We start from the raw sequence: 115,343 nt of genomic DNA on the forward strand, positions 1-115,343 counted from the left end.
CAAGGAAGTGATGGAAGGTTTCCTCAAGGCGGAAAATGGCGGCAAGGACATTTGCGCCATGTATGCTCATAATGATGACATGGCAGTCGGTGGTATCCAGGCGATCAAGGATGCCGGTCTGAAGCCGGGCAAGGATATCAAGGTCGTATCCATCGATGGCGTTCCGGATATTTTCCAGGCCATGGTGGCAGGTGAGGCCAATGCTTCTGTCGAACTGACACCGAACATGGCCGGTCCGGCATTTGACGCTCTTGCTGCGTACCTGAAGGATGGGAAGCAGCCGGAAAAATTCATCATCACGGAATCCAAGCTCTACACTCCTTCGGATGACCCAAAGGGTGAATACGAGCGCCGTAAGGGCTTGGGCTACTGATATCCAAACCAGACCGCGTCCGGCGCATACCTGCGCCGGACGCGGATTGCTCTTTATCGACAGGCATAGCCGGGTGAAACGATGACGATCAGCCAACAGGCGGTGCTGGCCGCGACGGCCATTACCAAGACATTCGGCGCCCATGTCGCCTTGCACAATATCGATATCGCCTTCCGTCCAGGTGAAGTCCATGCGCTGCTGGGCGAGAACGGCGCGGGCAAATCGACACTGATCAAGATCCTGACCGGCGCCTATACGCCTGATGGCGGGACAGTGCTCGTCGATGGCGCACCCATGAGTTTTTCCACTCCGCAGCAGGCCCAGGCCGCAGGCATTGGCACTGTTTATCAGGAGGTCAATCTCCTGACGAATATGACGGTGGCCGATAATCTCTTCATCGGTCGCCAGCCGCGCCGTTTTGGTTTGGTCGATCATCGCACCATGGAGCGTGAAGCGCGCCGTGTTCTTGCCAGCTACGGTCTCGATATCGACGTTCGCGCCGAATTGTCGACGTTTTCGGTCGCTGTACAACAGATCATCGCCATCGCCCGGGCCGTCGAACTTTCCGGTAAGGTCCTGATCCTTGACGAGCCGACGGCAAGCCTAGACCGTTCCGAAGTGCTGAAGCTTTTCGAAATTGTTCGAGGTCTGAAGGCGAGGGGGCTGGCCATCGTTTTCATCACCCATTTCCTGGATCAGGTCTTTGAGCTTTGCGACCATGCCACGGTATTGCGCAATGGAAAGCTGGTCGGCAGCCAGCCGATCGACACACTCAACCGGACAACCCTGGTCAGGATGATGCTGGGCAAGGACTTGTCCCTGCATCACGATGCCGTTGCCGGGATCGAGGCAGAGGTTGGGGAAAGCCTCATGCAATTTACCGGCTACGGGCTGGACGGCAAGGTGCAGCCCTTCACGCTCAACATCCATAAGGGTGAGGTGATCGGCGTGGCCGGATTGCTCGGGTCCGGGCGTACTGAAATGGCCCGGCTGATGTTTGGCATCGACTCCGCCGACAAGGGTGAGCTTACCCTGAATGGAGCGTCGTTCAAGATCCGCTCACCGCGCCAGGCCATCGATCTTGGCTTTGGTTTCTGCCCGGAGGATCGCAAGGCCGATGGCATTTTCGGGGATCTCTCGGTTCGGGAAAACATTATCATAGCCATGCAGGCCAAGCTCGGCTGGTTGCGCACGCTGAGCTATGACGAGCAGATGGAAATTGCCGGACAATTCATCGAGGCGCTGGACATTCGCACCGCTTCAGCCGAATTGCCGATCAAGCTTCTATCCGGCGGCAATCAACAGAAGGCTATTCTGGCCCGCTGGTTGGCAACCGATCCGCGCTTCCTGATCCTTGACGAGCCGACCCGCGGTATCGATGTCGGAGCGCATGCGGAAATCGTCCGGATGATCAGCCGTCTGCGGGAGGATGGTCTGGCGCTGATCGTCATTTCATCAGAGCTGGACGAGGTGGTGAGCTATTCATCGCGGATCGTCGTCATGCGCGACCGGGCCATGGTGGCCGAGTTGCATGGCGCTGATATTGCCCCTGACGTTATCGTTCAGACGATTGCCGCTCAATCCAACACGCCCCAATCCAACTTACCTGGTCAGCCTGCCCATTCCGAAGGCGCATTCTCATGAAAATTCGCTCCATGACGTCTTTCTTGAAGCCGCAATTTGCAGCGCTCATCGCCGTCCTGCTGTTAAACTGGATGGTGTTTCCCGGCTTCTTCGATATCGCCTGGCGCGATGGCCGCTTGTTCGGCAGCCTGATTGACGTGCTCAACCGTGGTGCACCGGTTGCCATTCTCGCCATCGGCATGACAGCCATCATTGCCACGCGCGGTGTGGATCTTTCCGTCGGCGCGGTCATGGCTGTGGCGGGCGCCGTTGCCGCCACCTGCGCTGTCGCAGGCCAGCCTTTGGTGGTGACCTTGGCAGCAGCGCTAGCGGTGGCGCTCGCCTGCGGCATCTGGAATGGCCTGCTGGTTGCCTATCTCGGCATTCAGCCTTTTGTGGCGACGCTGGTTCTGATGGTGGCAGGTAGGGGGCTGGCGCAATTGGTCACATCCGGCTCGATTGTCACCTTCAGCGATCCGGCTCTGATTTTCGTGGGAACAGGATCACTGCTCGGCTTTCCGATGCCGGTGGTGATTGCCCTGGTGCTGATGCTGTCAGCCCATATTTTCATGCGCCGCACCGCCATCGGACTGTTCATCGAGGCGATCGGCACCAATCTTTCGGCGGCAAATTATACCGGGCTTCGCAGCCGTGCGCTAATCCTCGCGGTTTACACTTTTGGCGGTTTCTGCGCGGGGATCGCCGGCACCATTGCCGCTGCCGATATTCGTGGCGCCGATGCCAATAATGCCGGGCTGTGGCTGGAGCTGGATGCCATTCTTGCTGTCGTTATCGGCGGCACCTCGCTTCTGGGTGGTCGATTTTCCATTCCGATGTCGGTTCTGGGCGCAGTGATCATTCAGGCGATGAATACCGGCATTCTGGTTTCAGGACTGCCGCCGGAATTCAATCTCATCGTCAAGGCCAGCGTGATCATCATCATCCTGGTTCTGCAATCGGACCGCGTCAGCGAGCTGGTCAGTGGCTGGAAACACCGGTCCGCCATCTTGCCCAAAAACACTCACGCTAAAATCCAGGCTTCGGAGAAAACAGGATGAACCCGCGCTATCGGCCGCTTGCTGCCACGACCCTGATTTTCATCGTCGCCTATACCCTCTGCGTCCTCAGCTATCCCGGCATGTTTTCAACCCGTGTCCTGGGCAATTTCCTGACGGACAATGCTTTCCTGGGCATTGCTGCTGTCGGGGCGACCTTTGTCATCCTGTCTGGTGGCATCGACCTGTCTGTCGGTGCCGTCATTGGGTTGACAGGCGTTATCACCGCCCTGTTGATCAGCCATGCGGGGCTCGACCCGGTTGTAGTCTTTCCACTGGTGCTGGTGCTTTCGGCCTGTTTCGGCGCGGTGATGGGGGCGGTTATTCATTTCCTGAAGGTGCCGCCCTTTATCGTCACCCTGGCGGGGATGTTTCTGGCGCGAGGCATCGCCTCGGTTTTGACCCAGGACAGTATCCCTATCGATCATCCGATCTATCGTGCGATTTCGCAGGCCTATTTTCGCCTGCCCGGCGGAGGCCGGTTGAGCGCCATCGGTTTGTTGATGCTGGCGGCGTTTCTGGTCTGCGGTTTTATCGCCCACCGCACCCGGTTCGGCTCCTATGTCTATGCGATCGGCGGCAATCCGGTTTCGGCGGCGCTGATGGGGGTGCCCACCGGGCCGGTGACGATTGGCATTTATGCCCTTTCCGCCTTCCTGTCCGGTCTGGCAGGCATCGTCTATTCGCTTTATACCTCGGCTGGCTATCCGCTCGCAGCGGTTGGCATAGAGCTTGACGCCATCGCGGCGGTGGTGATAGGCGGCACGTTGCTGACTGGAGGATATGGTTTTATCTTCGGCACGTTGATCGGCGTCATGCTGCAAGGCCTGGTGCAGACCTATATTGTTTTTGAAGGCACGCTTTCCAGTTGGTGGACGAAGATTGCCATTGGTGCATTGCTGTTTATGTTCATTCTGTTGCAGAAGCTGGTATTTCATGCCGGAAGTGGACGGCCGAGGACGAAAAAGGCGTCTGCATGATCGAACCAGGCAGCCTGCTTCGCTCCCTTTCCGGACGGATCACGGCGCGCAATTTCCACTCTCACGTCATCAACGAAATCGGAGCGGGCGTTATTTCCGGTCGCTTTGCGGTCGGCTCTATCCTGCCCAACGATGCCGCCCTGATGGATGAATTCAGTGTCTCGCGCACGGTGCTGCGGGAGGCCTTGAAGACGTTGGAGGCCAAGGGACTGGTGGAAGCCCGGCCCAAGGTCGGCACCAAGGTTGCCAAGAAAAGCCGCTGGAACCTGTATGATCGCCAGGTCTTGGCCTGGTATCTCGAAATCCAGCCGGATGACGAATTTCTGCGCGGACTGGGCGAGGTGCGGTGCTCACTGGAGCCGCTGGCGGCAAGTGATGCTGCCAGCGATCATACCGGTGACCAGATCCGCCTGATGCATTACTGGCTGCGGCAAATGGAGCTTGCCCTGGATGAGCCGCAAAGCTTCAGCCTGGCAGATTTCGAACTGCACAGGATCATAGCCGAGGCATCCAGCAATCCGTTCCTGCGGGCCTTGCAGGGGGCGATCGAGCTGTCGCATGCGCTCGCCTATTTGCCCGCCGTGCGCGACGGCAAGGTTTGCGAGCTCACAGCCGTGTTGCAAAGCCACCGCGTTCTCGTCACCGCCATTGAGCGCGGCCTTGCCGAAGAGGCGGCTGCGGCGATGATCGGCACCATCGAGCAGGACCACGCACGGATGTCGTAATCTATTCGCTCCAAGGCGGGTGTGATGGCATGCATTTTTGACAATGCATGCCATCTTATACCAAGTCTCTGACATGCTGACGCATCCTCGACTTGAAGAATTGAAAATATCTCAAATGTGCCAGAGGCTTGAGATATTTTCAAACGGAATACGAAGAGTCATTTTCAATGAATCTTCGTATTATCATTCAACCCAACAGATCAGAACGGGTAATGCTGGTTCGGATCTTCAATGGTGATCCAGCGCAGGTCGGTGAATTCGTTGATCGCCGCCTTACCGCCAAACCGTCCGTAGCCGGAGTTTTTCACCCCTCCAAACGGCATTTGTGCCTCATCGGCAAGGGTCGGGCCGTTGATGTGGCAAATGCCAGCTTCGATGCGGGCCGCAATCGCCAGGGCACGCTGGATATCGCGGCTGAAAATCGCTGAGGACAAACCATATTCGCTATCATTGGCGATGCGGATGGCCTCTTCCTCGTCCTTGACCCGGATGACCGGTTTGACCGGGCCAAAGCTCTCTTCGTCGAAGCTGCGCATTCCAGCCTTGACGTGGTCGAGAAGCGTGGCTTCCACCACACTGCCCGTGACCTTGCCGCCAGCGGCGAGGGTTGCGCCCTTGCCAACGGCATCATCGATGAATTCCTGCATTTTGACGGCGGCCTGAGGATTGACCAACGAGCCCAGCACGACATGGCCACGCGGATCGCCAGCCGGAAGCGAGGCAGCGCGGGCAGCCAGCTTTGCCACGAATTCGTCAGCGACCTTTTCATGGACGATCAACCGCTCCGTGGACATGCAGATCTGGCCCATGTTCATGTAGCAGCCAAACACCGCCGCATTGACGGCAGCATCGATATCGGCATCCTCGAGCACCAGAAAGGGTGCTTTTCCACCGAGTTCAAGCAGGGCGGGCTTGAGGTGACGACCGCACAATTCGCCGATAATGCGTCCGACCTTGGTCGAACCGGTGAAATTGACGCGGCGTACTTCCGGTGCGCTGACCAGCGCTTCCACCACCTCGGCGGCATTTTCAGGCGCATTGGTGATGACGTTGATGACGCCATCCGGCAGACCGGCCTCGACCAGCACCTGGCCGATCAGGACATGGACGCCGGGGCAGGCTTCGGATGCCTTCAGGATGACGCTGTTGCCGCAGGCAATCGCCATGGCTATGGCGCGCGCGCGTGCCCAGAATGATCGGTGCATTCCAGGGTGCAATGCCAAGGCAGACGCCTGCTGCCTGGCGCACAGCCATGGACAATGTACCGGGCTTGTCTGAGGGGATGACTTCGCCCTGGATCTGGCTGGTCATGCTGGCGGCTTCCCGCAACACGCCAGCGGCAAGCATGGTATTGAAGCCGGCCCAGGGACCGGTCGCACCCGTTTCCGTGATCATCAGCGCGGTGAAGTCTGCCGCTTTTGAGGCCATGATGTCGGCTGCTTTCAGCAGCAAGGCACGCCTTTCACCGGGGCCTGTGCGTGACCAGGCGGGGAAGGCCGCCTGGGCTGCGGCAACCGCTGCCTTGACATCGTCCAGGCCGGAGGCTGGGGCGCGTGAAGCAATCTCGCCATTGAATGGATCGATCCGGTCGAACGTCTTGCCCGACAAGGCTCCGACTTTCTTGCCACCAATGATTTGCTGGATTTCGTGCATGTCTTCTTCCTCCACGTATGTGCGACCCCTGTCGCAGTTTTTTGTTGGTATGCCTGGGTAATTATGCGGGAGTTGCGCGTTCAGATCGGATAATCTGCCGGGCCTGAGGCAAGGCTCACCCACCGCAATTCGGTAAATTCGTCCAGCGCCGCCACGCCGCCGAACCGGCCATAGCCGGAGGCCTTGACGCCTCCGAACGGCATGAACGGATCGTCTGCCACGGTGGCGCTGTTGATATGCAGAATGCCGGTTTCCACCCGTCTTGCGACATCCAGAGCCTGGTGCAAATCGCGGCTGAACACCGCGCCGGATAGACCGTAATCGCAATCATTGGCAACGGTCACGGCCTCATCCGCGTCAGTGACGCGAATGATCGACACGACCGGTCCGAAACTTTCTTCACGATAGAGCCGCATGCCGGGCAGGACATGATCGACAACAGTGGCATCCATCAACGTGTCATGAACGCGCCCGCCTGTCAGAACATGCGCGCCCCTGGCAACGGCATCGTCGATCATGCTGGCAATTCTCCGGCCGGACTCCACCGAGATCAATGGACCGAGCGGTGTCAGGCCGAGTGCCGGATCGCCGGCCTTGACCGTTTTCGCTTTGCTGACGAACAGCGACAGAAAATCATCAGCGATGGCATCGACCAGAATGATCCGCTCGGTGGACATGCAGATCTGGCCCTGATTGAAAAAAGCCCCAAACGCTGCGGCGCGGGCGGCCTGTTCGAGATCGGCATCGTCAAGTACGATCAGCGGCGCTTTGCCGCCAAGTTCCAGCAGGCAGCGTTTTAAATAGCGGGCGGCGATTTGCGCAACGATCCTGCCGACCCGGGTCGAGCCGGTGAAATTGACCCGGCGAACAACGGGATGGGCAATCAGGGTCTCGACAATCACTGTTGCATCGGCAGGCGCATTGGAGATGATATTCAACACGCCATCGGGCAGACCGGCTTGCTGAAGCAGATCGCCCAGCAATCGCTGCGTGGCGGGCGCCAATTCCGAGCTTTTCAAGATCACGCAATTGCCGCAGGCCAGTGCCAAGGCAATTGAGCGGACAGCAAGCAGGATTGGTGCGTTCCAAGGTGAGATGGCAAGGCAGACGCCAGCCGGTTGGCGCAATGAAAAGGACGATCCAACGATCAGATCATCCGGGCAAATCGATCCCGGCACATGCATCGCCATGGTGGCGGCATCCTGGAAGATCTTTGCCCCATAGTCGATGTTGAAACGGCACCAATCACGGGTAGCTCCCGTTTCGGCCATCATTGTCCTGGTAAAAACCTCAGTCGCTTCGATCAGCAGGGTGGCCGCCTGTTCCAGAATAGACTGACGCATGGCGCAAGGCGATGCTGACCAGCCAGGAAAGGCCGCAGCGGCAGCAAGTGCTGCGTTTTCGGCATCCGCAAGACTTGCGGCGGCAGCGACGGTGACGATGTGCGAGGTCAGGGGATTGGCTCTTGTAAAGACCCTGTCTCCTTGCGCGTCGACGGACTTTCCGCCGATCAGCAGAGAAGCTGCAAAAGGCGTGGGGGTGCCACTTGCCGTCTCCATCCAGTCCAGGCTGGAATTTTCAGGTGACGCGGTCCTTTCCATGGCCATATGCAATGCCTCCTCCCAAAGGCGTATCTCCGACAGCGTTTTCACCATTGATCCGAAACAGCCTGTTTCAGGCTATTTTTCTGGAATTCTTCATGGTGAGAAAATCCGTCAGACATGTATTTCGGGCAACTCTAACGATTTGCACGGAAAGAAGAATGTAGATATCTGGGTTCTCATTGTCGATTTCTGGTCAATTGCCGCAATTTGGAGACTGCCCCTATGGTGGAGGAATTCGCGCTGATGCGGCGGGTCTGGGGCCAGAGCCTGGAGCCGACGCTTTCACAACGCATAATCGGTATTGGCAACCATCCCTATCGTTGGTTTACCCATCTGGTTTTCATTCGGCTCGGTACGGTCAGGCTTGGCGCGGGTGACACTGCGGGGGTACTGCAAGGCCCGTGCCTGCTGCTGCTACCGTCTTCGGAACTGGTAAGGCTGCGCCTTTCTGCCGGCTCCTGCGGCCATGTTATCGGCGCGGCCATGGATATTGTCGGGGATGCCGTCGGGGATTATCCGGAATCCCAGCCGATTAGACTGTTCATCGCAACGACAACGATCATGACGGGACTATCGCCACAGCAGGCAAGCGGACTGGAACAGCACATGCGTGGCCTCATCGATGAGTTGAACCGGGATGGACAACCCTCGCATATGGTGGTGTCAGCCTATCTGCGGCTGTTGATCAACTGGGTCTGGCGCCACACTATGCCTTCCGGGCCAGCCGCATCGCTCTCTTCCGGTGGTGCAGCGCCCATCCTGCATCAATTCCGGCAATTGGTGGAGGCGGACTATCGTCATCACCGGCCTGTTGCTTTTTATGCCGCCCGCCTGGGGATCTCGACCGACCGTCTGCATGCGCTCTGCCGCAAACATCTCGGTCGCGCGCCAATTGAGCTTGTGCATGAGCGGTTGGCGCAGGAAGGCCGTATCCGATTGGAGCGCTCCGATAGCAGCGCGCGCGACATTTCAGAAGCGCTCGGTTTTCGTGATCCTGCTCATTTCAGTCATTTTTTCAAACGGAAAACCGGTCTTTCACCGGCAGCCTATCGCCGTATGGTCCGGCAATCATCGGCAAATCCTGGCCTCGGGACCAATATGGATTATCACGACTGGCCCTGATTACCGTATTTTGTGCAATTTTCTTGAGTTGCTGGAAGCATCTGGAGAGCATTTCAGTGTTTATATTAAACACTGAAATGCTCTCTCTTCGTTTTAGGTATGTCTGGACGCCAAACTGAAAAAAATGGCGGGAATAATTTAGCGCCCATGCTCCTTGCGCCAGGCCTCGTATTTTTGCTGATGTTCGTCTTTCGTGCAGGGGTATAGGCCGATAATGACCGCACCGGCCTTGACCTGTTCCAGGACGAAATCCTCGTAGCTTTCCATATCGGTGCATTCATCGGCCAATTCGTCTGCCAGATGGGCGGGAATGACCATGACGCCATCGCGGTCGCCAACCAGCACATCGCCGGGAAATACGGCGACATCGCCACAGGAGATCGGTACGTTGATATCGATGGCCTCATGCAGAGTCAGATTGGTCGGCGCCGATGGCTTTGCGTAATAAGCGGGCATATCAAGGGCACCAATCCCTTCCGCATCGCGAAAACCGCCATCGGAAACCACTCCGGCTGCTCCACGCAACGCCAGACGGGTGATGAGGATCGAGCCTGCGGTGGCGGCACGGGCGTCCTTGCGCGCATCCATCACCAGCACATGGCCGGGAGGGCAGATTTCCATGGCGACGCGTTGCGGATGCTTCTGATCTCGGAAAACCGTGATCGGATTGCGATCCTCGCGCGCCACGATATAGCGCAGCGTAAACGCCTGGCCGACCATGGTTTCGGCCTTTGGCGCCACCGGCACGACGCCTTGAATGAACTGGTTGCGCAGGCCGCGTTTAAACAGCGCGGTGGCAATCGATGCGGTCGAGATCTTCTTGTATTTGGCGCGGGTCGCGTCGCTCAGCACATAGTCTGTCATCGTAGGTCCTTTTTTGCTTAATAGATATCCGGTTCACCGGCCGATTTGCCGAAGCTGGTTTCAAGAAAATCGAAGTCGCAGCCCTTGTCGGCCTGCGTCACATGACGGGAGAACATCCAGCCATAGCCGCGTTGAAAATGCGGTTCCGGTGCCGTCCATGCGGCCTTGCGCCGGGCGAGTTCCACGTCATCGACCAGCATGTCGAGGCTGCGATTGGGAAGATCCAGCCGCACGATGTCGCCGGTCCGCAGCAGCGCCAGCGGTCCGCCGATATAGCTCTCCGGCGAGACATGCAGCACGCAGGCGCCGTAGGATGTGCCGGACATGCGGGCATCCGAGATCCGCAGCATGTCGCGGTGGCCCTGTTTGATCAGCGCCTTGGGGATCGGCAGCATGCCCCATTCAGGAAAGCCCGGACCGCCCAGAGGCCCGGCATTGCGCAGCACCAGAACGTGATCGGGGGTCACGTCGAGATGCTCGTCGTCGATCGCCTTCTTCATCTCGGGATAGCTGTCGAATACCAGGGCCGGTCCTTGGTGGACGTGAAATTTCGGATCGCAGGCCGCCGGTTTGATGACAGCGCCTGTCGGGCAGAGATTGCCCCGCAACACGGCGAGCGAACCTTGGTGATAGACCGGATTGGACAGTGGCCGGATGACGTCGTCGTTATAGACCTCCGCACCCTCGAGATTTTCGCCCATGGTTTTCCCGGTGACGGTCAGGGCTGAAAGGTCAAGCCGCTCTTCGAGCTGTTTCATCAAGGCGCGCAGGCCGCCCGCATAAAAGAAATCCTCCATCAGGTAGTCCTTGCCGGACGGGCGGACATTGGCGATCAACGGTGTGACGCGGCCCAGCGCATCGAGGTCGTCGAGGGTGAGATCGACACCGGCACGGCGGGCCATGGCAATCAGGTGAACAACGGCATTGGTGGAACAGCCGGTGGCCATGGCGACGATAGCGGCGTTGCGGCAGGCGGCGTCGGTGATGATCTGGTCCGGTGTCAGGTCTTCCCAGACCATCTCGACGATGCGGCGGCCACAGGACGCTGACATGCGCTGGTGATTGGCATCGACCGCGGGTATCGAGGAGGCACCCGGCAGGGTAAGCCCCATGGCATCGGCGATTGCCGTCATGGTTGAGGCCGTACCCATGGTCATGCAGGTGCCGGCGGAACGGGCGATGCCGCCCTGAATGCCAAGCCATTCCGCGTCGGAAATATGTCCGGCGCGCCGCTCGTCCCAATATTTCCAGGCATCCGAACCGGACCCCAGGATCTTGCCGGCATAATTGCCGCGCAGCATCGGGCCGGCTGGCAGGTAAATCATCGGCACACCAGCCGAGATCGCACCCATCACCAGACCGGGCGTGGTCTTGTCGCAACCGCCCATCAGCACCACGCCGTCGAGCGGATGCGAGCGGATCATTTCCTCTGTCTCCATCGCCAGCATGTTGCGATAGAGCATGGAGGTTGGCTTGGTGAAGCTTTCATCGACGGACAGCGATGGCATCTGGACCGGAAAGCCGCCAGCCTGGGTGACGCCGCGCTTCACGTCCTGCACCCTCTCCTTGAAATGGGCGTGGCAGGTATTGAGCTCGGACCAGGTGTCGAGGATGCCGATCACCGGCTTATCGCGGAAATCCTCTTCCGCATAGCCGAGCTGCATCATGCGGGACCGGTGGCCGAAACTGCGCAGATCGTCGGGGGCGAACCAGCGGGCGCTGCGCAGCGTTTCAGGTGTTTTCTTGCTTGTCATGGAACTGACCTTCTGCGAGGGCGAAAGCGGAATGCGGCAGGCGCTATTCCTTCATGCCCCATTTCTGGATTGTGTGGCGCTCGATCGTCTGGAAGACCAGGTTTTCGACGATCAGGCCGATAATGATGACGGTCAGCAGGCCTGCAAACACTGCGGGTATATCCAGCAGATTGCGGTTTTCGAAGATGAACCAGCCAAGACCGCCCTGTCCCGAGGAGACGCCGAACACCAGTTCGGCAGCAATCAACGTGCGCCAGGCAAACGCCCAGCCGATCTTCAAGCCGGTGAGGATGGAAGGGAAGGCCGCTGGAACCAGGATGCGCAGCACATAGGAAATCCCGGTCAGGCCGTAATTGGCGCCGACCATGCGCAAGGTGCGTGATACGCCGAGAAAGCCGGAATGCGTGTTCAGAGCCACCGCCCATAGGACCGAATGAACCAGCACGAAGACCAGGCTGGAGGCACCGAGCCCGAACCAGATCAACGCCAAAGGCAGCAGCGAAATGGCTGGCAGCGGGTTGAACATCGCTGTCATGGTTTCGAGAAAATCGGTGCCGATGCGGGTATTGATGGCAAGCACCGTCAGCAATGCAGCAAGCACCGTGCCGACAGTATAGCCCATGAACAGGACTTGCAGCGTCGTCCAGATGCGGGCGGGCAGGGTGCCGTCGGCAAAGCGGTCGGTCAACGTCACCAATGTGTCGCTCAAGGTGGGGAAAAGCAGCGGATTGTCGAGAAAGGAGGCATAGACCTGCCAGATGATCGCCAGAACCACGATCAACAGCGTCTTGCGCAAGGCGCTGATGCCCCACAGCGTTTCAAAGACGCTCAGTTTTTGTTCGACCGGCTTGATATTGTCATAGGGCTTGGCCGCCGCGACATCGGTGGCAAGGATGATGTTGGGGGACAGCATGGTTCTATTCCTTGTGACCGGGTTCATTGGAGAACAGCAGGTTATGGATATCGCGCTCCAGAGCTGCGGCACTGCCATCGGCCTGGCTCACCTTGTCGACATCGACGACCTCGGCCTTCACGCGCCCCGGATGCGGTGATAGCAGCAGGATGCGGTTTGAAATCTTGATCGCTTCAGCAATCGAATGGGTGACGAAAATCACGGTGAATTTGGTGTCTTCCCAAAGCTGAAGCAATTCGTCCTGCATCTGCCGCCGGGTCAGCGCGTCGAGTGCGGCAAAAGGCTCGTCCATCAACAGGATATCCGGCTGCATGGCCATGCCGCGCGCAATCGCCACGCGCTGCTTCATGCCGCCGGACAGCGTATGAGGATAGCTATTGACGGCCCGGGTCAGCTTGACCTTGTCGATATAATGGCGGGCCAGCGCCTCCGCTTCTGGCCTTGGCATTTTGCGGGCGACGAGAAGAGGGAACATCACGTTTTCCAGCACGGTCTTCCAGGGCATCAACTGGTCGAACTCCTGGAACACCATCATCCTGTCCGGTCCGGGAGCTTTCACCTGGCGGCCATTGATATGGATCGTGCCGGAGACCGGCGTCATATAACCGCCAACGGCTTTCAGCAGCGTCGACTTGCCACAGCCGGACGGCCCGAGCAGCACGAAGCGGTCGGATTCCCGCACGTCGAAACTGACATCCTCGGTGGCGGTAATCAGCAGATTGGGCGTTTTGTAACGCAGCGTGACGCGATCAACGGAAAGAAGCGGGGCTCTTTCGGGGACCGGCGCGAGGCGCTCGGCGGCAGCGGTTGCCTGCATCATGATATTCACTCCCTAAAATCCGTCTGATCCTTACTGAACCGGGCAGACTCTCGATCTCTGTGGTGTCGGTTGTTTTTCGGGAAGGTCGAACTCAACGTCTTCCGGCATATCAAGGTCGGGGAAACCAATGCCTGACAAGCCGAAGGAAGTGCAGCGGCAGGCGATGCCGCTGCATGGGCAATGAGGTTCAATTCCCGTTGAGATAGGCGCTATCGGGCAGATAATAGTCGGTCCAGGCCTTCGGCATGGTCTTGAGCGTACCGACCTTATGCAGATGGGCGGCAAATTTCATCGTGCCTTGCGGATCGGTGCGCCACTCGTCCATGCCGGGTTCCTTCATCATGGCCATCAGATCATCAAGGCTGGTCTTGTCGCCGGACACGGTCTTATAGGCCTCGACCGCCGCCTTCGGGTCCTTTTTGATAAAGGCGATGGCTTCTTCCGTTGCGACCCGCAATGCCTTCACCAGTTTCGGATTTGCCTCGGCAAAGCCGGTGGTGGTGAAGAAGGTCGCCTGGGTCAGTGCTCCCCCGATGATCTCGCGGGAATCTGTGACTTTATGAACGCCCGGCTGTTTCAACTCGACATATTGAAAGGGCGGTGCGGAAAAGTGGTTCTTGACCTCATGCTGCGAATTGGCGATTGCCGCCACCGCGTCGGGATGGCCAAGCTGCACGGTGTTCTTGTCGAATTTCTTGACCTGGTCGTCGCCATAAAGTTTGGCTGCCGCCATTTGCAGCAGGATCGCCTGGGTCGAGACGCCAACGGTTGGCACAGCGATCTTGTCGCCATCCTGGATATCCTTCAGCGACTTGATGCGCGGATCGTTGGACACCATGATCACCGGCTGCGCAGAACTGGTGATGATCCCCTTCACCTTGCCGCGGGTGCGATCCCACAAAAGCAGAAGATTGCCGGTGCCGGTATTGACGACATCGACGTTGCCAGCCAGCAGCGCATCGGTCTGCGCGCCGCCACCGCTAAAGGTGCGCCATTCGACGGTAATGCCTTGAAGACCTTCGGCCGCCGCTTGTTTTTCGATCAGCTTCTGGGTCTCCATCACATGGCTTGCGAGGTAAAGAATCCCAGGCTGACGGGTGATGGACAGGGTGGTCTTCTCCTGTGCCTTGCTTGGACAGGCCAATCCCAAAGCAAGGGCAATGGCGGTCACTCCGCCGATAAAGAAACGCATGATTTTCCTCCCAAGGATGCAGATTTAACGCTTTGCAGCGGGAAACAGGATCGCTTCATCATGCTCGCCCTTTGTTGCGCATCAGATGTTCCGAAAGCCGGTTCCCATTTTTCAATTCGATGTTTGACGCTCGCCGCTCTCTCTCCCAAAGCGGACAAATGCATTGAAGCACTAAAACATCAGTGCATCAACCCCGAATATGTGCTCTACTGTTTTTAACGGCGACATGGATGGATGGGTGCATGAACGGAACGATCAGGGGTGGGCAGCTGGACCGCTCGCGACAGGTGGCATTACAGGTTCATGAAATCCTGCGAGACAGGATCCTGAAGGTGCAATTGGTGCCCGGCACGATCTTGTCGCGGGCGTCATTGCAACTGGAATTCGGAGTGAGCCAGACACCGGTGCGCGATGCGCTGATGCGCTTGCAGGAAGAGGACATTGTCGAAGTCTATCCGCAATATGCAACGGTCGTTGCCAAGATCGATATCGATCACGCCCGACAGGCGCAGTTCCTTCGGCTATCGATCGAACTCGAAGCGGTCCGGCGCCTGACCGAAGAGGCGCCGGGCGAGACCGCCAAGGAGTTGGCCGCCATCCTGGCCCGTCAAAAAGAAGTGGCCACGCAAGAGACCTATGACACCTTCGATGGCATAGACCGCGAGTTTCACCGTAAACTTTATGAGAAGACCGGCATTCTACAGCTATGGGCAAATGTGCGACGACAAAGCGTCCATCTCGACCGGCTGCGGCGCCTCAACCTGCCAATGCCCGGCAAGATGCAGACCGTGCTCGAGGATCATGAAGCGATTGTCACTGCTATTGCATCCGGCAATCCCGAGGCCGCCGCCTCGGCGCTCAGAAAACACCTTTCGGGTACGCTGTCGATCATCGATCTCATCAGTGCGGAATATCCGGATTATATTCGCAAGTGAACAGTTAGCCGCATTCGTCTCAGCCCTTTACCAACGTCCAGCCGGTGCTTCACGCTTGGCTGGGCGCTCGACGTCGTCGCTGACCTTTTTTGCCGACCCTTGAGAAAATACCTGCGTCGCCATGAGGCAGGTGCATTTCACTATCTGGTAACAACCTGATTGGCCGGAGCCGGCCCCCCTCATGTCTGCGGCGATTCCATGCAATCTATAGGCGTTAAATTTGAAGCCTCAGCTCAATGTTACATGGCATCTGTAACCTCTCGTGACTTTTGCAGGCGGTGGCGAAAGCCCATTAGTCAGGCATTAAACAGGCGACAGCGTTTTTTCGGTGAGGATTGAGAAGAACGCATGTCGTCAGCAGGGGAGACATTCTATGAATTTGGCATCTGCGCCTCGGCATGAGGAAAGCGCCGGGCAACCTTACGCAGCTGTGTCTGTTGGCCCAAGCGAGGCAGGACAGATCATGCGCGACAAAGTGCTGGCGCTGGTGCCTTTGATCCGACGCGAAGCCGAAGCTGGCGAGAAATTGGGTGCTATGACGCCTGATGTCGTCAATGCGCTGAATGAAGTCGGATTTTTCAAAATCACCTTGCCACGTGAATATGGTGGTTATGGATTTGGCGCCCGTGACATTGCTGAGGTTGTCGGCGCTGCGGCGACAGGTGATGGATCGACAGCATGGTCAGGCTTTGTCTCGGTTGGCCTCAGAAACGCATTTGTCTTTGATGAGCAAACTGTTTCCGAATTGATGGCGGATGCCGGCTCCTGGGTGGGGCCTCTCATGGTCGGCGCATCGGTTTTTTCGCAGATTGTCGGCGATGCTAGACTTGTCGATGGCGGTTTTATGGTCCGCGGCAAGTGGAGCTTCGGCAGCGGTTGCAAACACGCGAAATGGGCATTTGTCGGAATCCAATGGGAAGAGGGGGGGGGCCCCATCGCGGGATCGCTCTGCTTTCTCGGGACCAGTATGAAATTGTCGACGATTGGCACGTCATGGGTCTTCAGGGCACATCGAGCAACAGTATCACCGCCCCTGATGAAGTATTCGTACCCACGCGCCGCACGATGGCTTCGGCCGAAATGCCAATTCGGCTTGAGAAAATCCGCAATCGGTTCGAGGGGGTCGGCTACCAGACCGGTGCCTTTGGGATGATGTTGACTGTCACCATTTCCAATGTGGCGATCACGCTTGGTATGGCAAAAGGGTGTTTGCAGGAGTTTTCCCAGCAGGCAAATGCCCGCAAACCGTTCAATCTTCCTTATGACACCGTTGCGCAAACGCCTTCGACCCAGGTTGTTGCCGGACGGGTGAACGCAATGATCAATGCAGCGGAAACACTAATCCATGGTGTGGCCGATGAAGTGGACAGGCGTGCGGCTTCCGGTCTCGATTTCGAGCCGCGTGAAGAGGCTTTGAATACCATGAACCTGGTATTCGCTGCCCGTCTCTGCGCTGATGCTATCGATATGATGCAGATCTGCCTCGGTTCCTCGACGGTCACATTGAAGAATCCTATTCAGCGGTTTGCGCGTGACGCACGGGTTCTTATCTCGCACGGGGCTATCCGTCAGGATCCGGCTGCCGAAATCGCCGGCCGGCACGTGCTGGGCCTGCCACCCTTCAAGATGTTCGCGGGCGGTCTTCCGCAAAAATAACAGCGACGAACTCTGCGCATCGGCTGATCGTGGCGCAGTGCTGTGTCAATAGTCCAAGGAGAATACTCAGGTGTCCATTTCTTCAAATAATCGCTCTTCGGATTACGATATCGATCAGATTTTTCTGGATCGCTGGTCTCCTCGGGCGCTTGATCCCCAGGCAATGTCAGAGGAAGATCTGATGACGATTTTGGAGGCGGCTCGTTGGGCGCCGTCCTCATTCAATGCCCAGCCCTGGAGATTCATTTACGCGCAGCGCGATACGCCGGAATGGCAGAATATTTTCGGTCTGCTCGCGCCGATGAACCAGGCGTGGGCATCGCGTGCTTCGGTACTGGTGGTGATTGTTTCCGCAAATACAGCGATCATGCCGATGCAGACTGAGCCGGTTCCCTCTTACAGCCATTCCTTCGACGCTGGCGCTGCCTGGGCCTATCTTGCGCTGCAAGCAACGCGCCTCGGCTGGTATGCTCATGGCATGGCAGGGTTCGACGTTCCACGCAGCTACGAAGTGCTTGGGGTCCCAGACAGCTTTCGAGTTGAAGCCGTCATCGCGATCGGGAGGATCGGCGACAAGAGCTTGTTGCCGCCGCCCCTGCAGGAGCGCGAGCAGCCAAACGGGCGCCGTCCGCTCCAGGAGTCGGCTATGAAAGGACGTTTCGTCGGCTGAAAGGCTTGTTTCACTGTCGAGTGAGATATGCGCAGCAGCACCAGCATTGCTAATGCTGCTGCGCATTTAAATTTTTACCAACCCACTCTCAAATGACATCGATTGGGGTATGCCATGAGCGAAGATCGCGCCGCTGCCAACAAACGCCTGGTGCTGGACTTCTTCCGCTGTGTCTTTGAGGCGCGCAACCCGGATGCCGCGCGCGATTTCGTTACCGAGGATTATATCCAGCATACCGACCAGCTTCCGAGTGGCCTGGCCGCGCTGGAAGCGTTTGTTCGCAATATTTTTCCCGACGGCCCGGTGCCGACGCCCCCGCAGCTCCAACACCCGCCGGAATTTATCGTCGCGGAAGGTGATATGGTGGTTCTGTCGGCCCTCATGCCTCAGCCCGATCCCGAACATCCCGGTGAGATGTGCCTGCGGTATGTTTTCAACGCATTCCGCATCTCTGATGGAAAGCTAGCAGAGCATTGGGGAAGCGCGGGTAAGGTGCATCGATCCGTCTAAGGCCGCGATCCTATCGTTTTCACCGATTGGTCATGTTGTGCTGGTTCTCACTGGGGCACGTTAGCATGCCTGCTCGTGGCCTATAAAAAACAACATATATGTGTCTTGCAATCCGCAGGATTTTGTAGCAGTAATTTCACTGCATCGGACTCGTTTTGACGAGTGGCTTCTCCGGGCGCCTATCCCCCGGCCACAGTTAACTCACTAACGTCATTTCAGGCGTGATGAGCTATCCGTTGATTAAACCCATGAAAATGAAAATTTCTTGATATCTGTTGGGATCGATAGCCGTCTCTACTAGAGCGGCTTGATCATGTCTAACGTTATCAGTCTGCGCTGATCAGCCCGTCTATGGGTTTTCAGTTCGATGACGCATGTTTTCAGGGTACGACGACGCATTTCAGGATATTGAATGTCTTCGTTTTTCACTCGTTTCATTTCCCGCCACATCAAGGTGGGAAACCTCATTGTCATCACCTGCGACGGTCAACATAGGCGTATCGGAGACGAAAGCGGCAAGCCGATCGTTATCCGTTTCGCAGACCGCGCAACCCAACGCTACGTTATGTTCAATCCAGAACTCGCGCTTGGCGAGGCGTTTATGGATGGCAAGTTGCGCATTGAGCAAGGCACCCTCTATGAACTGCTTGAACTGGTTTTTCAGAACACAGGCGTGGATCGTCTGACGGGCGCCGCCCGATTTATGCGCCGGTTCACGCGCTTGAAACGGCGTATCCAGCAATATAATCCGGTCGGGCGCTCAAAGAGCAATGTGGCGCACCATTACGACCTCGATGGCTCGCTCTATCGGTTATTTCTCGATTCAGACAGTCAGTATTCCTGTGCTTATTTCGAGGGGCGGGGCAGTTCGCTGGAAGAAGCGCAGCTTGCCAAAAAACGGCATCTGGCTGCCAAGCTGCTGATTGAGCCGGAGCATCGTGTTCTTGATATCGGATCAGGATGGGGTGGACTTGGGCTCTATCTGTCGGAGATGACCCAGGCGGACGTCACCGGCGTGACGTTGTCGGAACATCAGCATGCAATTTCGAATGGTCGCGCCAAGGACATTGCATCCTCGCGTCGGCCTCGATTTTTGCTGCAAGACTATCGGGATATCAAGCAACAATTCGACCGGATCGTTTCCGTCGGCATGTTTGAACATGTCGGGATTGGTCATTTCGATGAATTTTTTGCGAAAGTTCGGGCTTTGCTCAAGCCTGACGGGGTGATGCTGTTGCATTCCATCGGCGTGTTCGATGGACCCTCCCATACCAATCCCTGGATACAGAAATACATCTTTCCAGGCGGGTATATTCCATCTCTTTCGGAAGTGCTGGCGGCAATCGAACGGCAGGGGCTGGTGGTCTGCGATATCGAGATATTGCGCCTGCACTATGCCGAGACCTTGAAAGCTTGGCGCGAGCGGTTCCTGGCCCGGCGGGAAGAAGCGGTTGCCCTTTATGATGAGCGGTTCGCCCGCATGTGGGAATTTTATCTGGCGTCATCGGAGACCGCATTTCGGTATCAAGGGATGATGGTTTTTCAAATTCAGCTGGCGCGCGATCAGTCGGCTGCTCCTTTGCGGCGCGATTATATTCATGCCGCTGAAAGCCGCCTGCGGGAGCTGGAGATCTGCAAGCCCGTTCCGTTGAGCCATGTCGCCGAATAGGCGCTGGCATTCATCCATTCATTATTACACCTGCAGGGCATTCAGCGCCCTACTCAAGATTGGCCGGAACATTTGACGGTCAGGAGAAATGTCATTGTCTAGCAATAGTTTACATCAGGCTCGAACAGAGTGGTTCGGCAATATCAAAGGCGATGCGCTGGCTGGCGTCGTTGTGGCCCTGGCGCTTATTCCAGAAGCCATCGCCTTTTCCATCATCGCTGGCGTCGACCCCAAGGTTGGCCTTTATGCATCCTTCTCCATTTCGGTGCTGATCGCATTTGTGGGTGGCAGGCCCGGGATGATCTCTGCCGCGACCGCCGCCACCGCTGTGTTGATGATCACGCTGGCCAAAACACACGGCGTCGAATATCTGCTGGCCGCCACCATATTGGCCGGCGTCATCCAGATTATTGCCGGTCTGCTGAAACTCGGTCGCCTGATGCGTTTCGTGTCGAAGTCCGTCATGACGGGCTTTGTCAATGCATTGGCAATATTGATCTTTATGGCCCAGCTGCCGGAGCTGATCCATGTCCCCGCTCTAACCTATGTCCTGGTGGCGGCGGGCTTGGCAATCATATATCTATTTCCTTATGTGACGAAGGCCATTCCGTCGCCTCTCGTCTGTATTGTGATATTGACGGCGATTTCGATCTATTTCGGGTTAGACATCCGAACTGTCGGCGACATGGGCGAGTTGCCCTCGACATTGCCGGTCCTGCTCCTTCCCAATATCCCTCTGAATATTGAAACGTTTCTGATCATTCTGCCCTATTCCGCCGCAGTCGCCGTTGTTGGCCTGCTCGAAACGCTGATGACCGCTGCGATTGTCGATGAATTAACGGATACGCCAAGCAACAAGAACCGCGAATGCATCGGCCAGGGCGTTGCCAATACGATAACCGGTTTCTTGGGGGGCATGGCAGGCTGCGCGATGATCGGTCAGTCGATGATCAATGTAAAATCCGGTGGGCGCGGCAGATTGTCGAGTTTGTGCGCCGGTGTTTTCCTGCTGTTCATGATTCTCGTGCTTGGGCAATGGGTGCGTCAAATTCCCATGGCCGCCCTTGTGGCGATCATGATCATGGTGTCCATCGGCACCTTTTCCTGGTCATCGATCCGCAATATCAAGGATCACCCGCGCTCGTCCTCCTTCGTGATGGTCGCGACGGTGATTGGCGTCGTCGCCACTCATAATCTGGCTGTCGGTGTCCTGGTTGGCGTGCTGTTATCGGCGGTCTTCTTCGCCTGGAAAATCGCCCAGATATTCCAGATAACCTCGATCCTCTCACCGGATGGCAAAACGCGCACTTATAAGGTCGAAGGTCAAATCTTCTTCGCCTCCGTCGAGGATTTCAACCAGGCATTCGAATTCAAGGAAGCCTTGGAGAACGTCATCATCGACGTATCCCGCGCCCATATATGGGACATATCCAGTGTCGCGGCACTGGATATGATCGTGCTGAAATTCCGCAGAGAGGGAGCCGAGGTGTCTATCCTCGGACTGAACCGGGCAAGCGAGACAATCGTTGACAAGCTCGCAATTCACGACAAGCCCGGCGCCATGGAACGCCTTATGGGGCATTGAGGGAGACAATCATGATCAAGATCATAGGACTGATAGACGGTTCGATATATGCCCAGAGCGTCTGCGACCATATCGCATGGATTGCCGGCCGATCCGAGGTGTCCGTGGACATTCTACATGTGATTGGGCGTCGCGACCTTTCCACGGCGCCGGTCAATCTCAGCGGCAATATCGGCTTGGGCGCTCGAACGGCGCTTCTGGAGGAACTGGCGGAACTGGACGCGCAAAAAGCAAGAACGGCCCAACACCGTGGACGGCTTTTGCTGGAAGAGGCAAAGGCGCGCCTTCAAGCCATGGGCATCGATAGCGTCAACACCATGCTGCGCAATGGCGATCTGGCTGAAACCCTGCAAGAGCTGGAGGAAAGCGCCGACCTTATCGTGATCGGCAAGCGTGGTGAAGGCGCTGATTTTGCGCAATTGCACCTTGGCTCAAACCTCGAACGGGTGGTTCGCTCCAGTCACAGGATGATCGCCATCGCATCACGTGCCTTCAAGCCGATCCACAAAGTGCTGATCGCTTATGACGGTGGCGCGATGGCGATGAAGGCGATTGACTATATATCAGGAAATCTGATGTTTGCCGGGCTCTCTATCAAACTGGTGACGGTGGGGGATGATACGCCGGAAGCCCGTCAAGCCCTTGCTGAAGGTAAGCTTAGGTTTACGGATGTGGGCGTGCCGGGTGAGACCGCCATCGTTGCGGGGCAGCCGGATAAGGCGATTTCGGAAATTGTCGAGCGTGAGGAATACGACCTACTCATGATGGGCGCCTATAGCCATTCCAGGCTGCGCGCACTTTTCCTTGGGTCAACGACAACGGAAATGATCCGGGCCTGCAAAGTGCCTGTGTTGATTTTCCGCTGATCTCGAATCGAACACTCTTTTCTGTGCGGTTTTTAAAACCCACAGCGCTGTCATGTAACATGCAGGAACTCTGGCTAACGCCATTGTTCCTGTTTGAAAGTCCAGAATGATCAAAAACTATTGGGAATTTTCCAGCCGCAATTGGCAGCATCTGACATTTGGCGCAATGCTTCTGGCCATTTCCAGCTTCGGCCAAACCTATTTCATTTCGATCTCGGGGGCGCATTTTCGCGAGGCTTTTCGTTTAAGCGACGGCGGCTTGGGGACTGTCTATGCAATAGGCACGTTTTTAAGCGCCCTGACCCTTACCTGGGCCGGACGCCTGATCGACTACACCACGGTAAGAGCGTTCAGTTGGGCTGTGGCCGTTCTGTTGGCTTGCGCATGTGGAATGGTGTCGTTCAGCCCCAATATCTATGTGCTCCTGCTTGCATTCTACCTCTTGCGCCTGGGCGGCCAGGGTCTGATGGTTCATACGGCGCTGACTGCAACGGCCCGCACGTTTCCAGCAGATGCGGGTAAAGCGCTCGGCATTATCGCTCTGGGCATGTCTGTCGCGCAGGCAATTTTTCCGCTGGCCGGAGTGATGATGAACGACACGTTCGGTTGGCGTGCATCCTGGGCTATCAACGCGCTCTTTGTCATCGCCGGTGTCGGCGTAGCGCTCACGGTCTTGCCAAGGGCGGGCGACCGGCCTTTGCGTCAGCGCTGGCCCAAAGGACAGGCCTCAACCGAGCCCCGGCAAACGTCTCTGTTGCTTGACCGACGTCTCCTCATGACCCTGCCAGCCGTTTTGGCAAGCCCCTTCATCGTCACCGGCTTCTTCTTCCATCAAGGCCGCCTGGCCGAGCAGAAGCATTGGGACATCGCATGGCTTGCGGCCGGATTTGTGGTCTTTGCCATTGTACAGGCGGTGTCCGTTGTGGTGATTGGTCCCATCATCGACCGTTTTGGGACGAAGCGAATTCTGCCTTATTTTCTCTTGCCGCAAGCCATTGGAATGCTTGCGCTGGGATTGCTTTCATTGTCGTGGGTTGCGCTGCTCTATATGGTTCTGATGGGCATATCCTCCGCCTTCGGATCAACGCTTGCCACCGCCCTTTGGGTCGAGCTTTTTGGAGCCACTGAATTGGCGCGAGTTCGTTCTGCGGTCGAAGCCGGATCCGTTATAGCAAGCGGTGCTTCACCTGTGATCATGGGATTGCTGATTGATGCCGGCTTTCCGTTGTCTTGGCAGGCGCTGGCGTGCTGTGCATACACAGTGCTCGCCTCCATTATCGCAATCGGCGTGCAGCGTGTGAAAGTCTGACCGAAAGGGCCTTTGTATCATTGACCGCTGCGTCAGCGCAGACCTTGGTGGAGCGCGTCATAAGATCGGCATCGTGCAATTATCCCAGTGGCAGTATGACTGCTTCCTGCGGTCGATGTGTTTTAGGGTGCTCACACGGCCCTGTTGCCGACGTCCTGGGCCTAATGTGCCAGCTCCATCTGGTGCTGAATTTTGGAAAAGCGGCTGTCATGACGAATGGGATCGAAGACAGCATTTGCCAGAAACAGCCCTGGCGTGCCTCTTCGTGTCACCGCCAGCTCCAAGGCGCTAATGGCTTCATCGCGAGCGCCGAGCCCGAGATGGATCATCGCCTCCGCATGCACAGCCTGGCCTCGCAGGTTTGGCGATTGCTTCACCCTGGAAAGAAGACGACCAGCCTCTGATATTTCGCCTGAAAGCCCATAGGCTAGTCCTAGCAGCCCACAGGCAGTGGCATCTTCGGTCATGATGTGTGAGGCAGCGGTAAACTCTTCAATAGCGCTATCAATCTGACCCATATTGAGCTTGGCCTCTCCATAGGTAAGTCGTAACTTAACAAAACCGGGTTCGGCCTCAAGCGCGTCGCGTGCGACTTTCGCCGCTTCCTTGAAGCGGCGGGCGGCATTCAGGGTCAGCGCATAGACATTGGCGACCATGGGAGAGTAAGGATCGAGATTGATCGCTTCTTCCGCTATTTGCAGCGCAGAAACGATCTGTCCGCTTTGCAGATAGGTCAATGCAAGCAATATGTAGGGCGAAGGGTCGAGCGGGGTGATGGCAATGGCCTGGCGGCATGCGCGTTCGGTCTGTGGCCAGTCATAGGCGTAGCTCGAAGCCCAACCCAAAATCAGCCAGACGTCGCTGAGGTTGCCATTCAGCGACAAAGCGCTGTGGGCAGAGGCGGCCAGCTTGGGCATCACCCTGGATATCGAGCCTGGCGCAAGCGATAAAAACTGTCCTAAAGCTCCAATAAGCCTGCGGTGGGACAATTGATCCAAGGGGTCGTCCGCGATGATTTGTTCGTAGCGCAAGACGGCGGCGCGTAGCTCGATCAACCGCTCACGCCGATTGATGTGGGAGCCGCGCAGAAGCTGATCGAGAAACCGGCTCTCTTCAGAATCGCCTGGTATGTCCGAGGCCTGACCCGCGACATTGCGTGACAGCGAATCTGAGACCATTTCGCCGATGGCATTGGCTATCAAGGTGGGAGAGGGGCTCTCGGAATTGCGTGGGAAAGAAAAGGTTTTGCTTCCCTGAACCAAGCCATCCAGGTCGACCATTGTCGTCACGATCCTGATCCATTGCGCATCGGAGCGAATGGCACACCGTAACTCCAGCTCTGATCTACTCGTTCCGCCAGGAAGAACCGGGATTATCGAGGAAAGCTTGAAAAAGCTGCTGGCAATCTCTTCGGGTAGCTGTCGCGCCAGGCGCTGCTCATTCTCTCCAGCATTGGGTTCGCAGTCCAGATGAATGGCAATCCGGCGCGGAAAATCCTTGATATCTGCGGCGGGCAAGGACGGCTGCGCGGAGAAGATCGGCACGAGGGAGCGGGGCATGAAGGCCACCCTCACGGCATCGAAGCGCCCCTCATTTTCGTAATAGCTTTGCAATCTGTTGCGAAGACGCCAGGCTTCTGTCCGCACACAGGTATCGATCCTTGGATCGAAATGCTCATCCTTGCCGAATACGTCCTGGGCGATCGCATGTTCGCCAATGGCGCTCGCACGACCTGCAAGCGCCTCCTCGACAAGATACTGCAGCAGCTGTCGGGAGCGCTTTGCCGTTGCGAACGTATTGCCGTTGCAGAGCTGATCCAGCGCCTTGCGTATCTGGCCCTGTGTCGGGCTTGCCAATTCTGTGTCTGCCGTGCCCGCATTTGGCGCAGCGTCACGAGATGATACGCAGATGATCGAAGTCGCACTCGTATCCTTTTCCACGCGGTCTCCTCCCCGTGTTTGTATGCGAATATACTGCTCCCAATCGTTCGATAGGCTGATTAAACCTCCCACACCCTTTGATGTCGAATGCTACAGAATTTCCGCGTTTGATCGTAACGCAGAAACTCTCTAAATCTTTGTTTTTATAAATTTCCAGACGTAAGGGCGCGCGCCACTTTTCCTCGAAATGCTCCAGTGGTCCAACCCCGACATCTGATTCCGTTCGCGGCACACTCCAGATTGCCACAGTTGGCCTAGCAAATGTCAAGTTCATTCGATGAGAACGGCATAATCATCTTTTTGATAATACAGTTCTCGGCTTGTGGAAAGTCCGGTGGGCAGCAAGCACGATTTGTGGATGCGGGTGGACTGCTGATGCTGTTAGAAACCCAGGCCCGGATTTTATCGTCTGATTGGATAGAGATAGAGCGGGGGTAGGTTTACAACCTTGTTGTCGCTGTCTTTCGGTCCTATGCCATCGAAGAAAATGCGGACGATGAGGCCGATATGGGCTGCGAGTATTTCGTCAGAGGGCCGGAAGTTTGCGACGAGGATGTCGAACTGAGTTCCCGGTGCTGTCATGCGCACCAGCAATGTGGCATAGCGTTCAGGATCTTCAACGACATAGCCGCGCGTGGCGGCAACTTTCACGATGAGCGAGGCAATGATGCGGATCACGTCAGGCATATCTGACTGGACCTGATCCGACATGGCTTGCAGTTCGCTGCGTCTGTCGATTTCTGCAATGAGAACCCGGAAATAGGCGGTCAGCTCGGGGGCGGATGCGGCCTTGACGACCTCAAGCAGCACGCTTGTCAGTTGCTCCAGGGGATCTGCGACGGATCGACTTTCCACAACGCTACCGAGGTCCAGCGCGAAATCGGAAGCGGCATGTGTCATGACAGCGTGAAACAACTCAAGCTTGTCGGAAAAATGCGCATAGACAGTCGTCTTTGAAACGCCGGCCTTGGCGGCCACCGCATCCATAGAGGTTCTCTCATATCCATTGGCCAAAAGCAGATCGACGGCAGCGGCCATGATCAACTCTCGTTTTGATCTAGAATTCTTGTTTCGTGGATGAGGCATACCTCAGCTCCTACATTAGCGCAGCAGTCCATTCAAGGCCCCAAGGGAGGCATGTCACAGGCGCGTCGCGTGGTCTCTGTCCAAAAAGAGGGGCAATCAAGGGCTTAGTTTCTTAACCTTCCTTCACAAAAGCGCAATCTCCGAGGCCTTGTAAAAAATCAATTGACACAACTGTACTGTACCGTTTAGAACAGTACCACGTCTTGGAAATATGGAGGTAATTCAAGGATGTCTGCACTCTCTAGTGACTTGTCGCTTATGCCCGGCCTGCCGCCCGCGCCAAGTGGGCAGCCCGCTCCAGGGATGCCACCCATGCCCGGTTTGCCGCCCATGTCTGGCCTTCCCCCCATGCCGCCCGCAGTGCCTGCGGCTCCTGTCGAGTCGAAATGGCTGACCGATAAGGGTCGTGATATCCGCGATAAGGCCAAGGCGCTTATTCCCCTTATTCGGGAGCAGGCTCGCGAAGGCGAGAAGATTGGCGCCTTGACGCCGGAGGTTCTGAAGGCACTCAGCGATATCGGTATCTACAAGATGGCGATGCCCGCTGAATGGGGCGGCTATGCCCTTGGTGCGCGGGATCTGGTCGAGATTATCGCCACGCTGGGCGAGGCGGATGGATCGGCTGGATGGGCTGGCTTCGTCGCCGTTGGGGTGAAGAACCTGCTGGCTCTTGATGGCGAGGTTGTTGGAGAAGTTCTTGAAGATACCCGGGGTTGGGCTGGCCCTACCGTTGTCGGCGCGTCCGTTTTTGCGACAAAAGTCGGAGAAGGTCGCAAAGTCGAAGGCGGCTGGATGGTCAAGGGCCGCTGGGCTTTCGGTAGCGGATGCAAGCACGCCAAATGGGCGATGCTGGGCATAGAATACGATCCGAAGGTTGCTGGTGGCACAGGGCGCGGCGTTGTTGTCGTTGACCGTTCGAAATATGAGATCCTGGATGACTGGCACGTCATGGGCTTGTCTGGCAGCGCCAGCAACAGCCTTGCCATCAAGGAAGAAGTCTTTGTGCCCGATCGTCGGTTTCTTGACCTGAGCCAATACCCTCTGCGTTTCCAGCAATTGCATACGCGATACCAGGGCTTTGGATATCAGCAGCGTGGGCTTGCCAATCTGGTTACCGTGTCCTTGTGTGATATGTCGATTGCGCTCGGTATGGCGCGTGGGGCACTTTCGTGTTTCGCAGAGCAAGCTAAGAAGCGTCCGCCTTTTTCACTTCCGTATCCGACAATCTCTGACATGGCGTCGGCGCAAGTTGCTGCCGGCAAGGCGCTTGCCATGATCAAGGTCGCCCAGGCCGCTATCGAGAGCTATGCAGACCAGGTCGATGCCAGGACAGCGGAGGGGCAAGACTTTACGCATGACGAGGACTCGGAGATCAGCTTGACCCTCGCTTACGTTGCGAGCCTTTGCGAAGACGCCATTAACCTGCTGCAGAAGACGCTGGGGTCATCGACGATGTCGCTCAACAACCCTATCCAGCGCTTTGTCCGCGACGTTCGTGTACTGGCATCGCACGGTGCCGTGCCGGAACGCGCTAATCTGGAAGCGAAGGGGTCGTAAGTCATGAGCGATTTCACGATCATTGACGGTGTCGCTCATATCCACGAGCCGAAACTTTACGAAACCTGGCTGGACAGGGAGGATTATATTGCGGCCGTGTCGGCATCACCGTCACCGGAAGTTGCCGCAAAAAAGCGACTTCTGGTCGATTTTCAGGTCGACCTTGCCAAGATGGTGCGCGCCAAGTCGGTCGAAGAGAATGTCGTCGATATCATGACGAAATATGCCGACAACGACTATGTTCAGCATGATCCGAATGCGAACGGCAATGGGTTGGCTAACCTGATCGAGTATTTCAGAAAAGTGCCGGTGGATAGAGGTCCGGCGCCTCCGGTGGTCAGCGTCGTTGTCGAGGGGGAGTTGGGATGCGTGATGATGAAACATCCGATGCCGGATCCCACCGCCCCAGGGCAAACCTACGACTGGTATATTCTCACCGTTTTTCGGGTGCGGAATGGAAAGCTGCGTGAGCATTGGAGTGCCTTCCAGAAGATGGCAGCAACCATGATACCGCCAAAGCCGCCACACTAAAGTCTGACGGGTTGGTTTGAGCCAGACAGCTGCTCGGGCTCTTTGTTGGAGATTGCCTTTTAGGGAAGACGGTTGCCAGTTTCTATTGGCAACCACTGGTGAGTGTTGCGTGTGATAAGGCACGCAAATTCATTCCAGCACGCATAAGCCCTGCATAATTTGCACCACGGCTTCGGTTCCAGCAATCGTGCAAGGCGCGCTCTAGACTAATGAAATCAGCAGGTTTGCACACTCTCGTGAACAGATGTCGCGGGTGTGTTTGATCGAACCCATTTGGCGCTAAGTCCAACACACCATCCCGCGCTGGCTGGGATGAGCTTGCCGGCTGAGCGGCCCGATGGAGTGGGCAGATAATCTCTTATTGATAGGAAACAGACAGCCGCAATCGTCGAAAATAAAACCAGCGCCGAGCCCCGTCTTTGGAGGAGGGATCGCCAGGCGTCTGCATTAAAAAAGGGGCATATGTTCCATGGAACAGGCGCAGATTTCGACTATTTCACCTTTCGAGGGAAATACATTACGAACATATTTCAAAAGCTTGGTTGGTGCGCCCAGGAAAGCCAGGATGGCTTTGGCGGGATGCCTGATCTTGATGGTTATCAGTCCTGCCGGTCTTTCGGCTATGACACCTTTTGTGATTGCAGCCTTCTCAGCGGAGACCCATCGGGCGCAGTCCGATGCGCTGCTGATTTTTGTGGCGCTGCCCTTGCTGCTTTCCCCGCTGATTCTGCCGCTCGCTGGCGCATGGGTAGACCGCTGGGGGGCAAGAGCCGTTGCTATACCCGCAGTCATTTTATACGCCGTGACAACCGCGATGATCCCATTGGTCAGCGGAACGATCTGGATCTTGACCCCCATGATCATCCTGGCCGCCTTATTCGGCTTCATGTCCAGCCTTGCCGTGATTTTCAAAATCATCACATGCTGGTTTCCAGAGCATCGGGGGATCGGATTTGCACTGGTTGGGGTGCTTTCAAGCTTTGCCAATGCGCTCTTTTCTCCCTTGTTCCAGTGGTTGATTTATGGAGCGACGAACAGTGATGGGTCGGCTTCTGGCCTCCATCAACTGGGCGGCATCGGTTGGAGCGGTTCCTACTTCGTCGTCGCAGCAACCATCGCTGTTCTTGGCATTCCCTCAGCGCTCTTTCTCATCTCTGAACCTGCCAAGCCGTCTGCCGCCAAGCGCCTTCCCATGCCGGGTTCCCACCTGAATTTGGAGAATGCAGCCGGAATACCGCTCAAGGCGGCGATCAAGACCAAGACCTGGATATTCATCACGCTTTTTCTTGCGATCACCGCAGCTGGCCCGATGACTGTCCGACAGAACTCCGTCGATTTCTTCCAGCAACGTGGTTTTGATCTCAACGACATCGCATTTTCGCAATCTGTTTTGTTCGTAGCTTCGGTCGTCGGTCTTTTTCTCGGCGGCATGATCCTCGATCGCAGCCGACGCCCTTGGGTCATCGCACCCCTGCTCGCCATGGTTCCGATTGGCCTAACCATTGCCTATTTCAACCACGGTTCGGTTTTCCTGCTCTATGTGGCAATGAGCTCTCTCGGATTTGCAACGGGTGCGGAGTCTGCGCTTGGCCCCTTCCTGGTTGCCCGTTATTTCGGACCCAAAGCCTTTGCTCAAATTCAAGGTTTGACACTGGCAATCTGCTCACTGTCCTTCGGCTTGACGCCATTCCTTACCAGCGCAATGGCGACTGCGGCTGGAAGCTATTTCGTCCCGTTTGCCATTCTGACCGGACTGACAGTGGTTGCCGTTGCGCTGGGCACCCTTTTACCGAACTACCCACCAGAATGGCCGACCGGGGCAGAAGTCTCTGGAAAGTAAACCAGCGCCAGGGGGGAGAGGTGCGATGATCCGGTATCGCACAGCAAAAGCGGGATGAGGCCGCTCCCGATACAGCCCTTCCCATGATTGGCGACACAATAACAAGAGGTATCCTATGTTGAACCAAGCACGAGCCTCCGCTGAGCAACTCAGCCCTCACGACCAGGCGGAATTTCGCCGCGCGCTGGGTCACTACCCTACCGGTGTGTGCATTGTGACCGCGCACCATGACAATAAGCCGATTGGCATGACAATTGGCTCATTCACGTCAGTATCCCTGGACCCACCGCTTGTTGGTTTCTTGCCTGCGCATAGCTCGCAAACCTGGCCGTTGATCGAGAAAGCTGGCGCATTCTGCGTGAATATCCTGGCCGATGATCAATCCGATCTTCCGGGGCGGTTTGCGAAACGGGATGCCGATCGCTTTCAGGATATTGCGCACAGCCGTTCCAGCCTTGACCTGCCGGTTTTCGACGGCGTTGTCGCCTGGATCGATTGCACCCTGCACAGCGCGCATGAGGCGGGAGATCACCTCTTCGTCATGGGCAATGTGCTCACACTGAGTGTGGTCCGGGATCGCCCGCCCTTGCTGTTCTGCCGTGGCGCTTTCGGTGGCTTTGCTGCCGGAACCTGATGTGAAAAAGCCTGGCACTTGATGTGAAATAGAAGGAACGAAAATGACTTATTTAATTCGGCAGATGGGACATGTTGTCATCTCCTCGCCTGATCCGCTTGGTGCGGCCAAGGATATTTGTGACGTGGTTGGTCTTCGCATCACGGAGCAGGACGGCGATACGGTCTATCTCTCCAGCAACGATCGCCATCACGAACTCACCTACATCAAGGGCGATGGCAAGGCCGTCGCCTGCGGCCTGGAAGCCGTCAGCGCCGACGCCGTGGACGAGGTGAAGCGACGCGCTCTCTCCGACGGGCTAACCGTCCTCGACGACAAGCCGCTTGGAAAACACTACGACAAGGCCGTGCGGATCGTTGCCCCAGGGGGGGCGATTTTCGAGGTGCATACGCCGATCGCCCGCAATCAGCCGCGGCGGTATAACTATTCGACGCCCGGTGCCCGACCCCGCCGGATCGAGCACATCAACGCTTTCGCGCCGGATACTCATGCCTTCGGCGAGTTCTGCGCAAAGGTGCTGGGTATGAAGCTCTCGGACATGACAGGCGAGGACGGTTTGCGTTGGTACCGCGCCGAAGACGGCTTCCATCACACGATCGCGATGGGACCGGGTGAAAGCGGGCTGCACCATTATGCCTTTGATCTCCATTCGCTTGAGGATCTCGCTGCGATTGCTGACAACCTGACCCTCAAGGACCGGGCGATGGTTTGGGGGCCGGGCCGTCACGGGGCCGGAGGCAATATCTTCACCTATTACGCCGACCCGCATGGTTGCCTGGTGGAAAACTCCATCGAGCTTGACCGCATCGACAATGACGCGACCTACGAGCCACGGACCTGGGATATCTCGGAGGGTCTGGCGGGACGCTGGCTCAATCTCTGGGGCACGCCTCCCACACCCGGTTTCCTGCGTCCCGGCATAGCCTTCGACCCAACGGTCTGATGGGGCAGCACGGTGGACGAATGATGAGCGGGCGTGGTCGGGAGAGAAGACCAGGCCTATACATTGTCCGGTTGCCCGGCTCGGCGTGAGATCTTCTTGGGGCTTGTGTTTGAGGAACACGATCTTCGAGGAACGACGCGCTGTGACTTAAAGTTGCTGCTGGCAATGTTGCGCTGGAAGCCATGGGTGGCAGCTTTTGGGCAAACCCCACCCCATTATTCGGGGAGGGGGTCGGATCGACCGGCTCAGCCGCCGATCCGACCGAGAGGAAGCGTGCGCTGGGAGGCCGCACGCCATACCTGAAAGAAGAGGAGGAGGAAGCCTTGAAACAGGCAATGATGACGCATGCCGTCGCCAATCCTGGGACGAATAGTGACTTCGATCACAATGACCATGCGGCACAAATACGCGGAACCTCGTGGTCGATCGTTACTCGCTACCGCGTTAAAGGCGCTGCGCTTCTGTCGGATGTTCACCGGCCGAAACAGCCGAGGCCATGGCAGCCAAGTCCGCCGCGCCGGTATTGGTCGAAAGAACGGCCAACCTTTCGGCATCCTGTGTCTCATCTTTCATAATCAGCGTTGCGAGCATTGTTTCGATGATGTCGATCCCAGCACGTGCGGGCGATCGGCGTCGGATCAGCAGGGCTTTCTTCGCTTCGTCAGGACCATACGGGAGGTGGTCCTGGTCGACTTGGCAGTCTGCGACGTCGCTTTGTCAAAGGCTTCACCGCAGCACGGTCGCAATGAGGAACAGTCAATCAAACCAAATGCAACGGAGTGAGCAGGTTCGATTCTTAGGGGAGGATAATAATGCGAATTCTATACATGATCACTATACCGTTGCTGATTGCAACTATGACCCCAGCCTTTGCCATCGATCCGGAGATCGGTACGCAAGAACCACCTTTTCTGGATGGTCCGCCACCCGTCTATTCCGGTCCGCTTGCGGAAGCCGGGAGATGGCTCCATGACAATGGGATCGATCTGCGCGTTGACTATATCAACATCGCTCAGAGCGCGACTGCCTATGGCTTCAGAAAAGTCGGCTATGGATCGTTCCTTATCGACGTTACCGGCAATCTCACGCCTGATCTTCGGATCAGATTTGCCGAAACGGTGAACATGCCAAATAAGAATGTCACCGGCAACTTAACCGCCTTTCTTCCGCCGGTCACCGGCACCACCGATACGGCTCTCGCCCGGTTTTCGCTTGAGGCAGATTTTCTGGATGACCGCTTGACCATAGAAGTGGGCCGGATTGGATTGGCTCGGGACTTTTCGATCAGGGGCTTTTGCGGCGGTATCAGCTCTATAAACGCGACACAGGGGCTGAGCCTCAACTTGCCGGATGATGTGCGTTCCGTGTGGGGCGGGCGAGCAGCCTATAAACTGACGTCCAACACGACTTTAGCCTTCGGTTTGATCGAGGATAATCCGGACAACTGGCAGAATGGCGAAGGTTGGGAATGGGGCGTTGGAGACGCCGAAGGCTATATTGCCGTTGCCAACGTCCGCCATATCGAAACCTTTCTGGACAGTGACAAGCCGTTTAAACTTGAAGCTGGAGCCTATTTTCGGTCCACGCCTTATGAGGATACGCTTTACAACAGTGGATGGGGAAATCCGACTTACGGCGCTAATACCAAGATCGTCACGCATGATAGCGGAACGACCGCAGTATATGCGCACACCCGCAAGGTGGTTTGGAGCAATCCCTCGGGTAGTTTCAATCCGGAAAATGTCGCTTTTTACGGCGGCATTTTGCATTACTTCGGTGAAGGTCATTCCTATCCATGGGAAGCTTATGCAGGTGTTGAATATTCGGGGTTCTGGCAAGCCAATCCGCTGGCAAGTGTCGGCGCCTCTGTTCACTATATTCGCATCAGCGAGGAGCGAGCCGAGTACGAGCGCAATGCGCGGCGGTTCTTCTCAGGCGTCGATCAGAAGCAGCCACAAGACATGTTCATGTTCGATGTGCATGGAAGCACAGGTGTTTTCGGCAATGGCATTCTGGATTTCGGTGCGGCCTATATCATCAATCCGAACTCCGCTTTCGCTGATTTTTCTACCGCACGGCAGAAGGATGGCGTCGTCATTTATGCGGCGCTCGCATTTGACTTGAGTACCGTCCTTGGACTTTCTCCCCGGAGAGGTCCCTGAGCAAAGTCAGAGAACAGTCTCTAACCTTTTCGCTTGACGAGGCATTAAAAAATATATTTTTTATGATAAAATATTTTATAATGGGAAGGGAGGTTCCTATGACTGATCTGATTTACCCCCCACCAGTGTAATGCCACTCCGCATTTTACGAACGCGGATTGTTGAGACGGGCAGCCAGTCATCAGAGGTCCACTGGATGGTTATGTCGCCGTTCAGCGCCATCTGTCATATTCGATGGGAGATCGATTTATGGGGTTCAAATTCAATCAGGAGTTCCGCTATCGGATGCCCACGGTATTCGGGCCGGCCGTAGGTCCCCGCCAAAAGCCGGGCGGCGGCATGTGGGCTCTGGAAGAAACCGGTACGATGAATGCGGAATGGATGGCCATTACCTATCGCACCAGTGCGGATAAGTTAGAGGCGCTTCTGCCTCCGGGAATGAGCTTGCGTGGTGAGCCGCTCATCAGTGTCTCCTGCGCCTGGTTCAAGAATCTTTATTGGCTTGCAGGGCGTGGCTACGGCATTTTATCGATTGATTTTCCGGTAACTTATCAAGGCAAGACCGAACGATTGGAGGGGTCTTTCTGCCCGGTTATCTGGGAGGGCGCGCCCGATGCGATCCTGACTGGGCGGGATGAAATGGGCTTTCCAAAACTGTTTTGCGATATGCCGGAAATCGCCTGGGATAAGGAGAAAGCCACCGCATCCTGCGAAGCATCGTGGTTCGGCTTTAAATTTTTCGACATTGCTCTTGGTGAAATGGAAGAGGATGACGCCCCGCCAAGCCTGCCTGGTTCCGGCGGTGGCGCTGCCATGTACTATAAATACGTACCTCGGACGAACCCGTTTCAGGGCGGGGGAGCAGACGTCGCTTATATCACGACGCCAGCGCCACCGCCGGGAGCGGGCAAGCCGGATGCCATCAATTTCGATGGATATGAGTTCAAGCGCTGGCGGGCTAAGGGCAGCTTTAACTGGCACAAGGCGACGTTTGAACAGCTCCCGACAACCTTTCATATCGTCAACGCCGTGGCAGATATGCCGTGTTTTGAAATCGTCAAAACCGAAATGGTGGCCTTTTCAGGTCCGGGAATTGGCGTTTCGGTCAATAGCATCCGCCCCGTAGAGCCGGGCCATCAGGAATAAGGACAATAGAATGAAACTGGCAAGATTTATTGTCGAGGGAAAGCCTCGGCTCGGTAAAGTCGTGGGCTCTCAAATCATTGATCTGAGTTCCGCAGCTCCTGAATGCGGAAGCTCAATGAAGGCGCTGATTGAGCGGTTGGATGAATTAAGACCGGCTTTGGAAGCGCTTGATGGCCCTTCTTTCGTACTGGCTGATGTTCAGCTTGCTGCACCAATCGCCGATCCCAGGAAGTTTCTCGCGATAGGAATGAATTACAGGGCCCATGCCGAGGAAGCAGCCGCCGCAGGAATACCCACGCCAAAGTCGCAATTGTGGTTCAACAAACAGGTCACCTGCATCAATGGACCCTATGACGACGTGGTGCTGCCCAGCGTGTCCGAAAAGGTCGATTATGAAGCTGAGCTGGGTTTCATCATTGGCAAGCGGTGCCGCCATGTGAAGCGCGAAGACGCGCAATCGGTGATCGCCGGGTATTTCGTTGCCAATGATGTCACCGCCAGAGACTGGCAGTTCCGTTCACCGACCTATACGCTTGGCAAGAGCTTTGATACCCACGGCCCCATCGGCCCCTGGATCACGACGGCGGACGAGGTTCCGGATCCGCACAATTTGACGCTGTCCCTCTCTCTGAATGGCGAGGAAAGGCAGCGCACGTCTACGGGCGATATGATCTACGATATCTGGGATCAGATTTCCTATCTCTCAACCGTTATGACCCTTGAGCCGGGTGACATCATCATAACGGGAACGCCGTCCAATGTTGGGATTGCAACCGATACCTTCATGAAGCCGGGCGATGTCGTTCGCGTCGAGGTAAACGGGTTGGGATCAATCGAAAACCGGTTCGTTGCCGAAGAGCGATAATCCATCAACGTTGATTGGCAGATAGCCAATTGAGATACTCTGCCTTTAGGGTCTGTCTGGTTCAACCTGAACCGGCCAGACCCTTGCAACCGCACGACCCTATGCCAGATGAGAAAGCAGGCCCTCCCTCCTCATCACCCTGAATTTCTCCTAGAGGAACCGCAGACCGCCAGCCGCCTTTGTGCGTTTTATAAAACGCACGGCGCTGTAGGCGGCAATCTTTCCAGCAAGCGCAATGCTATATCCGGGCTCCGAATTGATGATCCGCCGGTTGATCGCCGAGGCGGACATATTCAGTTTTTCAGCGGCTCCCCGGAAAGAGCCAGTGCGGCGACGGCATCCGCCGAGATTGCGGAGGAGAGATGAGTTGCATTCGGTGGCCCCAGCGTTTCATTTTCTCGAACGATAAAGCCGGAAAACTGTGCTTGTCATTCGATTTTTCATCGCGCACCCTCAACCCGATTTTGCAAGGAGTATGACAATGACATTCTCGTCTGTGGCCGGACTCGATCACGAATATTTCCTTCGTCTGAGTTTCAAAGTCGCGCTCAGGGCTCAAGAAACAGGCAACCATCCTTTCGGGGCTATTCTGGTCGGGCCGGATGGCGAGGTGCTGATGGAACAGGAAAACGCCTATAACCCGACGCGCGATATGACCGGGCATGCAGAACGGGTTCTGATGACCCGCGCCTCGCAAGCTTACACGCCCGAACGCCTGCATCAATGCACCATGTATACATCAGCCGAGCCCTGCGCCATGTGTGCCGGTGCAGCCTATTGGGCTGGGATTGGGCGGGTGGTTTTTGGCTTGAGCGAGAGCCAATTAAAGGCGATGACAGGAAATCATCCCGAAAATCCGACACTCGATCTGCCATGCCGCGTGGTTTTCGCGGCGGGCCAACGCCGCGTCGAGGTTATCGGCCCTTTGTTGAGCGAAGAGGCCGCCAAATTGCATGACAATGCCTGGGGTTGATGGCGGAGGATTGTCGGGGGTATGTTGGTGTGGGAGCTGGTGATCCGGCTTACGAACGTGAATGGCTGTCGTTATTTCCCGTATTTGAAAAGAGGCCGTCAAAGGGGCCGTCTAAACGCAAAAGGAGATCACTTGTCTTGCGTAGATGTGCTTCAAGCCGAGAACATGCGAGTTCTGTGTCGCGCGCCAGGACGGCTTCAGCGATTTCTGCATGCTCAATGTCAACGTGACGGGGCTCTTTCATGAACGGGACCGCCATGCGTCTATATCGCTCGACCTGCCAGAACATCGAGTCGCGAAGCTTCAGCCACCAGCGACTATCGCATGCGATAACCAAGGCATCATGGAATGCCGCATGAAGTTCAGTCCAGGCCGGATTAACGGTATCGCTGCCGTTAGGGTCAGACATCGAGGTATGGTGCAGTTGATGGCTGATATCTTTGATATGACCTTCCCAGGCTAAGGACCCCTTGGTAATCGATCGGCGAAGGCAGCGAAGTTCGATTTCTATCCGTACCTCGGTCAAATCCTTTAAATCTTCGATCGAGATCGGGGTCACGTGAAATCCGCGCTGAGCCTCTGCGACAACCAGTCCATCGGATGTCAGACGCGCCAAAGCCTCCCGCACCGCCCCAGGGCTAACGCCAAGTTGCTGGCACAGAGTATCGATCTTGAGCTTCGACCCGGGCATAAAGCGGCCGTTGAGCAAGCCATGGCGGAGAACCTCATAGGTTTCCAGGGTGCGGGATCGTACTGTCATCTCCACACTTCTATCTTATTTCTATGAAAATATATTTTTTGAGATTCTGTATATACGGAGCTAAAAGCACGCACAATCCGGAGGCCTCCATTGGCCTCCCGATTCATACCAAGTCTCTGACATGCTCATGCATCCTCGACTTGAAGAAATTGAAAATATCACAAATACATCAGAGGCTTGAGATATTTTCAAACGGAATACGAAGAGTCATTTTTAATGAATCTTCGTATCACAGATCTCGTTCCCTCCAGACAGTACGGCTTTTGTTTTCAGTTCGTGCATCATCGCTAACAGGCATTGACAGACCGTGACGTTCCGATAGTCTTTAATTATGATCTGTATTGCGTAATTATAGAATAATAAAAGGGGAATGTCATGAAACGCAAATTGGGATTGCTGGCAACGCTGGCATTTGCACTTTTACCTGGACTTGCACTCTTGCCGGGGCAGGGTCTGGCGCAGGACAAGGGCGGGGTCATTAACGTCGCAACCATTGGTGAACCACCTACACTGGACCCGATGGCATCAACTGCTGACCTGGTCGGAATGACCACACAGCATATGTTTGAAACGCTGTTTACCTTCGATGACAAATGGAATGTCATTCCGCTGTTGGCTGAGACCATGCCCGCCATTACCGATGAGGGCAAAACCTACGACATCACCTTGCGCGCTGGCGTGAAATTTCATGATGGCTCGGTGATGACCTCCACTGACGTGGTGGCCTCGATTGAGCGGTGGCTTGCAACGGCATCACGCGGCAAACAGGTTGTGGCCTATATCGACACGGTAACCGCGCAGGGCGACAATGCCATTCGCATCACGCTGAAAAAGCCTTATGCGCCGCTGTTATCGCTGCTGGCCTTCAACAATTCCGCAGCGGTGATCATTCCAAAATCCACCATTGCCGATCCTTTGACGAAATTCATCGGCACCGGCCCCTATATGCTGAAAGAGCGCAAGCCAGACCAATATATTCAGCTGGTGCGGTTTGATGGTTATACACCCAGAACCGATGCCGCAAACGGCTTTGGGGGTGCGCGCAAAGCCATTCTGGATGAAATCCGCTTCATTCCCGTGCCGGATGCCAATACACGGCTTGAGGGCGCTGTCTCCGGTCAGTTTGACTACACGGATTCTCTCGCACCCGAGAGCTATGACCGCCTGAAAGGCTCGAAAGCCTCTGACCCAGTGGTACTCAAGCCCTATGGTGCGCCGGTGTTTGTGATGAACACCAAGCAGGGCATCATGACCAGCAAGACCCTGCGCCATGCCGTTCAGGTGGCATTGAACCCTGAGGACATGTTGCTGGCCGCCTTTGGCAACCCGGAATTCTTTGCTGTCGATGGTGCGATCTATCCTGAAGGCTATGCCTGGCACACCAAGGAAGGCATTGCTCGTTACGGCAGTGGCGACCCTGAAGCCGCCGCCAAGTTGATGAAAGAGGCGGGCTATGATGGCAAGCCAGTGCGCATTCTCACCAGCCGCCAATATGAGTTTCACTATAAAATGGCGCAGGTGGCAGCCGAATATCTGAAAGCGGCTGGCTTCAAGGTTGATCTGCAAATCTATGATTGGGCAACGCTGACAACGCGCCGTGCAGACCCTGCCTTGTGGGATATTTTCATCACCCACGGCCCGTTTCCGCCAGAGCCTGTGCTGAATGGTTGGATGTCGGATAGCTATCCCGGCTGGTGGTCTACTCCAGAGAAGACCAAGGCAATTGAGCCGTTCATTGCCGAGTCTGATCCTGCCAAGCGCCAGAAGCTTTTCGCGGAGATTCAGAAGACCTTCTATGAGGATGCCCCTGTGTTCAAGGTTGGTGATTTCAATGCGCTTTCGGCCAAGGCCAAGACGCTTGAGGGCTTTCATCCATCGCCATGGCCTTACTTCTGGAATGTCAGCTCCAAAAAGTAAGCCATCTCTTACCGTCTGAGTAAAGAAACACATCATGTCGAGATCCTTTCCTCCTGATTTTCTCTGGGGCGTGGCGGCCTCTGCCTTTCAAACGGAAGGTGCTGTCCATGCCGATGGGCGCGGCCAAAGTGTGTGGGATGTTTACAGCCACACACCGGGCCGCACCACCAATGGCGATACCGCCGATATCGCCTGCGACCATTACCACCGCTACCCGGAAGACATCGCGCTGATGCGCGGGCTTGGGGTGAAGGCCTATCGGCTTTCCACCGCTTGGCCGCGTATTTTCCCAACCGGCAGTGGGCAGGTGAACCAGCGGGGATTGGATTTCTACGACCGGGTGATCGATCTGGCCTTGCATGAGGGAATTGAGCCGTGGATTTGCCTGCATCATTGGGACATGCCCGTCACAGTGGAAGAGAATGGCGGCTGGCGCAATCGCGATACGGCGAAGGTTTTTGCCGATTACGCCGCCGTTGTCGCCAGGCATTTTGGTGATCGGGTCAAACGCTTTGCGCCGATCAACGAGCCGAATGTGATTCCGTGGGTGGCCTATAATGTCGGGCGTCATGCGCCCGGAAAGCAGGATTATCCCTCCAGCCTTCAGGCCATTCACACACTCAATCTCGCCCATGGTTACTCGGTGTCAGCAGTGCGGGCAGAAGCGCCGCAAGCCGAGGTGGGCAATATTGTTTCTCTTGGCCCGGTGCGTCCACATTATGACGATGCGGCCCATGAAGAAGCGCGAGTTCTGGGCGATTGCCTGTGGCGCAGGGTGACTGTTGATCCGCTCTGGCTCGGCACCTACCCAGAGCCGATTGCGGATGCCATGCAGCCCTTCATTCAACCCGGTGATATGGACGCCATTTCGCAAAAAATGGATTTTTTCGGCCTCAACCACTATAATCCGGTGTTTGTTGGCCCGAATAAAACCACCACCTTTGGCGTATCGGAAACAGCACCCCCGACAGGCATGGGACCACTCACCGATGTCAACTGGGTGGTCGATCCGGCAGCCTTTCTGGAACAGATCCGGGACACCAGCGCCCGCTATGGCAAGCCAACCATTTACATCACTGAAAACGGTGCCTCCTACCCGGATGCCCTTGGCCCAGACCGGAAGGTGATCGACAATGACCGCATCGCCTATTTCAACCTCTATTTGAATGCGCTGCTGGATGCGCTGGATGAGGGCCATGATATCAGAGGCTATTTCGCCTGGTCGCTGATGGATAATTTCGAATGGGGCCGCGGCTATTCCAAGCGGTTTGGCTTGGTTTACGTCGATAATCCCACTCTGCAACGCATTCCCAAACAATCCTATCATTGGCTCAGCGATGTGATTGCCGCCAATGCCCTATAAATCCAAGCGACGAGAGGGCAGATCATGATCAGCTATATCGTCAAGCGCCTGCTTGGCATGATTGTGGTGATGTTTCTGGTGGTGACCATTGTGTTCATCATCGTGCGCGTCACCCCCGGCGATCCCGCAGCCGTCATGCTGGGGCCGGATGCGTCAGCCCAAGATGTTGCCGATCTGCGCTCCAAGCTGGGGCTGGATCAATCGCTGATCTCGCAATACGTATTTTATATCGGGGCCTTGTTGACAGGTGATCTGGGCCGCTCGATCTTTCTGGATATGCCAGTGGGCGCTGCCCTATTGCAGCGGGCCGAGCCAACCTTTTTCCTCACGCTGTTTGCGCTGCTGATTGCCTGCGTGCTGGCGCTTCCCATTGGTATTTATGCCGCCTATCGGCGCGGCTCATGGCTCGATCAAGCGGTGACGGCCATTGCCATGCTGGCGGCCAGCATTCCCAGCTTTTGGCTGGGGTTGATCCTGATGCAGTTCTTTGCGGTGAAGTTGCAACTCTTTCCCGTCTCCGGCTATGGCGGACCGGGCACAAGTTTTCTGGAGCGGATGTACCATCTGGCTTTGCCAGCCATTGCGCTGGGTCTGGTCTCATCATCCCTGATCCTGCGCTTTACCCGTGCCTCTATGCTGGATGTGCTGGGCGATGATTTTGTGCGCACCGCCCGCGCCAAAGGCCTGCAAGAGCGGCATGTGGTGCTGCGCCATGCGCTGAAAAACGCCTTGATCCCCATCCTCACCGTGGTGGGACTGACGGCGGCGGTGCTGATTTCCGGCGCGGTTGTCACCGAGACGGTGTTTGGCCTGCCCGGCATTGGCAGTCTCGTGGTCTCTGCCGTTTTGCGCCGCGATTATCCGGTTATCCAAGGGGCCTTGCTGGTGATTGCTGGCCTCTACGTGCTGGTGAATTTCGCCATTGATATGCTCTATCTGCTGATTGATCCGAGGGTGCGTTACTGATGACCCAACCCATATCCTTTGAGAGCGCACCCCCACCGCAATCAGAAACCCTGCGCTTTCTGCGCCGCCTTTTGCGCCGCAAGACGGTGGCGATTGGCCTGTGCATTCTCGCCATCTTCGTGCTTTTGGCAGTGTTGGCACCATGGATCGCCCCTTATTCTCACTATAAACTCTCGATCATGAATCGGCTAAAACCACCGAGCGGAACCTATTGGTTTGGCACCGATGAGTTTGGACGCGATGTGTTTTCACGCACGATTTATGCGGGGCGACTGTCTTTGCTGGTTGGGGCGTCGGTGGTGGTGCTGTCATCGCTGATCGGCGTCACGCTTGGGCTGCTTGCGGGCTTTTTTCACCGTCTGGACACCCCCATCGCCCGGCTGATTGATGCGATGATGGCCTTTCCCGATATTCTGCTGGCCATCGCATTGGTAGCGGCCCTTGGGCCATCGCTCACCACGGTGATCATTGCACTTTCAGTGGTTTACGCCCCCCGATTGGCCCGGATTGTGCGAGCCTCAACACTGGTGATCCGCGAGCTACCCTATATCGAAGCGGCCCGTGCGCTTGGTATTTCCACCACACACATCATGGTGCGGCATGTGCTGCGCAATCTGATGTCGCCCATTCTGGTGCAGGCTACATTTTTGTTTGCCAGCGCCATGTTGGCTGAGGCTGGCCTGTCGTTTCTGGGCGTTGGCGTCAGCCCGGAAATCCCCACCTGGGGCACGATGATTGCGGCTGGTCGGCAATATGTCGATCAGGCCGACTGGATGACGCTGTTTCCCGGTTTTGCCATCATTCTCTCTGTGATGTCGCTTCAGATCGTCGGTGACGGTTTGCGCGACATGCTCGACCCAAGACTGCAAAAGGATATTTGACCATGCTCCCTCAGGAACAAGGCTTGGGCCTCCTGCTGTTGAAAAACCTCCGCCCTCTGGCCTTTGGCGCGGCAACGCCCCCGCAAGTCATCGATATTTTGATCGGCGCTGATGGCAAGATCATCAAGGTTGGGCAAGATATTGCCCTGACAGAAGATGCCGAAGTGATCGACGGCAAAGGCGCGTGGATCTCGCCCGGCTGGGTCGATCTGCATGTGCATATCTGGCATGGCGGCACGGATATTTCCATTCGCCCATCGGAATGCGGGGCTGAACGCGGCGTGACCACGCTGGTCGATGCAGGCTCCGCTGGAGAGGCGAATTTCCACGGCTTTCGCGAATATATCATTGAGCCATCGCGCGAGCGGATCAAAGCCTTCTTGAACCTCGGCTCGATTGGTCTGGTGGCCTGCAACCGCGTGCCGGAACTGCGCGACATCAAGGATATCGATCTCGACCGTATTCTGGAATGCTACGCCGACAACAGTGAGCATATCGTTGGCCTGAAAGTGCGCGCCAGCCATGTTATTACCGGATCATGGGGCGTAACTCCGGTCAAACTCGGCAAGAAAATCGCCAAAATCCTGAAAATTCCGATGATGGTGCATGTGGGCGAACCGCCAGCACTTTACGATGAAGTGCTGGAAATTCTAGGCCCCGGCGATGTCATCACCCATTGCTTCAACGGCAAGGCCGGGTCCAGCATCATGGAAGACGAAGACCTCTATAACCTCGCCGAGCGCTGTGCAGGCGAAGGTATCCGGCTGGATATCGGCCATGGCGGTGCATCCTTCTCGTTCAAAGTGGCAGAAGCGGCCATCAAACGGGGGCTTTTGCCCTTTTCCATCTCCACCGATCTGCATGGGCATTCGATGAATTTCCCGGTCTGGGATCTGGCCACCACCATGTCCAAACTGCTCTCGGTGGGCATGCCGTTTGAAAAGGTGGTGGAGGCCGTCACCCATGCGCCAGCCTCCGTTATCCGCCTGTCGATGCAGGATCGGCTTACACCGGGAGCGCGGGCCGATTTCACCATTTTCGATCTGGTCGATTCCGATCTCGAAGCAACCGATTCCAATGGCGATGTTGCCCGCCTCACCCAGCTGTTTGAGCCACGCCATGCCGTGATTGGCCGTGAGGCCATTGCTGCCAGCCGCTACATTCCGCGCGCCCGCAAACTGGTGCGCCACAGCCATGGGTATTCGTGGCGCTGAAATGCTTTTGATAATTCTACAGTCTGTCTGGTCCAGATTGAACCAGACAGACTGTAGATTCTTTTGTTGTCGTTTGTCTTTTCGGGAAAACCGGATTCCACTTTTCCCTGACAAACTCTAGAACTGGAAACCGCGTGAGCATGACTTCACCCTCCACCGATGCCGGATTGCCAACACCCTATGAGCGCCTTGCCGCACTGGGCATTGCGCTGCCGCCATCCCCACCGCCAATCGCCAATTTTGTCACCCATGTGCGGGAAGGCAATCTGCTGTTCCTCTCCGGTCAAGGCCCACGCGAGGCAGATGGCTTTCTCTACTCCGGCAAGGTTGGTGACGACGTGCCGCTGGAAGACGCCTATCGCCACGCCCGCCTCACTGGCATTAACCTGATAGCCGTGATGCATGATGCGCTGGGTGATCTCTGCCGCGTGCGCAAAATTGTCAAAATGCTCGGCATGGTCAATGCCGCGCCGGATTTTCGCGATCATCCGCAGGTGATCAATGGCTGTTCAGACCTGTTCATGGAGGTGTTTGGGCAAGCAGGCCAGCACGCCCGCTCGGCGGTTGGGTTTGGCTCGCTTCCCGGCAATATCACCGTGGAAATCGAAGTGATTGTGGCATTGCACGAATGAAAAAGGCCCTCTCAGTGACCCCGCCAGCCCATGCGTTTTTCGATCCGCTCCGCCGATGCCTTGACATGGCCAACATAGGGATTGCCTTCAGAAAACGCCTTCTGCTCTGGCAAGACGATGGAGATGGTGGCGACACAGACACCATCCCGATCACAAATCGGCGAGGCAATGCAGGCCACCGCATAATCGGATTCGCCTGCCTGAATCGACAGACGCTGCTGGAAGGCGCGCGCCGCCGCATCGGAGAGCGTTTGTGCATCAATCTCCGCCCGGCCGGTTGGCGACGAGCGGGCGCAATGGGCAAACAACTCAATGCGCTCACTCGCAGGCAAATGACCAACGAGAAGGCGGCCAGAGGCCGTCCAATTCAGGGGAACACGAGTACCAACGCGCGAGGCGACCTGAAAATGGCTTGGCCCCTCGGCCATGGCCAGCACCAGCATATGGTCATTGTCGCGCCCGCACACTTGCACGGTTTCACCCGCCTCGCGGCACAAATCGTGCATTTCCTGCGTGGCAATGCCGATGAAATCCAGCGAACGGGAATAGGCGAGGCCATAATGATAGAGACGAGGGCCGAGCCAGATGGCACCATCCGCACTTCGGGTCAGCATGTTCTTGTCCACCAGATCATCAATGATGGTGTAAATGGTGGACAATGGCGCACCAACCGCCTTGGCAATGGCATAAGGACCAACGGGGGCGCCCGTTTCATACAGATGATCCAGCACCTGCAAGGCGCGGTCCATGCCGCTGACGCGAGAGCGCCGCTCCGCCGGGGCCTCAGCGGGCTGGCTGTCTGCGGCAACCGATACCGTGCGTGCCTTGCTATCCATCATGCGATCCTTACCTGAATGATCGGCTATTACATTATAACGGCATAGCTGTCGATTGTAGAAATGACGGGCCTTTGCCCACAAGAAGTGGAAAAGCTTATGACCAACGATATTCGCACCCAGCTCGGCCTTCGCCCTGTGATCAATGTTTCGGGCACCATGACCAGCCTTGGCGCATCCATTGTGGTGCCAGACGCCATTGCCGCCATGACGGCCATTCTGCCGCAATTTGTGGAGATCAGTGATCTTCAGCGCAAGGCCAGCGCCATTATTGCGCGGCTAACCGGGGCTGAAGCAGGCTTTATCACCGCTTCATGCTCGGCAGGCATCAGCCTTGCCGTGGCAGGCACCATTACCGGGCCGGATCTGCTGGCCATTGAAAAACTGCCCGATGTCAGCACAACCAAAAACGAAGTGCTGGTACAGATGGGCCATCTGGTCAGCTACGGTGCCCCAGTCGATCAATCCATCCGTCTGGCTGGCGGCAAGGTGGTGCTGGTGGGGCAGGCAACGTCTGCGCACCGCTACCATATGGAAAATGCCATTACCGAAAACACCGCCGCCGCCGTCTATGTCGTTTCTCACCATGTGGTGCATTATGGCCTTCTGCATCTGAAGGAATTTGTCGAGATCGCCCATGCGCGCGGCGTGCCCGTGATTGTCGATGCCGCATCGGAATATGACCTGCGGATTTTCCTCGATCAGGGCGCGGATATTGCTCTCTATTCCGGCCATAAATTCCTCGGCGGCCCCACATCCGGCATTGTTGCCGGGCGCAAGGATCTGGTGCGCAATGCCTATTTGCAAAACATGGGCATTGGCCGGGGTATGAAAGTGGGCAAGGAAAGCGTCTTTGGCGTTATGGCAGCGCTGGAAGTATGGGAAAAGCGTGATCATGCAGCGGTGCGTGCGCGTGAAACCGGCTATTTGCACCTTTGGAAAGGTGCACTGGATGGCCGGCCCGGCGTGACGGCCTTGATAGAGCCAGACCCAACCCACAATCCGCTGGATCGGCTGCGGGTGATCCTCTCACCACAAGAAGCCCATATCAGCGCCTATGATCTGGCCGGAGCACTGGCCCGGGGTAATCCACCGATCATCGTTCGCGACCATGAGGCAGAACATCATTATTTCTATCTTGATCCCTGCAATCTGCATCCGGGCCAAGAGATCATCGTGCGTGACCGTCTGGTGGAAGAACTCGACAAGGCTAGAGCGTCGAATGAAGTGATCAACACGCCGCATGAAGAATGGGGCCGCCATCGCTTCGATTCCATGCTGCGCTGGCCGGATTGATCACCGCCCTCGCTCGGCTTTGGCGATTGCACCGAAATTGTAATGGTGTCCATGCCAATGATCGTCAGGAATGACGGTTTGAAGTCAGCGTGAAATTTACCGGTCACATTTCCATCGGAAATCCGTCGAGCGGAAGGCAGAAACAGAACGATCAGCGGTTTGACAAACCTCCCTCCGCTCATTTCAGGGTCGCGCTCCAGCGCCTATCCTTGGTCGAACGCTTCTTACCATTCGCGCTATCGCTTTATTTAGGGGAGTTCGATATAAATATCGCATCACCGTGCGAGCACTGAATGTATCCTTGGTCTGAACTCCTTGCGAACCTGGCAATCGTTGCCATCACAACGTCGACCTGGACATTCGTCCGGCCACACCTCGTTTGCCAGGGACCACGCGCCTTTTCGTTGATTTTTGGCTGCCTCATGGCGGTTGGGCTGGTCGCCACCATGGCCTTGCCGTTTCGCTTCACCGACGGTGTTTTCCTGGACACCCGGTATACATTTCTCGCCATATCGGGTTTCTTCGGCGGCCCCATTGCGGCCTTCCCACCACTTATTGTGGGAATTATCAGGCGATTGATGATCGGAGGCGTGGGTATCTCGGTTGGCATCCCGCAAATCATCGCGGCTGCATGCATTGGTGTCATCGCAAGCCGATTGCTTCGCGGCAATATCCCGACTTTCCCGCAGATCGCAGCGCTTGCTCTGTTCGTCGCAGTCAGCGGCGTAGCCGGCTTCTTCTTTGTCCGTCCCTTTGAGGTCTGGGGCAATATGATTGTCGTGACGGTCGGTCCATTCATGGTGGTCTTGTTTGGAGCCACCCTCTTATCCGCCCTTGCCATTGCGCAGGAGATGAAGCGGACAAGGCTTGAAAGGGATTTGGCCGCGGCAAAGATCCGTCTAGCCGATGCGCTCGCGACCATGGCGGATGGCCTGGCACTTTTCGACCGCGATGGGGTGCTGGTTTTCACCAATCAAAGATACCTCGATATCTTCAAGGAAACGGCGGATGTCAGGGTGCCCGGGAAAAACATCCGGGAAATCTTGCGGACATCCTTCGAACGCAGTGAAGAAGCGCGCGTGGAACCGGATGTCGATCCGGTCATCGATCGCGTTGCGGAAGGCCTGTTCCGGCCCAGCGATCGCCTGATCCAACTGGCCGACGGACGTTCAATCGAGGCAAGAACGCGGGTCACGGGCGAGGGGGAGGCAATGATCGTTTACTCGGATATCACCCTTCATTGTCAACGAGAGGCGCGGTTGCATGAGTTGAACGATCGCTTGTCGGCACTGGCAGATACGGATGAATTGACTGGTTTGATGAACCGCCGTGGCTTGGAAGCATCCATGGACCAGGCTTTTGACCGAGCCAAGGATCAGGGCGCCAATGTCGGCCTTCTTCTTATTGATGTCGATTGGTTCAAGGCTTATAACGACACCTATGGCCATCCCGCCGGGGATAAATGTCTTCAGATTGTCGCCAACACGGTTCATGCGACGTCCAGGTCATTCGCGGGAAGCATTGTGGCGCGATATGGTGGGGAGGAACTGACCGTCGTATTGCCGAATGCATCGATATCCGAAACCGAGGCAGTTGCCAGGCTCGTGTGTGCAGCGGTGCGTACTCTGGCCATCGAGCATGTTGGAAGCGAAAAGCGCATCGTCACGGTGAGCGTCGGGGCCGCTAATCTGAAATCGATGCCGGGCCTGCGCAAGACGGACCTCCTTCTGCAGGCTGACGCAGCGCTCTATGCAGCCAAGGCGGCGGGGAGGGACTGTATCCAGACAGCTCCTGATCTCCTTCCGACCGCCAGACGCGCCGACAGCCGTTGACTTTGGATGGTCAGCCGCTCGCATCCTGTTTGCATCAAATGTCAAAGATGCGCAAACACTCCGAATTTCAGGAATATCCGTTGCGGCAAAGCCGTCAGTGGAGTCTAATGCCTGACAAGACGATGGGCTTGTTACAGCAATCGTGCTGCTTTCCACGATATTCTGTGCCACCGCTACTCCAGTTTGGCGATTGAATGACGATATTTTCTGTCCGGCATATTACCTCATATCGGTATAAGAGACCGGTCGAATTCGGCGAGCACAGATTGATGTTCCGGCCGCGGGATAGTTTTGACCAAACACTTCTGAGCTCTCATCTGGATGTCGATCCAAAACCTGACTACATCAGGTGGATCCATGATGTGTTTGGCAATTGCGTTGCGCTGGTGGGGTTTACCGGTAAGGCGCGGGAACTCTGTTTCGGGACCACGATCCGCCTGGACCATACCCAGCAGGTTGAAATGGATCTGCAGATCGATGCAGAAGCTCTCCACTATCCTTTTGCATATGACCCGGAGGAAGTTGTCGATCTGGAACGGACAATCAAACGGCATTTTCCAGATCCGGACGATGAGGTTGGCAGATGGACACGGCAATTTGTGCGGATCGGTCAGCCAACTGAAACCGGTCGCCTGCTGATGACCCTTTGTTATGCGATCCATGAGAGTTTTATCTATGCCCGGCGCCTTGAGCATGGAACGCAGACACCGCTTGAGACGCTCCGGCTTCGCCGTGGCACGTGCCGGGATTTTGCGCTGCTGATGATGGAGGCGGCCCGGTCGCTCGGGCTCGCCGCCCGGTTCGTTACCGGCTATATCTATGTACCCGACCGCGACGGCTCAACGAAGCTTGGCGGTGGCTCCACCCATGCCTGGTGCCAGGTCTATCTTCCCGGTGCCGGATGGGTGGAATTCGATCCCACCAACGGGATTGTCGGAAACCGCGATCTTATCCGTGTCGGTGTGGCGCGTGATCCAAAACAAGCGGTGCCGCTTTCCGGAAGCTACGACGGCGACGCGTCGGATTTCGATACGATGTCCGTCCAGGTTAACGTTACAACCGATGAGCTGAGCAATAGCGCAGCATAAATGGAACAGCTCGGTCGCCTGAGCGTTTTGCCGCCTGAACGAACATTCGTAGCCCGCATTTCGGAAGTTTTTTATCAGAGGATGCCTATTCATCATGAAGATACGCGCGGGATTTCGCATAGGTTACGAATGCCAGCAAGACACGGCTATGCTGCTGGTGCTCAATATCCATCCATCCCGCCGCACCGATCTTCTGCAGGACCAGGTCCTGAGTTTCGACCGGCCGATTGAGGCCTGGGGTTATTTCGATAGTTTTGGCAATGCCTGTAGCCGCATCGTCGCGCCACCGGGACTGACAACGATCTCTACCGAATTCGAGATCTACGATGGTGGCCTTCCAGATCCGGTGCCTGAAAATGCGTGGCAGCATGACATCAAGGATCTTCCCGATGATGTGCTCGTCTTTCTGCTCGGCAGCCGGTATTGCGATACGGATCGCCTGTCAGATTTCGCCTGGAAGACCTTTTCCTTTACCCCTTTGGGTTGGCCACGGGTGAAGGCGATCCTGGATTTCGTCCACAATCACATCTCCTTCAACTATCAGAAGGCGGATCCTCTTCGCACGGCGTTCGGAGGTTTTACCGATCAGACCGGTGTTTGCCGCGATTTTGCGCATCTTGCGGTCACGCTATGCCGCTGCATGAATATTCCGGCGCGTTATTGCACCGGGTATCTGGGGGATATAGGCGTGCCTGATGATCCGAACCCGATGGATTTCAGTGCATGGTTTGAAGTCTATCTCGGCGGTCGGTGGCATACGGTTGATGCCCGACATAACAAGCCCCGGATAGGCCGCATCCTCATGGCCATCGGACGGGATGCCACAGACGTGGCGCTTTCAACTGCCTTCGGCCCTGCCATCTTGAGGCAATTCGACGTGACAACCATCGAGATATAGAGTGTGGTGGAGACGGCAGGCAGGCTGTTTGATCTCGTCCCTTACCTCGATGCATTCAGCGGCCTGCCATGTCACGCTTGCCGCAGGCCGATCATTGATTGCCTACAGTTTTCGGCGAGGTTTTCTGCAATCGGTGTACTTTTGAATCGGATCGATTGACCACTGATCTCATCCATCAAATGCTGGCTCTTTGGGAAATCACAATCGTTTCGTGACGGTATTACTCTGCGCTGTTAAGCAAAGAATAACGGACATACAGTGCGATGAAACGAGCAGTGCGGCGAAACGGGAGGCTGCCTTGGATTTCATGAAATTGCTCAAGTCGCTTGAGGAATTGCTCTACGAGTTGGTGTCCTGGCTGCTGTTTTATCCTCTCACCATGTGGCGCTCGGTGACGAGACCTCTCAGCATGATGCGATACGCCGATCTCGAACTTGCCGACAGACCGGAGGATCAATACGACGATACCCTGAGCCCTCCCTTGTTCCTGCTTATCACGCTGCTTCTGTCCCAAGGGCTGTCGACTGCCTTTCCGTCCAGTTACGATACCACGGTTGCCGCCAAGGAACTGGGGTCAGTGTCGAACCTGCTCATCGCGCGTGGTGTGTTATTCGGGATTTATCCCCTTTGCATGGCAGTCACCCTTTTACGGCGCAAGTCGGTAAGGATCACCAGAAGCTCGCTACGCCCGCCCTTTTTCAGCCAGTGTTATGTCGCGGCTCCGTTCGCATTCATCATAGGTCTGGCGTTCGACTTGATGTTCATGCCCGACGGACAAGGTGTCCTGATCGGCCTCCTGACGCTGACTGCTGCAACACTCTGGTACGCGCAAGCCGAGGTTCGATGGTTTAAGCAGGATTTGGCTATTGGAGAATTGAAGGCGGTTGGCGCCTTCACTCTCGCTTTTCTGGCCGCGACAGTCGTGGCGTTCCTCCTGGCCATTACCATCGGCCTTGAAGCTAAGAACCTGACACCCTGACCGACAGTTGATCTCTGCCTTCGCCAGGAAACCATCTGGGCCCTCAGCGCTTGTGCGAAAGGTCCAATTGACCTGACCACATGCGTGGCATGCGCCTTTGCGTTGCATTCATATCGCCATCGCGGGAACTATCCTGCCGGACCTCCATTTAGGAAATGGAGCGATAAGTTCATTCAATGAACGGCACCTCATCGTGAAAGTCCGCAACCCTACGTTAGAAAATGACGCAAGAGTTCTGTGGTCTTGACCTCATTCCATGTCACCGAAAAGGGGAGCGGACATGTCGAACAGCAACCAACTGGATCTTTCCCGCCGGGATCTTCTTATCTCATCGGCTGTAACGGTCGTGGTCACGGGAGCCGGCGAAAGGAGCGTGGCAGCACAGCCTGCAGGAGACAAGATGAAATTAACGACACCTGTGACGCTAAACGTCAATGGAGCGCGTCGTGAGATTGAGGTCGACAACCGCACGACCCTTCTCGACGCGCTACGGGAGCACCTGGATCTCACGGGCACAAAAAAGGGCTGTGACCATGGTCAATGTGGAGCCTGCACCGTCATGGTCGATGGTCGGCGGATCAATGCCTGTTTGACCCTGGCCGTCATGCATGACGGCGACGAGATCACCACGATCGAAGGTCTCGGTCAGCCTGGCAATCTTCATCCCATGCAGGCCGCCTTCGTCAAGCATGATGGTTTTCAGTGCGGCTATTGTACGCCCGGGCAAATCTGTTCCTCCATAGCGGTCCTTGAAGAAATCAAGGCCAATATTCCGAGTCACGTGACGTCCGACCTCAACGGGCCAGCACAATTGACAGCCCCCGAAATTCGCGAGCGGATGAGCGGCAATATCTGTCGATGCGGCGCCTATTCCAACATTGTCGACGCCATTTCCGAAGTTGGAGGGATCAAGGCATGAAAGCTTTCACCTTTGAGCGCGCCGCCTCGATTGAGGCCGCAGTGAAGACGGCGGCTGCCAACCCCGACGCCAAATTTATCGCTGGCGGCACGAACCTGCTCGATCTGATGAAACTCGAAGTCGAGACGCCAACCCATATTATCGATGTGAATGGGCTTGGTCTCGATAAAATCGAATCCACTGATAACGGCGGTCTGCGCATCGGTGCTCTCGTGCGAAACACCGATCTTGCCGCGGACGGGACTGTCCGCCGCGACTACGGTCTGTTGTCACGAGCCCTGGTTGCGGGTGCATCCGGCCAGCTTCGCAATAAGGCGACCACTGCCGGTAACCTGTTGCAGCGCACCCGCTGTCCTTATTTCTATGACCCGAACCAGCCGTGTAACAAGCGTCAGCCGGGCAGTGGCTGCTCGGCCATTGGCGGTTTCAGCCGCCAACATGCTGTTGTCGGGGTGAGTGATGCCTGCATCGCCACCCATCCCAGTGATATGGCAATCGCCATGCGCGCGCTCGATGCGACCATTGAGACAGTGAAGGCAGATGGCAGCCGCCGGTCTATTCCGATTGCCGATTTCCATCGTCTTCCCGGAGAGACCCCGCATATCGAAAGCGTATTGGAACGCGGCGAATTCGTGACCGCCGTCCTGTTACCACCACCGATCGGCGGCAAGCATATCTATCGAAAGGTCAGGGACCGGGCGTCCTACGCGTTTGCGCTGATTTCAGTCGGCGCCGTCATTCAAGCGGATGGCACGGGACGTGTTGCCGTCGGTGGCATCGCCCATAAGCCCTGGCGGATCGAAGCTGCGGAAGCGGAGTTACCAAGAGGCGCCCGCGATGCGGCGAAGGCTATTCTCGCCGATGCCCGTCCGACTGAACAGAACCGGTTCAAGGTCGATCTTGTCGAGCGTACGCTTGGCGCCGTCCTTTCCGACGCAAGGGGGTGACCCATGAAGTTCGAGACACCTGCAACAACCAATCCAATCGACCGCCTCAAGGTCGTCGGCCAGCCGATCCACCGCATCGATGGCCAATTGAAGACAACTGGCCGGGCGATGTATGCCTATGAGTGGCGAGATCCAAACACGCGTTATGCCTATGGCTACCCGGTTGGGGCAGCAATTGCCAAAGGCCGGATCAAAGCCATGGATGCGACAGCAGCCAGGAAAGCTGATGGCGTGCTCGCTGTGTTGACGACCCTGGATGTCGGCAAGCGCGAGAAAGGCAAGCTCAATACTGCAAACCTGTTCGGCGGCGATGAGGTTCAGCATTATCATCAGGCAATTGCCGTTGTGGTCGCGGAGACTTTCGAGCAGGCGCGGGCCGCTGCTGCCTTGGTTAAAGTAGACTATGACGAGGAGAAGGGGTCATTCGATCTCAGCGCGGCGCGAGAGACGGCGAAAAAGCCGGATGACTCCCAGAAGCCCGACACGGCTGTCGGCAATTTTGAAACAGCTTTCCGAGCCGCTCCGGTCTCCTTCGAGCAATCCTATACGACGCCTGACCAATCTCATGCGATGATGGAGCCGCACGCTTCGATCGCCGCTTGGAATGGTGATGAGGTGACCGTGTGGACATCCAGTCAGATGATCGATTGGTGGCGCTCCGATCTCGCCACAACCCTTGGCGTTGACAAGGAGAAGATCCATTTGATGTCGCCGTTTATCGGCGGCGGATTCGGTGGCAAGCTGTTTCTCCGGGCCGACGCCGTTTTGGCCGCCTTCGCGGCACGTGCTGCGAAACGACCTGTCAAAGTCGCCTTGCCACGTCCATTCATGATCAATAACACCACCCACCGCCCGGCAACGATCCAGCGCATCCGCATCGGCGCTGAGCGGGATGGGAAAATCACCGCCATCGCGCATGAGAGCTGGTCGGGAGATCTTCCCGGCGGCGGTCCTGAGGTGGCGGTCAACCAGACGCGCCTGCTCTATGCAGGTGCAAACCGGATGACGGCCATGCGTCTTGCAACCCTCGACCTTCCAGAGGGCAACGCCATGCGGGCCCCGGGCGAGGCGCCCGGCCTGATGGCGCTGGAAATTGCCATGGACGAAATGGCTGAAAAGGTTGGTATGGACCCGATCGCGTTTCGCATCGCCAATGACACCCAGGTCGACCCGGAAAATCCCGAGCGCCCATTCTCGCATCGGGACCTGATCGGCTGTCTGAAGCGTGGTGCGGAGCGCTTCGGCTGGGACAATCGACCGAAGGTCGGATCTCGCAGGGAGGGCAATTGGTTGATCGGCATGGGCGTCGCCGCCGCATTCCGCGACAACATGGTCCTTCCATCAGGCGCCCGGGTCAAACTCGACAACCAGGGCATTGTCACGGTTGAGACCGACATGACCGATATCGGAACCGGCAGCTACACGATCATCGCTCAGACCGCAGCGGAAATGATGGGCGTTGGCATCGATAAAGTCGCCGTGCATCTTGGAGACTCTCGGTTCCCGATTTCGGCGGGTTCTGGTGGCCAGTTCGGGGCCAATTCAGCGACATCAGGTGTCTATGCGGCTTGCGTCAAACTTCGTGAAGCGATCACCCAAAAACTTGGGTTTAATTCCGATGACATTGTTTTTGAGGATGGGAGCGTTAAAGCTGGAAACCGCTCGGTTCTGCTTGCCGAGGTCGCTGGTTCTGACGGGCTTGTCGGCGAAGACACCATGGAGTGGGGCGATTTCACCAAGACGCATCAGCAATCCACCTTCGGTGCTCATTTCGTCGAGGTTGGCGTCGATGTCGCCACCGGCGAAACACGCATTCGGCGCATGTTGGCGGTGTGTGCGGCTGGTCGTATCCTCAATCCGATCACGGCGCGCAGCCAGGTGATCGGCGCAATGACCATGGGTGCCGGAGGCGCCCTGTCGGAAGAACTGGTGGTCGATGCAAAGCGGGGCTTTTTCGTCAATCACGACCTTGCCGGGTATGAGGTTCCGGTTCATGCGGATATTCCACATCAGGAGGTTATCTTCATGGACGAGACCGACCCAATGTCCTCGCCGATGAAGGCAAAGGGCATTGGTGAACTCGGCCTCTGCGGTGTCTCCGCGGCAATCGCTAATGCTATCTATAACGCCACGGGCGTTCGGGTGCGGCACTATCCGATCACCCTCGATAAACTGATCGGTGGCTTGCCTGACATTGCCTGACGTCGAGTTTAGCGTGTCCGACATTGGTTCTGAGCGTTTTGCTCGCTCACGGCAGCCTGTTATAAGAAGAGCCATTGAAAAATGGCTCTTCTCATCCCTTTGCTTTAGATCCTGACAGACCCGCGTGCAGCCTTTGGAGCAACTCTTGTTCCGATCCACAGTCCATCTGTGCTAATAGCCAGATGATCGTTTCCGTGCGAACCGGGGTAAGGCCTTGTCGATGAGCGGGTAACGGGACATGATCGACTTTCGCGACGTGATAAAGACTGCCTTTCGTATCAAGGCTCCGGTGCGTGATGGTCGATTGGATGAAGAGTTTGATACGGAGAAGGCGCAAGCGCTGGTTCGTATCATTATTGTCACCGGGGCAATCTGCTACGTTCTGCCAGTCATATTAATGGGAGTGACACCGGTCGAGGCATGGGCCGTCGTGCCTCTTCTCAGCTATTATTTTCTGTTTTCGCTTGCGGCATACTGGTGGATAGCACATCGGCCCGGTGAAAATAGGTTGCGGCGGGCAATTACCATTACCCATGACTTTGGCGCTCTGACCTTTACTATTGCCGTTGGAGGTCAAACGTTTCTGCCGCTGTTTGCCATTATGTTGTGGGTGACTGTCGGCAACGGCCTGCGCTTTGGACCAGCCTATCTCAAAATTTCAACGGTAGCGACGCTCGCCGGGATTGCCATTATAACCTCCGTCAATTCCTATTGGCGTGAAAATCCGTTTTTGGTCCTTACATTGGTGGCCACGACCGTCCTTGTCCCCGCCTATATCTATGCTTTGCTTGGACGATTGCGCAAAGCCTATGAGGTCGCCCAGGAGGCCAGCTTGTCGAAATCGCGGTTCCTGGCGCAAGCGAGCCATGACCTTCGGCAACCGATCCATGCCATCAGCTTGTTCACGGCTTGTCTACGCGATGCCAACTTGCAGCCGAAAGAACTGCAAATGGTCGAAAATATCGACCGATCTCTCCAGAGCGTATCGCGCCTGTTCAAGTCGCTGCTGGATATTTCGACCCTGGACAGCGGCAGGGTCACTCCGAAATATGAGCGTATCGCGATTGCCGAAGTGATCGATGATATTTTGCGTCAGAACCGGGAAGCGGCGCAGCAGAGCGGCATTACATTGCGAACGGTCGGTTGCAGCGCGGTTGTGGAGATAGACAGGGCGCTTTTGACGACCATGGTGCAGAACATCGTCAACAACGCCATCAAATATGCGGCGGGACGAGATGTCGTCATTGGCTGCCGGCATCGCGGTGGCCGGCTTGCTGTCCAGATCTGCGATCAAGGACCCGGCATTCCCCGCGAACATCAAGCCAGGGTGTTTGAGGAATTCTATCAGGTGCGTGAGCGGGGCGACAAGGACATTGATGGGGTTGGCCTTGGCCTTCCGATCGTGCGGCGTCTCGGTCGCCTGCTCGACATTGATGTGGATTTGAAGTCGAATCCAGGCAAGGGAACCAGCGTCACGCTCGGCAACCTGCATGTGACGCATAAACAAGAATGGTCCCAATCGACCCTGGCGGCGGGGCACTATCCGGCGGCCATCGACGGACTGCGCATATTGCTGGTGGAAGACGATGAGGCCGTATTGATCGCCACGGCAAGCCTGCTGCGAAAATGGGGATGCCACGTCCAGGCCGAGGCGACGATACCCAGACATGTGGGGGACTTTGACCTGTTGATCACCGACTTTGATCTCGGCGGTGGCGTCACCGGCACGGAATGCATCCAGATCGTCCAGGACCTGATCGGCAGGCAGGTGCCCGCAGTGGTTATGAGCGGCCATGACGAGGGGCGGGTCAGAGAGGACCTGGGATCGGCTGATATTCCAATCCTGTCAAAGCCCGTACGACCGGCAGAGCTTCGGTCGGTGGTCATGGTCGCCGCCTTGGAGACACGCAGGACGAGAGAGACGAGTTCGTAGCCGGTTTAGTCACACCGGGCTGTTGGTGGCGGGTGGATTGATTGATGTGATGAATTGCAATATTTACTGCAAATAAAGTGTCTATTTTGAAATAATCGAGATGAATGACTATAAAGCGCTGAAAGTGTTTCTTCTGGCTGCCGAAAAGCGGAATTTTGCGCAGGTCGCCCGCGAACTCGACATGACACCAGCCGCCGTGAGCCGGGCAATCGCCGCCTTGGAACGTGATCTTGGTGTCCAGCTTCTTCGTTCGAACGACCCGTCAGGTTGCCCTTACGACAGATGGCGCCATTTTCGCCGCTCAGATCCAGCCAGCCGTGGCCGCCTTGGATAGTGCGCGGCGCGACGTCAGGAACGCAAACAAGACGGACGAGGGACGGTTGCGGATCAGCGTTCCGACCTGGTTTGGTAAGGCCGTGCTACCGCCGATCCTCTCCGGCTTCAGGAGGCTCTATCCAAAAATGAGCTTTGAGATTTCCCTGTCGGACGGTCTGGTGAACATTGTTGACGACGATTATGACCTTGCGATCCGCATCTCCTCGCAGCCATCGGATAAGTTCACCATCTGGCGCAAGATCCATATCGTGCCGCGTATTCTTGTTGCCGCACCGACAAGCAAATTCGTCGATATGCGGCATCCTGGCGAACTGACACCCGACGATTGCCTCGCCTATAGCGGCGAGAGCCGGCGGGAAAACTGGGTCCTGTCAGACGGCGGATCAAGCATGACGATCTCAGCCGGAGGGGCGTTCAGCACCAACAATGGAGAAGTTCTGGCTGATATGGCGGCAGATGGCGCCGGGGTGGCGATGCTGCCGGGATTTCATGTTTCGGAACATTTGAAAACAGGGCGCCTGGTTCACGTCTTGCGAGGGTGGTCGCCGCCCGATTTGTGGCTGACACTTTATTATCCGCCCTATCAGGCTCTACCGCCTCGGATCGCGGCTTTCTCGAAATTCTTCGAGGACCAGGTCGCCGCCCAAATGACCACCTCGATTGAGGGATAACCTGTCAAAGACCTGCTGGCGTCTCTCCTGCTCTCTCTGTGAGAGGCCCTACTGTGCCATGGCCCTGTGACGCGCGGTTATTTCCGCAGCGACAAGCGCCTGCAAGCGCCAGAGATTGCGGTCACGGATTCCTTCGGCCTGAAGGTCGACAATGGTCTTGTGGAGATACTCGGCGCATGATCCGCCCTGGCCGCAGGCGCTGGCTATCAAGGATGCTGACTGCTCGTCCGGCAAGGGTTTGGTTAGTCCAAGTCGGCTGGTGCTTGCCCAAAATGTCAGGGCGCGGTGAACTCCGTTTGCCGTCTTCACATAGACCCAACGGACCATGCTCCTCACCTCCCGATACTTGATCTCCCGAGCGATGAGGGCGCGCAGATCCCGGCGGCATCGTTCAGCCGAAAGCTCGAAGACAATGCCATCGCACTGTCCACCGCGCTCCAGGGCCAGCATCAATCCGGGCTGTGTGCTGGTGGCGCGCCAGCGCTCGATTTTGAGGGAAAACGACCTGTGCCATCCGTAAGCGGTGGCGCGCTGGCGAGTGGCTGGTTCGAATTCGGGATTCCAGATCAGCGAGCCATAAGCAAAAACCAGCAGAGGATCACCGCCTGCCTCGGTTTCAATCCTGTCGACGAGTTCATCAAGTTCAGTTTCCGAAAGCGGTGTCCAGCCGGGCTCCGGGCCGTCGTCGCGGACGCCTCTGATGGTCAGGGCAACAAGCTCGGGTGTTAACTGCATCATCGTATCAATCCGCATTCTGACGAAAGATGAGAGTTTGCCTTGGGAAAAGTGGAACCCGACCTTCCCGAAAGACAAACGACAACAGGAGAAGCGTGGCCGTGGCGGCTTTCCACCCCGACCACGCCTTTGGATCAGGACTTCACGAAAGCCAGCAGGTCGGCGTTGAGCACGTCGGCATTGACGGTCAGCATACCGTGCGAGAAGCCGGGATAGGTCTTGAGCGTACCATTCTTCAGCAGCTTAATCGCTTTCAGTGCTGCATCGGCAATGGGGACGATCTGGTCGTCTTCGCCATGCAGGACGAGAGTTGGGACGGTTATCGTCTTCAGATCCTCGGTCTGGTCGGTTTCAGAGAACGCTTTGATGCCGTCGTAATGCGCCTTGGCGCTGCCCATCATACCCTGACGCCACCAATTCTGGATCACGCCCTCCTGGACTTTGGCGCCGTCGCGGTTGAAGCCATAGAACGGACCGGCGGGAACGTCGCGGAAGAACTGCGCGCGGTTGGCAGCCAGTGCTGAACGGAAACCGTCGAAGACCTCCATCGGCAGGCCTTCGGGATTGGCGTCAGTCTTCAGCATCAGCGGAGGGACGGCAGACACGAGAACCGCCTTGGCGACGCGACCGGCTGGCTGGCCATGCTTGGCCACATACCGGGCGACTTCTCCTCCGCCGGTGGAGTGACCGATATGGACGGCGTTCTTGAGGTCGAGGGCTTCAACGACCGCAAAGGCATCTGCTGCATAATGGTCCATGTCATGGCCATCGGAAACCTGCGCCGAGCGACCGTGGCCGCGCCGGTCATGGGCAACCACGCGGTAACCGTTGGCGAGGAAGAACAGCATCTGTGCGTCCCAGTCATCGGATGACAGCGGCCAGCCATGATGAAATACAATCGGCTGGGCATCCTTCGAGCCCCAATCCTTGTAGAAAATTTCAACGCCGTCCTTGGTGGTGATGGTACCCATGGTCTTGTTTCCTTCGGTTGAGGTGTTGGTGGGCGCAGCGAGCTTGGCTGCAAAGCTGAATGATGCGGTGAGCGCCGTTGCGGCGGCGGCCGATCCGGAAAGCAGGACGCCACGACGTGTCAGGGAAAGAAGAGTGTTGTTGGTCATGTTCCGCGTCCTGCGATCTTGTTTCTGTATCGTCAGACCACTCGGTTCGTCTGATGAGGGCATATTGCCGCCAAACACCCTTGCTAACAATTACATTATTAATTCAGATTTAATTGCGATTATTGCAATAATGGCGAGGGTGTCGGCGACAACCGCGTCGCGGTGATTAACGCGAACGCGGCGACTTTTCCGGTTGTGCATACCGCCTGCCGTTGGGATTAATGCCCAATGAGATTGGCAAGCTCCAGTTTTCCGTCGTCTTACACGATCGTCGGCGTGATACCGCCATCGACACGCAGGGCCGCGCCATTCGTTGCAGCGGACAATGGGCTTGCCACATAGGCAACGAGACTGGCAATTTCCTCTGGCTCGATCATTCGCTGGATCAGCGATGTCGGACGCTCCTTGGCGAAATACTCGCGTTCCATCGCGTCGGCTGACAGGTTCGGATCGCTTGCCACGCTGCGCATGAAATCCTCAATCCCGGCAGAGCGCGTGGTCCCCGGCATGACGGTATTGACGGTCACGCGCGTGCCTTTGGTGGTTGCAGCAAGGCCGCGCGAGATGGCGAGCTGTGCCGTCTTTGTCATCCCGTAATGGATCATGTTGGGCGGAACCAGTACGCCGCTTTCGCTGGAGATGAAGATTATTCTTCCCCAATTTCGCGCCAGCATGTCCGGCAGGTAATGCCGTGCAAGCCTGACACCGCTCAGCACGTTGATCTCGAAAAACCGGCGCCAATCGTCATCGGTGATATCGCTGAAATCCTTGGATTCGTAGATGCCGAGATTGTTGATGAGAATGTCGATCTTCGGGATTGCCGCAGTCAGTACTTTTGCCCCCGCTTCGGTCGCGGGATCGGCGAGAACACTGCGGACACTGCCGCCAATGTCGCGCATTGCGGCGTCGAGTGACGCCTGGGTGCGTCCGCAGATAATGACACTGGCGCCTTCGGTGGCCAGTCTGCGAGCAATAGCGAGGCCGATGCCGGCAGTTGCGCCCGTGACCAGCGCTGTCTTGCCTTCGATTTGCAAATCCATGAGGTTTGTCTCCCTGGTTGATAATTATGTGGACGCCCGGTGACGGACATCCTTGGGGTAGCGGATAAAGGGGTCAGGCGTTCCAGTCTGGAGCCAGACCCGGAGGACTGACGAGACGGCCGTCGGGGCGTGCCAATTTGCTGATCGAGGCCATCTCGTCCGCGCTCAGCTGGAAATCGAATACGGCAAAATTTTCCACGACCCGCTCAGGCTTGGCGGTTTTGGAAAGCACGACAAAACCCTGTTGGATCGACCAGCGCAAACCGACCTGCGCGGCGCTCTTGCCGTGCTTTCTGCCGATCTCCTGAAGCAGCGGATCGTCTGGCACCTTGCCGTCAGCCATGCCGAAATAGGTGGTGATCGCAACACCCGCCGCCTTAGCCGCTTCAGCCATAACGCGCTGATCAAGATAAGGATGCAATTCGATCTGGTTGGTGACGATCGGTGCCTTGCTGCGCGCGAGCGACTCCTTCAACTGGGTGATATTTTGATTGCTGACGCCAATGAACCGCGTTTTGCCTGCGGCCTGCACCGCGTTCAGCATGTCGATCTGGTCTCCAATCGCTATCTTGTCGGCTGGCCAGTGCAGAAGCAGCAGATCGACCCGGTCGACTTTCAATTTGTCGAGGCTTTCCTCGACCGAAGCTCCAAACTTCGCCGTGTCATAATTGTCTACCCATACCTTGGTGGTCAGGAACAGGTCGTCGCGACGGGCACCTGCCGCCTGAAGTGCGCGGCCAAGAGCTGCCTCGTTCTGGTAGATCTGGGCGGTATCGAAATGCCTGAAGCCAGCCTCAAGCGCCGCTGGTACGACCTTCTCCACCTCTTCGTCGGACATCCTGAACACTCCAAGGCCGAGCGCCGGAATGTGGGCGCCATGCGCCGTGATTGTCTGCATAGTCGTCTCCTGGTGTTGTATCTGCCGGCTCGCGTCGCTGCGCGGGGACCTATGGTTGGGTTTAGGCGTCCCTTCGCGAGCATATGTGGACACCCCCTCGGTCAAGCCTTTCTTCTGATCTTTTTGAACCCGGCTGGCTGCTCGCATATGTCCGGCCTCTCTGATGATCGGCCGAACGGCCGCGGGCCTTGATGAAATCCGCGGATCATGGTCCCAATCAAAAAAGCGCATTCTGCAGATGCAGTCTCGCGAACGGGTTGTCCTGATCCCCGGCGGAACCGGTATTCATCACGATCGTCTGGCAGGCCCTCCGAACTCGGTGACGCTGGTGCGTCGGTTTCTATGCGATGGCGTTTGTGTATACCGTCTGCCGAGTCATCACGGCCCATGCGATCCGCGCCATCTTGTTCGCCAGCGCCACGGTCGTCAGGCGCGGGGGCTTCGTTAACAACAATTTCCTGACCCACTCGATGAGCGGCCCGTGCATCTTATGCCTGACATGCCTGAGGACGGCTGTCGCGCCGACGATCAGCAGCGTTCGCAGATATCGGTTCCCGGCCTTCGTGATCCTGCCGAGGCGCTCTTTTCCTCCAGACGAATTCGATCGTGGCGTCAGCCCGAGCCATGCGGCAAATTCTCGCCCCGACCTGAAGACTGACGCATCAGGCACCGTCGCCGCCAGTGCTGTGGCAGTGATGACGCCGACGCCCGGGATCGTCGCAAGCCTGCGGCCTGCTTCGCTCGTTCGTTGCCATTCGCGTATCTTGGCTTCAAGTGTCCTGACCTCGGCGGTCAGGGAGTCGATTTGCCTGGCCAAGGATACGACAATGTCAGTCACGAGCGGCGGAACGTCCAGCTCTGTCGGCTCGTGTGCGAGCACCCGCTCGACGAGCTCTGCCGTTCTTTCGATCCCGACCGGCGCCACGATGCCGATCTCGGTGAGATGGCCTCGTAAGGCGTTCACCAGCATGGTCCTCTGCCGGATGAGGAGAGCACGCGACTTGTGCACCATCAGGATCGACTGCTGCGACGCGGTTTTGATTGGAACGAACCGCATGGTCGGCCGGGTCACAGCCTCGCAGATCGCCTCGGCATCCACCATGTCGTTCTTCCCCCGCTTCACGTACGGCTTCACATAAGCCGGCGCCATCAGCTTGACCTCATGGCCCATGCCTGTCAGTTCGCGAGCCCAGTGATGCGCGGAGCCGCACGCCTCCATGCCGATCAGACTCGGCTCCAGCTTGGCAAAGAATGCAAGAAGGTGTGTGCGCCGGAGTTTCTGAGCGATCACGACACGACTGCTGTCATCAATGCCGTGAACCTGGAAGACATTCTTTGCAAGGTCGATTCCGATTGTCAGCCTGGACATCCCGTTTCCTTTCCAACGTTTGATTGGTCCCTGCCGATATTCTCGGCGGTAGTGGTGGGGGTGTCCACATCATCAGAAAATTTCGCCATGCAGGATAGGTATGCGCCTAAAAGGCACTTGATAACCGGTCCAATCTCCACTTTATCTGTGAAACTTATTCACAGATGGAGATCCCCAATGGATAACCGGGCTGGCGAGATGCAGGTTTTCGCGAGGGTGGTGGAAGCGGGTAGTTTTTCCGAGGCCGCACGCCTGCTGAAGATGACGCCATCAACGGTCAGCAAACTTCTCAATCGGATCGAACAGCGATTGGGCGTCCGATTGCTGGAGCGGTCGACACGCCGATTGTCGCTGACCGATGAGGGGCAGATCTATTACGAACGCAGTCTGATCTTGCTGGCCGACCTCGACGACATCGAGCAGGAACTGTCCAAGGGTGCGGCCAGCGCAGGCGGAACGGTGCGGGTCAATGCCTCGGTTGCGTTTGGCGTGCTTGGTCTCGAACCTTTATTGCCCGCCTTCTGGCAAGCCCATCCCAACATTATTGTCGACCTGTCGCTGTCCGATGACATTATCGATCTCTATATGGAGCGTACCGACGTCGCCTTCCGGGTGGGCAGTTTGCAGAATTCGACGATGATGGCGCGTCGCATCGGCGTCGCCCGTCGCAAGATCGTCGCAGCCCCCGCTTATCTTGAGAGCCACGGCATGCCCCAAACCATCGAGGATCTCGGGCAGCATAATTGTCTTGGGTTCAACTTCCGCAGGATAGCACCGGTGTGGCCTCTAAGGGAGAGTGGCCGGATCGTCGATCGTGCCGTCCATGGATCGCTCGTTGCCAACAACGGAGAGACGGTGCGGCGCATGGCAATTGCAGGCGTCGGGCTCGCCCGCCTCGGCGATTATCACGTCCGCGCCGATCTGGCCGCCGGGCGTCTGGTCGAGGTTCTTGCCTCGGCGGTGGAAGGTGACGAGGAGGAGATCAATGCCCTCTATCTCGGTGGACGCCGTCTGGCGCATCGCGTCCGTGTCTTTCTCGATTTCATGGCGCCGCGTCTTCAAGGCTTCCTGCATCAGCGATAGTTTTCTGCTGAGGGCGTTACGAGCACACTATGTGTCATGCTACACTATCCCGTACGATGATCGCTGCGCGGTTATTTTTTCGGTGTCCTCGGGTTTGGCATTGGCCGTTAGACTTTGCCTTGGGAAACGTGGAACTTCCTGGACGGTAGGGGCTTATAAAGTTTTGAATAGAGATCGAATATGAGTGTTGCATTTACCAAGGAAGACAGTGCGGAAACGGCAGCTGAAACACTACTGCCCGAGCGCCCGATTTCGCCACATCCGAATCTTGTGACGGAATCGGGATTAAAAGCTCTGGAACGGCAACGTTTGCAAGCACGTGAGGCCTATGATGCCGCGCGGGCAATTGAGGACGTCAATGAACGGCGTCGGCAGATGGCCAGCCCTTTTCGGGATTTGAACTACCTTGAAGAGAGGCTTCACACGGCTCAGGTCATGCCCGATCCGACCTCCGCAGATCATGTTGCTTTTGGGACGACCGTGACGTTCACCCGTGATGATGGGCGCGTCCAAACCTATCGTATCGTCGGCGAAGACGAAGCCGATCCAAAAGCGGGATCGATCTCCTATGTCTCCCCGGTGGCAAGGGTGCTTATCGGCAAGGCTGTCGGTGATGTCGTCAATCTTGGTGATCAAGAGCTTGAGATCACGGCTATCTCGCCGTGATCTGGAGCGAATGCAAAACGATGGGTCATCGGTTGCCGGTATCAGCGCTGATGAGACAGAATTGAACGATCGCACCAGCGAAAAGTGGACACCGGTCTTCGCTAGAGCCTGTCAGGTTCCATCTGAACCTGACAGGCTGTCGTCGTTACGCTACCCCACCGATGCGGGCCCATTGTGGAATCCACTGGTCGTGAGCCTTCAACAGGTCCGTCGTCAATGACCAGATCTGGTCGAGGTCGAGTTCGGCTGCGGTATGCGGGTCCATCATCGCGGCATGATAGAGGTGTGCGGGGTTTTCGTTAATCAAGGCAGCCACCGTCAGTTCCTGCACGTTGATATTGGTGCGCATCAGGGCCGTCAGTTGCGGTGGCAGGGCACCGATGGTGGTGGGCTGAATGCCGTTGTCATCGACCAGGCAGGGTACTTCCACGGCGCAATTGTCCGGTAGCGAGGTGATGCAGCCATTGTTGCGCAGGTTGCCGTAAATCACCGAGGGTTCACCCGTCCAGACTGAGTTGATGATCGAGGAGGCATATTCCTTCGATGGTTTGACCTCGATCTTGTCTGCGGAACGATAGGCGGCGGCTTGATCTTTCCATCGCTCCACCTGCTCAATGCAGCGCTTGGGATATTCATCCAGTGGAATACCGAATTTCTCGATCAGGTCTTCGCGGCCTTCCTTGATGAAATACGGCGTGTATTCGGCGAAATGCTCCGAGCTTTCGGTGACGAAATAGCCAAGGCGCGTCAGCATTTCATAGCGCACCTTGTTGGGGCAGCGCGGGTTCCAGGTTGGCTTGGGCGCACGGCCTTCCCGGTAGCCGCGCAACAGATCGGGATAGAGATCACGATAGGAGCCATCCGGCTGGCGATGCTCAAAATTGAGGTAAAACGCCATGTGGTTGATACCGGCAGAGCGGTAGCGGATGTCCTCATAGGGAATGGACAGATCCTCTGCCAGTTCCATGGCCGTGCCCTGAACGGAGTGGCACAGGCCAACCTGTTTGATGGCCGGATATTTCTCGGCAATCGCCCAGGTGTTGATGGCCATCGGGTTGACATATTGCAGCATGATCGCTTGCGGGCAGACCTGCATCATATCCTCGCAAATGCTCCACAGATGCGGCACGGTGCGTAAGCCCCGCATGATGCCACCGACACCCAATGTATCGGCAATGGTCTGGCGCAGACCGTATTTCTTTGGCACTTCGAAATCGGTGACGGTGCAAGGCTCATAACCGCCGATCTGAAAGGCGACGACCACGAAATTGGCCCCCTCCAGCGCTTGACGCTGATGCGAAAAGGTCTCGACCGTGGCGGATGCGCCAAGGGTGGAAATCAGCTTTCTGGCAACAACTTCGCTTTCTTCCAGACGCTGCGGATTGATATCCATCAGCGCGATCCGCGCACCTGAGAGTGCCGGACGTTGTAATACGTCGCCAATGATATTCTTCATGAACACGGTGGAACCGGCACCAATGAAGGTGATTTTGGGCTGTTTTGTCATGATAGGGGTCTCGCTGTCTTGGGGATTATGTGGCGACGTTGAAAGCAGCTCTGACGAGCCGCTGGGTGTAGGCGGTTTGGGGATGGCTGAGAATGTCCTCAACAGGTCCCTGCTCGACGATCTGCCCGTGCTGCATCACCGCAACCCGGTGGCAGAGGGCACGAACAACCTTGAGATCATGGGAGATGAAGAGGTAGCTCAGACCTTTTTCGTCTTGCAGCTTGCGCAACAGGTCGATGATCTGGGCTTGAACGGAGAGATCAAGCGCCGATGTCGGCTCATCCAGCAGAATGAATTCCGGCTCCAGCGCCACGGCACGGGCGATGGCGATCCTCTGGCGTTGACCACCGGAAAATTCGTGCGGAAACCGCGACAGGATATTGCCGGGCATTCCGGCGCTGATCAGCGCCTCGCGCACGCGGTCCAGCCGCTCGCTGCGGCTTGTGCCGATATTGTTGACGACGAGCCCTTCCTCAATGATCTGGCCCACCGACATGCGCGGGTTGAGCGAGGAAAATGGGTCCTGAAACACCACCTGCATACGGGAGCGCAAGGGCCGCATCTGTTCGCGGCTGTTGTTCTCTATGGCTTGGCCGTCAAACAGGATCTGGCCGCTATCAACGCTCATGAGTTTCACGAGGGCTTGGCCAAAGGTGGTTTTGCCGGAACCGCTCTCGCCCACCAGACCTAGCGTTTCATGGCGATGCAGGGTGATGGAAAGGCTGTTGACGGCGACCAGCTCTTTCAACTGCGGTTTGAAGAAACCGCCATGCTTGAGCATGAAAGACACGCGCACATCGCGGCCTTCCAGAATACTGGCAGAGTCGACAGGCATGGGATTGGCCATGCCCTTGGGTTCCGATGCCAGCAGATGGCGGGTGTAGGGATGCTGCGGATTTTCAAACAGTGCCGTCGTGGTGTTGTGCTCTTTCACCTCACCGTTCTGCATCACATAGACATAGTCTGAAAACTGCCGAACGACCGTCAAATCATGGGTGATCAGGATTACCGCCATGCCCAGGCTTTTTTGCAGATCGCGGATCAGGTTGAGAATCTGCGCCTGTACGGTGACATCCAGCGCCGTTGTCGGCTCATCGGCAATCAGCACATCCGGGTTGTTGGCCAGTGCCATGGCGATCATAATGCGCTGACGCTGGCCGCCGGACAGCTGGTGCGGATATTGGTTGAGGCGGGCTTCTGGCTCCGGGATTTGCACCTGGCGCAACAGCTCCAATGTGCGCTCCATGGCCTGCTTGCTGCTCATCTTCTGATGCACACGGATGGCTTCGGTGATCTGAGCGCCAATGGTATAGACCGGATTGAGCGAGCTCATCGGCTCCTGAAAAATCATCGAGATGCGGTTTCCCCGCAGCGCCCGACGCTGGCGATCCGAAAATTTCAGGATATTCTGTCCGTCATAGGCAATGCTGGAGCGGGTCGATAAGGCGGCGCGCTTGGTGAGAAGCCCCATGACAATGCGGGCCGTGACCGACTTGCCAGAGCCGGATTCGCCCACAACCGCAATGGTTTCGCCCCGATACAGCTGGAAGGAGACGTTCTTGACCGCCTCCACCGTGCCACCTTCGACCTTAAAGGATACGGCCAGTTGGCGGGCGTCGATTATCGGCGTGCCGAGGCGGCTGGTGTGATCGTGCCTCTGATCAGGCGCCAATGCATTGGTGGTGTTTGGCATGACTTGGCCTCCTCAATAGGGGTCAACGGCGTCGCGCAACCCATCGCCCAGCGCATTGAACGCAAACACGGTGATCAGCACGAACGCCACGGGAGACAGGATCCATGGATAGGACCCGATGACGGAATAGGTCGAGGTATCCTGCAACATCAGGCCCCAGGAAATCAGCGGCGGCTTCACCGCAAAGCCCAGAAAACCAAGGAAGGATTCCAGCAGCACCACGCTTGGAATGGCCAGCGTCACGGACACGATGACATGGCTCATCACATTGGGAAAAATATGCTGAAGGATGATGCGCCGATCCGTGGCCCCGATGGCCATGGCGGCCCGCACATAATCAATACGCGCCAGCGCCAATGTCTTGCCGCGCACCTCGCGTGACATCTGCGCCCAGCCCAGCGCTGACATGACGATGATGACAAAGCCCAGAAAGACATTGGTGGGAGCGGTGACCGGGATCAGCGAAGTCAGTGCCAGATAGAGCGGCAATTGCGGAAAGGCCAGAACCAGCTCGACAAAACGCTGCACCCAGGTATCGAAGCGGCCACCATAATAGCCGGAGACCATGCCAACCGTTGTGCCCACCACGGTGACGATGAACACTACCGTCAATGCGATCATCAAGGACACGCGGGAGCCGTAAAAGATGCGCGACAGCACATCGCGGCCAAATTTATCGGTGCCGAGAAAATTCACCGGCGTGCCATCCGTTGCGCCGAAGAAATGTCGATCTGTGGGCAAAAGACCGAACAGATTGTAGCTGAAACCCTTGACGAAAAAGCCGAGATTGACGGGGTTTTCAAAGTCTGGCCCTGAAATGGGCTGGAAGGTAATAGGGTCAAGCGCCGTGCTTTCCCCGAGCGGATAGGTGCGGGGCCATACGAGATTGCCCTGCTGGTCGGTGATGCTGATAGTCTGCGGTGGCGCAAAGGCGGTGCCGGTCAGTTTCGGATCGACGGGGGCGAAAAACTCGGCAAACACCACCATCAGCATCAGCAGGCAGACGAGCACCAAGCCCATCATCCCGGTCCATGAGCGCCGCAAACGTCGCCAGACCAGTGCCAGATAGGTCTCATTGCCGTGAGTATTGGCAGAAGAGGACATGGTTATGGTTTGAACATCGGCTTTCATGCGTGCGCCCCTCCGCCCAATCGAACCCGTGGATCAAGAAGCGCCAGCAGCATGTCGGCAATGATATTACCAACAATCAGTGTGGCAGAGAGAACCAGCATGAAGGTTGCGGTGACATAGACATCGCCCACCCACATCGAGCCGACAATGGCTGGGCCAACGGTTGGCAGGGCAAAAATAATCGCGGTTTCGATCTCGCCGGTCAGCATATAGGGCAGTACCACGCCCTGATACATGATCAGCGGATGCAGCGCATTCGGCACTGCATGGCGCAAGATAACCTGTCGCTCGCTGAGGCCCTTGGCGCGGGCGGTTTCGACATATCGCGCGTTCAGTGTATCCAGCAGATTGCCGCGCATGACGCGCATATTATAGGCCAGCCCGCCAAAGGTGGCGATGGCAATCACCGGCCACACATGCTGCAACAGGTCTACGAATTTGGCAAAGGACCACGGCGCTCCGCCATATTTGGCGGAATTGAAACTGTTGATTTCGGTGACGTTGAAATGGAACACCATGATGTAGACGATGATCAGCGCCATCAAGAAGCGTGGCACGGTCATGCCCAGAAATGAAACGCCGGAGAGCAGACTATCCACCCAGGTATATTGCCGGGTCGCGGCCAGAATGCCGAAGGTGATGCCAATGACGGAGGCGAGGATATGGCAAACCAGCGCCAGCGCCAACGTTCGAGGCAGGCGCTCTCCCACCACTTCGGACACGGGTTTGTTGTAGAACAGGCTGTGGCCAAAATCGCCCCGGGTGACGATGCCGGTGATCCAGTTGATGTATTGGATGGGGATCGGCTTATCCAGCCCGTTGGCGACCTTATAGGCCTGCGCCTGCGCATCGGCGGCTTCAAACGATGCGCCACCCTGATTGATCATCTGGGAGCGGATGTAGTCGCTGTAATCTCCCGGCGGGGCCTTGATGATGGCAAAGGTCACGACGCTGAGAACAAACAGCACAGGAATGGCAGAGGCAATGCGCACAAGCAGAAATCGGAACATGGGAACGTGCTCTCTAGTGTTTCAGGGAGTTGCCTTCAGCCTGCGCAAAATTCACAGGCTGAAGCGCTGCTGATCAGTTGAGAGGTTTGTTTTCACCGGGCTTGCCGGGAAGCTGGTTTTTGAACAGTTCGAAATCACCCTGCTTGTCTGCGGCGACAAACATGCGTTCGCGGATGATGGTGTCTTCCGCCCAGTTGAACATGAAGATCGGAGCGCCGACCGGAACGTTGGAGAACCGCTTGTTGATGATCAGCGCCCCCGGATATTCCGTCAGTCCGATGGTATCGACATTTTCGGTGGCGATCTTCTGATACTGTTTCATCAAATCCCGTCGCTCGACATTGTCCTGAGACGAAATGAACCTGTTGACGATGTCAACCAACTGCTTCTCATAGGGCATCAGATCAACCGTGCCGTCCTTCCCCGCGCGGTGATGCCCGCTAGTGCGTGGCCCGGTCGGCGCCAGTTGCGCGGTGTTTTGCACCACGGATGTCATGTCGGGATCATTGCGGCGGATCATCCAATCGAACCGACCGCCAAAATTGGCCTGATCGCGTTTGACACCATCCATCGAGTTCAGCACCACTTTCAGGCCCAGCTTTTCCATCTGGCCAATCACACCTTCGGCAAGGTTGCGATCGGTTCCATAGTCTGAAGTGGAAAGCAGAACGATCTGCACATCCTGACCAGCCGCCACGCCCGCCGGGAAATTGACGAAACCATCGCCATCTGTATCCTTCAGCCCGGCCTTGGCCAGCAACGCCTTGGCACCCGCGAGATCGAAGGGATAATAAACGGTCGATTGGCGATCATAAAAGCTCGTTCCAGACGACAGTCCGCCCGGATAAATGGCGGTGAACGGTCCCTTGACCAGAGATTCCCCGATCTTCTTACGATCAAGGGCCATGGTAATGGCTTTGCGGAAATCGGCATTGCGGTTCAGCTCGCGCACCGCCTGACCGCGCGCATCGGGATCACCCCAGCCATTGGCCGAATAGTTGAGCCGCAGATTATAGCCAATCAGGCGTGCCCCAAAGGCGAGGCGTGAGGGGGCAGATGGCTGCGCTGCCCGCTTCAGGCTTTCGACGAAATTTTCCGGCTGCTCAAGATTGGACAGGTCGCCGGAGCCAGCAATCGCCTGCACATCGCGGTCGGCCCATGTCGAGAGCTTGTAGTGAATCTCATTGATATAGGGCAATTGATGTCCCTGCTCATCCACCTTCCAGTAATAGGGATTGCGGCGTAGCACGATCATATCATCAGAACGATAGGACACGGGCACCCAGGCACCCATCACCGGAATGTTCATATATTCAGGCGGAAAGCCGTTTTTATACTGATCATAGGTGAAGTCCTTGGCATATTTCGGGTGTTTGGTTTTGAGAATATGGGCTGGACCGGGGCAGAATGTTCCGTAAGCCATGGCGAACAGATATTGCCGCGGAAACGCCTCCTTGAAGGTCCATTCGACGGTATAATCGTCAATGGCTTTCAGTTTCGTGCCTTCGCCAAAAGTTTCGGGCGTTGCGCCGTTCAAGGGCGTGACGTTTCGGTCCAGAACATTGTCATTCCAGTAGAACATCACATCATCGGAGGTGAACGGCACGCCATCCGACCATTTTGCGCCTTCGATCAGATGCATGGTCAGCGTGTGTCCATCCGCAGACCAATCCCAGCTCTTGGCGAGATTGGGCAAAGGTTCGACATCATCGGCCTTCACCTGAAACAGCGGGGCTGTACGGGTGAGGCATTCCGACATGGCAATATCGATACCGCCCCAGCCTTGGGTCTGGCCTGCCGAATAGTTCCAGCCCTCGGGCCTGCCACCAATCACGTGGCGCAAGGTATCGCCATAGACACCGATGCCATCGGGCATATTGCCGGTCTTGAACACCAGAGGCTCTTTCGGCAGGCGCTCCTTCACTGGTGGCAGTTTGCCGGTTTTGACGAATTTCTCCGTCACCCAATCCGGCTCGCTGTAATTTGGCAGGGCTTTGAACTCCTCAATGGAGTCACGCGGCACATAGGTGATCTTGCCTTGCCCCGGAAAGGGCGGAGCCTCGGGCACCACGGTCGGCTCGGACGCAAAGGCTGCAACAGCAAAAACCGACACGCCCAGCAACAGGGCAGCGGCCTTTCCGGTATGGATGACGCTTTTCATGATGGTTGTTCCCTCCTCACTTCTTATAGCTGTGCCGCAAAATGCGCGGCGCTCCCTTGCGGGTCATGGCATCCAGTCCCTCCTCAGAAACCGGATGTCATGCTTTTGTCTGGATCAGCTTGCGGCCTTCAGCTTTGTCGCTTGTTTTTCGGCCCGCAATTCATCAATGGAGCGCACATCGCGTCGGGCAACGCCCTTCCAGTCGCGTGTCTTGACGGTGGCACGGCTCAGGCGCTCCTTGGCCTGCGGAATGGCATGGGCATATTGCGGCAACCATTCGGCCTGGGCCACCACCATTTCATCCACCATCTGCCAGACTTCTTCCGGCGTGCAGATCGCCCCCACCAGCGGATCATGCAACACCGCGAGTTTCAGAAGATCGATATCCCCCGAAATAGCCGCATGCACTGACATCCGTTGAACATTGATGGAGGAAATGCAGGTCGCCGCGCAGGCTTCCGGCAGGGTAATACCTGCCACCATGTTGATGCCGAAGCGATCGACAAATCCGGGCGATTCAATAATGGCATCCGAGGGAAGATTGGTGATGATTCCATTGTTTTTCACATTGAAATGGCCGCGATAGACCCGCCCGGTTTCCAGAGCTTCGAGAATATGACTGGCATGTTCATTGGAGCGTTTGGCCGGATCAAGCGGCTTGCCCGCACTTTCCAGAAACTGCGGAAATTCGGTTTCAAACCAGTTCCGGGTCTCCGTCGAATAGCGCAGATAACCGCCGGTTTCGCCATGAATCCAGTCGGACATGTCAATCCAGCGGGTAATCTCTTCCGGCCGCTTGCGATACCATGGCAAATATTCCGACAAATGGCCGTTGCTCTCGGTCGAATAGACCCCGAAGCGTTTCAAAACATCGATACGCAGCTTCTCCTGCTGCGAGAATACCGGATGGGCCTCAAAGGCATCGATCAGTTCCTGTTTGCCAATCTTGCGGCCCTTGACGCGCACATCGACAAACCAGGTCTGGTGATTGATACCAGAGCAAATGTAATCCAGCTCGCCAGGACCCGCCCCCAAAATCTCGGCTATCTGCTCGGCGCCATGCTGCACACCGTGGCAAAGCCCGATCGTATCCACCTTGCCATATTCGATCGCCGCCCAGGTATTCATTGCCATGGGATTGGCGTAGTTGAGGAATTTTGCTCCCGGTTCGGCCAGTTCGCGGATATCCTTGCAGAAATCCAGGATGACCGGAATATTGCGCTGGCCATAGAGAATGCCGCCGGCGCAAATCGTATCGCCCACACATTGATCAACACCATATTTCAGCGGAATGCTGATATCGTCGGCATAGGCCCCAAGACCGCCGACGCGCACGCAGCTGATGATATAACGGGCACCGGCAATGGCGTCGCGGCGATCCGTAGACGCCGTCACCTTGGCAGGCAGCCTGTTTGCCTCGACAATCCGGTCCAGAATTGTCTTGATCATATCAAGATTGTGCTGGCTGATATCCGCCAGAGCAAATTCCACATCGTGAAACTCCGGCACACTCAAAAGGTCGGTGAAAAGTTTCTTGGTAAAGCCGACGCTGCCAGCCCCGATGATGGCGATCTTGAAGCTGCTCATACAATGCTCCTCCACAGGTGTTAGACCGTTTTGTCTCTCGAGAGGGTAAAATTGATTCGCACAGGCGAAATGAAACGCCCCGTCGATGCCGGTCGCATTGCTTGCGAATATTGCCGCGATCAATGTATATTTTCCTCTTGAGCGGCATTATCTGTAAAATCGTTCAGACCACCAGAGAGGTATTATGCTTTCATGGGTAATTCTGTGCTAAAGACGATGATTGACGCTGGGCCAATCATGCGCACCGTCTCGCTGCCCCGGGGGCGCCATAGCCTGCATACCATGCCGACAAGCACAGGCTATGAAGTGCGCAGCGATGCTACCTATGATTGGGATGGCAGGAAGCGCGGGCAAACACCGTTTACCGTTCTTCAGCACACGATCTCGGGTGCCGGAAACCTGCGCTATGAAAACAGCACCTATCGGGTCATGCCGGGCCAGACATTGCTGGTCCTGGTGCCGCATAATCACCGTTATTGGCTGGAGCCCGGGGGGCGCTGGGAATTCTTCTGGATCTCGATGAATGGCGAGGAAGCGCTGCGAATCCACAACGCGATCCTCACGGCCATGGGGCCTATTCTCACCCTGAACCAGCAGACCATCGAGCACCTTGCCGATTGCAGCCAACGCCTCATTGCCGGCGGCGCGGATACGCCTGGCCGGGCCTCGGCAATCGCTTATGAGGCCGCCATGGCGCTTTATGACGATGTTTTTGGCTCACATCCGACCTTGAGCGCGGAATATCGCACAATGCAGCATGTCATCGATCATATCTCGGCCAATCTGGATCAGTCTCTTTCCGTTGAGCAACTGGCGGCAGTGTCTGGTCTCAGCCGAGCCCATTTCTCACGGGTTTTTGCTGCGAGCGAAGGCATGCCGCCAGCGGAATTCGTGCTGCACAAACGTCTGAAAAGAGCGGTCAAACTGCTGACAAAAGGCTCGCATCTTTCCGTAAAGGAGATATCGACGATGTGCGGCTTTGAAGAGCCGAACTATTTCTCCAAGGTCTTCAGGCGTCATTTCGGTGCCAGTCCGACCGAGTTCAGAACGACCGGAATGTACTCAAGCATGGTGAAAAGCGTTGTTGAGGCCGAGACAAAACCGGCTCGATTTCATAGGCGGGACTTGAACGAATGATGAGGTGCTGGCGGGTTCACCCCATTTGCCGGGTTGGTGGTGGTTTGAATCGAAACTTGACGGGGTAAGCGAACCGCTCACTATGCCTTGAAGCATGAACGAGCCTAATGGTTGCCCGTTATGGATGTTGTTGTCGCACGGCTATCTGGCCGTGCGACAACGGGGATCGTCAATGCTTAGGGATGTGCAGGTCCATTCAACCGATCAATAACCTGAAGCAAGATATCGGCGCAGGCCTTCATCGGCTCATCGTCAGCGCATTTGATGTCGATCCTGGTGTCGCCATCCTCAACCCGGAAATGGGCTGCCTTGGAAGGCGCTGGCGGCGGCGGTGGGCGATGGCCACGCGGACCACCCATCGGGCCTTCCGGGCCACGCGGCGGAGGTCCTGCACGCTCTTCCGGCCCGGCTGGCATGCCTGATGGCGGTGGTGGCGGAGTTGCGGCATCGGCGTCGGGAGCCACGGCGCCCGCAACGGGTGCTGCTGGTGGCTGTGGCGGTACTGGCGGCTGCTGGGCAAATGCGGTTCCGGCCAGTGCAGCAAGAGCGACGGCGGAAAGAATGTAGCGTTTCATAGGACTTTTCCTTTGGTGGAGTGGAAAGCGCATCACTTAACGTGACAAACGACTTTTGGTTCGGGCGACTTCTGGTCCAGGTTGCTCATGGTCCACGAAGCTCAGGGGACAGGTTTATTGGCGAAGTCACCGAACGGTCTATGCGGCGGCGGACCTGGCGGGCCAAGATCCGCTGTCTTCCCGCTGCTATCGACAAGGTAGCTCGCATGCACGAAGCCATCGTCAAACCGACCCTGGATGGTCACGACGTCATCCTTCGTGACGAGGCCGCCGCCGTCTCCAGCCGGTCCGGTTTCGACCAGAGCCTTGCCGCTGTCGTCCTGCAGGATGAACTTGTTGCCGTAAATCTCGCTGACTTTTCCCTTGATGGTGACCAGACTTGATGCCGGCATCATTGAAATGGCAACGGGAGACATTGGGGCCATTTCGGGGGCGGGACGCACCAGCTTCATTACACCGGCACCCCCAACCGCGCCGATGGCGAGCGCCACGGCGATGGCGGGAAGAGCCATCCAGTATCGTTTCCGTCGCTCGTGCGGAGGAGAAGGCCTGCCAGCCTTTTCCGGATGCCCGTCGCTAGGATGTTCGACCGTCATCATTCATTCTCCTTGGTGATTGACCAGAGCATTTCCGAATGCAAAACCGCTGCATACTGTGTTGGAACTGCTCTAGAGTCTGTCGTGTGCGTTTGTCTTTTCGGGAAAACCGGTTTCCACTTCCCCTGACAAACTCCAGGGAAAACTACACCTCATCTGCCGTTACCCCGCTGAACCTTCTGGTTCAGATTCAGTTCAGCCATTTTCGATAAATCTGGATCTCCTCCTTGCAAATGAAAGTCAGTTCTCATGCGCGTACTGCTCGTCGAAGATGATGACGACCTGAGTGGCCGGATCGCCACTGCGCTCAGGTCGGAGAACTTCGTGGTCGACATCGCCCGCAATGGCGAGGACGCGCTCCATGCCGGACTGACCGAGCTGTTCGATATTGCCGTGCTTGATCTCGGGCTACCGAAGATCGATGGCGTCACGGTCCTGAAAGGGTGGCGTGAAAGCGAACGCAATCTCCCCGTCCTTGTCCTGACTGCGCGTGACGGCTGGCCGGACAAGGTCTCGAGCTTCAAGGCTGGCGCGGACGACTTCCTTGCAAAGCCGTTCAAAATCGAAGAGCTGGTGCTAAGGCTGCGGGCTCTGGTGCGCCGGGCAACCGGCCATGCTTCCTCGCGTATTTGCTGTGGCGCGCTGATGTTTGATGCTCAACTCGGCACATTTGAGCTGAATGGGCTTCCAGTCAAACTGACCGCGCTGGAATGGCGGGTGCTGTCATGCCTTATGCTCAGGAAGGAGACGGTTGTTGATCGGCGCGAGCTGAATGAGCGGGTTTACGACGGAGACGCTGAGGTGGATTCCAACTCCATCGAAGTCATCATCGCAAGGCTGCGCAAGAAGCTTGGTTCTGACATTATCGAGACCGTCCGCGGTCGGGGCTATATGCTGACAGCGTCGGGGCAGCCATGATATTTCCGGCGCTTAATCGGCCCAGATCAATTGCCGGACGCCTGCTGGTCTTTTCCGGTATCTTCGTGACCCTGGCCCTCGTGGTGGCGTCTGTCGTTCTGTGGCTGGCGCTCAAAACCGTCATCCGCGAGCAGATCGATCAGCGCCTCGACACGCAGATCAGTGCGCTGGCCAGTGCGGTGGTGCGGGATGAAGGCGGTAGGCTCAAGCTTTCCACACCGCTGGATGCGCCGCCTTTCGATCGCCCCGGATCAGGCTGGTATTGGCAGATCGAGAGCATGGGGCAGCAGCTCACCTCGCGTTCGCTGTTGGATGGAACCATAGACACACCGCCACTGCGCCAAGATTTTTTCCACATGATCACCGCCACGCCGACCCCTGGAGAGGGGCATGATCACGGGCAAAAGCTCTATTTGCGTCAGAGCACCCGGGATGTCGCTGGCGCCATCATGACGATTACAGTGTCCGCGCCTCAAGCCGCACTTGCCGATCCTGCTGTTGGCGCCTTGCTTTGGTTGGCACCCAGCATGCTGCTGTTGGGCGCTGTGCTGATGATTGGCACGCTCTGGCAGATCCGCTTTGGCCTTCGCCCCCTCACTTCGATGGCTGCCGACATCGACGCCATCAACCGTGGAGAAAGGTCTCGGCTTCCCGATATACCCATCATCGAACTCGCGCCACTGGCATCCAAGACCAATGCGCTGATTGAAGCCAATGAGGAAAGACTTGCCGCAACACGCATTCAGTTTGCCAATCTCGCGCATGGATTGAAGACACCCGTTGCCAGCCTGCTGCTCGCGCTGAATGACGGGAATGATCAGGACGGCGCGCTGCGCGACCTCGTTGCCAGAATAGACAATAGGATCAAGCACCATCTCAGTGCCGCTCGTCGGGTGATGGCATCGGCAAACATAGTTGCGCGCACCAATGTGGCTCAGTCAATTGCCGACGTCTATGGAGCGATCAGCCTTATCCATGCAGATCGTGGGATTAGCTTTCAAACCGAAGTGGCGGACGGGTTGTGTGTCGCCTGCGACGACAAGGATGTCGAGGAAATGTTTGGCAACCTGATCGACAACGCCTTCAAATGGGCATCGGAGCATGTTTCAGTTCTTGCTGTGCGGGACGGTCCCATGGTGAGGATCAGCGTTGAAGACGATGGTCCCGGCATTCCCTTGGAGCGTCTCCATATAGTTCTACTGCCTGGCGTTCGGGAAGATGAACGGGTTCCAGGTGATGGTTTTGGTCTGACGATTGTAACGGAAATGGCCGGTCTCTATGGGGGATCGTTTGAACTGGAGCGGATTGCCCCGACCGGCTTACGTGCGGTGCTTGTACTTCCAGCCGCCAAAGGTTCCCTAGAATAACCCGATGAAATGGCGCTTATCTTGACTGGTCAACCAATCGTGACGGCCGACGCATTTTCTGTAAAGCACCCTTGTCCAAATTCCTTGCCGACCGTAGCGGTAAAGCCATATAAGGCAGCATGACCTCTGATTCAAAGATTTTTGTTGGCCTACGGTCGACACGTAAAAAGCCTGCTCCAGACCGTGGATCGACAGGTCCGAAATGCCAATGGGATGGCTGCGAAAAGGGTGGAACGCATCGCGCCCCTGTCGGACGAAATGCCGAGGGTCTCTATCTGCTGTTCTGTGCCGATCATGTGAAAACCTATACCAAAGGTTACAATTTCGCACCCAATCTGTCCGACCCTGTAACAGCGCGCTATCAGAAGGATGCGGCGAGCGGCAAGCTGCAGACGTGGGGAACCAGCGTCAATAAACCCTCGGAAATTCCGCTCCCTTCCACGGCCCGCTCCGGCTCGGCAAAGGCGACAAACGCACGTAAAAGTGCTGCACAGCGCCAGGCGGAAAAATTGGATACTCAGCGCCGTAAGCTCAAGGTGTTGGAAGCGAAGGCTTTCGAGACGCTTGGCCTTTCGCCGGATGCAACGCCGGAAGAGATCAGAAGCCGCTATAAGCAGAAGCTCAAAATGCATCATCCGGACGCAAATAACGGCGATCGAAACTCCGAGGACAAGCTTCAGGCTTCGATCGACGCCCATAAAATCCTTAAGCTCAACGGATTTTGTTGAGTGTAGCACACGAAAGAACATCCAGGTTCAAGTGCGGCCTGTCTCCTGAATTGCCAACCCCTGAACCTAGCCAATCTCTAGGATAGCCTTGATCACACCGGCTTGCGGCTGGGACCATTCCTGAAAAAGCTTGACGCCATCATCAAGGTGGCCGGTATGGGTGTTCAGGGCTCGCGTTGGCACCTTGCCAGCCTCGATCTGGCGGACGACTTCGGCAAAATCGTCCGGTTGGGCATTGCGGCTGGCGATCAGCGTTGCCTCGCGCTTGTGGAATTCCGGATCAGAGAAGGTGATGTCCTGGCGAACGACGGAAAGCAGGACGTAGCGTGCGCCATGGGCGAGGAAATTGAAACCACGCTGCATCGGAATGGCATTGCCGGTGGCATCGATCACCACGTCGAACCCATCGCCACCGGTCATCCTCTCGACTTCGGCCTCAGCCGACGCATCGGCGAACAGCGATTGATCCGCCATAAGGCGGTCCACGGCAAAGGCCAGGCGATCCTCGCGGGTATCCATCACCGTCACATGCGCGCCTCTTGCCTTGGCAAAGATGATAGCCGACATGCCGATCGGCCCGGAGCCGGTGACGAGAACACGATCCTGCTGTTGGATGTTGCCGCGTTTCACACCATGGGCGCCGATGGCCAGAAACTCGATCATCGCCGCATCCGCAAGTGAAATGCCCCCCGTCGGTACGACATTCTCTTCCGGCACGCTCACATATTCGGCCATGCCGCCGTCACAGTGAACGCCAAGAACCCGGATGTTCTGGCAGGCATTCGACAGACCCTTGCGGCAGGCATGGCAGGCGCCGCAGGACAGGTAGGGAACGATATAGACGGCATCTCCGGTCTTCAACCGGCTGCCTGCAGGCGCTTCCGCAACCGTTCCCGACAATTCATGTCCCATGACCCGAGGATATTCCAGGAAGGGATGCTTGCCCGCATAGATGTGAAAATCCGTGCCGCAGATGCCGACATGGCGGATGCGCACAAGAACCTCGTTTGCTGCCCGTGAGGGTGGCGCGCGCTCGATAAGGGAGAGGCGGCCGGGCTCGTCGCAGATGAGCGCTTTCATCAGGATGTCCTTTATTCAGTGGATGACGGGTCGCGCGTTTGGAAACTGACGCATCAGACCGTCTTTGACTTGTGAAACGTATAGGCGGCAATCGATTGCGGCTTCATCTCGATGGAGAATCCGGGACTCGACGGCGGCATGTAGGCGGCGTTCTGGATGACGCAGGGATCGATGAAGTGTTCGTGCAGATGGTCGACATATTCGATCACACGACCGTCCCTGGTGCCGGAGACCGCGATGTAATCGATCATCGAAAGATGCTGGACATATTCACAGAGCCCGACGCCGCCAGCATGCGGCCAGACCGGCTTTTCGTATTTCGCCGCCAACAACAGTACGGCCAGAACTTCATTGAGCCCGCCCATCCGGCAGGAATCGATTTGCACGATATCGATCGCGCCCTCGGTGATGAACTGCTTGAACATGATACGGTTCTGGCACATCTCGCCGGTTGCGACCTTGATCGGCGCAATGGCATCGCGGATCTTGCGGTGACCTGCCACATCGTCCGGGCTGGTTGGCTCCTCGATGAAGAAGGGTTTGGCAAAGGCGAGCTTTTTCATCCAGTCGATGGCCTGTCCTACTTCCCAGACCTGATTGGCATCGACCATCAGATAACGATCCGGCCCGATCACCTCGCGGGCAATCGTCAGGCGACGAATGTCGTCCTCAAGATCACGTCCAACCTTCATCTTGATATGATCAAAGCCCTGATCAATGGCATCCTGCGCCAGACGACGCAGCTTGTCATCGTCATATCCCAGCCATCCGGCTGAAGTCGTGTAGCAGGGATAGCCTTGCTTTTCGAGAAGCGCGATGCGGTCGGCCTTGCCGTCCTCCGCCTTGCGCAGGATAGCAACAGCTTCCTCGCGGGTCAGCGCGTCGGTGAGATAGCGATAATCGACGATATCGGCGATCTCTTCCGGCGACATCGTCGATACGAACTGCCACACCGGCAGACCGGCCTGCTTTGCCATGGCATCCCAGAAGGCATTGACGACAGCGCCCGTTGCCAGATGCATGGCACCCTTATCGGGTCCAATCCAGCGCAGCTGGCTATCGCCGGTCAGCTTTCGCCAGAACAGGCCAGGTGCTGCGCGCACCTCGTCCAGATCCACGCCCACCACCAGATGGCGCATGGCCTTGATTGCCATGCAGCAAATGTCGTTGCCACGGCCAATGGTGAAGGTCAGGCCATGGCCTTCCAGGCCAGGCTCATCCGTTTCCAGAACCACATAGGCTGCCGAATAATCCGGGTCTGGGTTCATGGCATCGGAGCCATCCAGGCTTGCGGATGTCGGAAAACGCAGGTCGAAAACATTGAGATTGGTGATGCGGGTCATATCAGCCTCTCGGGCAGGTCCACAAAGCGGTGATGCGCTTTTGCGCCGGGCCTGCAAATTGAAACAAGCATTGGTGCCTTCTTCAGTTCATTTAAAAACGGGTCACTATGGGTCCCTCAAAGGCCGTAGAAGCGGCGGGCGTTTTCACAAAATACCCGATCATGTGCGGCTTCCGGCACGATGGCCCGGGCCTGGGCAAGCCAGCTTTGGTAATCGCTGGCGAGGGTCAGCACCGGCCAGTCGCTGCCCCACATTACCCGTTCCGGTCCGAAGAGATCGAGGATCGTCTCGGCATAGGGACGAATGGCTTCTGGCTGTTGCGAACCGGCTTCGGTCAGCAGGCCAGACAGCTTGCAGGAGATGTTTTCCAGATCGGCAAGCCGCGTCATGGCGTTGCGCCAGTCGCTATAGAGCCCTTGCGCGATGACGGGTTTTGCACCGTGATCGATGACGACAGGCAGAGCGGGATGACGGCGCGCAAACCTTTCCAATGGCGCGAGGTGGCGGGGCAGAACCAGCGCGTCGAAGGTGAGACCCGACGCCAGCATCGCCCCGATGGCCGGGTCGAGTGCGGGATCGTCAATCCAGTCATCCTCGGCAATATCCTGCACCATGGGGCGCAGGCCCTTCAGCTTCGGATAGGTCGCCAGCTCCGTGATGACGGTGGCCGCATCCGCCGCCTTCAGGTCAACCCAGCCCACCACGCCGAGAATGAAATCATGACATTGCGCCAGATCCAGCAGGAAGCGCGTGTCATCGATGCTTGGCAGTGATTGAACCAGAACCGTCCCCCCAACGCCCGTCGCGGTCAGCTGCGGCTCCAGGTCTGCGGCCCCGAAATCTCGGTAGATGGCGGCTAGTTCCGGTGGGGGCCATTGTCCTTGCCGGTTTTTCATGAGCCAGAAATGCTGATGTGCATCGATGATCATGATCACGCTCCGATCGGGACGCCATCGGCGATGATGCCCTTGTCCTTCAGGGATCGCCACACGGAGGAGGGGACGTCTTCCTGCATCCAGGCGACGTTGGCGCGGATCTGCTCGCCGTTGCGGACGCCGGATACCACGGAGACGACGGCGGGATGCAGCAGCGGAAAATTCAAGGCCGCCGCCTGTAGCGATACGCCTTCAGCGGCACATGCGGCTTCGATCTCGGCGACGCGGGCAAGAATGTCGGCGGGTGCCTCGGCATAGTTGAACTTGCGGTTTCCCGCCAGCAGGCCCGAATTAAAGACCCCGGCCACCACGATCCCGACATTGGCTTTATCCGCCCGGTCCAGCAGCGTCAGGCTGTCCTGTTCCAGCAGCGTATAGCGTCCGGCCAGCATGGCGACATCGATATCGAAGGCATCCATCGCATCCCAGACCGCCTGCCACTCATTGACGCCGAGGCCGATGGCCTTGACGAGGCCAGCCTCGCGCAACTGGCCGAGCGCCTTGAACCCGCCGCCCTTGGTCAACTGCTCCCAATAATGCCCGTGTTTTTCACCATGCGTCATCTGGCCGATGTCGTGGACATAGAGAATATCAGGCTTCAGCACGCCCGTGCGCTGCTGGCTTGCCTCAAAGGATTTCAGAATGGCATCATAGGTGTAATCATAGACCGGACGGAACGGCAGAGGCTGAATAAAGGTGTCTTCCTCCTGTCCAACGGTCTCATCGGGAACCATCACGCGGCCCACCTTGGTGGAGAGCACGTAGTCTGCCCGCTCATGTTCGGTCAGCATCGTCCCGAGACGGCGTTCGGAGCGGGTGTAGCCATAAAAGGGAGCGGTATCGAAATAACGAATGCCCGCATCCCAGGCGGCATCGAAGGCCCCGAGCGCTTCCTGGTAACTCGTCCAGCGATAAAGATTGCCCATCTGCGCGCAGCCGAGACCCATCACCGTGAAGGAAACATCGCGATTGCGCAGCGTGCGCCTGTCGTTGACCTGCATTGTCCTGCCCATAAACTGGAAAATCTGGGGAAACGGCACGCGAGGTAACCCCGCGTGCCGTAATTACATTAGTAAAGCACGTTCTTGGCTTCCGGCTTGTCGATGTTCTGCTTCGTGACGACCACGACGCCGGTGTCGATGAACTTTTCGACCTTTTCCTTCGAGAGAAGCTTCAAAAGCGTATCCACGCCCTTTTCACCCATTTGATAGGAACCCTGGACGACGGTGGCTTCCAGCGTGCCGTCCTTGACGAATTCCTGAAGGTCCTGGTTGCCGTCAAAGCCGATAGCGACGAGCTTGCCGGTCTTGCCAGCCTGCTTGATTGCCCGGCCCATGCCGATGGCGGTGGGCTCATTGGCGCCGAAGATGCCTTTCAGGTCAGCATTGGCGGCAAGAACGTCGGTCGTCTGGTTCAGCGCGGTGGCCATCTGCGACTGCGAATAATAGGGGCCGACGATCTGGAGTTTCGAGTTGGCCTTGATGTAGTCGGTAAAGCCGCCAACGCGGCCGATTTCAGAACCGGCACCTGCCACATAGGACATCACGGCAATCTTGCCTTCGGTCCCAACCTTCTGGATCATCGCCTTGGCCGCCAGTTCACCGGCTGCCTTGTTGTCCGTCGCCAGGAAGGCCTGATAATATTTCTCGGCATCCTTTGAGAGCATAGAGTCAATGATGACGACGGGAATGCGGGCTTCCCAAGCCTTCTTCACCGCCGGGACCAGTGCGTCCGGGTCGGATGGTGCAAGCAGGATGGCATCGACCTTCCGGTTCACGGCGTTTTCGACCATGTTGACCTGATCGGCGATGGCGGATTCCGCAGCCGGACCCTGGAAGGTCATCGTGTGCGCCTTCTGCTTGCCAATCGCGGTATCCGCGCCCTTCTGGACGTTCTGCCAGAAGGTGGAGTTAACGGTCTTGACGATCACGGCGATTTCGCCCGCCGAAGCGGTGATCGCGCCCGACAGTGTAAAGACGGAGGCCGCAAGGGCCAGGGCTAGTTTACGCATGTCTTTCCTCCTCAGTGTGACGGGCCCAGCCGGGGACCGATGCGGGGGAAGGCTCCTCCCTTCCCATGTTCGTTCTGCCTCCGCCTGACGGCGGTATTATTTCCGATTGCGGATCTGGTCGATCCAGACGGTGCCGAGAATGACGAGGCCTATAATGATCTGCTGGGTGAAGGCGGAGACGCCGTTCATGTTCAGGCCATTGCGCAGGATGCCGATGACAAAGGCGCCGATGAAGGTTCCGGAAATCGTACCGACACCGCCGATCAGCGAGGTTCCGCCAATCACCGCCGAAGCGATTGCATCCAGCTCATAGGCCACGCCTTCATTCGGCTGGGCAGTGACGAGACGAGACATCAGCACGCAGCCGGTGAGACCGGCCAGCGTGCCGGAAACGATATAGGTGAAGGCGGTGACGCGGGCGACATTGACGCCTGAAAGCTGGGCGGCGTCCGCATTCGAGCCGGTGGCATAGATATGCCGGCCAAGCACGGTTCGGTTCAGCACGAAGGCTGCGGCCACCGCAATGATGACCATCAGCACCACAGGATAGGGAATGCCCGGAAAGCTGACCACCGGAAATCCTTGATCGTCAATGCTTTCGAAGCGCAACAGCGAGCCATTGCCCAAAACCCCGAAGGATTCGCCAAGGCCCGAGACGGCGCGTGCGCCGGTGATTTGTAGTGCGACGCCACGCGCAATCAGCATCATTCCAAGGGTGGCAATGAACGGTGGCAGCTTCAGCTTGGTAATGACCAGGCCATTGATGACCCCGCAGGCCGTGCCTGTGAGAACGCCGAGCACCATGCCGATCCACACCGGCGCGCCCAGTTCCTTGACGGCAAGGGCGGCGACCACCCCGGCCAGCGCCAGCACGGAGCCGACCGAGAGATCAATACCCCCGGTGATGATGACATAGGTTGCCCCGATGCCGAGAAAGGCAATCGACGTGACCTGTAGCGCGATCGTCATGCCGTTGTTGACGCTCAGGAAAGCATTGGAAGTGAGGGCAAAGACAGCGGCCAGAACGACCAGGCAGCCAAGCGCGGCAAATTTCTGGATGATATCCTTCTGCCGGTCGCTCAGTCCCCTTGTCTGGCCCTTTTTCTGGCCCGCCTGCGGCGGCTTGTCGGTGATGATCTCAGCCATGGGTCATTCCTCGCGCGTTCTCCCGGACACGGCCGGAGGCATAAAGCATGATCTCTTCCTGCGACGTTTCGCGCGTCGTCAGGGTTGCGGTGATGCGGCCTTCGTGGAAAACCGCAACGCGGTCCGACAATCCCAGGATTTCCGGAAGCTCGGAACTGATCAGAATGATGCCGATGCCCTTGGCGGCAAGCTCATCCATCAACCGGTAGATGGCGAGCTTGGCGCCGACATCGATGCCCCGTGTCGGCTCGTCGAAGAACATGATCTTCGGCTGCCGGAACAGCCATTTTCCAATAATGATCTTTTGCTGGTTGCCGCCCGACAGCAGGCGGACGGGTTGGTTCAGGCTGGGCGTCCTGATGTTGAGCAGATCGACATAGTGCTGGCTCGACTGGCGGTGCAGTTCCTTGTCGATCACGCCGAACGGATTGGAAACGGCCTCCATATTGGCCATCATCAGGTTGGCATCGACCGGCATCTTGACTGCCAGGCCTCCCGCCTTGCGGTCCTCGGAAAGATAGGCGATCCCTGCGTCAATGGCCGCACGTGGGTCGGAAATCGAAAGGGGCCGCCCTTCGAGCAGGATTGTTCCGCTGTCGAACGGATCGGCTCCGAAGATTGCCCGGGCCACTTCCGTCCGACCGGCACCCATCAATCCCGCAAAACCCAGAATTTCGCCACGGCGAAGTTCAAAGCCGATATCGGAGAAAGCGCCATGGCGGCTAAGACCCGAAACGGAAAAAATGGTGTCCTTGGTTGGCGAACGGGTCGGTGCCGGGAATTTTTCCTCCAGCGAGCGGCCCACCATGCGGGCGACGATATAGTCCACGGTGATCGCATCGAAATCATCCGTCGAGATGTAGCGCCCATCGCGCAGCACCGTGACGCGATCGACGATCTCTGCCATCTCGTCGAGCCGATGCGAGATGTAGATGATACCGGTTCCCTCGCGCTTCAGGTCGCGGATGACGCGAAAGAGAAGCTGTGCTTCCTGTTGCGTCAGCGAGGAGGTCGGTTCATCCATGATGAGCACGGAGGCGTCGAGCGAAAGGGCCTTGGCGATCTCGACCATCTGCCGCTGCGCGACGGATAGCGTGCGCACCTGCGCGTCAGGGTTGATGTCGACCCCTAGGCGATCAAGGCATCGCTTGGCGTCCTGGCGCAGCTTGCGCCTGTCGACCATAAAACGCCCACCCATAAAACTTAGCCGTGGTTCGCGGGCAAGATAGATGTTTTCGGCGACGGAGAGATGCGGAACGAGGTTGAGTTCTTGATGGATGATGGCAATTCCGGCGGCTTCCGACTGCAATGTGGAGGTGAAATGAACCGTCTCGCCCTTGTAGATCATGTTGCCGGCGTCTCTCTGGTAGACGCCGCTGATGATTTTCATCAGCGTGGATTTTCCGGCTCCATTCTCTCCGCAAACCGCATGGACTTCACCGGCCCTGACATCAAGGCTGACGTCCTGCAGGGCCTTCACCCCAGGGAATTCCTTGGTGACGCCTTCCAGTTTTAAAAGCAGCGGCACGGGTTTGCACTCGCCAGCGGCAAGCGACACTCCTCCCATCGCGATGTCCTCCAGTTCGTGAAAGCCTCCCAGACTTTCGGTAGACAGACATAGGGCATGCTGCGATAATTGGTCAAGCCAATTATTCTTTCGTGCTTGCATGCGTTGCAATATCTCGGATAAATATAGTTTTATTGATGAAATTCTTTAAATTGGACTGACCAAAATGACATTGCCCAAACGCCTTTACCAGCAGATTGCCGACCAGGTTCGGCATCTGATCCAAAGCGGCCCTTATTCGGCAGGGTCGAGGCTGCCCCCGGAACGTGAGTTGGCGCAAACCCTCGGGGTCTCGCGACCGTCCTTGCGCGAGGCGTTGATTGCACTGGAAATCGATGGGACAATCGAGATTCGCATGGGATCGGGCATTTATGTCCTGTCCGCCAGCAAGTCTGCCGTATCAGGGCGATCACTGGGGGAGAGCCCGACGGAACTGATGCAGGCGCGTGCCGTCATCGAAAGCGCTGTTATCGTCAAGGCCGCTGGGGCAATGACCGATGCGGTTTTTGCGGCGCTTGTCGGGATTGTCGAAGCGATGCGTCAGGAGATTGCCGAGGGCCGCAAGCCGATCGATCAGGACCGCCAGTTTCATCTGACCATCGCCGAGCAATCGGGCAATTCGGTTCTGGCGGAGATCGTCGCCAATCTGTTTGACGAACGTCATAGTCCGATCTCGGACCATATAAGGGGGCGTTTTGAGACGCCCGAAACCTGGTCACAGGCGCTGATCGAGCATGAGGCAATTCTGAATGCGCTGGAAGCACGAGACCCGCTCGCGGCACAGGCTGCGATGTATGCCCATCTGACGGCATCACGACGGCGGTGGCTCGAAAATTGACCGGTGACGCGGCCATTCCGCCGCCTCCAATGGTCAGGACTTTCGACCGGGAGCCGAGGTCGGGGGAATCCGGTATTTTGCTGGTGAATTTCGCAGGTAGCGCGCTGGCCAATAGGGCGACGAGAACGGCGGATGCTGGTTCAAACCAGCCCGAGATTGCTACCGTTTCCTCTCGATTTATGTCGTTGTCACCGGTGTCCTCCAAATTCCGCAATACGAAATTTCCTGCACAGATCAGCAGTCCGGCAGTTTTGCTTGCAAAGTCAATTTAGTTGACATCGTTTCATTTTAGATGACAGTATGGCGTCATAACGGGAGGAGGAGCCCCTATGATGACTACCAGTTTCACGGCTATCGCCGGGGATGCGTCACGTTGCGCGCGTCTTAGTTTGGCAGCATTTACCCTTGCATTGGCCTCAAGCGGTTCGGCGCTGGCTGCGCCCAAAGGGGATCTGGTCATCCTGCAATGGATGGCGGGGTCTGACCTTGAGGTGATTCAAAATCTGGAAAAAGCCTTCATGGCCAAATATCCGGATGTGAAAATCAAGGAAGTGCCGGTGACATGGTCCGGCGATCCGCGTGGGGGGCTTCGCACTTCGTTGATGGGCGGCGAAAAGGCCGACCTGATGATCAACACCTGGCCAGCGTTCCGCACAGAACTTGTCACCGCCGGCCTTTTGCGCCCGCTGGATGATGCCTATTCCGCCATGAAGTGGGGAGAACGTCTCGACAATAGCTGGAAGGATCTCGGATCTGTCTCCGGCCAACTCTACGGCGTTACCTTCACTTACGGCGACCGCAGCGGTCTTTGGTATGACACCGGGACCTTCAAAAAGGCAGGAATTACCTCGCCGCCCAAGGATTGGGCGCAGTTCCTGGACACTATCGCCAAGCTGAAGAGCGCCGGTGTGGTGCCAATGGCCGTTCCTGCCAAGACATGGGCGCATGCCGAAGTGTTTGAAACACTGATCTTACGCGAGGGCGGGGCGGATCTTTCGCGCAAGCTGGTGGCCCACGAGATCCCCTGGACCGATGATCGCGTCAAGGCGGCTTTTCGCAAATGGCGCGAACTGTTGAGCGCCGGTTGCTGCGGCGATGCCTCCACAATGCTCGGCACGGAATGGGACAATGCCTCCGACCGGGTTTTGAAAGAGCGCAAAGCAGGCTTTTTCCAGATGGGAATGTGGATCAACAACCGCGCCGAGACCGTCTACAAGCTTGCGCCGGATCAGTTCGGCCTATTCCAGTTTCCAGCCACGGGGCAGGGGCATGACACTGCCGCCAGTGTCGATGCCAAGGAGTTTGTCGCATTGGCCTCCGGTGGCAACAGCGAGGCTGCGGATGCCTTCATGGATTTCACCATAAGCCGTGAGGGTGCAAATATCATTGCCAAGGGCGGTTTAGCATCCTCCTCCAAGGCTGTTGATGTTGGGCTTTATAGCCCTGCCATTCAGGCGTCCAACACCTTTGTCACCGGGGCAGATACGGCCTTTGTCCTGGGCGATGGCCTGCCCGGCGATCTGGCGGATGAGTATCGCATCCAGCTCCAGAAATTCCTGGGTGATCCCAGTGATGCCAATATTGACAGGGTGACGGCTGCCATCGAGGCCAAGGCAAAAGGATCGTATTGATGCGGGCCATCACCGATCTGCCACGGACGGGAGGGAGCGCCAACCGGCGCTTCTTCCAGACGGATGGGGGAGCGGCTCTCGTCCTGCTTGCACCGATGGTGCTGTTGTTTCTGTGCGCTGTCGTCTATCCGTTGATCGATACGATCCGTCTGTCGTTTTTCGATATTCGCGGTCTTGCCCCGGCCAAATGGGTGGGGCTTTCCAACTACGCAAACCTGCTGGCGGATGCCAGTTTTCGTGTAGCCGTGATCACCACTCTTGTCTGGACGGTCGGTACAACAGCCCTGTCCGTGGGCATCGGCTGGGGCCTTGCGGTACTGTGTTCGCTGGCCCCGCGCACCACTCTGCCGTTTCGCGTGATGATTTTCTGTGCCTATGGCATTGCCGAGGCCGTCAGCGGCTTCATCTGGCTCGGCATCTACCGGCCGGGCGACAGCGGTTTGCTGAATGCCGTCTTGAACACGCTCGGTCTGGAAAACCTGACCCGCGCGTGGCTGGGCGATACCTCCACAGCCCTCGCATGTCTGGTGATTGCCTATGCCTGGACGCAAGTGGGCCTGCCCCTGATGACCTGTTTTGCCTCGATCCAGACCATTCCGAAAAGCATCAAGGAAGCGGCCTATATTGATGGGGCCAAGCCGCTCTCCATCATGCGCCACATCATTTTGCCTCTGTCGATGCCGGGGTTGAAAGTGGCGGTTTTCATCAATCTTCTTGGTAGCTTGCGGGCCTTTGACATGATCTTCGTCATGACGGGCGGTGGCCCGGTGTGCTCCACCGAGACGGTTGGCTATTTCATGTTTCGGGAATCGATGATGCAGTTCAAGCTTGGCTATGGCGCGGCGGCCACCGTCGTGTTGCTCGCCGTTGTGCTGTTCGTCTCGATTCCATTGCTGCGCCAGCGCACCAAGGAGGCGACATGAACGCTCGTGCCCCTCTTTGGATTCCGGTTCTCGTTGGCCTTCTGGCTATCCTCTGGATTGTGCCGGTTGTCGGTCTGGTTTTGACCTCCATCCGGCCTGCTGGCGATATTGCCGTTGGTGGTTGGTGGTCATTGCACACCCTGCGCTTCACGTTGGAGGCCTGGCTGACGGTCTGGACAAAATATCCGCTGGCCCCCGCCTTTTTGTCATCCCTGAAGCTGACCGGGCTTGCGACGTTGTTGACGGTTCTTCTGGCACCGGCTGCGGCCTATGCCTTTCAGTTTCTGAAATTCCCCGGACGGCGCATTCTGCTGCTTGTTGTCGTCAATTCGTTCGTGTTGCCGCAGCAGGTGGTGATCATTCCGCTGTTTACGCTCTGGCGCGATCTGCACATGATCGACAATGTCTGGGCCGTGCTTATTCCCTTTGTCGGACTGTCTTTCGCCTGGTCGATCTTTCTGGTGCAGAGTTTTCTGGCGGAATTTCCACGTGAATTGATCGAGGCCTCAAAAATTGATGGCTGCACGCCGATCCGGACCTTTCTTCATGTCGTTCTGCCCAATTCCCTTACACCCATGGCAACCGTTGGCATCCTGCAATTCCTGTGGTGCTGGAATTCCATGCTGCTGCCCATGCTGTATCTGCGCTCTGATGTGCCGTTGACGGTGCTGTTGGCCCGCATTGCAGGCTCATTCGAGCCCAACCTCGATCAACAATCGGTGGCGGCCATCGTCACCATGGCGGTGCCCCTGGTGGTCTTCATCGTGTTTCAGCGCTTCTTTGCCGCAGACGCACGCAATCGCTCGGGAGGCAAGGAATGACCGCGTCAGCCACAGTGTTCATGTCCCGGCTCAAAACCGGCCATCGGGAGGAAAAATCATATGGCAACCGTTGAACTCAAAGGGGTCGGTAAGCGCTACGGTGCCTTGAAGGTTATCGATGACATTGATCTTGACCTTGAAAATGGCTCCCTGACCGTCTTCGTCGGGCCATCCGGCTGTGGCAAATCCACCCTGCTGCGGATGATTGCCGGGCTTGAGCTAATCACTAGCGGCGACATTTTCATCGATGGTCAACGCATCAACGATGCCACGCCCACCGAGCGCGGTGTGGCCATGGTGTTTCAGAATTACGCCCTCTATCCGCATATGACCGTGCGCAACAATATCGGCTTTCCGCTGCGCATGGCGGGCATGAAAAGCGCCGACATAGGACGGCGGGTGGAACAGGCGGCAAACCGTTTGCACATCACCCCGCTTCTGGAACGCAAGCCTGCCGCCTTGTCTGGTGGCCAGCGTCAGCGGGTTGCCATCGGGCGGGCCATCGTGCGCGACCCCAATGTGTTCCTGTTCGATGAGCCGCTTTCTAACCTTGATGCCGAATTGCGGGTGAAAATGCGGCTGGAGATTGCCGAACTGCACCGGTCATTGGCCTCGACGATGATTTACGTCACCCATGATCAGGTGGAGGCTATGACCTTGGCCGACCGGATCGTGGTGTTGCGGGCAGGCAATGTCGAGCAGATCGGCACGCCCATCAGCCTTTATGACGACCCCGATAACATGTTTGTTGCCGGTTTCATCGGCTCACCCCGCATGAATTTTCTGACGGGTCATGTGGTGTCGCGCAGCACAGCGGCAGTCCGCGTCAAACTCAGCGAGTTCGAGAACGTTGAATTCGAGCTTGCACTGGGTGCCGATCTTGCCCCCGGTGCAAAGATTTCCGTTGGCATGCGACCAGAGAATTTTTCTTCTGACGGATCAGCCCGGTTCGATCTGCGGGTGGACATGGTGGAGAGCCTCGGCGGCGTCTCTTATGGCTACAGCAACATGCGGGGCGAAGACGCGCTGACGGTTGATCTGAAGGGTGATCGGTCGGTGCGGGCCGGCGATACGATCCACACCGGTTTTCACCCGTCCAAGGCCTTGCTGTTTGATCCGGCCAGCGGTGCGCGCCTTCGGTGACAGGTCATTCAGCTGATATTTCAAAAGGATTTCTATTCATGAGCGATAATGAACTCTGGTACGACCGTGCCGCATCCGTCTGGACCGAGGCCCTTCCCGTTGGCAATGGTCGGCTGGGCGCCATGGTGTTCGGAGATGCCTGGAATGAGCGCCTTCAGATCAATGAGAGCACATTCTGGAGCGGTGGCCCTTACCAGCCGATCAATCCCGATGCCCATGTCGCCTTGCCTGAGGCGCGCAATCTGATCCTTGCCGGGCGCTATCAGGAGGCCGACCGCAAGGCCTATGAAGGGGCCATGGCCAAGCCGGATCGGCAGACCTCCTATCAGCCGATTGGCGATGTCTGGCTTGATCTACACCATGATATGACCGTCACCAATTATCGTCGTTCGCTCGATCTGGAAACGGCTGTTGCTGTCACGCAATATGATTGCCACGGCGTGCATTTTCGCCGCGATGTCTTCGTCTCTGCCATCCAGGATGTGATTGTTTGCCGGATTGCGGTGGATCAGCCGGGTGCCTTATCGATGACGGTGATGCTCAGCAGCCCGCAAAACGGCGACCCTGTTGACATCGCCGATGCCACCCTTGGCTATGACGGGCGCAATCGTCGGCAAAATGGCATTGATAGCGCGCTGCGCTTTGCCTTCCGGGTGCGGGTACTGACTGAGGGTGGCTTTGTCGACATTGGCGAAGAAACCATTCGGGTGCGTGAAGCGTCCAGCGTCGTGTTGCTGATCGATGCAGGCACCAGCTTTCAAAACTACAAGACTATTGATGGTGATCCGCAGGCGCAGATCAAAGCACGCCTGGATGCGGCGGCTATGCTGTCCTATGAGGCGCTGCTCGCGGCCCATGTCACAGAGCATCGTCGCTTGTTTGATCGGATGCAGATTACCCTTGGTGACAAGTCCGTGCCAAACATCCCGACCGACAAGCGCATTGCTGCTTATGCCGAAGGCAATGATCCCTCGCTGGCCGCGCTTTATCTGCAATATGGCCGCTATCTAGCTATTTCCTGTTCCAGACCCGGCACGCAGGCCGCCAATCTCCAGGGCATATGGAACGAAGATATTTTACCGGCCTGGGGCAGCAAATACACCGTCAACATCAATCTCGAAATGAATTACTGGCTGGCCGATGTTGCCAATCTGTCCGAGACCTTCCTGCCGCTGGTGGAACTGGTGGAAGATGTGGCCGAAACGGGCCGCGAGATGGCCAAGGCCCATTACGGTGCGCGTGGCTGGGTTCTGCACCATAACACCGATATCTGGCGTGCCACCGGCCCGATTGATGGACCCCATTGGGGGCTTTGGCCGATGGGCGGCGCCTGGCTCTGCGCCCAGCTTTATGATCACTACCGCTTCAATCCCGATCGCGCAGTGCTGGAGCGCATCTATCCGTTGCTCAAGGGGGCGGTGGAATTTGCGCTGGATACGCTGGTTGCTTTGCCTGATAGTAATTACCTCGGCACTTGCCCATCACTGTCGCCGGAAAACTCCCATCCCTTCGGCTCATCGCTTTGCGCCGCACCCGCCATGGACAGCCAGATTCTGCGAGACCTGTTTGAGGCCTTCGCAGATGCCAGCGCCACGCTTGGGCGAGACGGTGAGCTTCGCACAGCGGCGGTCGCCACCCGTGCCCGCCTGCCGGAAGACCGCATCGGCAAAGGCGGTCAATTGCAGGAGTGGATGGAAGACTGGGATCTGGACGCGCCAGAGCAGCAGCATCGCCATGTCTCGCATCTCTATGGGCTTTATCCGAGCCTGCAAATCGACCCATTGGACACGCCGGATCTGGCCAAGGCCGCACAGGTTGTTCTGGAACGGCGCGGCGATGATGCAACGGGCTGGGGCATTGGCTGGCGGCTGAACCTCTGGGCCAGACTGGCCGATGGCAATCGGGCCGCACAGGTTCTGACCAAGCTTTTGACCCCTGAGCGCACCTATCCGAACCTGATGGATGCCCATCCTCCTTTCCAGATTGACGGGAATTTTGGGGGAGCGGCCGGGATTGTCGAAATGCTGGTGCAATCGCGCCCCGGCGAGCTTCGCCTCCTGCCCGCCTTGCCGGAACAATGGTCAAGCGGCAGCCTCAAGGGTGTCCGCATCCGTGGCGGTCACACGGTTGATCTCAGCAGGCAGGGGGGAATGCTGTCTTCACTCCGCATCACGGCTGGCCATTCCGGGTCTCTGACCATCCGCCAACCTGCTGATGTCTTTGAGGTTCAGCTCAAGCAAGGCGAGGTTTGGGAAAATCGATAGCAGATATTTCAACATGCATTTTCTGTTGTTCTAACAGGGTTTTCGCGGCTTTCGTGCCGGAGAAAAGGAGCCATCATGTCGCAGAATTCATTGCGTCCATTGCGGTATCGTCAAATTCATCTCGATTTCCACACGTCCGAACATATTCCGGGCATTGGCAGCCAGTTTGACGCCGAAGAGTTCGTTGCAACACTCAAACAGTCGCATGTGAATTCCATCACGCTGTTTGCCAAATGTCACCATGGCTGGTCCTATTATCCGACCAAGGTGGGTGCGCCGCATCCCAATCTGTCGCGTCCAGATCTGCTGGGAGAGATGATTGCCGCCTGCAACGCCGCCGACATTGAAACGCCGATCTATCTCTCGGTGCAGTGGGATGAGCGGACCGCCCGCCTGCATCCTGAATGGCGGGTGATGAAGGCCAACAACCATCTGGATCATGCGGATGACCATGATCGTTCGGCCCAGAACCAGTTAAGCGCCGCCTGGCACACCTTGTGCCTCAACCACGATGAGTTTCGCAGCCACCTGATCACCGAGGCCCGGGAGGTTCTGACGCTTTACCCAACCGCCGGGCTGTTCTTCGATATTATCCAGACACCGGATTGCGTCTGCAATGCCTGCCTTGCCCGTATGGCATGCCTCAATCTCGACCCATTGAGCAAGGCAGATCGGCTGGCCAATGACGAGGCCGTCAACGCGCAGTTCCGCGAGGAGATGAGTACCGTTCTGCGGCGCGAATTTCCGCAAGCTCGGATCTTTTACAACAGCGGCCATGTCAACAAATATGGCAAGGACCGTTACGCGTCCTACACCCATCTTGAGCTGGAAAGCCTGCCCACGGGCGGCTGGGGCTATAATCACTTTCCCTCCAGCGCGCGTTATGCGGCGCGGCTTGGCCTGGATTTTGTCAGTCACACCGGCAAATTTCACACCAGTTGGGGCGAATTCGGCGGTTTCAAACATCCCGATGCGCTGGACTACGAATGCGCCATGATGGTGGCACTTGGCTCCAAATGTCTGGTTGGTGATCAGCTTCATCCCAATGGTCGGATCAACACCGATACCTATCGCAGCATAGCCCCGGCATTTCGCCGGATCGCCGCTCTTGAACCCTTTCTGGGCGGGGCGGAACAGGTTTCTGACATCGCCATTCTCGCGACCGAATATTTCCATCGGGACGGTGTGGAGCGTGTGCGCGATAGCGATGACGGCGCGGTACAGATGCTGCTGGAATTGCACAGATGTTTCGATGTGATCGACCCGGAGATGGATTTTTCCCGCCATCGCCTGATTATCCTGCCCGATACGATCCCGGTGGATGCTGCATTAAAGGCAAAATTCGATGCCTATATCGCCGACGGTGGCGCGGTCCTCATTTCCGGCCAGTCTGGCCGCATACCGGACACCGGCGCTTTTGCCTTTGAGACGGGCCTAACACTCACAGGCGAAAACATCGCGTTCGAGCCATCCTATGCACAGATCACCGAAGAGTTGAGCGATGCACGCCTGCCAGCAAGTCCCTTCGTGGTCTATGCCGGGGCGGAAAAACTGCAAGCGGCTGGCGCCACTGTTCTGGCAAGCATCCGGCCCCCTTATTTCAATCGCGCCTTCAACCATTTCTGCTCGCATCAGCATACCCCTGACGATCCTGAGGCCGATTCTATTGGGGTGGCCTGCGCAATCCATGGCAAGGTGGGCACTATCGCCTATCCGGTCTTTGCACTTTACCGCGCCATGGGGCAGCCTCTCTACAAATATCTGGTCGATGCGCTGATCGAACGGCTGATGCCGGGGCGGGCGCTTGAAACCACTTTGCCATCCGCAGGCCGTGCGACGCTGACGGTGCAGGCCCATGAAAATCGCAGCATCGTTCACCTCCTTTGCGGCATTCCACAGATCCGCGGCCAGTCGGTGCGGATCAATTGGCAGCCGACAGCGAGACCCATGGAAATGATCGAGGATATTCCCTCGATCGGGCCGGTCTCCTTCACGGTCCGGCTGCCTGGGACGCCGTCATCCGTCTATGACGCGATTTCGGGCGAGACATTTGCTTGGAAAAAACAAGCAGATGGCGCAATCACGGTTGATCTGCCCGGCATTTCCATTCACCGTGCGATTGTTATTGACGGAATGGCACCCGGATGATGTGAGGCCATGGGTTGGTTGTCCCTGCTGGAGCTACCAATGGATCTGGGAGAGAACCTGTGGAAACAACCGGCAAGCGAAAACAGGCAACCATCCACGATGTCGCCGAGGCAGCGGGCGTCGCTATCGGCACGGTGTCCCGCTATCTCAATGGGCAAACGGTGCGCAATGGCAACCGTGCCGAAATTGAGCGGGCCATTGAGGCCCTGTCTTTTCAGCGTAGCGCTGCCGCGCGGGCGATGAAAAGCGACAAGACCGATGTGATTGGCTTTTTGACACCGGAGCTGGACGAATTTCATGCCCAACTCCTCAATCATCTTGCCCGGTTGTTTCGCCAGAGCGGCAGAACACTTCTGACCTATTGCCATGATGGTGACAGCAGGCTGTTGAGTGAATCCCTCTCCTATTTCGCCGGACAGAATGTCGATGCGCTCATTCTTGCGGGACATGGAGACATTCCCAATGAAGTCGAGAGATTCGTGGAACGCGGTATTCCCGTAACCGTCTACAATAACGATATCATGGGGTTGCGGGTTGATCGCGTGTTCGTTGAAAATGCCAAGGCATCCTACCGCGCTGTCCGCCATCTGATCGATCTCGGTCACACACGGATCGCCACCGCCTTTGGCACATTGGATACGTCATCGGGATTACAGCGCCTGAATGGCTACCATCAGGCGCTGGAAGAGGGCAGGATTGCTCTCAACCCTTCCTACCTGCATTCAGGCGACTGGACCGAAGAAGGCGGATATTCCGCCATTCAGAAGTTCATGGCACTGTCTGAGCCTCCAACAGCTATTTTCTCAGCCAATTATAAAATGACCTACGGCATTCTGGAATGGGTTCGGGAGCACCGGGCAAGTGTGCCGGAAGACATCGCCATCGTCAGTTTCGATGATGTGGAACTGTTTCGCCTCTATGATGACGGCGTAACAGCCATCGCCCAACCTATTGAAAAAATAGCGCAATCTATCAGTGCTTACGTTCTGTCGCGGTTAACGCAAGACAATGTTCCAGACATACGCACGCGCACTCTTGACTGCAATTTGATATTGCGCGGCTCAAGCCACTTTCGCCGGTAATTCCTATTCTGTGCCTGTTGGTGTTCTCTTCTCAAGCCTGTTGAGTCTCGGTCTTTCCAGGCGGGGTGCGAGAGGCGACGGGTAGGTCTGCCTTCATATCACCTGGGGCAACGTATAATTCCATATTCTCCCGTGACAACTCCCAATGCTGGAAGACCAGGTCAACCACGGCGTTTTCATCATGGTGTTTAATGGACGAGATGAAGCCGTCATGATGCTCGGTCGCCAGCCGAAGGCGCTGCCGCATGTCGTCATTTCGCGGGCGGAAGAAGGTTTGCCCAATACGGGCATGGTCCACGAGAAGGCGTTTCAAGCTCGGTTGCAGGTAAACGTTGCCGGACATTTTACCAATGATGGCATGAAACCGGTTGTTCTCAATGACCATCGCTAGTGTATCGACGTTCTTGCTGGCTGAACGAAACCTCTCCTGCGTATCGCTCAACTCCGAAAGCTGCCTTGGCTTGTAGTTCTGGACGGCAAGGCGTCCGATGGCGGCGTAGATCATCGGCGCCACAAGAAAGAAATGCCTGAGCGTCGAATGGTTCAAGGGGGCGACCCGAGCGCCTCTGTTTTCTCTGATGTCGATATAGCCTTCACCCGCAAGACGGCGCAAAATATCCCGCACCGGTGTGCGTGACAGTCCATATTTCTCGCTGATGCTGACTTCGTCCAGGTCCTCGTCCGGGTCGAGTTCCATCGTCAAAATCTGACGTTTGAGATCGTCGTAGAGACTGCTCTTCCCGACTTTCATTTCACATCCTCATCACACGGCAAACCGTTGCCATTCAATCGCTTTCCGATCATTGGGGAGATCAATCAGCGTCTACCTGTCCGTGGCGACACGCGCAACGCACGGACAAATCGCGGTGCAGGCAATGGCATAGCCTCCACGACTGTGATTGGCAATATTTGGGGTGCGGATGCAAAGACCCCGTTTGCGCTGAAACGGTCGTTTCGGATTGCTTTCGCGTTGACGGAATCTGATGAACTTATCCATGTCGCTTGTGACAATTTCAGCTTTGTATTTTTCGGTTTGAAATAATTGTGTACTTATAAAATACAATGCCGTTGACATCGCCCGGATGTCGTGCAAATTTTGTTGTCATAAACAACGGCGCCCACTGGGCGAATAAGTTGATGACGGGGAACTGGGATGAAGGGTGGCAAAGGCGAGCTCTATGATGATCTCAAACGCCAAATTCTGACAATGGAACTCGATCCGGACGAGGATCTGGACGAAGCATCGTTGAGTGAAAAATACGGCCTTTCGCGGACGCCCGTCAGGGAAGTTTTCCGGCGTCTGGAAGGTGAAGGCTATGTTGATATCCGCGCCAACAAAGGTGCGCGGGTCATCCCGATGAATCATTCGACGCTGCGTCACTTCTTTCTTGTGGCGCCGATGATCTACGCTGCCATCGGACGTCTGGCGGTCCAGAACTTCAAGGCCGGACAGCTTTCCGACCTTCAGGCCACCCAGGAACAGTTTCGCGAGGCGAGCATCGCGCAAGACGCTCTGGCCATGACGCTTACAAACAACCGGTTTCACGCGATTATCGGTGAGATGTCGGGCAATGAATATCTTCAGCCAAGCCTTGGCAGGTTGCTGATCGATCACGGCCGTATCGGCCATACTTTCTTTAGGCCGCGCAATGCAGACATGCATGAGCGGCTGCAAAAATCAGTCGGACACCACGACGGCTTTATTGCCGCGATCAGTGCGCGTGACGAAGACGCCGTCGTTGATCTCGTGTTTGAACACTGGGAATTGTCACGCGAGAACATGGAAATGTTCATCGCTCCCCAAGCGCTTAAGGCGGACGCATTGGTCGATACGCCAATGCAATCGATGGAGAAATCATCATGAAATTCGAAGGTATCTATACCCCGGCGGTGACACCGCTTGGGCCGGATGGGCAGATTGATCGCGAAGGCTTTGCCGCCGTCCTTGAATCGCTCATCGAAGCGAAGGTTCATGGTATCATTGTCGGCGGTTCGACGGGTGAATATTATGCCCAGAGCACGCAGGAGCGCCTCGATCTGGCTGCCCATGCAAAAGACGTGATCGGGACCAGAATTCCGCTGATCATCGGCACTGGCGCAACCAGAACGGAAGATTCCGTGGCCTACGCCATTGCCGCCAAAGACATCGGTGCTGACGCCATCCTGGTATCGTCCCCGCCCTATGCGCTGCCGACGGAACGCGAGAACGCTGTTCACGCACTGACGGTGGATCGCGCCGCCAACCTGCCGATCATGCTCTACAACTATCCGGCCCGTATGGGTGTGGTGATGGGAGATGAATATTTCTCCCGGGTTGGCAAATCCAAAAATGTCGTGGCAATCAAGGAAAGCTCTGGCGACATGGCCAACCTTCACCTGCTGGCCCGGAAGTATCCGCATATCGGCCTGTCCTGTGGATGGGACGATCAGGCGCTCGAATTCTTCGCCTGGGGAGCAAAAAGCTGGGTTTGCGCTGGCTCCAACTTCCTGCCGCGCGAGCATGTCGCGCTTTATGAAGCCTGCGTTCTCGAGAAGAATTTCGACAAGGGCCGCGCGATCATGACCGCGATGCTGCCGCTGATGGATTTTCTCGAATGCGGTAAATTCGTTCAGTCGATCAAATATGGCTGTGAACTGATCGGCCTGAAGACCGGCTCGGTACGCGCACCGCTACGGCCGCTGAACGCCGAAGAAAAAAGAACCCTTGAAACCGTCGTCACGACTGTGAAGCGCACGGTTGCCCAGATCACCTCGGGAGCCAACAATGCATGAACCTTTGACCGCGGCCGAATACAAGGCCATCGCTGCCAGTCTTCAATTGCCGACCAACGCTTTCATCGACGGTGCATTTCGTCCTGCTAAGTCGGGCAAGACCTTCACCTCGATCAATCCCGCAACCGGCGAGACCTTGGCGGAGGTTGCCGCCTGTGACGCGAGCGACGTCGATGAGGCGGTTGCCAAGGCAAGACAGGCGTTTGACGATGGCCGCTGGCGGCTTCAGGCTCCCGGCGACCGGAAGGCCGCCCTGTTGAAACTGGCAAGGCTGATTGAGGAAAATCGCCACGAACTGGCTGTCATGGAAAGTCTCGACAGCGGCAAGCCCGTGCGCGAGTGCCAGACAGTTGATGTGGCCGATACGATCCACACCATCCGCTTCCATGCCGAAGTCATCGACAAGCTTTACGACAATACCAATCCGGTCGGGCCAAACGCGCTTGCCATGGTGGTGCGCGAGCCAATCGGCGTGGTCGGCTGCGTTCTCCCCTGGAATTTTCCGCTGCTGATGCTGGCGTGGAAAATCGGTCCGGCGCTGGCCTCTGGATGCTCCGTGATCGTCAAGCCAGCACAGGAAACCTCGCTCACCGCGCTGCGGGTTGCCGAACTCGCAATTGAAGCAGGAATTCCGGCTGGCGTCTTCAACGTCGTCACCGGCGGCGGCAAGGAAGCGGGCGAGCCGATTGGTCTGCATATGGATGTCGATATGGTGGCCTTCACCGGATCGACGGCGACCGGACGTCGCTTCCTGCGCTATGCGGCAGATTCCAACCTGAAGAAGGTGGTTCTCGAATGCGGCGGCAAGAACCCAGCCGTTGTTCTCGCCGATGCCGAAGACCTCGATCTGGTGGCCGAGCAGGTCGTCAACGGTGCGTTCTGGAACATGGGTGAGAATTGTTCCGCAACTTCCCGCCTGATTGTCGACAGAACGATCAAGGACGAATTGCTGGAGCGGATCGGCGCCTATCTGCGCGAATGGAAGACCGGCAATCCGCTCGATCCGGAAAACCGCATCGGGGCGCTCGTCAGCAAAACTCACTTTGAAAAAGTGAAGTCGTTTCTTGATGATGCGAAAAAAGAGAAGCTCTCTGTTGTCCATGGCGGGGCAACGCATGGCGGCATCTATATCGAGCCGACTGTTGTCGATGGCGTCACGTCTTCAAGCCGCCTGTTCAAGGAGGAGATTTTCGGACCAATCCTGTCCGTGACCGCCTTCGACACATTGGCCGAAGCCGTCGCGCTGGCCAATGACACCAATTACGGCCTTACCGCATCGCTCTATACAGGCAGCCTGCGTCAGGCGATCCGGTTGTCGCGTGACATTCGCGCCGGGCTCGTCACCGTCAATTGCTTTGGCGAAGGTGATGCCTCCACGCCGTTTGGTGGCTACAAGGAATCGGGCTTCGGTGGTCGCGACAAGTCGATCTTCGCGCATGACAATTATTGCGAACTGAAGACGATCTGGATCGATATTTCCGAGCGTTCCGTGGATGAGACGATCCGATGAAAAAAACGTCGGTCAAACGTTTGCCCGTTGAAAATGGTGTCTCCGGTTGGGAGGCGATCAGCACGCGTTCGTTTCCCCTCCGCAGCCTTGAAGGCAACGTGACTGCGGATTGGCTGATTGTCGGTGCGGGCTTTGCGGGTCTTTCCGCGGCCCGCCGCCTGCTGCAGCTTCGGCCAAAGGACAAAATTGTCATTCTGGACGCGAGCGAAGTGGGAAAAGGCGGCTCGGGACGAAATTCCGGTTTCATGATCGATGTTCCGCACGACCTGTCGTCTGGCGAATATTCAAGCGGCAGTACCGACGATACGCGCATCGAAATGGCGCAAAACCGCACGGCGATTGCCTTCGCAACGCAGGCCGCTGCGGAATACGGGATGTCACACGAGACGTTCGATCCGTCCGGCAAGATCAATGCTGCGTCGACCGAGCGCGGCATGAAGCTGAACGAGGATTTTGGCAAATCCCTGCTGAAAGCGGGCGAGAAACACAGTTTCCTCGATGCGGCACAAATGCGGGAGATCACCGGAACCGACTTCTACCTCGGCGGCATCTACACGCCGGGGGCCGTGCTCATCCAGCCCGCCGATTATATCAGAAGCTTCGCAGCCGGACTTTGGCAGCAGGTCGATATCTTCGAGCGCTCGCCTGTCACATCCCTGATGCGGGAAAACGGCCTATGGACGGCGTCCTCACCACGGGGCTCTGTCTCTGCGCCGAAGGTCATTCTGGGTGTCAACGGTCATATCAACGACTTCGGCCATTTCAACGGTCGCCTCCTGCACTTCTTCGGATATGCTTCGATGACGGCTCCGTTCCCGGCAGAGGATTTCGGGCGCAAGGCAAGCGGGCATGATCGATGGGCTTTGCTGCCGGCCGATCCGATGGGCGCGACTGTTCGGAAAATCACATCGAACGGCCAGTCGCGCATCGTTTTGCGGACCAAGTGGACCTACGACTTCGGCCTGAAGCTGACGGATCAACGTCTGCGAAAAATGGCTCGGGAACATCGGATATCGCTGGACAGGCGTTTCCCCGAATTGAAGGACCTTCCGTTCGAACATTGCTGGGCAGGCCGTATCTGCCTCAGCCGCAACCATGTGCCGGCCTTTGGCGAGGTCGAAGAAGGACTGTACTCGGCTTGCTGTGAAAACGGTCTTGGCACGGTGAAAAGCACGCTGGCCGGAATGCTGACAGCGGAACTCGCCACCGGAAACACCTCGACACATCTCGAAGAATTCAACGATCACGCGGAGCCGAGCAGGCTTCCGCCGGAGCCTTTCACATGGCTCGGCGCCAATACCGTGATCAAATGGCAGGAATTGCGCGCAGGCCGCGAGGGATAAACCGTCGCCGCGCAATAGGGAGACCGCGCTCAAGTGCGAGGCTTCAACGATAATGGGAACGCGAAACTAGGAGCGAAAAATGAAGATTCTGTGGAAGGCACTCTGCGCGGCGGCGATGGTCGGAATGACCGCCCTGTCGGCACATGCGGAAGAAAAAACCGTCACCATCGGCACGATGTCCTGGGAAGACCTCACCCCGATCACCGGTATCACCAAGAAGGTTCTTGAGGATTCCGGCTACACCGTGAAAGTCGTACCCTTCTCCGAATGGGGTATCGCCTATGCCGCATTGAGCAAGGGCGATGTCCAGCTTTTGGCCTCGCAGACCGATTATGTTGCGCAGGATTACTGGAACAAGAACAAGAAGCGTCTGGAAAAAATCTCGCCAGTCTCGCACGGCCTGTACCAGGCAATCGCTGTTCCGAAATACGTCCCCATCGACTCCGTCGAGCAGTTGAACGAAAATGCCGATAAGTTCGGCGGCAAGATCGTTGGTATCGAGCCTGGTTCGGGCCTGATGAAGGACGCGGCCAACGCCGTCAAGGACTACGGCCTCAAGCTCCAGCTCGTCGAAGGCAGCACCGCCGCGATGACGGCAGCTCTCAAGTCTGCATCCGACCGCAAGGAATGGATTGCCGTGACGATCTGGGAACCATCATGGATGGCTCAGAAATACGACGTGAAGTTCCTGAAGGACCCCAAGGGCGTGTTCCCTCCGGCCCAGAGCTACTACTGGATCGGGCAGAAGGGCTTCTCGGCTCAGAACCCGCATGCGCGTGAAGTGATCGCCAGCGTCTACGTGCCGCTTGCCGACATTGCCGCGATCAACAGTGCGGTTAACGACGGCAAGACCATGGATGAGGCCATCAAGAGCTGGACCGACAGCCATGCCGATCTCCTGAAGCGTTGGGAAAACATCAAGTCGGAATAAAATGAGACGGCCGGGCTGCACGATAGCGGCCCGGCCCTGACGTCCACAAGAGAGAATGCCGGTCAATACCGGCGCGCGGGGAACGCGATGACCACGTCAATGCATGATGCCAGTGAAGTCCTCATCGACTGCCAGTCTGTCTGGAAGATATTCGGAGCTCGGGCGAACGCCGCCGTCGAGGCGGTCAAGACCAGGGGTCTCTCCAAGAAACAGATCCTGACGGAATACGACTGTGTCGTTGGTGTCTCGGACGCCAGCCTTCAGGTTCGACGCGGCGAGATTTTCTGTATCATGGGATTGTCGGGCAGCGGCAAATCGACCCTGATCCGCCTCCTGAACAGATTGATCGAACCAAGCCTTGGCACGATCCTGGTCAAGGGCAAGGATATCTCTACCTTGAACGCCGCCCAGTTGCGCGACATCCGCGCGCGCCATATCGGGATGGTCTTCCAGAGCGTGGCCCTGTTACCGAACCGGACTGTGCTGGAGAATGCCGCCTTTGGTCTTGAAGTCAGGGGCGTCGGCAAGGAAGAGCGATACAAGACTGCCCGCGCTGCGCTGGACAAGGTCGGCCTGTCAGACTGGACGGCACGATATCCTTCCGAGCTGTCGGGCGGTATGCAGCAACGCGTCGGTCTTGCCCGCGCCATTGCCGCCGACCCCGAGATCATTCTGATGGACGAGCCGTTCAGCGCGCTCGACCCGCTGATCCGCCGCCAGCTTCAGGACGAATTCCGGCAACTTACCAAGTCGCTTGGAAAATCCGCCGTGTTCATCACCCATGACCTGGAAGAAGCAATTCGCATCGGCGACCGCATCGCCATCATGAAGGACGGTGTCATCGTTCAGGTCGGCAATGCGGAAGAGATCGTTACGCAACCGGCAGATGCCTATGTCGCCGAGTTTGTCGCCGGTATTTCCAGAGTTCATCTGGTGAAGGCGCATTCCGTAATGATCCCGGTTGAGGATTATAAGCGTGATCATCCCGGCTCCGACATTGACACGTTGTTGCGTACCTCACCGGAGGCGGATATCGGTGCGCTGATCGCCTTGACCATGCAATCTGAACGCGATGCCGTGGCTATTGTCGAGGACGGCAACGTCGTCGGCATTGTCACCACGCGAGGCCTGCTCTGCGGCGTTGCCGGCAGTCCGGCCCAGCCGACCGCAGCGGCATAGGGGGAATGTCATGGACACCTCCGTTATTACAGACAGCTTCGATGAACACATTGACGACACGCTCAACTGGATCAGCGATCATGCCTCATGGTTGTTCGATTCCATCAGAGCGGTGCTGGAAGGCACCTATGGCGGCGTTCTCTGGCTGCTTCAGCTTGCGCCATTCTATGTGGTTGCTCTGATTGCAGCCATTCTCGGATGGCGGTTGATCAACAGCAAGGCCGGTCTTTTGATCGGTGTCGCCATACTGGGCTGCGCGGTCATGGGCCTTTGGGCCGAGACCATGAGCACCTTGGCGCTCGTGATCACCGCGACATTCATGGCTCTGGTGATCGGCGTTCCCCTTGGTATCGTTGCGGGTTTCGTCAAAGCCTTCGACAAGGTTGTCGAGCCGGTACTCGATCTCATCCAGACCATGCCGCCTTATATCTACCTTCTGCCGACCATCGCGCTGATGGGATATGGACCTGCCACGGCCCTTCTTGCCACGGTCATTGTCGCCATGCCACCGGCGATCCGGTTGACATCTCTCGGCATTCGCAGAACGCCCAATGATTTTATTGAATTGGGACAGGCCAGCGGTCTGACGCCCTGGCAGATGTTCGTCAAGATCAGGCTGCCATTCGCGATACCGAGCGTCATGGCCGGGATCAACCAGAGCCTGATGATGGCCTTCGGCATGGTAGTGATCGCCGGTATCGTCGGCTCCGGCGGGCTTGGTGAAACCATCTATAGCGCCGTCAGAACGCTGAATATCGCAACCTCGATCAATGCCGCGATTGCCATTGTCATTCTCACCATGGTGCTTGATCGACTGACACAAAGTGCGGCGAACCGTAACACGGGAGCAAAATCATGACTCCAGAAACAGTTTGGTTTTCTCCGGGTGCCTATCTCGCTCCCGTCGTCGATTGGCTGAACGCGAATTTCCATCCCTTCTTCGACGTCGTGACAAAGATCATCGAAGCCGTTCTTGGCAGTATCGAAACCGTTCTTCTCTTCCTGCCTTTCTATGCGGTCATTCTGATCATCGTTGCCCTGGCTGCTGTCTTCATCACGCTTCGTGTCGCGGTGACAAGTGCGTTTGCCTTGTCATTCTGCTTCCTGTCGGGTCTCTGGGAAGCGTCGATGCAGACCCTGGCTCTGGTGACGGTGTCGGTGTGTATCTCCGTGCTGATCGCCTTTCCGCTTGGCATTCTGGCGTCCCGGCATCGAAAGGTCGAGGCGATCATCCGCCCGTTACTCGATATCATGCAGACGGTACCGCCATGGGTCTACCTGATCCCAGCCGTGATGATTTTCAGCCTCGGACGGGTTCCGGCGATCATCGCGACGATTGTTTATGGCATACCACCGATGCTGCGTCTGACAACGCTGGCCTTCAACCAGGTGCCCAAGGACCTGCTTGAACTTGGACAGGCGACCGGTGCGTCGCCGCGCTCTATCTTGTTCAAGATCGAAATTCCAGCGGCAACGCCCACGCTGCTCGTGGGGTTGAACCAGTGCATTCTTCTGTCGCTGGCCATCGTTGTTCTGGCGGGTCTTGTCGGGGCAGGTGGCCTCGGAGCCGAGGTCACGCGCGGGCTGACACGCATGGAAATGGGTCTTGGCTTGCGGGCCGGACTGGCAATCGTTGCGGTGGCGATTTTCCTTGATCGACTGTCACGCGGCGCATTGCAGCGTGGCCGGGCACCCGGCGCAGCCAGCACCTGACACTGATAAGGAACGATCATGCGGCACAGCTTTTTTTGTATCGACAGCCATACATGTGGCAATCCAGTCCGCCTCGTTGCCGGGGGCGGACCGCTTCTGCCGCATTTGCCAATCGCTGAGCGTCGGGAACTGTTTGTCCGGGACCATGACTGGGTGCGAAAGGCTCTGATGTTTGAACCGCGTGGCCATGACGTCATGTCCGGCGCGATCATTTATCCGGCCTACCGAGAGGATTGCGATTTCGCAGTCATCTTCATCGAGGTCAGCGGCTGCCTGCCGATGTGCGGCGCTGGGACGATTGGCCTGGTGACAGCCGGTATCGAAGAAGGCCTGATCACGCCAAGGGTCGAAGGACAGCTTTCCATCGAAACCCCGGCCGGTCGGGTGGATATACGTTATGAAAAGCCCGGTGCCTTTGTTGAATCCGTTCGTATGTTCAACGTGCCGAGCTATCTCCATGCCGCAGATGTTGAGGTTGATGTTCCCGGTATCGGGCGTCTCGTTGTCGATATTTCCTATGGCGGCAATTATTATGCCGTGGTGGAGCCGCAGGCATCATGGGCGGGACTGGACGGCATGTCCGGCAGTGATATCGTCGACCTCAGCGTGAAGCTGCGCGACGCGCTGGCAAATATCTGCGATCCCCAACACCCCGACGATGAGCGGATTCGAGGCGTTCATCACGCCCTCTGGTGCGATAAACCGACAAGCGATGCGGCAGACGGTCGTGGAGCCGTATTCTACGGTGACAAGGCCATCGATCGCTCCCCGGGCGGGACCGGCACTTCAGCAAGAATGGCCCAGCTTTACGGCAAGGGTCGATTGAAGGTGGGTGAGACGTTCCGTCAGGAAAGCATCATCGGCACTGTTTTCGAAGGACGGGTTGAGGAAGACGTGATGGTCGGTTCCTTCAAGGGGATCAAGCCAAGCGTTGGCGGCTGGGCACGGATAATCGGTCACAACACCATCTTCGTAGACGATCGCGATCCTCTGGCCCACGGGTTCCAAATCAAATAAGGTGACGTTTACAGATATCCTGACTATGCACGCTCGTTCCGATTGGAATTTACAATGACGTCCTCCGACACCAGTGCTGCGGTTGACCGCCTGAAGATCGGCTTTGTGCTCGCAAGGTCATTCACGCTCTCGGCCTTCGCATTGTTCGTGGACACGCTGCGCCTCGCCAGCGATGAATTCGATCGTTCGGGGCGGGTGCTGGCCGACTGGGATGTGCTCGGTAGCACGCGGCACCTCATCACCTCCAGCTGTGGCGTTCAGGTTGCACCGACCTCAGACCTGGTGGAAGACCCAAGCCAGTTTCAATTCATTGTCGTCGTCGGTGGTTTGCTGAACAACGAACAGCCTATCGACCGGGAAACGGCAGCGTTTTTGAAAAAGGCCGCCGCAAAAAATGTCAAGCTGATCGGCGTCTGTACCGGTACTTTTATCCTGGCCGAACTTGGCTTGATGAAAAGCCATCGCACATGCGTAAGCTGGCTGCATTATAACGCATTTCGGGAACGGTTCCCCGATCTTCAGGTCCGCTCCGACCGTATTTTCAATCTCGACAGAACACGAGGCTCGTGTGTTGGTGGAAGCAGCGCCGCTGACATGGCGGCGTTGATCGTCCGCCGTCACATCAGCAAGGATGCCGAGAGAAATGCTCTCGAGGTTCTTCACATCGAGAAAGCCCGATCAGCCCTTGCAATTCAAACACGCAAACCGCTTTCCATCGAGTGCAACGATCCCAGGATCCGGGCGACGCTCATTATGATGGAACAGCACATCGAGGGTAATCTGCCGATCCAGGATCTGGCAGCAGCGGTTGGCTTGTCCAGAAGACAACTTGAACGCCTCTTTATGAACGAGACCAAGAACTCTCCGGCAATGATCTATAGAAGAGTGCGACTGGAGCGCGCGAAACATCTTCTTGTCCAATCCAAAGCGCCTTTGGTCGAAATTGCACTTGAGGTCGGGTTCGAGAATGCATCCCACTTCGCCAAGGTCTTTGCGCAGACATTTGGCCAATCGCCAACAAAACTGCGAACTGCCGCCATCAATGCATAATGTGCCGCACGGCAATTCTACCAACGCTCCCTGACCTTTGCCTATTCCAATAATGGTCACGCCTGGCGTCTGTGAGGTTCAGATTGAACCCGATAGACTCTAGCTGGGTATTCTGCTGTTTGGAGTATCCCGTCGGCATAGGGCATTCATTGCCGGGCCAAAAGCAGTCTTTTTTCATCAAGCCGCACCACGGGCATTCTTCGCCGAGTGCAAAAATTAGAAAATAAAACCTTTAAAATCTATGGAAATTATAGAAAATTACGCCAATGGACAGGCAAGAAATCGAGAGTGGGGAATCAACAATAAAATTAAAAGGAAAATATAAATATAAGTCTATAATTATATTTTTCTTATACATCGCGTGAATCGAATATTCGTCAAGGTAATAACTTACATTATTGTCTTGAAAAAAGGCCGTATATCCAGAAGTTTACCCAGTAATATTTCGATTCTTCTCTTAATTATAAAATACTGCTCCATTGACACGAAAATCATTCAGTTGATTCCAAAAAGCAATGGAGGACGGTTTCTGACGCAGCACTATGGAGATGAGGGGGCGGAAGACATGACGATTGCTGTGCAGGAGGCTCGCTCTGGTGCTATTTCTCCGGCTGATCTGCGCGTATCAGGGGGTGATATTGTTGCCGTCAGCGGCGCGGCTGTTTCCTCAAATGCCTTGGCCCTCTCAGAGATCACCCTGTCTTTCGGGGGCGTTGTGGCGCTCAGCGATATTGATCTTGAGGTGAGGAAAGGTGAAATTCGCGCCATCATCGGCCCGAACGGCGCCGGTAAGAGCTCCATCATCAACGTGATCAGCGGTCTCTATCCGCCCGATCACGGACGCGTTTCCATCGGTGAACACCATTTCAGCCGTGTGCCGACCCAGAGATTGGCGCAGCTTGGTATTGCCAGAACCTTTCAAAACCTGGCCCTGTTTAGGGGGTTGAGTGTTCTTGACAATGTCATGGCGGGCCGAGTTTACCGCAATAGATCCAGTTTTGTGGAACAGATCATCGGCTATCGCAGGGCTGCCCGTGAACAGGCAGACGCCCGTGACAGATCGGTGGCAATTCTCGATTTTCTGCATCTCACCGACCTCAGGGATCGCCTCGCGGGTACGTTACCTTACGGTTTGCAAAAGCGGGTCGAGCTTGCCCGTGCGTTGGTCGCAGAACCAGACATCTTGCTGCTGGACGAACCAATGGCAGGCATGACAGCCACTGAGAAAAACGAAATGGCGCATTATGTGCGTGCCGCACGGGATGAGTTTGGCACCACTGTGGTGTTGATCGAACACGATATTGGCGTCGTTATGGGCCTTTCCGATCATGTGGCGGTGCTGGATTACGGGCGGAAAATTGCCGATGGCACACCAGCGGAAATTTCCGCCGATCAGAAAGTCATTGATGCCTATCTCGGTGTAGCACCGGAGAATGAAGACGGAGATGGTATTTGATGGCCGATTTTGACGGATTGTTTTTTACCGAAGTGCTTGTCGGCGGATTGCTGTCCGGCGTGATGTATTCGCTCGTGGCGATCGGTTTCGTGCTGATTTACAAGACATCGGGTGTTTTGAACTTTGCACAGGGCGCCATGCTGCTGTTTGCAGCGCTGACCTTCGTCAGCCTCACGGAGCGCGGGTTTGGCTTTCCGCTCGCCTTTCTGGTTACCTTCGCCGTCATGATCCTGCTTGGCATTGGCATTGAGCGGACGGTCCTTCGCCCGCTTACCAACAAGCCGCCGATTACGATGTTCATGGCCACGCTTGGTCTGTCCTACATGATTGAAGGGGCAGCCCAATTGCTCTGGGGTACGCAGGTGCATGGTCTTGATCTGGGCATTGAGGATGTTCCGTTCGATATCGCCGGCGTGTTCATCAGCAAGTTCGATATTTTCGCAGCTGTCGTCGCCCTTGGGCTTGTTGTCGCCCTCTCCTTGTTCTTTCGCTATACCCGCATTGGACTTGGTTTCCGTGCGGTCGCCGATGATCCGTTTGCGGCTCTTGCCGTGGGCCTCAAACTTCCCTGGATCTGGGCAAGTGTGTGGGCCGCCGCCGGGCTTGTCGCGCTGGTTGCCGGGCTCTTATGGGGCGCGCGCTCCGGTGTGCAGTTTTCCTTATCCCTGATCGTGCTGAAAGCGCTTCCCGTGCTGGTCCTGGGCGGTTTTGATTCCATCCTGGGGGCCATTATCGGCGGGCTGCTGATTGGCGCTTCGGAGAAGTTGGCGGAAGTTTATATCGGCGCCTATTTCGGCGGTGGGATTGAAGGTTGGTTCGCCTATGTGATTGCACTGCTGTTTTTGCTTGTGCGTCCGTCCGGTCTCTTCGGCCAAAAGCTCGTGGAAAGGGTTTAATCCATGTTTGCTGTTTCGCCCAACGTGACGACTGCGAGGATCACGCCAGCAAAAGCGATGCCGATTTCTGTCACCACCCTGCTTGTGCTTTTGGTGGCCTATGGCATTCTTCCCATGATCGGCACGAGCTACCTGTTCGATGGTATCCTGTTGCCCTTTCTGGCTCTTAGCCTCGCAGGGGTCGGGCTTAATCTGCTGACCGGTTATGCAGGCCAGGTGTCGCTTGGCAGCGCCGCATTCATGGCGGTTGGCGCGTTTGCCTGCTTCAATTTTGACCTGCGGGCCGGTTCGCTGCCGCTTATCGTCAGCATCCTGCTCGCAGGCCTATCCGCCGCGGCCATTGGCATCGTCTTCGGCTTGCCAAGCCTGAGGCTGCGCGGCTTCTATCTTGCGGTTTCCACCCTCGCTGCACAGTTCTTCGTGCAATGGGCGCTGACGAAATTCAGCTGGTTTTCCAACGATAGCGCTTCGGGCGTCATCGATGCGCCGCCGCTGACGCTTGCCGGTTTTACCTTCGAAGGACCGGTCGGACGCTACTATTTTGCGCTGATCATCGTCACACTCGTCACCTTTCTCGCCCATCGGCTGGTGATCTCTCAAACGGGTCGCAATTTCATTGCGGTGCGAGATAACGAAACGGCGGCGCGTATTATCGGCGTTCCGGTGTTACGCACCAAGCTTCTGGCTTTTGCCGTGTCGTCCTTCATCATTGGCATCGCCGGTGTGCTCTGGGCCTTTGCCTATCTGCGTACTGTCGAGCCAGCGGGCTTCAACCTGGATCGTTCGTTCCAGGTGCTGTTCATCATCATCATTGGCGGTCTTGCCTCGCTGCGCGGCGCCTTTTTCGGGGCGGCCTTGATCGTGGTGTTTCCGGTGGTGCTGTCACGGTTTGGGGGCTTCGTCTTTGGTGACCTGTTCGATAGCGGCGTGCTCGATATGACACAGCGCATCGTGCTTGGCGCACTCATCATTCTTTTCCTGATCCTTGAGCCGGATGGGCTTGCCGCCCTTGTCGACAGGATCCGAAAACGCTTCGGCGTGCCGGTTTGGCCAGCCTGATCGGGCTCCCTCTCAGCACGCCGTTTATCCGCAATCCATCCATCATCCATGAACGCGTCCGATGCGCATCGCACCGGGCAATACCAGGAGTGTATCCAAGCATGAGCATTCTTTCGAAATTCAAAGCCACGGCATTGGTGATCGGCATCTCATTGAGTGTCGCGCTTCCCGTAGCCCATGCCGACGAGCAGTATTTCCCCTTGCAGAGCTACCGCGTCGGTCCCTATGCCGCAGGCGGAACCGGTTTCTTTGGTGGGTTCATCGACTATCTCAACCTGATCAACACGCGTGATGGCGGCGTCAATGGCGTCAAACTCACCTGGTCGGAAGCCGAAACCCAATACGAGGTCGAGCGCGGCGTCGAAGCTTATGAGCGCCTGAAAAGCAATCCGAACGTCGCCGCCTGGAACCCGCTATCCGTGGGCATCGCCTATGCGATGATCGACCGCATTACCGCCGACAAGACACCGTTGATTACCATCAACCACGGTCGCACGGATTCCACCGATGGCCGCGTATTTCCCTATGTTTTCCCCTTGTTGCTCAATCCCTATAGCGAAACCTCCGGCATCGTGAACTATATCGGCTCAAAGCTGGGCGGGATCGAAAACCTCAAGGGCAAGAAGATCGTGGTTCTCTATCACGGCTCGCCTTACGGCAAGGAAACCATTCCGATCTATGAATTGCTGGCCAAGAAATACGGTTTCGATGTCCAGCAGATCGAGGTGCCGCATCCGGGTAACGAACAACAGGCCCAATGGCTCACCATTCGTCGCGCCAAACCTGATTATGTCGTGCTGCGTGGCTGGGGCGTGATGAACCCGGTGGCCCTGAAAACAGCCGCCAAGACTGGCTTTCCGGTCGACCATATCATTGGCAATGTCTGGTCCAATTCTGAAGAGGATGTGATCCCGGCAGGCGATGCCGCCAAAGGCTATACC

General features: G+C 56.8%; 99 protein-coding genes, 3 pseudogenes and 1 other annotated feature (2 of these 103 running past the window's edge). Of the genes and pseudogenes, 68 read left to right on the plus strand and 34 right to left on the minus strand.

Annotation, left to right across the window (positions count from 1 at the left end):
- The 5 genes from ytfQ to V6582_RS23045 form a co-directional block, all read left to right on the plus strand.
- Positions 1–373, plus strand: the 3' end of a protein-coding gene (gene ytfQ / locus V6582_RS23025) for a galactofuranose ABC transporter, galactofuranose-binding protein YtfQ (RefSeq protein WP_156632767.1). Its footprint begins 584 nt before the window's first position; 373 of the gene's 957 nt are visible here — the last part of the coding sequence; its start codon lies off the left edge, out of view; the stop codon is at positions 371–373.
- Between the two features lie 81 nt (positions 374–454).
- Positions 455–2,017 carry a sugar ABC transporter ATP-binding protein gene (locus V6582_RS23030; protein WP_156632719.1) on the plus strand — a complete coding sequence of 521 codons (1,563 nt, stop codon included), beginning with the start codon at positions 455–457 and terminating at the stop codon, positions 2,015–2,017.
- Between the two features lie 11 nt (positions 2,018–2,028).
- On the plus strand, positions 2,029–3,054 hold the full coding sequence (locus V6582_RS23035; protein ID WP_234889744.1) for an ABC transporter permease: 1,026 nt from the start codon (positions 2,029–2,031) through the stop codon (positions 3,052–3,054).
- Positions 3,051–4,031 carry a galactofuranose ABC transporter, permease protein YjfF gene (gene yjfF / locus V6582_RS23040; RefSeq protein WP_156632721.1) on the plus strand — a complete coding sequence of 327 codons (981 nt, stop codon included), beginning with the start codon at positions 3,051–3,053 and terminating at the stop codon, positions 4,029–4,031. The genes V6582_RS23035 and yjfF overlap by 4 nt, the downstream gene beginning before the upstream one ends.
- Positions 4,028–4,756, plus strand: coding sequence for a FadR/GntR family transcriptional regulator (locus V6582_RS23045; RefSeq protein WP_156632722.1), 729 nt, complete (start codon positions 4,028–4,030; stop codon positions 4,754–4,756). Before yjfF ends, V6582_RS23045 begins: the two co-directional genes overlap by 4 nt.
- Before the next feature lie 200 nt (positions 4,757–4,956).
- On the opposite strand, the pseudogene V6582_RS23050 reads toward V6582_RS23045, so the two are convergent.
- Positions 4,957–6,409, minus strand: a pseudogene (locus V6582_RS23050) (aldehyde dehydrogenase).
- 80 nt (positions 6,410–6,489) lie between these two features.
- Positions 6,490–7,968, minus strand: a complete 1,479-nt coding sequence (locus V6582_RS23055; protein ID WP_156632768.1) for an aldehyde dehydrogenase — start codon at positions 7,966–7,968, stop codon at positions 6,490–6,492.
- Between the two features lie 267 nt (positions 7,969–8,235).
- Between V6582_RS23055 and V6582_RS23060 the strand changes: the two genes are divergently transcribed.
- A complete protein-coding gene (locus V6582_RS23060; protein WP_156632723.1) occupies positions 8,236–9,135 on the plus strand; it encodes an AraC family transcriptional regulator in 900 nt (299 codons plus the stop codon).
- Here the strand turns inward: V6582_RS23060 and V6582_RS27610 are convergent.
- The 6 genes and pseudogenes from V6582_RS27610 to V6582_RS23085 all read right to left on the minus strand — a co-directional run.
- Positions 9,120–9,188, minus strand: a pseudogene (locus tag V6582_RS27610) (ALQxL family class IV lanthipeptide); the annotation flags it as partial. The gene V6582_RS23060 and the pseudogene V6582_RS27610 sit on opposite strands and share 16 nt — an antisense overlap.
- An 85-nt stretch (positions 9,189–9,273) precedes the next feature.
- Positions 9,274–9,999 carry a ribonuclease activity regulator RraA gene (locus V6582_RS23065; protein ID WP_060716253.1) on the minus strand — a complete coding sequence of 242 codons (726 nt, stop codon included), beginning with the start codon at positions 9,997–9,999 and terminating at the stop codon, positions 9,274–9,276.
- A 17-nt stretch (positions 10,000–10,016) separates the two neighbouring features.
- On the minus strand, positions 10,017–11,753 hold the full coding sequence (gene araD / locus V6582_RS23070; protein ID WP_156632724.1) for an L-arabinonate dehydratase: 1,737 nt from the start codon (positions 11,751–11,753) through the stop codon (positions 10,017–10,019).
- Between the two features lie 43 nt (positions 11,754–11,796).
- Positions 11,797–12,666 carry an ABC transporter permease gene (locus V6582_RS23075; protein WP_156632725.1) on the minus strand — a complete coding sequence of 290 codons (870 nt, stop codon included), beginning with the start codon at positions 12,664–12,666 and terminating at the stop codon, positions 11,797–11,799.
- A gap of 4 nt (positions 12,667–12,670) precedes the next feature.
- Positions 12,671–13,486: an ABC transporter ATP-binding protein gene (locus V6582_RS23080; protein WP_197434421.1), complete on the minus strand. Its 816-nt coding sequence runs from the start codon at positions 13,484–13,486 to the stop codon at positions 12,671–12,673.
- Between the two features lie 187 nt (positions 13,487–13,673).
- Positions 13,674–14,678, minus strand: a complete 1,005-nt coding sequence (locus tag V6582_RS23085) for an ABC transporter substrate-binding protein (RefSeq protein ID WP_156632726.1) — start codon at positions 14,676–14,678, stop codon at positions 13,674–13,676.
- Positions 14,679–14,908: 230 nt separating this feature from the next.
- On the opposite strand from V6582_RS23085, the gene V6582_RS23090 reads away from it, so the two are divergent.
- The 9 genes from V6582_RS23090 (at position 14,909) to V6582_RS23130 (ending at position 23,878) form a co-directional block, all read left to right on the plus strand.
- On the plus strand, positions 14,909–15,613 hold the full coding sequence (locus V6582_RS23090; RefSeq protein WP_156632727.1) for a GntR family transcriptional regulator: 705 nt from the start codon (positions 14,909–14,911) through the stop codon (positions 15,611–15,613).
- A gap of 463 nt (positions 15,614–16,076) precedes the next feature.
- Complete coding sequence (locus V6582_RS23095) at positions 16,077–16,766, plus strand: acyl-CoA dehydrogenase family protein (RefSeq protein ID WP_349509003.1); 690 nt, start codon at positions 16,077–16,079, stop codon at positions 16,764–16,766.
- The gene (locus V6582_RS23100; protein WP_349509004.1) at positions 16,763–17,269 is read left to right on the plus strand and encodes an acyl-CoA dehydrogenase family protein; all 507 of its coding nucleotides are present in this window, start codon (positions 16,763–16,765) and stop codon (positions 17,267–17,269) included. Before V6582_RS23095 ends, V6582_RS23100 begins: the two co-directional genes overlap by 4 nt.
- Positions 17,270–17,339: 70 nt before the next feature.
- Positions 17,340–17,939 carry a nitroreductase family protein gene (locus V6582_RS23105; protein ID WP_081343942.1) on the plus strand — a complete coding sequence of 200 codons (600 nt, stop codon included), beginning with the start codon at positions 17,340–17,342 and terminating at the stop codon, positions 17,937–17,939.
- 114 nt (positions 17,940–18,053) lie between these two features.
- The gene (locus tag V6582_RS23110) at positions 18,054–18,449 is read left to right on the plus strand and encodes a nuclear transport factor 2 family protein (RefSeq protein ID WP_156632729.1); all 396 of its coding nucleotides are present in this window, start codon (positions 18,054–18,056) and stop codon (positions 18,447–18,449) included.
- Positions 18,450–18,592: 143 nt separating this feature from the next.
- Positions 18,593–18,645, plus strand: a sequence feature (sul1 is cis-regulatory element that is thought to sense ions involved in sulfur or methionine metabolism; They are found in Alphaproteobacteria).
- A 216-nt stretch (positions 18,646–18,861) separates the two neighbouring features.
- Entirely contained in the window at positions 18,862–20,118 is a 1,257-nt protein-coding gene (locus V6582_RS23115; protein ID WP_197434422.1) for a class I SAM-dependent methyltransferase, read from the plus strand.
- An 88-nt stretch (positions 20,119–20,206) separates the two neighbouring features.
- Positions 20,207–21,703, plus strand: coding sequence for a SulP family inorganic anion transporter (locus tag V6582_RS23120; RefSeq protein WP_156632730.1), 1,497 nt, complete (start codon positions 20,207–20,209; stop codon positions 21,701–21,703).
- An 11-nt stretch (positions 21,704–21,714) separates the two neighbouring features.
- Positions 21,715–22,569 (plus strand): universal stress protein, encoded by an 855-nt coding sequence (locus V6582_RS23125; RefSeq protein WP_156632731.1) that lies wholly within the window; start codon positions 21,715–21,717, stop codon positions 22,567–22,569.
- A 166-nt stretch (positions 22,570–22,735) separates the two neighbouring features.
- The gene (locus V6582_RS23130; RefSeq protein WP_234889748.1) at positions 22,736–23,878 is read left to right on the plus strand and encodes an MFS transporter; all 1,143 of its coding nucleotides are present in this window, start codon (positions 22,736–22,738) and stop codon (positions 23,876–23,878) included.
- 161 nt (positions 23,879–24,039) lie between these two features.
- On the opposite strand, the gene V6582_RS23135 is transcribed toward V6582_RS23130, so the two are convergent.
- Both V6582_RS23135 and V6582_RS23140 read right to left on the minus strand, forming a co-directional pair.
- The gene (locus tag V6582_RS23135; protein WP_156632733.1) at positions 24,040–25,818 is read right to left on the minus strand and encodes a tetratricopeptide repeat protein; all 1,779 of its coding nucleotides are present in this window, start codon (positions 25,816–25,818) and stop codon (positions 24,040–24,042) included.
- Between the two features lie 402 nt (positions 25,819–26,220).
- Positions 26,221–26,856 (minus strand): TetR/AcrR family transcriptional regulator, encoded by a 636-nt coding sequence (locus V6582_RS23140; protein WP_234889749.1) that lies wholly within the window; start codon positions 26,854–26,856, stop codon positions 26,221–26,223.
- A gap of 360 nt (positions 26,857–27,216) precedes the next feature.
- Here V6582_RS23140 and V6582_RS23145 point away from each other — a divergent pair, with 360 nt between their 5' ends.
- The 5 genes from V6582_RS23145 (at position 27,217) to V6582_RS23165 (ending at position 32,409) form a co-directional block, all read left to right on the plus strand.
- Positions 27,217–28,461: an acyl-CoA dehydrogenase family protein gene (locus V6582_RS23145; RefSeq protein WP_234889750.1), complete on the plus strand. Its 1,245-nt coding sequence runs from the start codon at positions 27,217–27,219 to the stop codon at positions 28,459–28,461.
- Positions 28,462–28,464: 3 nt separating this feature from the next.
- Positions 28,465–28,992, plus strand: a complete 528-nt coding sequence (locus V6582_RS23150) for a nuclear transport factor 2 family protein (RefSeq protein ID WP_156632735.1) — start codon at positions 28,465–28,467, stop codon at positions 28,990–28,992.
- Positions 28,993–29,461: 469 nt separating this feature from the next.
- On the plus strand, positions 29,462–30,832 hold the full coding sequence (locus V6582_RS23155; protein WP_156632736.1) for an MFS transporter: 1,371 nt from the start codon (positions 29,462–29,464) through the stop codon (positions 30,830–30,832).
- 115 nt (positions 30,833–30,947) lie between these two features.
- Complete coding sequence (locus V6582_RS23160; protein WP_156632737.1) at positions 30,948–31,466, plus strand: flavin reductase family protein; 519 nt, start codon at positions 30,948–30,950, stop codon at positions 31,464–31,466.
- A 43-nt stretch (positions 31,467–31,509) separates the two neighbouring features.
- Positions 31,510–32,409 carry a VOC family protein gene (locus tag V6582_RS23165; RefSeq protein ID WP_156540067.1) on the plus strand — a complete coding sequence of 300 codons (900 nt, stop codon included), beginning with the start codon at positions 31,510–31,512 and terminating at the stop codon, positions 32,407–32,409.
- Between the two features lie 444 nt (positions 32,410–32,853).
- On the opposite strand, the gene V6582_RS23170 is transcribed toward V6582_RS23165, so the two are convergent.
- The gene (locus V6582_RS23170; RefSeq protein ID WP_272950789.1) at positions 32,854–32,982 is read right to left on the minus strand and encodes a hypothetical protein; all 129 of its coding nucleotides are present in this window, start codon (positions 32,980–32,982) and stop codon (positions 32,854–32,856) included.
- 239 nt (positions 32,983–33,221) lie between these two features.
- Here V6582_RS23170 and V6582_RS23175 point away from each other — a divergent pair, with 239 nt between their 5' ends.
- From V6582_RS23175 to V6582_RS23190, 4 genes are all read left to right on the plus strand, one after another.
- The gene (locus V6582_RS23175) at positions 33,222–34,571 is read left to right on the plus strand and encodes a carbohydrate porin (protein WP_349509005.1); all 1,350 of its coding nucleotides are present in this window, start codon (positions 33,222–33,224) and stop codon (positions 34,569–34,571) included.
- 285 nt (positions 34,572–34,856) lie between these two features.
- The gene (locus V6582_RS23180; protein WP_349509007.1) at positions 34,857–35,717 is read left to right on the plus strand and encodes an acetoacetate decarboxylase family protein; all 861 of its coding nucleotides are present in this window, start codon (positions 34,857–34,859) and stop codon (positions 35,715–35,717) included.
- A 115-nt stretch (positions 35,718–35,832) separates the two neighbouring features.
- Positions 35,833–36,582: a fumarylacetoacetate hydrolase family protein gene (locus V6582_RS23185; protein ID WP_337739314.1), complete on the plus strand. Its 750-nt coding sequence runs from the start codon at positions 35,833–35,835 to the stop codon at positions 36,580–36,582.
- 481 nt (positions 36,583–37,063) lie between these two features.
- On the plus strand, positions 37,064–37,555 hold the full coding sequence (locus V6582_RS23190; RefSeq protein WP_156632741.1) for a nucleoside deaminase: 492 nt from the start codon (positions 37,064–37,066) through the stop codon (positions 37,553–37,555).
- Between the two features lie 49 nt (positions 37,556–37,604).
- Here V6582_RS23190 and V6582_RS23195 read toward each other — a convergent pair whose 3' ends face one another.
- Complete coding sequence (locus V6582_RS23195) at positions 37,605–38,315, minus strand: GntR family transcriptional regulator (protein WP_156632742.1); 711 nt, start codon at positions 38,313–38,315, stop codon at positions 37,605–37,607.
- 375 nt (positions 38,316–38,690) lie between these two features.
- Here V6582_RS23195 and V6582_RS23200 point away from each other — a divergent pair, with 375 nt between their 5' ends.
- The 6 genes from V6582_RS23200 to V6582_RS23225 all read left to right on the plus strand — a co-directional run bounded on the left by V6582_RS23200 (position 38,691) and on the right by V6582_RS23225 (position 45,288).
- On the plus strand, positions 38,691–40,232 hold the full coding sequence (locus V6582_RS23200) for an ABC transporter substrate-binding protein (RefSeq protein ID WP_156632743.1): 1,542 nt from the start codon (positions 38,691–38,693) through the stop codon (positions 40,230–40,232).
- 34 nt (positions 40,233–40,266) lie between these two features.
- Positions 40,267–41,595, plus strand: coding sequence for a GH1 family beta-glucosidase (locus V6582_RS23205; RefSeq protein WP_156632744.1), 1,329 nt, complete (start codon positions 40,267–40,269; stop codon positions 41,593–41,595).
- A 24-nt stretch (positions 41,596–41,619) separates the two neighbouring features.
- Positions 41,620–42,561: an ABC transporter permease gene (locus V6582_RS23210; RefSeq protein ID WP_070163424.1), complete on the plus strand. Its 942-nt coding sequence runs from the start codon at positions 41,620–41,622 to the stop codon at positions 42,559–42,561.
- Complete coding sequence (locus V6582_RS23215) at positions 42,561–43,442, plus strand: ABC transporter permease (protein WP_156632745.1); 882 nt, start codon at positions 42,561–42,563, stop codon at positions 43,440–43,442. Before V6582_RS23210 ends, V6582_RS23215 begins: the two co-directional genes overlap by 1 nt.
- Positions 43,443–43,444: 2 nt before the next feature.
- Positions 43,445–44,656: an amidohydrolase/deacetylase family metallohydrolase gene (locus V6582_RS23220; protein WP_156632746.1), complete on the plus strand. Its 1,212-nt coding sequence runs from the start codon at positions 43,445–43,447 to the stop codon at positions 44,654–44,656.
- Positions 44,657–44,796: 140 nt separating this feature from the next.
- Positions 44,797–45,288, plus strand: a complete 492-nt coding sequence (locus V6582_RS23225) for a RidA family protein (RefSeq protein ID WP_156549961.1) — start codon at positions 44,797–44,799, stop codon at positions 45,286–45,288.
- A gap of 11 nt (positions 45,289–45,299) precedes the next feature.
- On the opposite strand, the gene V6582_RS23230 is transcribed toward V6582_RS23225, so the two are convergent.
- The gene (locus tag V6582_RS23230; RefSeq protein WP_156632747.1) at positions 45,300–46,127 is read right to left on the minus strand and encodes an IclR family transcriptional regulator; all 828 of its coding nucleotides are present in this window, start codon (positions 46,125–46,127) and stop codon (positions 45,300–45,302) included.
- 96 nt (positions 46,128–46,223) lie between these two features.
- On the opposite strand from V6582_RS23230, the gene V6582_RS23235 reads away from it, so the two are divergent.
- The 10 genes and pseudogenes from V6582_RS23235 to V6582_RS23280 all read left to right on the plus strand — a co-directional run bounded on the left by V6582_RS23235 (position 46,224) and on the right by V6582_RS23280 (position 59,225).
- A complete protein-coding gene (locus V6582_RS23235; protein WP_156632748.1) occupies positions 46,224–47,420 on the plus strand; it encodes an aminotransferase class V-fold PLP-dependent enzyme in 1,197 nt (398 codons plus the stop codon).
- Between the two features lie 293 nt (positions 47,421–47,713).
- Positions 47,714–49,252 (plus strand): diguanylate cyclase, encoded by a 1,539-nt coding sequence (locus V6582_RS23240; protein ID WP_156632749.1) that lies wholly within the window; start codon positions 47,714–47,716, stop codon positions 49,250–49,252.
- Positions 49,253–49,446: 194 nt separating this feature from the next.
- The gene (locus tag V6582_RS23245; RefSeq protein ID WP_156632750.1) at positions 49,447–50,340 is read left to right on the plus strand and encodes a transglutaminase family protein; all 894 of its coding nucleotides are present in this window, start codon (positions 49,447–49,449) and stop codon (positions 50,338–50,340) included.
- Positions 50,341–50,434: 94 nt separating this feature from the next.
- Positions 50,435–51,238: a transglutaminase-like domain-containing protein gene (locus V6582_RS23250; RefSeq protein ID WP_156632751.1), complete on the plus strand. Its 804-nt coding sequence runs from the start codon at positions 50,435–50,437 to the stop codon at positions 51,236–51,238.
- A 298-nt stretch (positions 51,239–51,536) separates the two neighbouring features.
- Positions 51,537–52,217, plus strand: a complete 681-nt coding sequence (locus tag V6582_RS23255; protein ID WP_156632752.1) for a permease — start codon at positions 51,537–51,539, stop codon at positions 52,215–52,217.
- A 280-nt stretch (positions 52,218–52,497) separates the two neighbouring features.
- A complete protein-coding gene (gene paoA / locus V6582_RS23260) occupies positions 52,498–53,136 on the plus strand; it encodes an aldehyde dehydrogenase iron-sulfur subunit PaoA (RefSeq protein ID WP_156632753.1) in 639 nt (212 codons plus the stop codon).
- Positions 53,133–54,083 carry an FAD binding domain-containing protein gene (locus V6582_RS23265; protein WP_156632754.1) on the plus strand — a complete coding sequence of 317 codons (951 nt, stop codon included), beginning with the start codon at positions 53,133–53,135 and terminating at the stop codon, positions 54,081–54,083. Before paoA ends, V6582_RS23265 begins: the two co-directional genes overlap by 4 nt.
- 3 nt (positions 54,084–54,086) lie before the next feature.
- Complete coding sequence (gene paoC, locus V6582_RS23270) at positions 54,087–56,285, plus strand: aldehyde oxidoreductase molybdenum-binding subunit PaoC (protein WP_156632755.1); 2,199 nt, start codon at positions 54,087–54,089, stop codon at positions 56,283–56,285.
- 238 nt (positions 56,286–56,523) lie between these two features.
- Positions 56,524–58,218 (plus strand): hybrid sensor histidine kinase/response regulator, encoded by a 1,695-nt coding sequence (locus V6582_RS23275; RefSeq protein ID WP_197434425.1) that lies wholly within the window; start codon positions 56,524–56,526, stop codon positions 58,216–58,218.
- Positions 58,219–58,318: 100 nt separating this feature from the next.
- Positions 58,319–59,225: pseudogene (locus tag V6582_RS23280) on the plus strand (LysR family transcriptional regulator).
- Between the two features lie 48 nt (positions 59,226–59,273).
- On the opposite strand, the gene V6582_RS23285 reads toward V6582_RS23280, so the two are convergent.
- The 5 genes from V6582_RS23285 to V6582_RS23305 all read right to left on the minus strand — a co-directional run bounded on the left by V6582_RS23285 (position 59,274) and on the right by V6582_RS23305 (position 64,385).
- Positions 59,274–59,960: a gamma-glutamylcyclotransferase gene (locus V6582_RS23285; protein ID WP_197434429.1), complete on the minus strand. Its 687-nt coding sequence runs from the start codon at positions 59,958–59,960 to the stop codon at positions 59,274–59,276.
- Between the two features lie 134 nt (positions 59,961–60,094).
- Positions 60,095–60,931 (minus strand): alpha/beta fold hydrolase, encoded by an 837-nt coding sequence (locus tag V6582_RS23290; protein WP_420360203.1) that lies wholly within the window; start codon positions 60,929–60,931, stop codon positions 60,095–60,097.
- Between the two features lie 407 nt (positions 60,932–61,338).
- A complete protein-coding gene (locus V6582_RS23295; protein WP_156632759.1) occupies positions 61,339–62,118 on the minus strand; it encodes an SDR family NAD(P)-dependent oxidoreductase in 780 nt (259 codons plus the stop codon).
- Between the two features lie 73 nt (positions 62,119–62,191).
- Entirely contained in the window at positions 62,192–63,016 is an 825-nt protein-coding gene (locus V6582_RS23300; RefSeq protein WP_156632760.1) for an aldo/keto reductase, read from the minus strand.
- A 340-nt stretch (positions 63,017–63,356) separates the two neighbouring features.
- A complete protein-coding gene (locus V6582_RS23305) occupies positions 63,357–64,385 on the minus strand; it encodes an IS110 family transposase (protein WP_060718548.1) in 1,029 nt (342 codons plus the stop codon).
- A gap of 177 nt (positions 64,386–64,562) precedes the next feature.
- Between V6582_RS23305 and V6582_RS23310 the strand changes: the two genes are divergently transcribed.
- Both V6582_RS23310 and greA read left to right on the plus strand, forming a co-directional pair.
- On the plus strand, positions 64,563–65,468 hold the full coding sequence (locus V6582_RS23310; protein ID WP_156633243.1) for a LysR family transcriptional regulator: 906 nt from the start codon (positions 64,563–64,565) through the stop codon (positions 65,466–65,468).
- Positions 65,469–65,648: 180 nt separating this feature from the next.
- A complete protein-coding gene (greA, locus tag V6582_RS23315) occupies positions 65,649–66,134 on the plus strand; it encodes a transcription elongation factor GreA (protein WP_156633241.1) in 486 nt (161 codons plus the stop codon).
- Between the two features lie 145 nt (positions 66,135–66,279).
- Here the strand turns inward: greA and V6582_RS23320 are convergent, their stop codons facing one another.
- From V6582_RS23320 to V6582_RS23345, 6 genes are all read right to left on the minus strand, one after another.
- Positions 66,280–67,641, minus strand: coding sequence for an alpha-glucosidase/alpha-galactosidase (locus tag V6582_RS23320; RefSeq protein WP_156633239.1), 1,362 nt, complete (start codon positions 67,639–67,641; stop codon positions 66,280–66,282).
- 25 nt (positions 67,642–67,666) lie between these two features.
- A complete protein-coding gene (locus V6582_RS23325; protein WP_156633237.1) occupies positions 67,667–69,334 on the minus strand; it encodes an ABC transporter ATP-binding protein in 1,668 nt (555 codons plus the stop codon).
- A gap of 12 nt (positions 69,335–69,346) precedes the next feature.
- Positions 69,347–70,465, minus strand: coding sequence for an ABC transporter permease (locus V6582_RS23330; protein WP_156633236.1), 1,119 nt, complete (start codon positions 70,463–70,465; stop codon positions 69,347–69,349).
- Complete coding sequence (locus tag V6582_RS23335) at positions 70,462–71,475, minus strand: ABC transporter permease (protein WP_156633234.1); 1,014 nt, start codon at positions 71,473–71,475, stop codon at positions 70,462–70,464. The genes V6582_RS23330 and V6582_RS23335 overlap by 4 nt, the downstream gene beginning before the upstream one ends.
- Before the next feature lie 73 nt (positions 71,476–71,548).
- On the minus strand, positions 71,549–73,636 hold the full coding sequence (locus V6582_RS23340; protein WP_156633232.1) for an ABC transporter substrate-binding protein: 2,088 nt from the start codon (positions 73,634–73,636) through the stop codon (positions 71,549–71,551).
- Between the two features lie 114 nt (positions 73,637–73,750).
- Positions 73,751–75,223 carry an alpha-glucosidase/alpha-galactosidase gene (locus V6582_RS23345; RefSeq protein ID WP_156633230.1) on the minus strand — a complete coding sequence of 491 codons (1,473 nt, stop codon included), beginning with the start codon at positions 75,221–75,223 and terminating at the stop codon, positions 73,751–73,753.
- Between the two features lie 192 nt (positions 75,224–75,415).
- On the opposite strand from V6582_RS23345, the gene V6582_RS23350 reads away from it, so the two are divergent.
- On the plus strand, positions 75,416–76,360 hold the full coding sequence (locus V6582_RS23350; protein ID WP_156633228.1) for an AraC family transcriptional regulator: 945 nt from the start codon (positions 75,416–75,418) through the stop codon (positions 76,358–76,360).
- A 176-nt stretch (positions 76,361–76,536) separates the two neighbouring features.
- On the opposite strand, the gene V6582_RS23355 is transcribed toward V6582_RS23350, so the two are convergent.
- Entirely contained in the window at positions 76,537–76,935 is a 399-nt protein-coding gene (locus V6582_RS23355; RefSeq protein ID WP_156633227.1) for a hypothetical protein, read from the minus strand.
- A 101-nt stretch (positions 76,936–77,036) separates the two neighbouring features.
- Complete coding sequence (locus V6582_RS23360; RefSeq protein ID WP_156633225.1) at positions 77,037–77,534, minus strand: hypothetical protein; 498 nt, start codon at positions 77,532–77,534, stop codon at positions 77,037–77,039.
- A gap of 246 nt (positions 77,535–77,780) precedes the next feature.
- Between V6582_RS23360 and V6582_RS23365 the strand changes: the two genes are divergently transcribed.
- The 3 genes from V6582_RS23365 (at position 77,781) to V6582_RS23375 (ending at position 80,544) form a co-directional block, all read left to right on the plus strand.
- Positions 77,781–78,449, plus strand: a complete 669-nt coding sequence (locus tag V6582_RS23365) for a response regulator transcription factor (RefSeq protein WP_156633223.1) — start codon at positions 77,781–77,783, stop codon at positions 78,447–78,449.
- The gene (locus V6582_RS23370) at positions 78,446–79,816 is read left to right on the plus strand and encodes a sensor histidine kinase (protein ID WP_156633221.1); all 1,371 of its coding nucleotides are present in this window, start codon (positions 78,446–78,448) and stop codon (positions 79,814–79,816) included. The genes V6582_RS23365 and V6582_RS23370 overlap by 4 nt, the downstream gene beginning before the upstream one ends.
- A gap of 119 nt (positions 79,817–79,935) precedes the next feature.
- The gene (locus V6582_RS23375) at positions 79,936–80,544 is read left to right on the plus strand and encodes a J domain-containing protein (RefSeq protein WP_156633220.1); all 609 of its coding nucleotides are present in this window, start codon (positions 79,936–79,938) and stop codon (positions 80,542–80,544) included.
- 66 nt (positions 80,545–80,610) lie between these two features.
- Here the strand turns inward: V6582_RS23375 and V6582_RS23380 are convergent, their stop codons facing one another.
- The 7 genes from V6582_RS23380 to V6582_RS23410 all read right to left on the minus strand — a co-directional run bounded on the left by V6582_RS23380 (position 80,611) and on the right by V6582_RS23410 (position 88,626).
- Positions 80,611–81,624 carry a zinc-binding alcohol dehydrogenase family protein gene (locus V6582_RS23380; RefSeq protein ID WP_156633218.1) on the minus strand — a complete coding sequence of 338 codons (1,014 nt, stop codon included), beginning with the start codon at positions 81,622–81,624 and terminating at the stop codon, positions 80,611–80,613.
- A gap of 53 nt (positions 81,625–81,677) precedes the next feature.
- Complete coding sequence (locus V6582_RS23385; RefSeq protein WP_156633216.1) at positions 81,678–82,967, minus strand: L-fuconate dehydratase; 1,290 nt, start codon at positions 82,965–82,967, stop codon at positions 81,678–81,680.
- Positions 82,968–83,083: 116 nt separating this feature from the next.
- Positions 83,084–83,896 (minus strand): amidohydrolase family protein, encoded by an 813-nt coding sequence (locus V6582_RS23390; RefSeq protein ID WP_156633214.1) that lies wholly within the window; start codon positions 83,894–83,896, stop codon positions 83,084–83,086.
- A gap of 2 nt (positions 83,897–83,898) precedes the next feature.
- Positions 83,899–84,903, minus strand: coding sequence for an aldo/keto reductase (locus V6582_RS23395; protein WP_156633212.1), 1,005 nt, complete (start codon positions 84,901–84,903; stop codon positions 83,899–83,901).
- Positions 84,904–84,971: 68 nt separating this feature from the next.
- Complete coding sequence (locus V6582_RS23400) at positions 84,972–85,913, minus strand: ABC transporter substrate-binding protein (RefSeq protein ID WP_156633211.1); 942 nt, start codon at positions 85,911–85,913, stop codon at positions 84,972–84,974.
- 96 nt (positions 85,914–86,009) lie between these two features.
- Entirely contained in the window at positions 86,010–87,059 is a 1,050-nt protein-coding gene (locus V6582_RS23405; RefSeq protein ID WP_197434443.1) for an ABC transporter permease, read from the minus strand.
- Complete coding sequence (locus V6582_RS23410; protein WP_156633209.1) at positions 87,052–88,626, minus strand: sugar ABC transporter ATP-binding protein; 1,575 nt, start codon at positions 88,624–88,626, stop codon at positions 87,052–87,054. The genes V6582_RS23405 and V6582_RS23410 overlap by 8 nt, the downstream gene beginning before the upstream one ends.
- Before the next feature lie 166 nt (positions 88,627–88,792).
- On the opposite strand from V6582_RS23410, the gene V6582_RS23415 reads away from it, so the two are divergent.
- The 8 genes from V6582_RS23415 (at position 88,793) to V6582_RS23450 (ending at position 99,476) form a co-directional block, all read left to right on the plus strand.
- Entirely contained in the window at positions 88,793–89,464 is a 672-nt protein-coding gene (locus tag V6582_RS23415; protein ID WP_156633208.1) for a FadR/GntR family transcriptional regulator, read from the plus strand.
- 332 nt (positions 89,465–89,796) lie between these two features.
- Positions 89,797–91,095, plus strand: a complete 1,299-nt coding sequence (locus V6582_RS23420; protein ID WP_349509006.1) for an ABC transporter substrate-binding protein — start codon at positions 89,797–89,799, stop codon at positions 91,093–91,095.
- Complete coding sequence (locus tag V6582_RS23425; protein WP_234889778.1) at positions 91,095–92,018, plus strand: carbohydrate ABC transporter permease; 924 nt, start codon at positions 91,095–91,097, stop codon at positions 92,016–92,018. Before V6582_RS23420 ends, V6582_RS23425 begins: the two co-directional genes overlap by 1 nt.
- On the plus strand, positions 92,015–92,839 hold the full coding sequence (locus V6582_RS23430) for a carbohydrate ABC transporter permease (protein ID WP_156633204.1): 825 nt from the start codon (positions 92,015–92,017) through the stop codon (positions 92,837–92,839). Before V6582_RS23425 ends, V6582_RS23430 begins: the two co-directional genes overlap by 4 nt.
- A gap of 60 nt (positions 92,840–92,899) precedes the next feature.
- Complete coding sequence (locus V6582_RS23435; protein WP_156633202.1) at positions 92,900–93,982, plus strand: ABC transporter ATP-binding protein; 1,083 nt, start codon at positions 92,900–92,902, stop codon at positions 93,980–93,982.
- A 38-nt stretch (positions 93,983–94,020) separates the two neighbouring features.
- Entirely contained in the window at positions 94,021–96,246 is a 2,226-nt protein-coding gene (locus V6582_RS23440; protein ID WP_156633200.1) for a glycoside hydrolase family 95 protein, read from the plus strand.
- 75 nt (positions 96,247–96,321) lie between these two features.
- Positions 96,322–98,394, plus strand: a complete 2,073-nt coding sequence (locus tag V6582_RS23445) for an alpha-L-fucosidase (protein WP_156633198.1) — start codon at positions 96,322–96,324, stop codon at positions 98,392–98,394.
- Between the two features lie 59 nt (positions 98,395–98,453).
- Positions 98,454–99,476, plus strand: a complete 1,023-nt coding sequence (locus V6582_RS23450) for a LacI family DNA-binding transcriptional regulator (protein WP_337739335.1) — start codon at positions 98,454–98,456, stop codon at positions 99,474–99,476.
- 31 nt (positions 99,477–99,507) lie between these two features.
- On the opposite strand, the gene V6582_RS23455 is transcribed toward V6582_RS23450, so the two are convergent.
- Entirely contained in the window at positions 99,508–100,227 is a 720-nt protein-coding gene (locus V6582_RS23455) for a GntR family transcriptional regulator (RefSeq protein WP_156633195.1), read from the minus strand.
- Positions 100,228–100,629: 402 nt separating this feature from the next.
- On the opposite strand from V6582_RS23455, the gene V6582_RS23460 reads away from it, so the two are divergent.
- From V6582_RS23460 to V6582_RS23525, 14 genes are all read left to right on the plus strand, one after another.
- Positions 100,630–101,340, plus strand: a complete 711-nt coding sequence (locus tag V6582_RS23460) for a GntR family transcriptional regulator (RefSeq protein ID WP_156633193.1) — start codon at positions 100,630–100,632, stop codon at positions 101,338–101,340.
- Positions 101,337–102,248, plus strand: coding sequence for a dihydrodipicolinate synthase family protein (locus V6582_RS23465; protein WP_156633191.1), 912 nt, complete (start codon positions 101,337–101,339; stop codon positions 102,246–102,248). The genes V6582_RS23460 and V6582_RS23465 overlap by 4 nt, the downstream gene beginning before the upstream one ends.
- Positions 102,241–103,758, plus strand: coding sequence for an aldehyde dehydrogenase (locus V6582_RS23470; protein ID WP_156633190.1), 1,518 nt, complete (start codon positions 102,241–102,243; stop codon positions 103,756–103,758). The genes V6582_RS23465 and V6582_RS23470 overlap by 8 nt, the downstream gene beginning before the upstream one ends.
- Positions 103,755–105,101: an NAD(P)/FAD-dependent oxidoreductase gene (locus V6582_RS23475; RefSeq protein WP_156633187.1), complete on the plus strand. Its 1,347-nt coding sequence runs from the start codon at positions 103,755–103,757 to the stop codon at positions 105,099–105,101. The genes V6582_RS23470 and V6582_RS23475 overlap by 4 nt, the downstream gene beginning before the upstream one ends.
- A gap of 79 nt (positions 105,102–105,180) precedes the next feature.
- The gene (locus V6582_RS23480; protein ID WP_156633185.1) at positions 105,181–106,032 is read left to right on the plus strand and encodes a glycine betaine ABC transporter substrate-binding protein; all 852 of its coding nucleotides are present in this window, start codon (positions 105,181–105,183) and stop codon (positions 106,030–106,032) included.
- Positions 106,033–106,119: 87 nt separating this feature from the next.
- Complete coding sequence (locus V6582_RS23485; protein ID WP_156633183.1) at positions 106,120–107,211, plus strand: quaternary amine ABC transporter ATP-binding protein; 1,092 nt, start codon at positions 106,120–106,122, stop codon at positions 107,209–107,211.
- A 10-nt stretch (positions 107,212–107,221) separates the two neighbouring features.
- Complete coding sequence (locus V6582_RS23490) at positions 107,222–108,070, plus strand: ABC transporter permease (protein WP_156633181.1); 849 nt, start codon at positions 107,222–107,224, stop codon at positions 108,068–108,070.
- Positions 108,067–108,924, plus strand: a complete 858-nt coding sequence (locus V6582_RS23495; RefSeq protein ID WP_156633179.1) for an ABC transporter permease — start codon at positions 108,067–108,069, stop codon at positions 108,922–108,924. The genes V6582_RS23490 and V6582_RS23495 overlap by 4 nt, the downstream gene beginning before the upstream one ends.
- A gap of 18 nt (positions 108,925–108,942) precedes the next feature.
- A complete protein-coding gene (locus tag V6582_RS23500; protein ID WP_156633177.1) occupies positions 108,943–109,941 on the plus strand; it encodes a 4-hydroxyproline epimerase in 999 nt (332 codons plus the stop codon).
- Between the two features lie 54 nt (positions 109,942–109,995).
- The gene (locus tag V6582_RS23505) at positions 109,996–110,991 is read left to right on the plus strand and encodes a GlxA family transcriptional regulator (RefSeq protein ID WP_156633175.1); all 996 of its coding nucleotides are present in this window, start codon (positions 109,996–109,998) and stop codon (positions 110,989–110,991) included.
- 565 nt (positions 110,992–111,556) lie between these two features.
- The gene (locus V6582_RS23510; RefSeq protein ID WP_156633251.1) at positions 111,557–112,447 is read left to right on the plus strand and encodes an ABC transporter ATP-binding protein; all 891 of its coding nucleotides are present in this window, start codon (positions 111,557–111,559) and stop codon (positions 112,445–112,447) included.
- On the plus strand, positions 112,447–113,343 hold the full coding sequence (locus V6582_RS23515; protein WP_156633173.1) for a branched-chain amino acid ABC transporter permease: 897 nt from the start codon (positions 112,447–112,449) through the stop codon (positions 113,341–113,343). The genes V6582_RS23510 and V6582_RS23515 overlap by 1 nt, the downstream gene beginning before the upstream one ends.
- A gap of 57 nt (positions 113,344–113,400) precedes the next feature.
- Positions 113,401–114,402: a branched-chain amino acid ABC transporter permease gene (locus V6582_RS23520; protein ID WP_156633249.1), complete on the plus strand. Its 1,002-nt coding sequence runs from the start codon at positions 113,401–113,403 to the stop codon at positions 114,400–114,402.
- Positions 114,403–114,503: 101 nt separating this feature from the next.
- Positions 114,504–115,343, plus strand: the 5' portion of a protein-coding gene (locus V6582_RS23525) for an ABC transporter substrate-binding protein (protein ID WP_156633170.1). Its footprint extends 495 nt past the window's final position; the window shows 840 of its 1,335 coding nt (coding positions 1–840); the start codon lies at positions 114,504–114,506; its stop codon lies beyond the right edge, outside the window.

Source organism: Agrobacterium vitis, from assembly GCF_037039395.1.
Classification (GTDB): domain Bacteria; phylum Pseudomonadota; class Alphaproteobacteria; order Rhizobiales; family Rhizobiaceae; genus Allorhizobium; species Allorhizobium vitis_E.

What these genes read in the sequence shown, in the direction of transcription:
- V6582_RS23375 (WP_156633220.1), top strand. Translation starts at nt 79,936, where the DNA reads ATGACCTCTGATTCAAAGATTTTTGTTGGCCTACGGTCGACACGTAAA.
- V6582_RS23385 (WP_156633216.1), bottom strand. Translation starts at nt 82,967, where the DNA reads ATGACCCGCATCACCAATCTCAATGTTTTCGACCTGCGTTTTCCGACA.
- V6582_RS23095 (WP_349509003.1), top strand. Translation starts at nt 16,077, where the DNA reads ATGCGCGACAAAGTGCTGGCGCTGGTGCCTTTGATCCGACGCGAAGCC.
- V6582_RS23140 (WP_234889749.1), bottom strand. Translation starts at nt 26,856, where the DNA reads ATGGCCGCTGCCGTCGATCTGCTTTTGGCCAATGGATATGAGAGAACC.
- V6582_RS23035 (WP_234889744.1), top strand. Translation starts at nt 2,029, where the DNA reads ATGACGTCTTTCTTGAAGCCGCAATTTGCAGCGCTCATCGCCGTCCTG.
- V6582_RS23155 (WP_156632736.1), top strand. Translation starts at nt 29,462, where the DNA reads ATGGAACAGGCGCAGATTTCGACTATTTCACCTTTCGAGGGAAATACA.
- V6582_RS23445 (WP_156633198.1), top strand. Translation starts at nt 96,322, where the DNA reads ATGTCGCAGAATTCATTGCGTCCATTGCGGTATCGTCAAATTCATCTC.
- V6582_RS23150 (WP_156632735.1), top strand. Translation starts at nt 28,465, where the DNA reads ATGAGCGATTTCACGATCATTGACGGTGTCGCTCATATCCACGAGCCG.
- V6582_RS23220 (WP_156632746.1), top strand. Translation starts at nt 43,445, where the DNA reads ATGCTCCCTCAGGAACAAGGCTTGGGCCTCCTGCTGTTGAAAAACCTC.
- V6582_RS23130 (WP_234889748.1), top strand. Translation starts at nt 22,736, where the DNA reads ATGCTTCTGGCCATTTCCAGCTTCGGCCAAACCTATTTCATTTCGATC.
- V6582_RS23090 (WP_156632727.1), top strand. Translation starts at nt 14,909, where the DNA reads ATGGATGGGTGCATGAACGGAACGATCAGGGGTGGGCAGCTGGACCGC.
- V6582_RS23125 (WP_156632731.1), top strand. Translation starts at nt 21,715, where the DNA reads ATGATCAAGATCATAGGACTGATAGACGGTTCGATATATGCCCAGAGC.
- V6582_RS23490 (WP_156633181.1), top strand. Translation starts at nt 107,222, where the DNA reads ATGGACACCTCCGTTATTACAGACAGCTTCGATGAACACATTGACGAC.
- V6582_RS23505 (WP_156633175.1), top strand. Translation starts at nt 109,996, where the DNA reads ATGACGTCCTCCGACACCAGTGCTGCGGTTGACCGCCTGAAGATCGGC.
- V6582_RS23170 (WP_272950789.1), bottom strand. Translation starts at nt 32,982, where the DNA reads ATGAAAGATGAGACACAGGATGCCGAAAGGTTGGCCGTTCTTTCGACC.
- V6582_RS23110 (WP_156632729.1), top strand. Translation starts at nt 18,054, where the DNA reads ATGAGCGAAGATCGCGCCGCTGCCAACAAACGCCTGGTGCTGGACTTC.
- V6582_RS23275 (WP_197434425.1), top strand. Translation starts at nt 56,524, where the DNA reads ATGATCGACTTTCGCGACGTGATAAAGACTGCCTTTCGTATCAAGGCT.
- V6582_RS23205 (WP_156632744.1), top strand. Translation starts at nt 40,267, where the DNA reads ATGTCGAGATCCTTTCCTCCTGATTTTCTCTGGGGCGTGGCGGCCTCT.
- V6582_RS23295 (WP_156632759.1), bottom strand. Translation starts at nt 62,118, where the DNA reads ATGGATTTGCAAATCGAAGGCAAGACAGCGCTGGTCACGGGCGCAACT.
- V6582_RS23515 (WP_156633173.1), top strand. Translation starts at nt 112,447, where the DNA reads ATGGCCGATTTTGACGGATTGTTTTTTACCGAAGTGCTTGTCGGCGGA.
- V6582_RS23350 (WP_156633228.1), top strand. Translation starts at nt 75,416, where the DNA reads ATGGGTAATTCTGTGCTAAAGACGATGATTGACGCTGGGCCAATCATG.
- V6582_RS23455 (WP_156633195.1), bottom strand. Translation starts at nt 100,227, where the DNA reads ATGAAAGTCGGGAAGAGCAGTCTCTACGACGATCTCAAACGTCAGATT.
- V6582_RS23055 (WP_156632768.1), bottom strand. Translation starts at nt 7,968, where the DNA reads ATGGAGACGGCAAGTGGCACCCCCACGCCTTTTGCAGCTTCTCTGCTG.
- V6582_RS23420 (WP_349509006.1), top strand. Translation starts at nt 89,797, where the DNA reads ATGACTACCAGTTTCACGGCTATCGCCGGGGATGCGTCACGTTGCGCG.
- V6582_RS23065 (WP_060716253.1), bottom strand. Translation starts at nt 9,999, where the DNA reads ATGACAGACTATGTGCTGAGCGACGCGACCCGCGCCAAATACAAGAAG.
- V6582_RS23500 (WP_156633177.1), top strand. Translation starts at nt 108,943, where the DNA reads ATGCGGCACAGCTTTTTTTGTATCGACAGCCATACATGTGGCAATCCA.
- V6582_RS23320 (WP_156633239.1), bottom strand. Translation starts at nt 67,641, where the DNA reads ATGACAAAACAGCCCAAAATCACCTTCATTGGTGCCGGTTCCACCGTG.
- V6582_RS23225 (WP_156549961.1), top strand. Translation starts at nt 44,797, where the DNA reads ATGACTTCACCCTCCACCGATGCCGGATTGCCAACACCCTATGAGCGC.
- V6582_RS23245 (WP_156632750.1), top strand. Translation starts at nt 49,447, where the DNA reads ATGACGATATTTTCTGTCCGGCATATTACCTCATATCGGTATAAGAGA.
- V6582_RS23410 (WP_156633209.1), bottom strand. Translation starts at nt 88,626, where the DNA reads ATGGGAGGAGTGTCGCTTGCCGCTGGCGAGTGCAAACCCGTGCCGCTG.
- V6582_RS23080 (WP_197434421.1), bottom strand. Translation starts at nt 13,486, where the DNA reads ATGATGCAGGCAACCGCTGCCGCCGAGCGCCTCGCGCCGGTCCCCGAA.
- V6582_RS23145 (WP_234889750.1), top strand. Translation starts at nt 27,217, where the DNA reads ATGCCCGGTTTGCCGCCCATGTCTGGCCTTCCCCCCATGCCGCCCGCA.
- araD (WP_156632724.1), bottom strand. Translation starts at nt 11,753, where the DNA reads ATGACAAGCAAGAAAACACCTGAAACGCTGCGCAGCGCCCGCTGGTTC.
- V6582_RS23440 (WP_156633200.1), top strand. Translation starts at nt 94,021, where the DNA reads ATGAGCGATAATGAACTCTGGTACGACCGTGCCGCATCCGTCTGGACC.
- V6582_RS23210 (WP_070163424.1), top strand. Translation starts at nt 41,620, where the DNA reads ATGATCAGCTATATCGTCAAGCGCCTGCTTGGCATGATTGTGGTGATG.
- V6582_RS23330 (WP_156633236.1), bottom strand. Translation starts at nt 70,465, where the DNA reads ATGAAAGCCGATGTTCAAACCATAACCATGTCCTCTTCTGCCAATACT.
- V6582_RS23435 (WP_156633202.1), top strand. Translation starts at nt 92,900, where the DNA reads ATGGCAACCGTTGAACTCAAAGGGGTCGGTAAGCGCTACGGTGCCTTG.
- V6582_RS23075 (WP_156632725.1), bottom strand. Translation starts at nt 12,666, where the DNA reads ATGCTGTCCCCCAACATCATCCTTGCCACCGATGTCGCGGCGGCCAAG.
- V6582_RS23235 (WP_156632748.1), top strand. Translation starts at nt 46,224, where the DNA reads ATGACCAACGATATTCGCACCCAGCTCGGCCTTCGCCCTGTGATCAAT.
- V6582_RS23215 (WP_156632745.1), top strand. Translation starts at nt 42,561, where the DNA reads ATGACCCAACCCATATCCTTTGAGAGCGCACCCCCACCGCAATCAGAA.
- V6582_RS23250 (WP_156632751.1), top strand. Translation starts at nt 50,435, where the DNA reads ATGAAGATACGCGCGGGATTTCGCATAGGTTACGAATGCCAGCAAGAC.
- V6582_RS23310 (WP_156633243.1), top strand. Translation starts at nt 64,563, where the DNA reads ATGGATAACCGGGCTGGCGAGATGCAGGTTTTCGCGAGGGTGGTGGAA.
- V6582_RS23370 (WP_156633221.1), top strand. Translation starts at nt 78,446, where the DNA reads ATGATATTTCCGGCGCTTAATCGGCCCAGATCAATTGCCGGACGCCTG.
- V6582_RS23030 (WP_156632719.1), top strand. Translation starts at nt 455, where the DNA reads ATGACGATCAGCCAACAGGCGGTGCTGGCCGCGACGGCCATTACCAAG.
- V6582_RS23300 (WP_156632760.1), bottom strand. Translation starts at nt 63,016, where the DNA reads ATGCAGACAATCACGGCGCATGGCGCCCACATTCCGGCGCTCGGCCTT.
- V6582_RS23305 (WP_060718548.1), bottom strand. Translation starts at nt 64,385, where the DNA reads ATGTCCAGGCTGACAATCGGAATCGACCTTGCAAAGAATGTCTTCCAG.
- V6582_RS23345 (WP_156633230.1), bottom strand. Translation starts at nt 75,223, where the DNA reads ATGAGCAGCTTCAAGATCGCCATCATCGGGGCTGGCAGCGTCGGCTTT.
- V6582_RS23045 (WP_156632722.1), top strand. Translation starts at nt 4,028, where the DNA reads ATGATCGAACCAGGCAGCCTGCTTCGCTCCCTTTCCGGACGGATCACG.
- V6582_RS23470 (WP_156633190.1), top strand. Translation starts at nt 102,241, where the DNA reads ATGCATGAACCTTTGACCGCGGCCGAATACAAGGCCATCGCTGCCAGT.
- V6582_RS23425 (WP_234889778.1), top strand. Translation starts at nt 91,095, where the DNA reads ATGCGGGCCATCACCGATCTGCCACGGACGGGAGGGAGCGCCAACCGG.
- V6582_RS23100 (WP_349509004.1), top strand. Translation starts at nt 16,763, where the DNA reads ATGATGTTGACTGTCACCATTTCCAATGTGGCGATCACGCTTGGTATG.
- V6582_RS23120 (WP_156632730.1), top strand. Translation starts at nt 20,207, where the DNA reads ATGTCATTGTCTAGCAATAGTTTACATCAGGCTCGAACAGAGTGGTTC.
- V6582_RS23200 (WP_156632743.1), top strand. Translation starts at nt 38,691, where the DNA reads ATGAAACGCAAATTGGGATTGCTGGCAACGCTGGCATTTGCACTTTTA.
- V6582_RS23340 (WP_156633232.1), bottom strand. Translation starts at nt 73,636, where the DNA reads ATGAAAAGCGTCATCCATACCGGAAAGGCCGCTGCCCTGTTGCTGGGC.
- V6582_RS23185 (WP_337739314.1), top strand. Translation starts at nt 35,833, where the DNA reads ATGAAGGCGCTGATTGAGCGGTTGGATGAATTAAGACCGGCTTTGGAA.
- V6582_RS23335 (WP_156633234.1), bottom strand. Translation starts at nt 71,475, where the DNA reads ATGTTCCGATTTCTGCTTGTGCGCATTGCCTCTGCCATTCCTGTGCTG.
- greA (WP_156633241.1), top strand. Translation starts at nt 65,649, where the DNA reads ATGAGTGTTGCATTTACCAAGGAAGACAGTGCGGAAACGGCAGCTGAA.
- V6582_RS23285 (WP_197434429.1), bottom strand. Translation starts at nt 59,960, where the DNA reads ATGCAGTTAACACCCGAGCTTGTTGCCCTGACCATCAGAGGCGTCCGC.
- V6582_RS23355 (WP_156633227.1), bottom strand. Translation starts at nt 76,935, where the DNA reads ATGAAACGCTACATTCTTTCCGCCGTCGCTCTTGCTGCACTGGCCGGA.
- V6582_RS23325 (WP_156633237.1), bottom strand. Translation starts at nt 69,334, where the DNA reads ATGCCAAACACCACCAATGCATTGGCGCCTGATCAGAGGCACGATCAC.
- V6582_RS23365 (WP_156633223.1), top strand. Translation starts at nt 77,781, where the DNA reads ATGCGCGTACTGCTCGTCGAAGATGATGACGACCTGAGTGGCCGGATC.
- V6582_RS23415 (WP_156633208.1), top strand. Translation starts at nt 88,793, where the DNA reads ATGACATTGCCCAAACGCCTTTACCAGCAGATTGCCGACCAGGTTCGG.
- V6582_RS23395 (WP_156633212.1), bottom strand. Translation starts at nt 84,903, where the DNA reads ATGCAGGTCAACGACAGGCGCACGCTGCGCAATCGCGATGTTTCCTTC.
- V6582_RS23390 (WP_156633214.1), bottom strand. Translation starts at nt 83,896, where the DNA reads ATGATCATCGATGCACATCAGCATTTCTGGCTCATGAAAAACCGGCAA.
- V6582_RS23195 (WP_156632742.1), bottom strand. Translation starts at nt 38,315, where the DNA reads ATGACAGTACGATCCCGCACCCTGGAAACCTATGAGGTTCTCCGCCAT.
- V6582_RS23360 (WP_156633225.1), bottom strand. Translation starts at nt 77,534, where the DNA reads ATGATGACGGTCGAACATCCTAGCGACGGGCATCCGGAAAAGGCTGGC.
- V6582_RS23160 (WP_156632737.1), top strand. Translation starts at nt 30,948, where the DNA reads ATGTTGAACCAAGCACGAGCCTCCGCTGAGCAACTCAGCCCTCACGAC.
- V6582_RS23175 (WP_349509005.1), top strand. Translation starts at nt 33,222, where the DNA reads ATGCGAATTCTATACATGATCACTATACCGTTGCTGATTGCAACTATG.
- V6582_RS23085 (WP_156632726.1), bottom strand. Translation starts at nt 14,678, where the DNA reads ATGCGTTTCTTTATCGGCGGAGTGACCGCCATTGCCCTTGCTTTGGGA.
- V6582_RS23520 (WP_156633249.1), top strand. Translation starts at nt 113,401, where the DNA reads ATGCCGATTTCTGTCACCACCCTGCTTGTGCTTTTGGTGGCCTATGGC.
- paoC (WP_156632755.1), top strand. Translation starts at nt 54,087, where the DNA reads ATGAAGTTCGAGACACCTGCAACAACCAATCCAATCGACCGCCTCAAG.
- V6582_RS23400 (WP_156633211.1), bottom strand. Translation starts at nt 85,913, where the DNA reads ATGCGTAAACTAGCCCTGGCCCTTGCGGCCTCCGTCTTTACACTGTCG.
- yjfF (WP_156632721.1), top strand. Translation starts at nt 3,051, where the DNA reads ATGAACCCGCGCTATCGGCCGCTTGCTGCCACGACCCTGATTTTCATC.
- V6582_RS23460 (WP_156633193.1), top strand. Translation starts at nt 100,630, where the DNA reads ATGAAGGGTGGCAAAGGCGAGCTCTATGATGATCTCAAACGCCAAATT.
- V6582_RS23480 (WP_156633185.1), top strand. Translation starts at nt 105,181, where the DNA reads ATGAAGATTCTGTGGAAGGCACTCTGCGCGGCGGCGATGGTCGGAATG.
- V6582_RS23380 (WP_156633218.1), bottom strand. Translation starts at nt 81,624, where the DNA reads ATGAAAGCGCTCATCTGCGACGAGCCCGGCCGCCTCTCCCTTATCGAG.
- V6582_RS23405 (WP_197434443.1), bottom strand. Translation starts at nt 87,059, where the DNA reads ATGGCTGAGATCATCACCGACAAGCCGCCGCAGGCGGGCCAGAAAAAG.
- V6582_RS23430 (WP_156633204.1), top strand. Translation starts at nt 92,015, where the DNA reads ATGAACGCTCGTGCCCCTCTTTGGATTCCGGTTCTCGTTGGCCTTCTG.
- V6582_RS23180 (WP_349509007.1), top strand. Translation starts at nt 34,857, where the DNA reads ATGCCCACGGTATTCGGGCCGGCCGTAGGTCCCCGCCAAAAGCCGGGC.
- V6582_RS23265 (WP_156632754.1), top strand. Translation starts at nt 53,133, where the DNA reads ATGAAAGCTTTCACCTTTGAGCGCGCCGCCTCGATTGAGGCCGCAGTG.
- V6582_RS23190 (WP_156632741.1), top strand. Translation starts at nt 37,064, where the DNA reads ATGACATTCTCGTCTGTGGCCGGACTCGATCACGAATATTTCCTTCGT.
- V6582_RS23465 (WP_156633191.1), top strand. Translation starts at nt 101,337, where the DNA reads ATGAAATTCGAAGGTATCTATACCCCGGCGGTGACACCGCTTGGGCCG.
- V6582_RS23115 (WP_197434422.1), top strand. Translation starts at nt 18,862, where the DNA reads ATGTCTTCGTTTTTCACTCGTTTCATTTCCCGCCACATCAAGGTGGGA.
- V6582_RS23510 (WP_156633251.1), top strand. Translation starts at nt 111,557, where the DNA reads ATGACGATTGCTGTGCAGGAGGCTCGCTCTGGTGCTATTTCTCCGGCT.
- V6582_RS23165 (WP_156540067.1), top strand. Translation starts at nt 31,510, where the DNA reads ATGACTTATTTAATTCGGCAGATGGGACATGTTGTCATCTCCTCGCCT.
- V6582_RS23060 (WP_156632723.1), top strand. Translation starts at nt 8,236, where the DNA reads ATGGTGGAGGAATTCGCGCTGATGCGGCGGGTCTGGGGCCAGAGCCTG.
- V6582_RS23290 (WP_420360203.1), bottom strand. Translation starts at nt 60,931, where the DNA reads ATGGGTACCATCACCACCAAGGACGGCGTTGAAATTTTCTACAAGGAT.
- V6582_RS23475 (WP_156633187.1), top strand. Translation starts at nt 103,755, where the DNA reads ATGAAAAAAACGTCGGTCAAACGTTTGCCCGTTGAAAATGGTGTCTCC.
- paoA (WP_156632753.1), top strand. Translation starts at nt 52,498, where the DNA reads ATGTCGAACAGCAACCAACTGGATCTTTCCCGCCGGGATCTTCTTATC.
- V6582_RS23230 (WP_156632747.1), bottom strand. Translation starts at nt 46,127, where the DNA reads ATGATGGATAGCAAGGCACGCACGGTATCGGTTGCCGCAGACAGCCAG.
- V6582_RS23240 (WP_156632749.1), top strand. Translation starts at nt 47,714, where the DNA reads ATGTATCCTTGGTCTGAACTCCTTGCGAACCTGGCAATCGTTGCCATC.
- V6582_RS23495 (WP_156633179.1), top strand. Translation starts at nt 108,067, where the DNA reads ATGACTCCAGAAACAGTTTGGTTTTCTCCGGGTGCCTATCTCGCTCCC.
- V6582_RS23485 (WP_156633183.1), top strand. Translation starts at nt 106,120, where the DNA reads ATGACCACGTCAATGCATGATGCCAGTGAAGTCCTCATCGACTGCCAG.